Raw genomic sequence first — 110,521 nt, forward strand, 5'->3', positions numbered from 1 at the left:
AGATCGCCGCCAGCCAGGCCGTAAGCCAGGGAAGCCGGCAGGTTGCGATTGCAGCAAGTCAGCTCGATGCTCAGCGTATCGGTTTCTATGGTGGCCGGATCGAAGTCGATGTCGACGATCGAAATTTCGGTTTCGTAGCCGGGGCTGCGCGCCGCGACCATCTCGTCGCGCCGCATGGCCCAGTAATGGCCGGCCTTGTCCACGCTTTCGCCGTGGCGCAACGAATAGAAAGGCCGGAATTCGGTAATCGATTCGCCTTCCGGGGTCTGCCGCACCAGTTGCACCGAATCGATCGAATGCACTTCATAAGCGTAGGCGCGCCGCGAGTCGCCCACTACCGGATAGTAGGCGCTGGTGTGGGTCAGCCGGATCGGGTCGCCGCGCTGCTTGAACAGGTTGATGACCGGGGTGCAGCCTAGCAGCAGGTTGTTGGTCGACAGGGTGCCCAGCATGCGCGCGGTGTTGGAGTCGGCGCGCAGTCCGGACAGCACCAGGTGCAAGGTGAATTTCTTGCAGCCGGGCGGCAGCAGCTTTGTGATTTCGGCAACATCGACGTCAAAGAAATTGAATTTCTCGGGATAGGAAAAGTACTCGGTCAGCAGCCGGTAAGCAGGATGCGAGCGCGCCGGGAAGTCGATCAGCGATTCGTCTTCTTCAAAACCCACCGGCGTGACCGGGATCTTGTTCACGGCATGCCATTTGCCGCTCTTGCCGACTTCGACATAGGCGCGCACGGTGCGCATGAACAGGGTGTCGCGCAATGCAGCGCAGAACGATGGCTCGCCGTCGATGAATACGCGCAGGCTCTTGACGCCCAGTTCGGCAAAACCGGCTTGCTCCGCCGTGCTCTCGAAAGTAATGCCGATGCGTGAGCTGGCGGTCGGCGGCAGCAGCACTGCGTCCGGCGGTTCGATGATGGGATCGAATACCGCGCGCGACAGCAGCACCGGCGCCACTGTCACTTCATAGGTTGTCTTGAATTTGCAAGCCACGCCCTTGACCTGGCGCGTTGTCAGTTCGGTGCCGCGCGGCACCGGCATGGCGGTGGTCAGCTGTGCCGCGGCGACGCTGTAGTCCATGCGCGCGATCGAGCAGGACGGAAACGGCCGCAGGTAGTGCGGATACAACACTTCGAACAGGGCTTCGGTGAATTCCGGGTAATCGTCGTCCAGCCGCTTCGAGGTGCGGGCATTGATCAGCGCGAACGACTGGATCATGCGCTCGATGTGCGGATCTTCCGATACTTCGCCGGACATCAGCAGGCGGCTGGCAATCTTCGGATAGCGTTCGGAAAACTCGCGCGAATAGCGTCTCAGGAAACCGAGCTCGCGCTCGTAATAGGGAAGTAATTCGTCCACGTTAACCGTCCATCCGCATCGCGCGGCGTGCTCTGCTGATTGAATATTGCAAGGTTGACGGCTGCAGCACGGCGTCGAAGCTCACGGCTTCTTTGGCCGGCCCCACCACCAGCATGGCCGCAATCGCAAAATTCAAGCGGTTGATCGATCCTTCGCGCAGTTCGAGCGAGGCGCGCACGTTCCTCAGGCGCGGCTCGTGGCGCGCAATGCCCTGTTCCAGGCACTGGCAGATATGCGCCCGGTCGTCCAGGCTGGCCAGGCTCATGCCGGAAAAATCGTTCAAGCCGTAGGTCAGTATCGACTTGCTGCATTCGGGGAAATTCTTCAGCAACTCTTCGGGAATCACGGTACGCGTATTGAGCATGGCCTCAAGGTCGCGGGCGACCGTGTCTTTCAAGGCGTCCATCGACAATCGCACTACCAGATCGGATTGCGCAGGCGTGTTGTCGCCGCCCATCAACCGGTCAAACAATCCAGGAGTGAAACCTTTCATCGCTTACCATTCAGGAGAAAAAAAGAGCCGCAGCATGCGGCTCTTTGTTCAATGCAAGAAAATTACACGACCTTGTTGGTCGACAGATCCCAGCCGCCGGAAGTATTGCCGCCCGAACCGCCGCCGATTTTTTGCTGTGTGTACTTCCATTTGACCTGGGAGTACTTCAGGCTGATGCTTTCGCTCAGCACGTCGCCTTCCTGGACCGATGGGGTGACATCGGAAATCAGCAGGTTGACCAGTTCGATTTCGAAGTACTTGATGCGGTCGCCCTTGCCGTCGGCGCGCAGGAATTCGAACTTGGCCTTCGGAATGGTCTTGCCCGACGAGCAGTTCTGCAGCAGCAGCGGTGTGGCCAGATCGGCGATCTTGGTCACGACGATGTCCTTGTGCTCGCAGCGCTCGGCAGTGTGGCCGCCGCCGGTCGAAGCAGTTGCCGACTTCGGCTGCAGCACTTCCCACTGTACCGATTTGCACTCGATCCAATCCTTGTGCGCGCTGTCCGTGGATTCGCCCTTGATGCCGTCGATTTGCAGATAAACGTCAATTGCCATAGTGATACCCCTTGTGAATTAAGTTAAGACTTGGTTGACGCTGGTAATTCTGCAACCAAGCGCAGTGAAACTGAAAGTTCGTCAAGCTGGAAGTGCGGGCGCAGGAAGGACACTGCACGGTAGACGCCCGGACGTCCCGGTACTTCGGATACCTGCACCGAGGCTTCACGCAAGGGAAATTGCGCTTTGGCTTCTTGGCTGGCATTGTCATCAAGCAGCACATACTGGGTCAGCCAACGGTTAAGGAAATCCTCCACGTTGCCTGCCGAAGCAAAGCTGCCGATCTTGTCGCGCATCATCGATTTCATGTAATGCGCAATACGCGATACGGCAAAAATGTACTGCAGCTGGGCTGACAGCACAGAATTGGCGTTGGCCGAATCGGTATTGTATTTCTTGGCTTTTTGCGTCGACTGCGCGCCGAAGAAGGCGGCGTAATCGGTGTTCTTGCAATGCACCAGCGAGATGAAGCCGAGGTCGCTCAGTTCTTTTTCGCGACGGTCGGTAATCGCGATTTCGGTCGGGCACTTGAGCGCGACTTCGCCTTCGTCGGTCTTGAAGGTGTGGGTCGGCAGGTCTTCCACCAGGCCGCCGCCTTCGACGCCGCGGATCGCCGCGCACCAGCCGAAATCTTCAAACGCCTTGGTCAGCTTGGTGCCGAAGGCATACGCTGCATTACACCAGAGGTACTTGGAGTGATCGGTGCCGTCGACATCTTCGACAAAGTTGAAGCCTTCGACTGTCTGGCCATCCTTCGGATTGAACGGCAGGCGGCCCAGGAAGCGCGGCAGGGTCAGGCCGACATAACGGGAATCTTCGGATTCGCGGAAAGACTTCCATTTGGCGTATTCGACGGTCTCGAACACCTTGGCCAGGTCGCGCGGCTTGCCGAGTTCGCTGTAGGTTTCCAGGCCGAACAGCTCAGGCGAGGCCGAGCTGATGAACGGTGCATGGGCAGCCGCTGCGATATGCGACATCTGTTCGACGAAATACATGTCTTCCGGCTGCCGGGTGATTTCGAAATCGCCCAGCAGGGAGCCGAACGGCGCACCGCCGAAAGTGCCGAACTCTTCTTCGTAGACTTTCTTGAAGATCGCGCTCTGGTCGAACTCGAGGGCGCTCTGGAAGTCCTTGACCAATTCCCGCTTGGTGGCGTTCAAGACCTTGATCTTGAGGTTCTGGCTGGTGGTCGAGTTGAACACCAGGTAGTGCAGGCCGGTCCAGCTGCTTTCCAGTTTCTGGAATTCAGGCGCATGGATCACGGCGCTGACCTGGGCCGAAATCAGGCGGTCCAGCTCGGCCACGCGGGCGTCGATGGTGGCTGACAGGTTGGCCGACACCACCACGGTGCCCTGCATGACCTGGTTCACCAGTTCCGAAATGATGTCTTTGGCGCGGTCGTGCTCGGCGCCGGACTTGGCGACTTTGCTCTGTTCTACGATCTGGTCGAGCAAACCGGATTCTTCTGCGGCCGCCCCTGCGGCTGGCGCAGAATTATGCTGAAAGGACATCTCAGTCTCCTTGCTTCTTGGTTTGCTTGCTTAACGCCGCCAGCTTTTCGGTGCTGTTGAGCACATCGTTGAGGATATCTTCCAGCTTGTCGTTGCCGGCCAGCTTGTTGCGCAGGTCGGCCAGTTTGGTGCGGGCTTCGAGCAGCTGCTTGAGCGGCTCGATCTGCTGCACTACCGCTTCCGGACGGAAATCGTCGATCGACTTGAACTTCAGGTCGACCCCGAACTCGCCGCCGGCGTCGCTCAAGTGGTTCGGCACGCGGAAAGCGGCTCTCGGCTCGACGCCTTTCATCACTTCATCGAAGTTGTCGTTGTCGATGTTGACGAACTTGCGGTCCTTCAGCTTGGTCTGGGCCACTTCGGATTTACCGCTGAAATCGCCGATCACCCCCATCACGAACGGCAATTCCTTTTGCTCGATGGCGTCGCCGATTTCAACGTCGTAAGTCATTTGCACCCGTGGTGGACGGACTTTCTGCAAACGTTTTTGAGTACTCTCTTTTTTAGCCATAAAACCCCCGCTGATACCGAATAATCAAGCCCCGACCCCGCCTGGCGGAATCAGGAATCATATGAGTTACTGCAACGATCCGAATGGATTGGCGCCATCGCCGCTAGGTTCAGGCGTGCCCGGTTTGGCCGGGACGGCACCCTTTTTGGCGGCTGCTGCTGCGGCGGCTGCCGGCGCCGGACGTGCTACTGCCTTTGGACGGGGCGGCACCAACACCGTCTCGCCCAGGCTTTCACGCAGGATTTTGGCCAGTCCCTGTGCTTCGGTGCGGACATTGCCGTTCAAATCGTTTTGTGTGCGTAAATCGTTCAGCGCCTTGGTCGACAGCCGCAGGCCGCCTACCGCGACTATGCTGTTGGCGACCTTGTCTTTCGGATCGCGTTGCAAGCCTTCCAGCGCATAGGAAATGGCGTCGCCATAGTTTTCCGCATCGAAACGGATCTGCGCCAGGCGCACCCATGGTGTCTTGTCTGCAGGAAACGCGCTGGTCGCGTCTTTCAATAATTTGACTGCCTTGTCGGTCTGCCCGGCTTTTTGTGCGGCGTCGGCTTCAGCCACTATAGAATCCAGTTTGGCTGCGGGATCAACCGCAGGTGGGGTTGCGCAGGCGCTTACCAGGCACGCCAATGCCACGCCGTAGATAAATTTGCTTTTCCATTGACTCATCGTAAACTCGCTTTCTATGTGGCAACTTTTAAATACCCGAATCTTAACAAAACCCGGCAGATGCAGATATCATATTGCCAATCTACATCAAAATTTGTGAACTTTGGTTACACCATTGCAACAAGTTTAGTCCAGACCCATACTATGTGTCTAGGCGACAACTGAGAATGTTGTTGTTTTATACAATATTGGCAATAAAATATTATTCCAGACGTTATTATTTATCCGGTACTTTTGCAACCCAAATAAAGATTAACTTTAATGCGCCCCTTATCTCTCCTGGTTTCGTTGGCCGCAATACTGAGTTTGGCTGGATGCGCCGCAGGCGCCGTTTCCGCGATTGGCTCAGTCGCCAGTTCCGTATTGCAGATGTCGGGCATCACCAAACCAGAAGTTCCCGATGCGCAAAAACCGCCGCGCACCATAGCGATCAAATTGCATGCAGGCACCAATTTGAACGCCGACAGCTCCGGTACGCCGCTTGCCCTGGTCGCCAGAGTATATAAGTTACGACAAAATGGTGCTTTCCAACAGGCTACATACGATACATTTACCAATCCGCAGAAAGAAAAAGACGTATTGGGCGCCGATCTGATCGAAGTTAAGGAAATTACGTTGGTTCCTGGGCAACGTTATGAAGTCAGCGAAAAAGTCACCAGGGAAGCGGGTTTTGTCGGGGTTGTGGCCTTGTTTCGCAAGCCTGCGGCGCAACGCTGGAAGGTGACTTTCCCGGCCGAGGCTGCGGAAAAATCAGGCATTACCGTAGGCGCGAACGCCTGTGCGCTGACGGTCGGCACCGGCGTCACGGTTGCGGAAACCGGCGCCGCGACTAAACTTTTAACCCCGGCCCCATGCGGCTAGCGTGGTCAGCTAGCGCCACGCGGATTTTGCGTGATGGTTTGAATAAAATGACATGTGAGTAAATACGTGAATCGAACATCGAAAATTTTATGGGGCGAAGGCCTGTTTTTACGGCCTCAGCATTTCCAGCAGCAGGACCGGTATCACGAAAACCGCCTGCATGAGACCACCAACGCCTTGCATCCGTATGCCTGGGGCGTGATGACGGTGCAGCTGGACCGCGATGCGCTGGCCAACAACACGCTGCGTTTATCTGAACTGTCGGTGATTTTCCAGGACGGCGAGATTTATAACGCGCCGGGCGACGACGACCTGCCGGAAGTGGTGGACCTGAGCGATATCCCGCATGCGCAGCAAACCATTACTTACTACGCGGCGCTGCCATACATGAAAGGCTTCGGCGGCAATTTTTCGCCGCTGGGCCAGACCAGCAACTCGACCCGCTACGCCCAGAACAACTCGGCCACGCCCGACCTGTTCACGCAGGCGGCGGAAGCCGAGCTGACCTACCTGAAGAAATCGGTGCGCATGGTGTCGGAGCTCGATCCGCGTGATTCGCTGATCAGTTTTCCGCTGATCAAGCTGCGCCGCATTTCGACCGGCGGCTTCGAACCCGACCCGACCTTCGTCGCGCCGAGCCTGACGATCCGCAGCGCGCCGGCGCTGTATATCCAGCTGCGGCGCCTGATGGATGCGCTGCAGGCCAAGGTCAGCGCCTTGTATGGCCACCACCGCGAACCGAGCAAGAACGTGATCGAATTCCGTTCCGGCGATATTTCATCGTTCTGGCTGCTGCATACTGCAAGTTCGGCGTTTGCCGGGCTGACGCATTACTTCCACAATCCGGCGTTCCATCCGGAGCGTTTGTACGAGCAGCTGCTGAGCCTGGCCGGCGCGTTGATGACGTTTTCCAAGAGTTATGCGCTGTCGGACCTGCCGGTGTACCAGCACCAGGATCCGGGACCGTGTTTCGCCAAGCTCGACAGCATCATCCGCGAGCTGCTGGATACCGTGATTTCCTCGCGCTATTTCTCGATCGCGCTGTCGGAGAACAAGCCTTCGCATCACCACGGCATGCTCGATTCCGGCAAGATCGACGACAAGACCGCGTTCTACCTGGCGGTCAACGCCAGCATGCCGGCCATCGAGCTGGTCGATATCGTGCCGTTGCGCTTCAAGATCGGCGCGCCCGACGACGTCGACAAGTTCGTGCTGTCGGCGATGCCGGGCGTCAAGCTGTCGCATTCGCCGCAAGTGCCGGCGGCCTTGCCGGTACGGCCGGACACTTATTATTTTGCCTTGGAAAACAAGGGCGCCCTGTATGATCGTATGCTGCAGGCGCAGTCGATCTCGATTTATGTACCATCCGGCATCAACGACCTTAAACTTGAGCTCTTAGCGGTTACATCATGAACAGACCATCAGCCCCCTCCCTGCTCGGCGACAGCGCCGCCGGCCAATACGTAGCGGCGGACACCAGTTCCGCCAATTCATTGCTGGACCTGATGTACGACGGGTTCTACGCCTTGTTCCTGCTGAAGAGCCGTTGTGCGCCTACCGACGAAGCCGGTTTCACGTCGAAGATGCAGCGCTTCCTCAGCGATTTCGAACGCGGCGCAAAAAAGCTGGATGTGTCGGCGGAAGACGTCCACGCCGCGAAATACGCGTTTTGCGCGGCAGTTGACGAGAACATCCTGCATTCGCAATTCAATATCCGCGATACCTGGGCGCGCCGGCCGCTGCAACTGATCCTGTTCGGCGACCAGCTCGCCGGCGAACATTTCTTCACCCGCCTGGAAGACCTGCGCGCCAAGGGCGCCCAGCATCTGCAGGCGCTGGAAGTGTTCCACATGTGCCTGCTGCTGGGTTTCCAGGGCAAGTACATCATCGAAGGTCCGGAAAAGCTGAACTACCTGACCGCCCGCCTGGGCGACGAAATCGCGCGCATGAAAGGCAAGAGCGCCGGTTTTGCACCGCACTGGGAACGGCCGGACCAGATCAGCCACAAGCTGCGCAATGAGGTGCCGCTATGGGCGCTGTGTTCGGTATTCGCCCTGATCGGGCTGGGCGGTTATTTTGCCCTGAACACCATGCTGTCGCGGGCTACCGCATCGAGCATCAGCGGCTACAGCGACATCGTCAAACTGGCGCCGCGCGCGTCCTACCTGACCATCACCCTGCCTTGATCGGATTCGGCTGAGGCATTAACTATCTGATGCCCGGCATTCCGGGCACGTATGGGACACGGCATGAGCAACGTACTCCAGAGCCTGCAAAGCCTGATTGGCGGGCGCCAGACCAGCCGTATCCTGCGCCTCTCTTTTCCGCACGATGATGGTCCGTCTGCACAGCTGCTGGTCAACAAGCTCGATGCCGCCGAAAGCCTGTCGCGTGACTTTGCCTTCACCGTAGAGCTGTTGTCCGATGATGCCAGCCTGGCGCTCAAGGATTTGCAAGGCAAGCTGTTTAACGTCGAACTGGTGCGCGCCGACGGCAGCCTGCGCTACTTCAGCGGCTACTGCTTTGAATTCCGTTTGGTGAAGACCGACGGCAGCATCAGCTTCTATCAGGCCAAACTCGGCCCGTGGCTGCAATACCTGCGCCTGCGCAAGGATAACTACATCTTCCACGGCAAGACCCTGCGCGAGCAGACCGAAAGCATCTTCAGCGACTACGGTACCCATCCCGACTGGGATGTGCGGGTGCGTGGTGAAGATGTGGCGATGACCGACGCCTGCCAGTTCAACGAGAGCGATTTCAATTACCTGCACCGGCGCTGGGAAGCGGCCGGCTGGTCGTACTGGTATGAACATAGCGACAAGGGTCATAAACTGATCCTCACGGACGACACCACCCAGGCAGCAGCGGTCGACAACGGCCCCGAGATCCGTTTCCAGCGCCATGGCGGTGCGATAGAGGAAGACGGTATCGGCGACTGGTCGCCGGTACGCGATATCGTGCCCGGCAGCGTCAGCCTGGCAGGGTTCAATTTTAAAAGCCCGGTACCCGGCAATGTTGGTGTACCCACCCTGAACAAGCAGGGCGATGTGCTCAATATCGAATCCTACGAATACACGGGCGCTTATGGTTTCAAGGGCAATCAGGATGGCGACAAACAGGCGCAGCTGCGCATGGAAGAGATCGAGGCAGCGGGCAAGCACTTTGAAGCCAAAGGCAATAACCGCTCGGTACTGCCGGGACGGTATTTCCGTTTAACCAACCACTTTGCCTTCAATCCCTTCGGCAGCCATGAAGAAGCCGGTAAAAGCGAATTCCTGATCCTGACGGTCCACCACAAGGCGAGCAACAATTACCTGCAGCAGGTCAGCGAAAAGGCCGATTACAGCAACCAGTTAACCTGCATCCGTAAAACCATCCCCTGGCGTCCAGGCCGTGGTTTTAATAGCACTGCCACCAAGATCCAGGCGCCGCAGACCGCCACAGTAGTGGGGCCTTCCGGCCAGGACAGCATCTATACCGATGAATACGGCCGTATCCGCGTGCAGTTCCACTGGGACCGGATCGGCAACAATGATGAAAAGAGCTCGGCCTGGATCCGTGTCGCCAGCTCCTGGGCGGGCAGTGAACTGGGTGCGGCGGCGATTCCGCGGGTCGGCAGCGAAGTGATCGTGCAATGGCTCGATGGCAACCCGGACCGGCCCCTGGTTACCGGCAGCGTCTATAACCAGCGCAATATGCCGCCATGGAAGCTGGCGACCCAGCAATCGTTGATGGGCCTCAGAAGTCGTGAGTTGACCCCGAATGGCGGCAACCAGGCCGGCGGGCGCAGCAACCACCTGATCCTGGACGACACCAACGCCAAGATCCAGGCCCAACTCAAAAGCGATCACCAGCACAGCCAGCTCAGCCTGGGCAACATCACCCGCATTGAAGACAACGCCGGCCGCAAGGACGCACGCGGCGAGGGCTGGGAACTGCGCACTGACGGCCATGGCGTGGCCCGTTCGGCGAAAGGCATGCTGATCACCACTGAAGGGCGCAGCAATGCTGCTTCGCACATGAAGGACATGGGCGAGACGGTGCAGAGGCTCACCTCCGCACGAGACCAGCATGAGACGCTGGCGGAGATGGCGCAGCAGGCGGGGGCGCAGGAGAAACAGGGTCAGCAGGCCGATGTTGCGCAGATCCTCAAGACGCAGAACGAGGCGATCAAGGGTGGCACGGCGAAAGAAGGTAGCTTCCCGGAATTATCAGCACCACACCTGGTGCTGGCCAGTCCTGCGGGGATTGAAACCACAACGGCGCAATCGACGCACATTGCCAGCGATGAGCACACCGCCATCACCACCGGCAAGAGCTTGTCCATTGCCAGTGGCGACAGTCTGTTTGCCAGTATCACGAATACTTTCCGCTTGTATGTACAAAAAACGGGAATGAAAATGGTCGCAGCTGCCGGCGATGTGGATATGCAGGCTCTCTCAGACAGCATCAACCTGCTGGCCAAGTTGAACATCACGCAAACTGCAAACACTATTACCATTACCGCCAAAGAAGAGGTACTGATCAATGGCGGAGGCAGTTACGGGAAATTCAATGCCGGCGGCATCGAGCACGGTACTAACGGCAATTATGTCGCCCATGCAGCTACGCATAGCTTGCCAGGAGCGAAAAATCTGGCCATCAAAATGCCTGAGTTCCCTCACGTAGCTATACCTGGCGTGTTCAATGAATATTTTCATATCGCTGAAGAAAGCACGGGAAAAAAATTGGCCAACATACCGTACACTCTCGCACGTCATTCAACAGGTGAGACGATAGAAGGACTGACTGCCACAAATGGCAAGACACAATTAGCTGGCACTGAAAAAAAATCCGACGATCTGCATTTCTTCTATACAGGTGATAAAAAGGAAAATCATGGCTGGTGAAGAAACAAAGACCATTGGCAGACTGCTTAAAGTAGCCAAATCCACGCCATCTGAAAATCAGGAAGGTGTTGCCGCGCAAATTAAATTCGCGGCATTGGCGAAATACGAGGTCAATGTACGTTCGTTTCACCCTAACCGGCAATTTGAGCGCAAGGGCTTTAGATTCCATGGGGACAATCGAGGCTTTTCTTTGGGGGAGAGCTGGGTTGGCGGTGATGATTCAAAAGGTCGGCCCACATCGCGAATTTGGCAGCGGTATATTCTAGATACGAATTTAATGGTGACCGGAGCACTAACAAAATCCACCGATTCAAATTTGGAACAAGCGTCAAATCCTTCGGACTCCGGCCCTGGTCTATGGAGCATATTTGGAAGCCGAGAAGACTATAAGAAAAAGGAATTTCAACCGCACGGCACGCTTGTAGTTACGCAGGTCAACACTCCGCATGGCGGGCAAAAGGAACTTCGAACGAAAAGCTGGTACGGTGGTATAAATTTTGCGTTTTTGATGTCGAAGCCTATAGAAAAAGTAATTGGTACAACCCCCGTACCTTCATTGGACGTATTTAATGAAATATGGATCAAGGTAGAGAGGGTTAATCTCTATATGGACATCTTGTCTCTAACCTATGGAGATGGTTTTCCAAATTGCGAAAGCTTCGTAAAAGATCCCGCAGGCAATACGCTCTTCCTGGGAAGTCACGTACGCATCGGAGACCCGTCCACTCATTTGTGGAACGTGAATAAGCGTTTGATGTGGGCCAACACGATACGTATAGAAATAGACGAAAAGGGTAATTTCGGCCAAAAGCTTTGGGTATTCGGGCAGGTCTTGGGTGGGTCTCCTAGCTTACGCGAGCTATATCCGACCTCAGGAGAAGACGAGACATGCATGATCGCGTCCGGTGACATGAAGTCCGACGTATCAAAAAAAACATGGGGAAAATTTGAGTGGAATTGTGGTGATCCTACTCAAATTACTCAACCAGAAAAAGGGAGCACGCTGCCTCTGTATTTATCAGCCTATAAAACGCCCCTCGATGTGTTGTCCGGCCTATTAGATGCAACATGGAAAATCGGGCCACGGGATAAAACCACACGTGACGATTGGAACAACTATCATTTGCATCGCAATCCAAACGAAGGGCGGACAAAAGATGATTACGATCTGGCTGACGAAAAATGGAAGCTAAAAAAGCAATGAGAATATGGTTAACGCGAAAGCGAAATCTATGGCTGGCATTTTTTCTGCTTGCCGCATTGAGTTATGGAACAGTGAGATTTTATAAGGAAATAACGATGCCCGCCCCACTGGTATTTCTAATCCCCGATAGTTATATTGGGCCTGTGTTTTTTTTCTTTGGGCAAGCTGACGGTGTAGATGTGAAATCCGACCCCCTCGGCAAAGCCGTATGGGTTCCAGAAAATGGCGTAGTCAAATTGAAAGCTCCTGTAGATGAAGTGATGGGAGACTCTACCCCTGGTCACAGAGCAACCTATATGGTCTCCGTTTCGAAAACAGGCGAACGGAAAATTCTAAAAATGCATGGTGATGCAGCTCAAGATGACGACGACAAATGGTTTACCTTCTACTTTGACGAAAACACTCAAATTCATAAATTTCCGACTGCATCGGAAAGCGGAAAATCCAGATTTTATTATTTTACCGACGTCCAAAAAAACGAGCCTATGGTGTTTAACCATGGTAGCTGTTCCCATCAGGACTTCATTCCCGATAACGATGCAACTGCAGAAGCTCCGGCGTGCGGAAAATTTCTAGTTGTATCGCCAAATCAATATTTAACGTTACCCGACTGGATGTGGAAAAATCTTCAACACGCTTACAGTTCCATCCAGTCGTTCGAGACCGAAGCGAATCAGCGTGTACAACTAAAAAAGGAGTACTACACTCCAGAGCAACCGGCACTCAAACAACCTGACGCGCCGCTACGCGAAAAAGCCGGCCAACCGAGTCCAAAGACAGGAGTGTGGGAGTCTATGGACGCTGCCCCAGTCCAACGCATTTTCAAAGCAGGAGAGATTATGCCAAATCTGAAATCGGCGTATGGGCTAACCGTGTGGCAATGGCTAAGAGATTCTTAGGGTACTCAATCTGCTCAATGCTACCCGCTGTGCTGACAAAATTCTCGGCCACGCGTGCGCAAAAAGAAACTGAACTCAAGGCCAAAGGCATGGCAATTGACGAAACGTATCGAGACCTTCCGATTCCGAATTGAAGCGGGAAAACGCCCGGGAAGGCGTAATCATCCTTTGATGAACAGCCCTATCAATGACGTTTAGAAAATTTCTTTCTAAAAATTGGGTTCCTGGTGTGTCGGCGCTCTGGCTAATTGCCCTTTTGGCGACTGCATTCGGGCTTATGTTTGGCCACGATATCAAAGCTGCTCCGTTTAATCTCCTGGAGAAGAAAACCGTGGTTTCCAGCAGTGTCGTGGTTGAAATCGGCGAATCTGGTAAGCATTTTGCACAGCAATATAAAGAAATGGTCGTTATCAACGATCGTAATCCAGGATCGCATTTTTACAGAATTAACTGGCCTAACGATGCTTTAGGCGCCATTGTTGTAAAAAATGGCTCGAGCAGCCTCGTCCTGGATTCGGTTTTCTCGGTATTGGGAGATGCCGATGATACATATCCCGAGGAAGGAATAGCCAGCCTTTCTGTCAGTATGGGACTACCCCCAAGGAATAACGTACTTCACGACGACGCACGTCTCAAATTTTATGCCCTGCTTCAGCGCATTCAGGAAGCAGGCTGGAAGCGATGGATTGACCCTAGCATGCCGCGCCTGAATGGTGCCGATGCGCTGCGCTATCAGATGAGCGATATCGAGAATGGAGCTGGCTTGATGTCGTTGGATCCGAGTTATGTGCCCTCGTTGGATATCTGGATGAAGATCAAGGATATGACGGGATGGCAATTTTACCTAAATGGGGTGTATATGAACGTGCAGCTCATGCGGGATAAAACAAGGATGGATCCCAATCTGCCAGGAGCCTATTTCCTTACCCTCGGTCTCGAGAGCAAAGACAGTTTTGAACGCAGCGAACAAACCTATGAAGACCGGCCGCGATGGAAAGAACTGTATCCGGCCGCAAGGAAAAAACAAGCTGAGGAACGCGTTAAGTCAGAAGAAAAGCTCCATGCCTTGGGATTCAAGATTGATACCGAGTATCGTAATCCGGATGAATAAAATATGATTACTTGCTGAATCGTTTGGGTATAGAAACATTCATAGGTTCAGCGGTTCTTTTCTTTTTATATCGCCAGTGAATAGTGGCGCCAGGTGTTTGCTCCACTTTCATTCATACGGCGGTCCCTTGAGCTCAACCACATTCCCCTCAGGATCCGTGACATAAATCGACGGTCCTTCCCCTTCCGCTCCGTTTCTTGACTCAAGTTCGCCAGCCGCCACGCCATGCGCAACAAGATGCGCGCGAATCGCCGCTTCATCGAAGGGTTCAACCCGAAAGCAGAAATGGTCAAGGTTGCGCCCTTCCTTTCCGGGCGCCGCGCCGCCTGCGCTGCCGAGCTTGCCGTCGACCGGCACCAGGTCGAGCATGGCGCTGCCGGCGCGCAGCTGGACCAGGCCGATGCTGTCCAGGCGGCGGTCGACGGTGCAGCCGAGCGCATCGCAGTAAAAGCGCAGCATCTGTTCAAGGTCGCTCACGCGCAATACGAGGTGGTCGATTTCACGGATATGTATCATTTCGGTGCCCGTTCAAAGATTTTATTGTAGATCCGCAGGCCGTTTATTTCATCCAGCTGCCGGTTTGCGGAATACCACCAGCTTCGATACGAACAGCTGCAGCACTTCGCCGCGCTGGTTGCGGGTTTCGCTGCGCAGCTTGACCATGCCGCGATCCGGGCGTGAGCGCGATGGCGTGATTTCCATGATTTCGCTTTCCACGCGCAGGATGTCGCCGGCGCGGGTCGCTTGCGGCCAGCTGATTTCGCCGCCGGCGCCGATGATGCCGTCCTGCAGCGGCATGCCGCTGGTGACCAGCAGGCGCATGGTGATGGCTGCGGTATGCCAGCCGCTGGCTGCCAGGCCGCCGAACAGGGTGTCCTTGGCGGCGGCGTCGCTCAGGTGGAAAGGCTGGGGATCGAACTGGCGGGCGAACTCCAGGATCTGCTGTTCATCCAGCGTGTGTTCGGCGCTGCTGAAGCGGTCGCCGGTTTTCAGGTCGTCCAGGTAGAGCCCGGGCTGCGGCTTGGTGCTGTGTTGGTTCATTGCGGGTTCCTCGCTGTGGTCAACGTTGCCAGCCCTCGACAACGCAGGCAGGCAACAGCCGTTTGAATGTGTGCTACCGTACAGATGCAATCTTACATCCCGCCTAGAGTGAAACCATGATTGCGGATAATGATGCGCCGCAGCTTGGATGCCGCGATGTCGCCTTCGTTGCGGCCGATTCAACCAGGGATACCGTCAGGAGCTGGGAGGTCATGGAAGCTCAGTCAAAAATGTTGGTTTATACACGTCCTTTGCAATGCGATATATAATTTACAACGTTGTCTAATTGTTATTCTTATTTTTGATGGAGAAAAAAATGCAAAAAAAATTCTCATTCCCTTCCAAGGGCCTGGCAGCTGTCGCCGTCGCCATGGCCAGCCTGACGTTTGCCGGCTGCACCACCACCATGCCGGGCAAGGACGCCAGTTCTTCAACCAGCCGGACCGATGTCAATGCCGGAGTTGACGCCACTTTGTCCAAACTGTATCAGACCGCGCCTGCCTCGCGTGAGCTGGTAGCGCGCGCCAAGGGCGTGTTGGTGTTCCCGGAAGTGCTGCAGGCCAGCTTTGTGATCGGCGGCGAATACGGTAAGGGCGCATTGCGCGTCGGCGGCCGCACCGAGGGCTATTACAGCACCACGGCCGGTTCCATCGGCTTCCAGGCCGGTGCGCAATCGAAAGCCATCGTGCTGCTGTTCATGACGCAGGATGCTCTCGATAAATTCCGCAACAGCAACGGCTGGACTGTCGGCGCTGACGCTACCGTCGCGCTGGCCAACATCGGCGCCAACGGCAACATCGACACCAACACCGCGCAACAGCCGATCATCGGCTTCGTGACCACCAATGGCGGCCTGATCGCCGGCGTGTCGCTGCAAGGCGCCAAGATCGCCAAGATCTCGCTTTAATTCCCGCCTGTAATCTGGCTTGATGCGGCGTCCTCGGATGCCGTATTTTTTTTGCCTGCAGAAAAAAGGTCTAGTCGCCCAGCAGCTCGGCCACCGCGTGCATGCGGTCCACATGCTTGGCGATGACCTTGACGATGACGATGATCGGAATGCCCAGCAGCATTCCCCATACTCCCCACAGCCAGCCCCAGAACAGCAGGCCGATGAAGACTGCGGCCGCATTCATCTTGGCGATCCTGCCTATCATCCAGGTTGTCACGAATGTGCCGACCAGGGTCGCTATCACCAGCGTCGAAGCCGACACCAGCAGCATCATCGAGAACGATTCGAACTGCATGAATGCAGTCAGGCCGGTTGTGACGGCGATCAGCAGGGGTCCGAAGTACGGAATGATGTGCAGGAAGCCGCTGGCGACGGCCCAGGCGCCGGCATTTTCAAGTCCGATCAGGCGAAACACCACCCACATCAGGACCGCCAGCAAGGCGTTCGTCACCAGCAGCATGAACATGTAGCTCTGGATCGAGGTATTGATGTCGAACAGGATGTTGACGGCTATTTTCTTGTTGGCGAGCGACGGTCCGGTCAGTTTCACCAGCTTGCGTTTGAAGGTATCGCCCGACAGCAGCAGGAAAAATACCAGGAAGATCACCATCACCGCCTGGCCCAGGAACAGCATCGCGCCCATCGAACTAGTCCACAGCCATTCGCTCAGTTGAAACGAGGGCGGCGCCGGACTGGCTTGCCGTTTCGGATCCGGCCGCACGCCGGCAGCCTGCCCGGCGGCGGTCTGGATTTCGTTGGCCGCTGCCTGCATTTTCTGGATTGTGCTGGCCTGGCCTTGCGTCCTGGCTTGTATGCTGGCCATGGAGCGCGCCAGCTGGTGGGAAGCGGCCGGCAGGCGCTCGACGATGGACTGGAACTCGCCGCGCAAGGAGTAGGCAACCTGGCCCAGGCCAAGCAGCAAGGTCGCCATCACAATGCAGGTGCCGGCCAGGCGCGGGATGCGGATGCGCTCCAGCCACGCCACCAGGGGGTTCAGGGTGTAGGCGATGAAAATGCCGAACACCAGCGGGATCAGGAAACTCTGCGCCCACTGCAGGGCAAACACCAGGGCCAGGACGGTCAGTATCCGCAAGCACAGGTTGCGGACATTGGTGGAGCCGGCGGCGGCAAACGGCGCCAGCGGTCCGGTCATCGGCGCAGCGTCCGCCATACTTGTTTCTGGTGCCTCGCTTGAGCTTGCGTCTGCTGGCGCGGGTGGTGCGATTGGTGGTTCCATGGTCATTTGCTGGTGTAGCTCTTCAAGGCAAGCCGATGAATGCAGGTTACCTGCCCGGATTCATATTTTAAGTACGTCACCGTACAAAGCCGGCATTATTTTCTTGCGGGTTGATTGTGCGCCAAATCCTGCCCCATGAACACTTCCGCAGGCATTCGTTGCAGACCTGGTGGACAGAAAGACAAGCATGGTTTTGTGCTTTGATGGAGATTTCCCTGGTTGCAGGAAAAGAGGTATTCTTGTTTTTTGGCAAGGTAAGAATACAGGCAGAAATCCGTTCTGCCGTCCCTGCCACCTCCCTGGAGTTTCCCGCATGACCGAACCGTCCGCGCCGAGCATCACCGGCTACCATGCCCACATCTACTTCGATGCCAGCACTCTGGCGCAGGCGCAAGCCTTGTGCGAGGAAGCGGCGCGGCGGTTTGCACTGAGCATGGGCCGGGTCCACCAGCGCCCGGTCGGTCCGCATCCGGACTGGAGCTGCCAGCTGGCTTTCGACACGCCATTGTTTGGCGAAGTGATTCCATGGCTGGCCCTGCATCGCGCCGGCCTGGTGGTGTTCATCCATCCGCTGACCGGCGACGACCTGCGCGATCATCGCGACCATGCGATCTGGATGGGTGCGGTGCGCCCGTTGAAACTGTCGATATTTTCCGGGGAGCCGGAGGTGGCGGAGCAATGAAGCCGGTAATGGGAGCGGGTCTTGTCATGGCTAGTCTGCAGCAATGCACGGCGGCGGCGCTGCTTGCCGTGTTGCTGGTCCCAGGCATGAGCGCGGCCGCCGGCCGCGTCACCATGATCGCTGCCGATCGCGCCGACAAGCCGGGTTTCCTGGTCGTCATCGAGGAAGCCGGATATTACAAGCTGTCAGGCAACCTGAAAGTACCCGACGCCAACACCACGGCGATCGAGATCAATGCCGACAATGTCACGCTCGATCTCAACGGCCACGCCATCCAAGGGCCGGTGCGCTGCCAGCAACTGCCCGCGCCATGCTGGCCGGGCGGCAGCGGCAATGGCGTCCATGCGGTCAACCGTAGCGGCGTCGTGGTCAAGAACGGCATCATCCAGGGTATGGGAAACTACGGTGTTTACCTGGAAATCAATACGGCCAGCCTGGACCGCGTAGTGATGGCCAGGAACGGCCATGGCGGCGCGGTATTGTTTGGCGGCGCCATCAGCAACAGCGTGGCTGAAGCCAACGGCGGCGACGGCATCTTCGGCGTCGATCTCAAGGTGCGCAACAGCGTGATGCGCGGCAACCAGATGCTGGGACTGGCCGCGTATGGCCATTCCACTTTCAGCAACAACCAGTTCAAGAGCAATAACAACAACGCCGCACAAACCAACCTGAAGCCAGCCGCCGCCGATCGCAATGTCTGCAATGGCGCGCCCTGTCAGTAAGATTTATCGATCGACCCAGGCCATGCGTTCCTTGCTGTAGCGTTCCCCGGCCACCTGCTTCAGGGCGTTTTCCAGCAACGCGGTTTCGCTAGGACTGAGGGTGACCTCGGTCGCGTTGGCATTTTGCTCGAGGTAAGCGCGGCGCTTGGTGCCCGGAATCGGCACGATGTCCTCGCCTTGTTGCAGCACCCAGGCCAGTGCAACCTGGCTGCTGCTTACACCCTTCAACGCGGCAATTTCCCCAACTATTTTTGCGGCGCGCATGTTGGCGTCGAAGTTGTCGCCCTGCAGGCGCGGATCGCGATGGCGGAAATCGGAGTCGGGGTAGTTTTCCGCGCGCTGCGCCGTGCCGCTCAGGAAGCCGCGGCCGAGCGGGCTGAACGGCACCAGCCCGATCCCCAGTTCGCGCAGGACTGGCAGGATGTCGGCTTCCAGGTTGCGTTCCCACAGCGAATATTCGCTTTGCAGCGCGCTGATCGGATGCACCGCATGGGCTTTGCGGATATTGGCGACGCCGGCCTCGGACAGCCCCAGGTAGCGTACCTTGCCTTCACGCACCAGGTCCGCCATGACGCCGACCACCTCTTCAATCGGCACCGCGGGATCGACCCGGTGCTGGTACAGCAAGTCGATGTAATCGGTGCCGAGGCGGCGCAGCGAGCCTTCCACTGCGCGCCGTATGTGGCTGAGCTCGCTGGTGATGCCGGTGGTGACGCCATTCTCTATCTTGAAGCCGAATTTGGTGGCGAGCACTACGTCATGCCGGCGGCCTTTGAAGACGCGTCCCAGCAGCGCTTCGTTTTCGTAGGGGCCGTATTGTTCGGCGGTGTCGAAGAAATTGATGCCCAGGGCAAGCGCCCGTTCCAGGGTGGCGATGGATTCGGTTTCATCGGCCGCGCCGTATGCAGTGCTCATGCCCATGCAACCGAGGCCGATCGCCGATACCGTCAGCCCGCTTGAACCCAGTTTCCGCTGCTTCATCATGGTTTGCTCCGGATGGTGAAAATGGCGCTCCCGGTCCTGCAGTTTGAGCGGGAAAAGCGCTAGCTGCCAGTATAAGCGATGCGCGCTTTATCCATCGTCACCCGCTCGCCTGCCTGCGCACGCTGGCACCTCTTCAGGAAAATTTGTCGAGGATGCTGTAATAGGCGACGCCGGCGGCAATATAAAAGCGCTGCAGGCCATGCAAAGGAATCGGCTGGATGGTGCTGACCGGGAACGGGAACGGCGCTGCTTTTGCGCTCAGCAGGCGCCGCGCCAGGCAGCGGCCCATGGTCGACGCCATTCCGATGCCGCGGCCGTTGTAGCCCAGCGCTATCGTCAGTCCGGCGGCGGGTTCGTGCACATGCGGCAGGAAATCGCGGGTAATCGCTACCCTGCCGGCCCAGCGGAATTCGTAGTCGACCTGCGCCAGCTGCGGAAACAGCAGCGCCAGCGAACGTTCCAGATGGCTGAAATCCTGCGCGCCGGTCGGATCAGGGAAGGGGCCGCGGCCGCCCATCAGCAGGCGTCCGTATGCATCGCGCCGGTAATACAGCAGCAGCCGGCGCGAATCGGACACCACTTGCCCGCCGGCCAGGATGCTGTCCCCCAGTTCCGGCGGCAAGGGTCTGGTGGCGACGATGAAGCTGTTGGCGGCGATCACCGACTGTTTCAGGCGTGGCCACAGGTCGCCGGTGTAGCCGTTGGTAGCGATCACCACTTGGTCGGCTGTCACGCAAGCGCCGCCGGCCGTTCTGACTTGCCAGTGGCCGTCTTGGCGCTGCAGGCTGCTGACCAGGGTATTGCCATGGATGGCGGCGCCATGCGCCTTCGCTGCCCGCGCCAGGCCGCGGCAATAACTGAGCGGCTGGATGCTGCCGGCGCGGCGGTCGATCCAGCCGCCGACATAGGCCGGCGTGCCGATCCGTTGCGTCACCTGGCTGCGATCCAGCATCTCCACCGGCGCGCCGCGTTCGGCCCACTGCGCGGCGCGTTTCTCCAGCGCCCGCATCACCTGCGCCGAGTGCGCCGGCTGGATCCAGCCGTTGCGGACGGCGTCGCACTCGATGCCGTATTTTTCCACCAGGTCGAATACGGTGTCGGCAGCCTTGCCGATAGTATCGACCAGCAGCTCGCCCTTTTTACTGCCGAACATCACGTTGAGCCGGTCGGGATCGTATTTCAATCCCGGAATCACCTGGCCGCCGTTGCGCCCGGAGGCGCCCCAGCCCGGTTCCGAGGCTTCCAGCAGGCAGACCTCGGCGCCGGCTTCGGCCAGGTGCAAGGCGGTCGACAGCCCGGTATAACCGCCGCCGACGACGACCACGTCGGCCTTGCGCGATGCGTTCAACGGCGCCGTGGTCAACGGCGCGATCGCGGTTGCGGCCCACAGCGATGGCGGCAGTGCTTGTCCTGCAGAGAGGTTTTTCATACGGTGTATTGGAGTTATGCAGACTGCTCGGGTGCTTGCCGGCCCAGCACGCGCCGCAGGAAATCCTTGGTGCGCGCGTGTTGCGGCGCGCTCAGCACCTGCTGCGCCGGTCCTTCTTCGACGATGGTGCCGCTGTGCAAAAAGCAGACGCGGTCGGCGACATCGCGTGCAAATCCCATTTCATGCGTGACCACGATCATGGTCATGCCGTCGCCGGCCAGGGTGCGCATCACTGCCAGCACTTCGCCCACCAGTTCCGGATCGAGCGCCGAAGTCGGTTCGTCGAACAGGATCGCTTTCGGTTTCATGGCCAGCGCGCGCGCAATCGCCACCCGCTGCTGCTGGCCGCCCGAGAGCTGGCTGGGATAAGCGTCGGCGCGCTGCTCCAGGCCGACCTTGGCCAGCAAGGCCAGCGCTTCCTGCCTGGCCGTGGCCTTGTCGACCTTGTTGACGTAGACCGGCCCTTCCATGACGTTTTCCAGCACCGTGCGATGCGGGAACAGGTTGAAACGCTGGAATACCATGCCGACGTGGGTGCGCAGCTGGTGGATGGTGGCCGACTTGCTGTCGACCGGTTCGCCTTCGATCAGGATTTCGCCTGCTTCGTAAGTTTCCAGGCCGTTGATGCAGCGCAGGACGGTAGACTTGCCGGAACCGGACGGCCCGATCAGGCAAACCACTTCACCGGCGGCGACTTGCAGCGAAACGCCTTTCAGCACTTCCTGCTGACCGAAACGCTTGTGTATCTGTCTCACTTCTATCATTTCCGCTTCCCCTGGCCAAAGCGAGCTTCCAGCCGGCGCGTCAGCAGCACCAGCGGCAGGCTCAGCAGCAAATACATCAGCGCCACCATGGTGTACACCGTCATGTTCTGGAAGGTGGAGGAAGCAATCATCTGGCCGGCGCGCGTCATTTCCAGCACGGTGATGGTGGACACCAGCGACGAATCCTTGAGCATCATGACCAGCGTGTTGCCGTAAGGCGGCAGCGCGATGCGGAATGCCTGCGGCAATACCACGCGCCGCATGATCATCGGCATGCGCATGCCGATCGATTGCGCCGCCTCGATCTGGCCCGGGTCGACCGCTTCGATGCCGGCGCGGAAATTCTCGGCCTGGTACACCGAATAGGCGACGCCGAGGCCGATCACGCCAGCCTGGAACGCGGTCAGCTGTATGCCCAGTTCCGGCAGCACGAAGTAGATGTAGAACAGCTGGACGATGATAGGCAGGCCGCGGATGATGTTGATCACGCTGGCCGCGAACCACGACACCGGCCGCAGCTGCGACACTTTCATCAGCGCCAGGACCAGGCCGATGGCGGTGCTCAGGATCAGCGAATAAAAAGTGACTTCCACCGTGACTGCCGCGCCGCGTAGCAGGATAGGCAGGAAATCCATGACGTTCTGGATCAGCATAATGTGCTGCCTGCGCTCAGTTCAGGTTCCACTGCTGCACGATCTTGGCAAGCGTGCCGTCAGCCTTGGCGCCGGCGATCGCCTTGTTCAGGCGTTCCAGCAATTGATGGTCGCCCTTGCGCACCACCAGGCAAACATCGCCCACCAGCGTCGGCTGGTATTCCTTGACCAGCCGCACCTGCGGATTGGCGCCTTGCGCCAGCTGATAGGCAACGATCGGCCGGTCGCCGAAACCAGCCTTGATGCGGCCTAGGGCAACATCGCGCATCATGTCCGCAACCGCATCGTAGACGCGCACTTCCTTGAAGCCGCCTTTCTTGTTGAGGGCGTCGATGAAGATGGTGCCGACCTGGGCGCCGACGATTTCACCCTTCAGGTCGTCCAGCGATTTATACGTACGCTTGTCTTCGGCGTTGACGAACAGGCCTTCGCCATAGGAGTACACCGGATCGCTGAAATCGACGATCTGCGCGCGCGCCGAAGTCTTCAGCATGGCGGCGGCGATGATGTCGATCTTGCTGGAAGTCAGCGAGGGAATCAGGGCCGAGAACGGGGTTTGCTGGATGTTGACGCTGAAGCCGGCATTCTTGCCAATCGCGGTCACGGTATCGACCATCATGCCCTGCAGCTTGTTGGTCTTGATATCGAGGAAGGTAAACGGCACGCCGGTGGAAGTGGCGCCGACGGTAAATGCCGTTTGCGCCAGGCAAAACGAAGCGGCGCTTGCGGCCGCCAGAAAAACGCCTGCCTGGGCAAGACGTCGGATCAGCTGTTTCATGGTTTTCCCCTCTGTGTGGCAGCCGCTTGTCCGGTTGCTCTGCAGTTGATATCAAAAATCGCCGTTTATTTAAGTATATTCAATTTATTTATATCGTCAATAGATATTTGAGTATCGATATTCGATATTTAGGTATAATAGATCAACGTCCAGAATGAGAGAGAGCCATGAAAGATGACAATTCGCAGCAAGAAGTTGTCGACGCCTTGTTCAACCAGTCGCTGGAAAAAGGCCTGGCGGTATTGCGCGCCTTCGACGCCCGCCGCCGCACCATGACGTTGGCTGATGTGGCCGAGGCGACGGCTATCACCAAGAGTTCGGCGCAGCGCATGATCTACACGCTGGAGGCGCTGGGATATGTGAAGAAGCATCCGGCCACGCGCCGCTATCAGCTGACGCCGAAGGTGATGGAGATCGGCTATAACTACCTGGAGGCGGATACCCTGGTCGATGTCGCCAATCCTTTCCTGGCGGAGCTGGCCAACACCACCGGCGAGACTACCAACATGACCGAGCCGTACGAGAACCAGATGGTGTACGTGGCGCGTTTCGTCGGCCATCAGTTCATTCCGATCCACATGCCGATCGGCAGCCGCATCCCGATGTACTGCACCGGTTCCGGCCGGGCCTACTTGAGCACGCTGGCGGCGGCGGACGCGCGCGCGGTGCTGCAGTCGAGCCAGCTGACGGCGCGTACGCCGCATACCCGCACCGGCATCGACGACATCATGGCGCTGCTGGCGACGGCGCGCGAAAAAGGCTATGCCTGCAACAATGAAGAATTGTTCCTGGGCGACATGACGATTGCCGCGCCCATCATCAGCAACCAGGGTGCGGCGGTGGCGGCGCTCCATGTGGTGACGCCGAGCAGCCGCTGGACGCTGGCGGAAGCGGAAAAGAAGATAGGCCCGCTGGTGCTGGACTGCGCGCGTTCAATCAGCAACTCGATCCGCACCCTGACCTGAGATGTGTTGAGCCCGCCGCGTTCTGCAGCGGGCAAAGCCGGCTTACTTGGCGACCGGCATGGTGAACTCGGCGCCCTTGGCGATGCTGTCTGGCCAGCGCTGCATGATGCTCTTGTAGCGTGTATAGAAGCGGATGCCTTCCTCGCCGTAAGCGTGGTGGTCACCGAACAGCGAACGTTTCCAGCCGCCGAAGGAGTGCCAGGCCATGGGCACCGGGATCGGCACGTTGATGCCGACCATGCCGACCTGGATCTGCCGTGAAAATGCGCGCGCCACGCCGCCGTCGCTGGTAAACAGGGAAACGCCGTTGCCGAACTCGTGGGCGTTGACCAGTTCCACCGCGCCGGCCAGGTCCGGCACGCGCACCACCGCCAGCACCGGGCCGAAAATTTCTTCCTTGTAGATGGTCATTTCCGGGGTGACGTGATCGAACAAGGTGCCGCCGACAAAAAAACCGTTTTCATGGCCGGCAACGCTGATGCCGCGGCCATCGACCAACAGTTTTGCACCCTCTTCAACACCTTTGGCGATGTAAGCCTCGACCTTGGCCTTGTGCACGCCGGTGACCAGCGGCCCCATCTCGGAATCGGCCTGGTCGCCGTTGCCGATCTTCAGGGCGGCGGCGCGTTGCGCCAGCTGCTGCACCAGGCGGTCGGCGACATCGCCCACCGCGACCGCCACCGAAATCGCCATGCAGCGCTCGCCGGCCGAGCCGTAAGCAGCGCCGATCAGCGCATCGACCGCCTGCTCGAGATCGGCGTCCGGCATCACCACCAGATGGTTCTTGGCGCCGCCCAGCGCTTGCACGCGTTTGCCGCGGCGCGCGCCTTCGGTGTAGATGTATTCCGCAATCGGGGTGGAGCCGACGAACGACAGCGCCTGCACATCGGGATGGGCTAGCAAGGCGTCGACTGCCGTCTTGTCGCCTTGCACCACATTGAAAACGCCGTCCGGCAAGCCGGCTTGCTTGAGCAGGTCGGCGATCAGCAAGCTGGCCGAAGGATCGCGTTCGGAGGGTTTCAGGATGAAGCAGTTGCCGCAGGCGATCGCCACCGGAAACATCCACATCGGCACCATCACCGGGAAATTGAACGGCGTGATGCCGGCTACCACGCCCAGAGGCTGGCGCAGGTTCCAGTTGTCGATGCCGCCGCCGATATTGTCGGTATGGCTGGTCTTGAGCAGGTGCGGGATGCCGCAGGCGAACTCCACCACTTCGATGCCGCGCACCACTTCGCCCTTGGCGTCGGAAAACACCTTGCCGTGTTCGCGCGTGATCAGCGCCGCCAGCTGGTCATGGTGCTGCTCCAGCAGTTCCTTGAACTTGAACATGATGCGGGCGCGGCGCAGCGGCGAGGTTTCGGCCCAGGCCGGGAACGCCGCGCGGGCGCTGGCGACGGCTTTATCCACTTCCTGTGGCGAGGCCAGCGCTACCTGGGCGACGACGGCGCCGGTGGCAGGATTAAAAACGTCGGAATAGCGCTCGGAGCGGCCGGTCGCCACTGCGCCGGAAATGAAGTGATTGATTTGAGAAGTGCTGGAAGTAAGGTTCATGGCAGATCCTGGTTATTTGATTTCGTTGAGTACTTCGCGCACCGTGCCGAACATGCGCTCGATTTCTTCCGGCTGCACGATCAGCGGCGGCGAGAAAGCCAGGATGTCGCCGGTATAGCGCACCATCACGCCCTTCTCGTAACACTTGCGGAATACTTCATAAGCGCGTGCGCCCGGGGCTTGCGGCCGCGGTTCCAGCTCGATGCCGGCCACCAGGCCGAGGTTGCGGATATCCTTGACGTGCGGCGCGCCGGCCACGCTGTGGGCGGCTTTCTCGAACAGCGGCGACAATTCGCGCGCCCGCTCGAACAGCCCTTCGCTCTGGTACAGGTCGATGGCGGCGATGGCGGCGGCGGCGGCCACCGGATGGGCGGAATAGGTATAACCGTGCATCAGCTCGATGGCGCCGGCAGCGGCAGATTGCAGCACCGTATCGTGGATCTCGCGCTTGGCGGCTACCGCGCCCATTGGAATCGCGGCGTTGTTGATGCCTTTGGCGAGCGTGATCAAATCCGGCGTGACGCCAAAATAGGCGCTGGCGGTAGGCGCTCCGAGGCGGCCGAAGCCGGTGATCACTTCATCGAAAATCAGCAGGATGCCATGCTTGCTGCACAGTTCACGCAAGCGTTCCAGGTAACCCGCCGGCGGGATCAGCACCCCGGTCGACCCGGCCAGCGGCTCGACGATGACGGCGGCGATGGTGGATGCGTCGTGCAGCGTCACCAGCCGTTCCAGTTCGTCCGCCAGGTGTGCGCCCCAGGCCGGCTGGCCGCGGCTGAAGCCGGCCTCGGCGATATTCAGGGTGTGCTGCAGGTGATCGACGCCGGGCATCAGGTTGCCCGAGAAAGCCTTGCGGTTGTTGAGGATGCCGCCGACCGAGATGCCGCCGAAACCGACGCCGTGATAACCGCGTTCGCGGCCGATGAAGCGTGTACGCTGGCCTTCGCCGCGCGCGCGGTGGTAAGCCAGGGCAATCTTGAGTGCGCTGTCGACTGCTTCCGAACCGGAATTGGTGAAGAAAATCCGGTCCAGCCCGGCCGGCATCAGCCCTGCCACCTTGCGCGCGGCTTCAAACGCCAGCGGATGGCCCATCTGGAACGACGGCGCGTAATCCATGCTGCCGATCTGCCGCGTCACGGCCGCGGTGATCTCTTCGCGGCAATGGCCGGCGTTGACGCACCACAGGCCGGCGGTGGCGTCCAGCACCTGGCGGCCGTCGTCGGTCTGGTAATACATGCCTTTGGCCGAGACGAACAAACGCGGCGCTTCCTTGAACTGGCGGTTGGCGGTGAATGGCATCCAGAATGCCGACAGGTCCTGATCCGATTGTGGTGTGTTCATGGTGGGTTTGATTGGATTAATTGGATTGGTTGACGAGGATTGGCGAAGTTTGGCCATGGCGTCGATTATTGCAGTTACAATCCAGATTGTTAGATACACTTTATACAAATCGTGGAAAGTGTACTGTTGCTAACGGCAATCTGTACTGAATACACTTGAAGATGCCATGACTGATGCCCAGGTTTCGCGCTTTCCCCAGCTATTGCAGCCGCAATCGGCGCTGAGCCTGGTCGAACAGGTTGTGGCCGGGCTCGGCCGCATGATCGACAACGGCAAGCTGCGGCCGGGCGAACGGCTGCCGTCGATCCGCCAGTTCGCGCTGCAGCAGGGAGTCAGCAATTCGACCATCGTCGAAGCTTATGAACGCCTGGTGGCCAACGGCCTGCTGATTGTCCGGCGCGGTTCGGGGTTTTTCATCGCCAAGCGCGAGCAGGCGGAGAGCAGCGGCATGCCTTCAATCTTGCCGAATCCGGTGATCGACTCGGCCTGGCTGTTTTCCGAAGTGTTTGCCGACGAACGGGTGCCGATCAAGGCCGGCTGCGGCTGGCTGCCATCCAGCATGCTGGACGGCGAGGGGCTGCATGCAGCGGAGCGGCGCATTATCCGCTCGCCCGGCGCCCAGCAGGTGGGCTACGGCCATCCCTTCGGTTACGGTCCGCTGCGGCAAACCATCGCCAAATCGTTCGCCAACTGGTCGCTCGACATCGGCCCCGACCAGGTAGTCACCACCCACGGCGTCACCCAGGCGCTGGACCTGATCATGCGCACCCTGGTGAAACCGGGCGATACCGTGTTCATCGAAGAACCCGGTTATTGCAACCTGATCGCCATGCTGCGGCTCGCCAATATCCATGTGGTCGGCGTGCCGCGCACTGTAAGCGGGGTCGACCTGGAGCGTTTGGAGGAACTGGCGCAGATCCACCGGCCGAAGATTTTTTTCACCAACCCGGTGCTGCAGAATCCGACCGGCACCACCTACACTCCGGCCTGCGCGATGCGGGTGCTGCAGGCGGCCGAACGGCATGGCTTCTGGGTGGTGGAAGACGATCTGTACCGTGAACTGGCGCAAGCCACCGATCCGATGCTGGCGGCGCTGGACGGTTTGCGGCGCGTGATTTATGTCAGCGGTTTTTCCAAGACCATCGCACCCTCGCTGCGGCTTGGTTTCATCGCCTGCCAGGCCGATCTTGCCAAGGAATTCGCGCGCACCAAGATGGTCTTGACCCTGACCAATTCGGAAATCACCGAAAGGCTGGTATACAACGCCCTGACTGAGGGCCACCACCGGCGCCATGTCGAGCGCCTGGCCAGCACCTTGCTCACCGCGCAGGCGCAGGTCAGCGCCAGGCTGGAGGACGTCGGTTTGCTGCCGTTCGGAGCGCCGCGCGGCGGCATGTTTTATTGGGCCAGGATGCCGCAGGCGGCGCTGAGCGCCAAGGAAATCGGCGACCGCGCCTTGCAACAGGGGATCTGGCTGGCGCCGGGAGAATTTTTTTATGTATCGCAGCCGGAACACGCCTGGTTCCGCTTCAATGTGGCTTTTTCGGACCTCCCCAAGTTGTCCGATTTCTTCCGTAACCTGGTGGCCGGCAGTTAGCCGGCCTTCTTCTCCGGCAGTTGAAGCTTAGCCTGCCGCCGCTTCGCGTTTGCGGATGACGGTGACGCTTTCGCCGCCTGCGCCCCAGTTGTCGGTATCGACTTCATCGATGACGACAAAAGTGGTGGCGGGTTTTTTGTTGAGCACGCGGCTTAGCAGATCGGTGACGCCGGCAATCAGCTGCTGTTTCTGTTCCGCGCTGACTCCTTCGCGGGTGACGCGGATATTAACGTATGGCATGCTGGAACTCCTGAAGTAAATGGTTAGGAGCGGGCCGAGGCCCGCTTTTTTGCGCCCGGGATTACCAGGTGCCGGCGGTGGCGCCGCCGTCCACCGGCAATGCTACGCCGGAAATGAAGCTGGCATCGGTCAGGTACAGCACGGCGTCGACAATGTCCTTGGTGTTGCCGGTGCGGCCCGACGGCGACAGCGTGTTGAAAAAGGCCCGCGAATTTTCATAGTCGCCGTGCAGCGGGGTCTGGATGATGCCGGGCGCTACCGTGTTGACCTGTACGTTGGATGCCGCCAGTTCGATTGCCAGCGCGCGCGTGGCGTTGATCAGGCCGCCCTTGATCAGCACCGGCAACAATGCCGGCACTTTCACCGTCGGCTGGATCGCGATGTTGGCGCTGATGGTGACAATGTGACCGCTTTTGTTGGCGGCCATGTGCGCGGCGGCTTGCTGCGACGGGTAGAAAAATCCCTTCAGGTTGGTGCTGACCAGGGCGTCGAGATCCTCCTCGGTGTAGTCGCCGACCGGCTTGGCGATGAACACGCCGGCATTATTGATCAGGATGTCGACCTTGCCGAACGCCGCAACGGCGCGCGCAAACAGCGCTTTCGCCGTAGCCGGCAGGGCGATGTCGCCGGCCACCGCCTGGAAGTTGGCGGGGTTGCCGAGTTTTTCGGCGGCCGCCAGCAGGCGCTCGGTGGTGCGGGCGTTGCCGACCACGTTATAGCCGCGCTGCAGGTAGGCTTCGGCCAGGGCGAAGCCGATGCCGCTTGAGGCGCCGGTGATGATGACGGTTTTCTGGTTGCTGTTCATGGTGGTACTCCTTGTGGTTGGGCGGGCTCTCTGGTCCCGATCTGCACTATACTTATGCGGTATTCATAGATAAATACAGATTTTTACAATTAACTTGATACACCATGTAATGAATAAGACGCTTTCATGAAACGCAACTTCGACGACATCCTGCTGGGCAGCATCGAACTGTTTTGCCTGGCCGCCGAACTGGGGAGTTTCACGGCGGCGGCGATGTCGGCCAGCGTCACGCCTGCGGCGGTGAGCCGTTCAGTGTCGCGGCTGGAGGAGAGATTGGGCGTGCGCCTGTTCGTGCGCACCACGCGCCAGATCCGCTTGACCGACAGCGGCCGCGTGTATTTCGAACAGTGCCGCCAGGCCTTGTCGCAGCTGGTGGATGCGGAGCGCGAGGTGACCGGCGAGCAGGCGGCGCCGGCCGGGCTGCTGCGCATCAGCATGCCGACGCCGTTCGGCCACTACCGCCTGCTGCCGTTGCTGCCGCAGTTTCGTGCGTTATATCCGCAAGTGCGGATCGATGTCCACCTGAGCAACAGCAACATCGATTTTGCCGACCAAGGCTACGACCTGGCGATCCGCGGCCGCGCGCCCGAGGATTCCAACCTGATCGCACGCAAGCTGGAAGACGCCGAACTGGTGCTGGTGGCGGCGCCGTCTTACTTGCAGCGGGCGCCTGCGCTGCAGACGCTGGCCGACCTGGAACGGCACGATTGCATCCAGTTCGAAAGGCCCAGCACCGGCCGCCGCATTCCGTGGACTTTCATGGCCGACGGCAAGGAGGTCGATATCGTGACTGATGGCGGCTATTGCTGTTCCGAAGACGTGCTCGCCGTCGCCACCCTGGCGCGCGGCGGCGCGGGACTGGTGCAAACCTACCGGTTCGTGGTCGAGCAGGCGCTGCAGCAGGGCGAACTGGTGGAACTGCTGCCGCAGTTCGGCGGCAGTACGCGGCCCTTCATCCTGCTGTATCCTCACGCTCGCCACCTGTCGCTGCGGGTGCGCACTTTTGTCGATTTCATGGTCAAGCACCTGAGCCGAATTTGATCTGAGTTTGAGATCCCGGCGCAAAAGCCGGAGGCAATAAAAAACCCGCGCACTCCTCATGAGGCGCGGGTTTTGTCATTTACAGCGCTTCCCGCATGCTGCCGGGAATAAGCTAGAAGCGGGTCACAGACGATCAGTTGCCTGTGTTTGTTTCCAGCGGATAGTTGGCGAAATTGATCTGGCCGGAGTTGCGTGCATCAGCCAGTTCTGCGCGTACTTCGGCACGGCTCTTGCCGGGAGCGTTGGAGACGGTGAACACCGGATATTGCGAACCGGCGAAATCGAGTTCCCCATTAGCACGGGCTTTTGCCAGTTCTGCCTGCACTTCAGCGCGGGTCTTGCCTGGGACCGAGCTTTGGGCGTTGGATGGCAGGAACACCGGATATTGCGAACCGGCGAAATCGAGTTGGCCGGCAGCACGTGCCTGGGCCAGCTCGGCCTGGACTTGAGCGCGGGTAAGCGGAGTGACGTTGTCGGAAGCGAATGAAGGAGCTGAAACAATTGCAGCCAGTGCCAATGCGGCGATCAGTTGGGTTTTCATGATGGTTCTTTCTTTTTAAGTTAATGACAAAGTGCCAAATGCAGCGGTCACACAAGCGCATGAACTGACGGATAGGCATTGCTGCTGCACCGTCCTGGCTGCCGGCGAGGATCTGATTTGGATCTATCACTAGATAGATAATCCGGTAAAATAAAAAGCGTCTTTCTTGTTTGACGCTTTCCAGTCCACTAATCCACTGCTGGCAGTCCGGGCACGTTGTGCGATCCAGTTGTTGCCAAATAAAAACTGAACCTGGATCGCTTGCCACCTGAAACAACGTGTCTGCAACTACTGTGACTCAACTATAGTTATCTACTGCTAGGTAGTCAAATAGAATTTTCTTATAACGCTCATAGGGTAATAAAAACTGACACAGGCCATAAACGGCTTGATTATCTACCTTTCAGTAGATAATATGTAGGCGTAGCGTCTTTTTGATTTTACATTCCACGCCCGTACCGTCAGAATATTGCCGGCCGGGGCATAAAAGACGTAGCATGGCAGCAGAAAGCGTGGCTGCCCGAAATTCGGTCACCAATGCGGGTGTCCTGCATCGCTATCTCTTTATAGGTAAAAAAATCATGAAAGCCGTTTCCCCCGTACGCGAACAATTACTGGAGCACACGCTGGTCCTGCTGGGCACGCGCGGCTACAACGGCTTCAGTTACCGCGACCTGGCCGAGCTGGTCGGCGTCAAGACTTCCAGCATCCATTACTATTTTCCGACCAAGGAAGACCTGGCGCTGGCAGCGGTGCAAGCATACGCGGCAAATATCGGCGAGATCATGCGCGACATGGATGTGAACGGGCCTCTCAAGGAGCAGGTCGAGAAATACCTGGCGCTGTGGCGCAAGAATCTCGGCACCGGCCGCGTTTGCCTGTGCGGCATGCTGGCCGCCGAAGCCACCAGCCTGCCGCAAAACGTGCTGGCTGCCTTGCAAGCCTTCTATAGCATGCATGAAGCCTGGATTACGCAGCGGCTGGAACGCGCGGTGGCCGACAAGGGCGTGCAATTGCCTGCTGCGCCGCCGGTGTATGCCATGACCATCCTCGGCGCCTTGCAAAGCGGGCTGATTTCCGCGCGCTTGTTCGGCAAGCCTTGCCGGCTCGATGCGGCGTCGGCCATGCTGCGCTCCGCGGTGACGCCGGAAGGCAGCAAACAACAGGCGGCGCCCGCCGACGCTGTCTTATCCTGATTCCAGGACGCCGCTCATGCAGATAGCCATGAGCGGCGGCAAGTCTTCAGTTTTCCCTTCGGATTTGCAATTTGGTGTGTCTGCGGTTTGGCGCTGGCACAGGAATGTGCTTGTCGCAAATCCTTCGGCGCCTGGATGGTTATATTCAATAAAAACAAGCAAATGATTCAATATCGCGCCTAATTATCAAAATCCTCGCTAGAACGGACAATGCCTCCATTGGTACACCGTTCAATCAACAGCGAGGATTTTTTCATGGCATCCGCACTTCTTCCCAGCCGTCGCCTGCTGTCGGCCGCGATCGCAGCACCGTTGTTCAGCCTGGCGGTTTGCAGCATGGCCGCCCAGGCCGACGACCGCAACCTGCCTGAACCGCATCATCTTGCCATTGCCGGCAACTCGGCCGACGCGGCGCCGCTGATCCTGGCGGCACGCCGCTACGCCGCTTTCTGGAACACCGGCGACGAGCAATACGCGCGGCAGGCGCTTGCTCCCGATTTCATCGACCGCACTTTGCCCGCCGGACGCCCGCAAGGCGTGGCCGGCCCGCTGCAAGCATCGCAAGGTTTCCGTAGCGCGGTGCCGGACCTGTCCATGGAGATCGACGAAATGGTGGTCGCCGGCGATCGCGTCTCGCTCCATCTCCGCTTCCGCGGCCATTTCAGCGGCCAGTTCGGCAAGCTCAAGGGCAAGGGCCAGGTAATCGATTTCCGGGCCTTCGACTTGTACCGGATAGCCGATGGCCGCATTGCTGACAACTGGCATCTGGAAGACAACCTGAGCCTGATGCAGCAATTCGGCGCAATCCAGCCTTGATCGCGGCATTGATCTTCACTTCTTATAGGAAATTTAATCATGTCTTTAGCAAACACACTGTTCGACCCGGTGCAACTGGGCAGCCTGCAACTGGCCAACTGCATCGTGATGGCGCCCATGACGCGCGCCCGCAGTTCGCAGCCGGGCGATATCCCGAATGCCATGATGGCCTAATATTATGCGCAGCGCGCCAGCGCCGGCCTGATCGTCAGCGACGCGACCCAGACCGCGCAGATCCTGGAGCAAGGTTTGGCGGACCTGGTGCCGTTCGGCCGGTCATTTGTCGGCAATCCTGACCTGCTGCGGCGGCTGGCAGAGAAGCTGCCGCTGGCCGGCCACGATGGCGCCGCCCTGTTCGGCGGCGAGCGTGCCGGATATACCGACTATCCGCCGGCTTCCGCCTGACCAGAGCCAACGGCGAAGCGCTCCTGCAAAAACTCGATCAGCAGCTTGATCCGCGGCGGCTGGAAACTGCTGCGGTGATACAGCACGTTGAGCGGCGCGCTTTCGGTGAAAAATTCATCCAGCACCGTGATCAGCCGGCCAGCCCGCAAATCGGCGCTGATATCGAGCAGTGATTTGTAGGCGTAACCGTGGCCGAGCAAAGCCCATTTGCGGATGATTTCACCATCGTTGCTCTGCTGGTAGTGGCTGACCCGCACCGCTTTCAGCTTGCCGCCGGCACGGTAGCGCCATTCGTTCATCGGCCCTGCGGCGTTGAGCAGCACCAGCGCCGGCAGGCTGGCCAGCTGCTCCGGCGTCTGCGGCAGGCCGACGCGCGCCGCGCATTCCGGCGCTACGCACACCACGCGCCGGTTGGGCAGCAGCGGCCGCGCCACCATGGCGCTGTCGGGCGGCATGCCGTAGCGGATCGCCAGGTCGATATCGTCCTGCACCAGGTTGGCGGTGGAGTCGGTCAGCGACAAGGCGAACTGCACTTGCGGATACTGGCGCTGGAATTCGTCGAGATAGGTGAGCAGGAGATTGCGCCCCAGGTCCGACGGCGCTGAAATCCTGACTGTGCCCTGCACCAGGCTCTTGCCCGCCTGCAGCATCTGCTCGGCCTGGTCCATCAGCTCGAGCGCCTGCTGGCTGTATTCCTTGTAGAGCTGGCCTTCCTCGGTCAGCCGCAGGCGGCGCGTGGTGCGCTCGAACAGCTTGACCCGCAGCGTCGTTTCCAGGCGCTGGATGGCGGCGCTGGAGGCGGCCGGCGACAAGCCGTGCTTGCGCCCTGCGGCGGAAAAACTGCCCAGTGTCGAAGCATCGATAAACAATCGCATCACGCTTAATCGGTCCATGGCGCAGTCCTGGCTGGCTGGTCGTTGTCGGTTATGTAGCGGGAAACGCCGCCGGCCAGGGCATCGAAGGTTATCCGGCAGCGCTCGCTGGAACGCAGGTCTTCATGCATCACAATCCAGGTTTCCAGTTCGTCTTTGAGCGCCGCCGGCAGCACCGGCGACAAATCGGGATTGTGTTTTACCAGCCCCGCCTGACACATGCCGATGCCGTAGCCGGCGCGGATCGCCGCCAGCTGCACCAGCTGGTTGTCGGCACTCAGCGAAAACATGTCGCGCGACAGCGGCAGGCCGCGCTTTTGCATGGCGCGGATGTAATTGGTTTCCTGGTCGAAGCCGATCAGCGTGTGCTGCCTCAGTTCGGCGATGCTGGCCGGCATGCCGTGCAAATCCAGGTAACGGCGATGCGCAAACAGGCCAAGCGGAATGGCGCCGATGCGGCGCGCGATCAGGGCCGCCTGGCTGGGCTGCACCATCCGCACGGCGATATCGGCATCGCGTTGCAGCAGGTCCTGGGTGCGGTTCGAGGCCACCAGTTCAATCTTGATGGCCGGATGCGTTTCGCGCAGCGCGGTCAGGATCGGCGGCAAGACCTCGACGCAAACCACTTCCGACGCCGTGATGCGCACCGTGCCGCCGCTGTTGGCGCTGGCGTCGGTCGAGGCGCGGCGCAGGGCATTGGCTGTGGCGCGCAGGCTTTCGGCGAACGGCCGCAAGGTGAGCGCAGTGTCGGTCGCGGCCAGCCCGGTTTGCGAGCGGGTGAACAGCTTTACCCCCAGCGCCAGCTCCAGCGCTTCGATCTGGCGGCCCATGGTGGGCTGGGTCAGCCCCAGGCTGCGGGCGCCGCCGGATAGCGAACCTTCTTCCAGCACAGCCAGGAACGCGCGGTACAGGTCCCATCCGGGTTCTTGTATGGTCATACAAATATGTATAGTGACTATGTTGAGATAGCCAATTTTAAACCAATAGCTACACTGTTACGCTGGACTCCTACAACATTTTTCAAGGAGTGCACATCATGAAACAGCAGATCGCATTGGTGCTCGGCGCCACCGGCGGCATCGGCAACGCCATGGCAAAAAAATTGATGCAGCGCGGCTGGCAGGTGCGGGCGCTGCATCGGCGCGCAGACCAGATGGCCGCCAGCGAATGCGGCGGCATTGTCTGGCGCCAAGGCGACGCCATGCAGGAGCAGGACGTGATCGCCGCCGCCGAGGGTGCGTCGATCATCGTCCATGCGGTCAATCCGCCGGGTTACCGCAACTGGGCGCAGCTGGTCGTGCCGATGATAGACAACAGCATCGCCGCGGCGCGTGCATCCGGCGCCCGCATCATCCTGCCCGGCACCGTCTACAACTACGGCGCCGACGCTTTTCCAGACTTGCGTGAAAGTTCACCGCAAAACCCGAGCACCCGCAAGGGGGCGATCCGGGTGCAACTGGAGCGCCGGCTGCGCCAGGCCGCACAGGACGGAGTGCGGTCGCTGGTAGTGCGCGCTGGTGATTTTTTCGGGCCGCACATGGCCAATTCCTGGTTTTCGCAAGGCCTGGTCAAGCCGGGACAGCCGGTGGCCGCAGTCAGTTATCCGGGCCAGCGCGGCATCGGCCACCAGTGGGCTTACCTGCCGGATGTGGCCGAGACCATGATGCAATTGATCGAGCACGAACCGGCGCTGGCTGCTTTCGACACCTTCCACATGAACGGCCACTGGGACGCCGACGGCACCGAAATGGTGGCCGCCATCGGGCGCGTCACGGGCCAGCCGGGCCTGAAGGCAAAAAGCTTTCCCTGGTGGCTGTTGCCGCTGGCGGCGCCGTTCGTTCCGGTTTTCCGCGAGCTGCGCGAGATGAGCTACCTGTGGCGCCAGCCTTTGCGCCTGGACAACCGGCGCCTGCTGCAACTGCTCGGCAGCGAGCCGCACACCCGGCTGGACGAGGCGCTGAAGGCGACGCTGGGAGGCATGGGCTGCCTGAAACAGTGATCTGCGGGCAACAATATATTTTGCTGTGATCCATTCCCAGCAAATCGTGTCGGGGGATAATGCGTACTGCAATCGATTCATAAACGGCTGCTATTGCAATATGCAGCCACCATTATTGGAAGTAACGCATTTTGAACACGACAAGAACCAAACGCTGGACCGGCAAGATGGACTCCCTGACAACGGCATACCTGAAAGATGTCATGGGCAAGATGGAGGTATACGGCGACCGCGTGCAATTCGGACTGGCCAGCCCGGGGCCGCGCCCGTATTACCAGCTCACCAACAGCGCCGAAAAGAAAATGGCCTTCGACAGCAACAATCACTTGCTGCACCCGAAGGAAGATGAATTCACCGGCGCCAACGCCACGCCGGTATTCACGCTGGAACAAATCAAGGCTGCCATCGCCGCCGGCGGTTTCCGCTCAAGCAGCAGCACCCGTACCGCCAGCAGTTCCGCTGGCGGCCGCGTCGTCAGCCGCAGCGGCAGCCCGCGCGGCGGCGCCGTCGCGATGAAAGCCAAGGACCTGATCGATGCTGCCCGCTACGAGTATTTCCGCAGCAACCGTCAGGCACTGCCGGACGGAATCGGCGAACATACCGCTGAAATCACCGAGTTGATGCTTAAAGGCAGTTCCGCCGAAGATGCATTCGGCGAGATAGTCAAACGGCATTTCTGATTGCCGTGCTGCGGCCGGGCTACCTCGCTACCGGACCGCAGCATTCATCGGATCGAGATATTGGAGGAATGCAGGCATGATTCGTGTAGCCGCTTTTGCTATTGCCGCCATCGCGGCCTTGCCTGCCTGGGCTAATTGCGCTGTCGCCGACGCCCTGATCGACCGCTACGGCATTTCCTTCTCGGGTTTCACCCAAGCGCTGCCGCGTGTGTCTGCGCCGGCCGAAGCACAGGACACATCCCTGCTCGCCATCGTGCTGCCAAACCAGAACGGCCGCGTCGCCGATGGTTATAACCACGAGGCCTGGATCAACAAGGAGCAGAAGCGCGCCTGGATCTTGCGCACCGGCGGGTTTGCCGGCGTCTATGAATGGTATGGCCCGGCTGTCTTGCCGAACGCGGATTTTTCAGGCTGCGTTACCGAGCCGCGCCGCCTGCCGCCGCCAGCCAGCACAGGCCGGCAAGGGTGACGCAGAACCTGCTGCCTTAGCGGCTTGCGCCGGCTACTTCATAATTGGCCAGGAACATATCTACCGCCGAATCCACCACCTGCTGTTGCAGCGCCGCCGCCAGCGGCGGCTGGCCCAGCGTGACCTGCGGCCAGAATGCGAAAGTTTTCAGCAAACCTTGCAGCTGGTGCGCCGCAAACGCCGGATCGCCCGGCTTCAGCCTGCCGTCGGCCTGCGCCGCGCCGATCCAGGTGTTGACGCCTTCCTCGCGCTCGCCCAGCCGGGCGACCATGTCCTGGGTCCGCTCCGGCGAATGGATGGTGGCGGCAATCGCCACCCGCGCCAGGTCGAGGAAATTGCTGTCGCTGAGCATGCGCATCTTCGACTGCATCAGCTCGAGCAGCTGCGGGCGCAGCGGCTTATCATGGCGATAGCTGAGGGCATGCTGTTCGGCGCTGCTTTCCCACAACTGCATCAGGATTTCGGCGAACAGCTCCTCTTTACCCGGAAAATGGTTGTACACCGTGCGCTTGGATACCTGCGCCCGCGCGGCGATCTTGTCCATGCTGGTGGTTTCAAAGCCGTTGGCGCGGAATTCGGCAATCGCTGCTTCGAGGATGGCCCCGCGCTTGCGGTCTGTGAGACGTTGGACTGTGGTCATGGTCTGCTTCTGAATGACGGATGGCTGAATTTTACACCAGGTAGTTTACTTTTCTTGAATAAGAAACTACACTGTGCAGTGTACTAAATATACGATAACAATGCAATGCCATCAACTCGCCGGATTGCGGCGGCAGCATAACAAGATCGGAACCTGCAATGAAAGTAATCTTATTTGGCGCCAGCGGCATGGTTGGGCAAGGCGTACTGCGCGAGTGCCTGCTCGATGACGGCATCGAATCCGTGCTGGCCGTCGGCCGTAGCGCCGGCGCCGGTCCATCCGGCAAATTGCAGGAGCTGGTCATCCCCGACCTGGCCCATATCGCCGACCATGCGGCGGCATTGCAAGGTTACGATGCCTGCTTCTTCTGCCTCGGCGTATCGTCGGCCGGCATGTCCGAAGCGCGCTACACCGAACTGACTTACGACCTGACGCTGGCCATCGCAAAGACGCTGGCGGCGCGCAATCCAGGCATGACCCTGACTTACGTCTCCGGCGCCGGCACCGATTCCAGCGAGCACGGCAGCAGCATGTGGGCAAGGGTCAAGGGCCGCACCGAAAACGCCCTGCTGCGTTTGCCACTCAAAGCCGCATTCATGTTCCGCCCCGGCGTGATCCAGCCGCTGCATGGCGTGCGCTCCAAAACCAGGTCCTACCAGCTGTTCTATACGCTGGCGGCGCCGCTGCTGCCGCTGGCCAGGCCGCTGTTCCCGAAGCACATCACCACCACCGAACAGATGGGGCGGGCGATGATCAAACTGGCGCGGCAAGGCGGTCCTAAGCAAGTGCTCGAGGCCGCGGACATCAACGCCATGTAGGTTGGGCACTTGTGCCCACGCGTGACCGCGATAAGCGGAGTACGGGCCGTGCACCCACCTGCTTTTCCGCATCAAAGTCCGCTTTTTTTATCGCAAAAGCGGATTTTTGTGCTACAGATACAACTGCCTGCAAACGAAATTTTAAAAGCAATTTGTCTCAATCCCGCGTTTGCGGTAGTCTACATCGCCGATTCCAAGCAAATACGGTGCTAGAATTTGCAACTCACCACTTTTTTTGAGGATTTAACGAAATGAACAAAACCGAATTGATCGACGCCATTGCCACCGATTGCGAAATCTCGAAGGCCGCTGCACAGCGCGCTTTGGAATCCGTAGTAGACAACGTGATCAAGGCCGTGACTAAAGGTAGTACAGTTCAGTTGATTGGATTTGGTTCGTTCTCTTCCGGCAAACGCGCTGCACGCACCGGTCGTAACCCACGCACCGGCGAAGCAATCAAGATTGCCGCAGCCAAGACCGTCAAGTTCACAGCTGGTAAAGCATTCAAAGATGCAGTGAACAAGAAGAAGAAATGATGTAATAAAAAAGCCCTTGGAGAAATTCAGGGGCTTTTTTTTCGCCTGCCCGCTTTTTTACGGCGATCGCTTCACATGATTCAAGAAACGCATTCCTTCCATGCGATCAAAGCGAACCGCTAGCGCGCCACAAAGCCGCGGTCGCTTCATCACCTTCGTCAATCATATTGGCGGCCTCCCGCAGCAGAAATTTCATTGACACCATTCCGTCACTCGCGATATGGTCGGCAACGCATAAATTCTTTTCTCCCAGCAATAAAAGGATTCCATGAACGACACCCCGCCTACTTTTTCTCGCCGTGAACTGCTGCTGAGCGCACTGTCCGCCGCCGCCGTTGCTGCACTCCCTCTCCCTCGTATTGCCGGCGCACAGGCCAAGGAAGCACTGCCGGCCGATGCACAATTTTCTACCCTGCTAGCTGATTTTGCGGAAGAAATCCTGCGCCTGTCGCCAACTTCGGCGACTGCGCTGGGACTCGATTCCGGCTCTCGCTCCGGACTCAAATCGCGTCTGCAGGATGCTTCTCCCGCCGGTGACGCCGCCTGGGCCAGCCAGGTGAAATCGATGCTGGCGCGCCTGGCTCCGCTGGAACGAAACAAGCTCAGCCCGGATGCGCAAGTCCGCTACGACAGCGTGCAATATGCGGCAAGCTCAGGAGTGGACGGCCTGCGCTTTTCCTACGGCGGCGCGGCCAGCGGTTTTTATGGCGGCACGTCACCGTTCCCGGTTACCCAGCAGGACGGGGCGCTGACCGCAGTGCCCGAATTTCTCGATTCGCAGCACAAGATCGCCAACGCAGCCGACGCCGAAGCCTATCTGGAGCGCGTGACAGCAATGGCGCGCCTGCTCGACCAGGAAACTGCGCGCATCGCCGAACAGGCGGCCAAGGGCATCATGCCGCCCGATTTCATCGCGCATACCGCGCTGGGCCAGCTGCGCAACTATCGCAAGACGCCGGCGGCGGCGCAGAAGCTGGTAACCTCGATCACTGGACGCACCAGGAAACTCGGCATCGAGGGCGACTGGGAAGCGCGCGCGACCAAGCTGGTGAATACGCTGGTGTATCCGGCCCTGGAACGGCAGATCGACACTTTCGCCAAAACCACTGCCAAGGCGACTGATGTCGCTGGCGTGCAGCGCCTGCCCGATGGTGCGGCGTATTACGAATGGGCGCTCAAGCTGGGCACCACCACTACCCATGGCGCCAGCGAAATCCATACGATCGGGCTGGAGCAGAACAAGATGCTGCAGGCACGCATCGACGCCATTCTCAAGGTGCAGGGAATCACGCAAGGCACGGTCGGCGAACGCATATTGGCGCTGTCGAAAGACCCTTCGCGTTTCTACGCCGACGATGACCAGGGACGCGCTCAGCTGATCGCCTATTGCAACGAGCGCGTGGCTGCGATACGGACGCTGATGCCTAAAATTTCCCACCTGGGTTTGCAGGCGCCGCTGGTGATCAAGCGCGTGCCGCCTGATATCGAAGCCGGCGCGGCGCTGGGCTATATGAACTTCGCGGCGCTGGATGGATCGCGGCCGGCGATCTATTACATCAATCTGAAATCGACCAAGCTCTGGCCGAAATCCGAGATTGCCACGCTGACCGCGCACGAGGGCATCCCCGGCCACACCTGGCAGGGCGCCTACCTGGCCGAGCACCATGCGCAGATCCCGCTGATTACTTCACTGATGGGCTTCAATGCCTTTGTCGAAGGCTGGGCGCTGTATGCCGAGCAGCTGGTCGACGAATTCGGCCTGTACGCAACAGATCCGTTCAGTCAGGTCGGCTACCTGCAGGCGCAGCAGTTCCGCGCCTGCCGACTGGTGGTTGATACCGGCCTGCATTCGATGCAATGGACGCGGCAGCAGGCGATCCAGTTCCTGGTTGAAAACACCGGGCGCGGCCAGGCCGCCATGACCAGCGAGATCGACCGCTATTGCGTAATGCCGGGGCAAGCTTGCGGCTACAAGATGGGACACAACGAAATCCTGCGCCAGCGCGAACGCGCAAAAACCGCGCTGGGCGGCAAGTTCGACCTGGCCGCTTTCAATGACGCGCTGGTGAAATGCGGCGGCGTGCCGCTGACGGTGCTGCCGACCGTGATTGACCGCTACATCGCCGCTACACGCACGGCATAAAGGACGTTCAGCCGGGATAAACGGCTTCAACGTTGTTGCCGTCCGGGTCGATCAGGAATGCGCCGTAGTAAGTCGGGCTGTATTCGGTGCGCAGCCCCGGTTTGCCGTTGTTCCGGCCGCCAGCCGCCAGGCCGGCCGCATGAAAGCCTTTGACCTGCTTGTGATCGGCCGCGCGGAAAGCGACATGGGTGGTCCCGGCCGGCGCATCGGTGGCGGCATATAACCAGAGCGCCGGCTGCTCCGGCGGGCCGAAACCGGCATAACCGTCGCCCTGCGCTGCCAGGACATATCCCAGGTGTTCCAGCGCTGCCTGGTAAAACCGCACGCTGGCGTCCAGGTTCTTCACTTTCAATCCGATATGGTCGAACATGATGGTCTCCTTGTCATCGCATCCACATGGATGGATCAGGTAGTCATCATTTCAGATCGAATCCAGTTTTTCTTGGAAAATCTTGCGCTCGCCGCGAGCCACGCGCTGGAAATGCTTGGGCGAGACGCCGGCGGCACGGTGGAAGGTGCGTACGAAATTGGATAAATCGTTGAAACCGACATCGTAGGCGGTATCCGTGACCGAGCGGCCGTCAGCCAGCAGGCTTGCCGCATGGCGCAACCTCGAGCGCAGCAGGTACTGGTGCGGCGTGACGCCGAGCGTGCGGCTGAACAGCCGCAGGAAATGAAAAGGACTCATGCCTGCCTCGCCGGCGGTCCGTTCGAGGTCGATCTCTTCATGCGCATGCGCGGTAATCCACATCGCGGCGTTGACCGCACGGCGCCGGTCTTGGGCCGTCGCCGCCAGCGGCGCGGATTGTTTGCCGGAGCTGAGCGCGACGAAGCGCGCGGCAAGCAGCAGCCCGATTTCCTCCAGGCCGACGTCGCTGCGCCCCTCGGCGGCGGCCTGTCCCAGTTCGCCCAGCATGATGATGCCGTTCAGCGGCGGCAAGGCGCCGCTGCGCCAAAGCGATTCTTTAGCGCCTATCGATTCGATGCATTCTTCGGAAAACTGGAAAGACAGGCATTCGTCGCCGCACACATGGTGGTCATGGGTGCAGCAGTATTCATCGCCGGGATGGCCGATCATCACCGAACCCGGCACCAGTTCGTGCTGTACGCCGCGGTAGCGCAAGCCGAAGCTGCCGCGCCGCACGTAGGATACCGAATGCCTGTGATGCAATTCGGTAACCGACAAGTCGCCCGGGCTGGCGCTGCAACGGTAATCAATCACCGTCGCCGACGCGCTTTGCGAAAGAATCAGGGTATTCATTCGGTTAAGTCTACGCCAAATCAAAAAAGCGCGAATGGCTTGCCCCGACATCGCACAACACCATCGTCAGGCAGCAAATCCGCCGTCGATAGACAGGCTGGCGCCGGTAATATAGGCCGCTTCCGGGCCTGCCAGGTAAGCGACAAAGCTGGCGATTTCCTCATCCTTGCCATAACGGCCGACCGGTATCATCGCTTTCAGGGTGGAGGCGAATTCGCTGCCGGCCGGATTCATCTCTGTGTCGACCGGGCCCGGCTGCACATTGTTGATGGTGATGCCGCGCGGACCGAGGTCGCGCGCCAGGCCGCGGGTCAGGCCAACCAGCGCCGATTTGCTCATCGCATAGGGGCCGCCGCCGGCAAACGGCATGCGGTCGGCGTTGGTGCTGCCGATGTTGATGATCCTGCCGCCTTCGCTCATATGCCGTGCCGCTTCCTGCGTCGCCACGAACACGCTGCGCACGTTGATCGCCAGCGTGCGATCGAAATCTTCCAGGCTGAATTCAGCCAGCGGCGCAATCGCCAGCACGCCTGCATTGTTAACCAGGATATCGAGTCGTCCGAATGCGGTGACGGCTTGTCCGATTGCCGCTTTGATGGCGTCTGCATCGGCGCTGTCGGCCCGGATCGCCAGCGCGCGTCCGCCGGCTGCTTCGATGTCCTTGACGACTTGCGCGGCGCGGTCGGCCGAGCTGATATAGGTCAGGGCGACGGCGGCGCCGTTGCGGGCCAGCCGCTTGGCGATGGCGGCGCCGATGCCGCGCGAACCGCCTTGGATGAAGGCGACTTTGTTGGCAAGCACTGCTGTTTCTTGGTTGATGGTCATGATATTTCTCCTTGTTGGTTGGGGCGCCTGCCACAGTGGCAGTGGCGAGCGCCGGGTTGACAAGTGAAGTATCTGCCTATCATTATGTCGTTACTAGTCACTAATTATCATATTCACTTGATACCAAAGGTTTAAAGTAGAGCGATGGAAACCATGATTGGCATGCAATGTTTCGTCCGCAGCGCCGAGGCCGGCAGCTTTTCAGAGGCGGCGCGGCGGCTTGGCATGACCTCGGCGGCGGTCGGCAAGAACGTGGCGCGGCTCGAGACCGGATTAGGTGTGCGCCTGTTCCATCGCAGCACACGCAGCCTGACCCTGACCGAGGCCGGCGAAAGTTTTTTGCATGAGATCAGGGATGGACTGACATCGATCCAGTCAGCTGTCGACAACCTGGCCAGCGCCGGCGGCCAGCCGGCGGGCGTGCTCAAGGTCAGCATGGGCACAGGTTTCGGCCGCGCCTACATGGTGCCGCTGCTGGCGCCGTTCCTGGCGAAATATCCGGCGATCTCGCCCGACTGGCATTTCGATAATCGCCAGGTCGACCTGATCGCGCAAGGTTTCGATGCCGCCATCGGTGGCGGTTTCGAACTGCCGCCCGGCGTCGTGGCGCGCGAACTCGGGCCGGCGCACCGGGTGCTGGTAGCCGCGCCAGCTTATTTCAATGAACGGCCGGCGCCGGTCTCGCCGGCAGACCTGCACGCATTCGACGGCATTTTCATCCGTTCGCCGCAGACCGGGCGAGTGCGGCCTTGGCCCCTGCGCAACGGCAGCAACCAGCAGGCGCCGGTGACTCTGCGCATGCGCATGACCATGAGCGATCCCGAAGCCGCTTGCGAAAGCGCCCAAATGGGCCTCGGCATTGCCCTGGTCAGCATGCCGAACGCCTTGCCATTCCTGCTGAGCGGAGATCTGATGCGCGTGCTGCCAGACTGGTACGTCGATGGCGGCACCTTGTCACTCTACTTTGCCGCCCAAAAACTGCTGCCGGCCAAGACCCGGGTGTTTGTCGATTATGTGGTGGAGCATTTCCGGACGCAGGAACTGGCCAGGCATTTTTCGGCGTTTTGAAAACGATTGGTTTGACGAAGGAAAAAGAAAGATGAATAAACTGATATTGCTTGCATCAGCAATGGTTTTTCATACATTCAACGCTTATGCCGCAGGTGATGCAGTGGCCGGCAAGTCGGCATTTGCGCGGTGCGCGAGCTGCCATCAGGTCGGAACTTCCGCCCGCGGCGGGTTCGGACCGCAACTGAATGGCATTTTCGGCAGAACGGCTGGGACAAGCAAGGACTATAAATATTCGGCAGCGATGAAAAGTTCAGGGATCGTATGGTCGGAGCAAACATTGCGGGCATTTCTGAAGGCTCCCGACGATGTCATCCCGGGAAATAAAATGCGTTTCTTTGGCATCGGAAGCGACAAGCAAATCGATAACCTGCTGGCGTATCTGCATGCGTTCGAATGAGACGGCGGAGTTCCGCCGGAGTCTTAGCGATCAGGATTGTCCGACAGCTCTTTCAATACATTCTCCGCATTTGCAATGCGCGCTCCACGCGCCGCCATATCCGTAATGAATTCCCGATACTGTTCCTCGAACCCACTCACCGGACTCATGCAGTCGGTAACCAGCACCAGTTTTCCGATATGCCGTGGGCCGAAATAATCGGCGATATGTTCTGTAGTCGCTTTCACGCAATGGCTGCCTGCTTCGCCTGTGATGTAGATGCAATCGGCCTCGGCCAGGCTGTCCAGGAAAGCCTGGTTCGATTGCGTCAGCACGTCGTCCGGGTCGGGCACTTCGGCCTGCACCGCGGAATAGTGTTCGGTCCACGGATTGCTGCCCTTGCTGATCTTGCCGACGCTGCGCAGGGTGTGTTCTTCCCAGCGGTTATAGGCGGAGCGCACATCGGCGTGGACGTTATGTCCCCAGGAACCGATCTCGCAATGGACCGGCCACACCATCAGCTGGTAACGCCCGGCTGCTTCCAGCTGGTCCAGGTAATGCAGTACCCGCGGCAGCGCAGCCGGCAGGCGCGGCAGGTAGCTGCCGGCGCGCACCTCGTCTGCCGAGATCTGGGTAAACGGCGCGACTTCGCCGCCGCCGGCGCTGGTCCAGAATCCGGGATGGGCAATATCGAGCCGGTGATGCGAGTCGAGCGTGATGCTGATGGCGCTGATGCCGGCGCCGCCGCGGTTGATCAGGTCCGCCACGCGCAGCATGTCGGCGTGGGCCCCAGGCACCGGCAGCGCTGGCCCCATTCTGCCGCCGCCGGCCGGATTATCGGGAAGATAGCCGGCAGGCAGGTCGCAAAAATCGTTCTGTGGATCGATGATCAATAGGTGCAGGTTGCGGCGCATCTGTTTCTCCGGTGCCGTCTGTACGGCCTATCTGTTTGCTTACAGCGCTGCCAGCATGGTTTTCAGCGCATCTTGCGCCGCCGGATCGCTCAGGCCCAGGCTGCCCTTGGTTTCCAGCAGGCGGTCGCGGCAGGCGGCCGGCCAGCCGAAGGCGTCGTCGTCCAGCGCCAGCCAGCTGGTCGGTTTGCGGCGTTCAACGTCGCGCCAGACCTGCATGCCGCGCGGCATGGTGTCGAATTCCGCCGGCGTCAGCTTGGGATGGTGGAAGGTGGAGCCGATCACGCGCTCGCGCAGGCTCTCCGAGAGTTCCTGCCTGGTGGCGTCGAAGCCGAGTGCCCTGACCCAGCTGGTGGAGAGCACGATCTTGACGTCAGGATAAGGCGCCAGCAATTCTTCCAGGATCGGCATCCATTCGAAGAATGAACGGTCCGGGGTGGCGATGTAGAGGCCGCGCTGGCGGTTGCGGATTACCTTGGCGTCATGCAGGACGCCGTTGTAGTCCAGGTAGAGAATTTTCATAAAACGTCAGTCATCAAAGTAGATCGGATTGGCGGCAGGCCGGTCATTGCCGAATCACGCCAAGCATGGGAATGGCGCTATTAGACCATCAAGTTTACTCCAAGGGAATCGCGGCGGCGTCCGGATCACGCTGCGGACGGCAAAACGGCGCTCCGCCAGCAGGCTTAAAGCGCTGCGGATATACTCGAAAACCGCAAGCTGAACAAGGAAGCCGCTGTGATCCCAATTTCAATTCTGGACCTGGTCCGTATCCGCCAAGGCAGCGATGCGCGCAACGCGCTCGACCATGCGCGCGATCTGGCGTTGCACGCCGAGGGCTGGAACTATCGCCGTTTCTGGATGGCGGAACACCATAATATGCGCGGCATCGCCAGCGCCGCTACGTCGGTGGCGATCGCCCATGTGGCGGCCGGCACCAGCACCATCCGGGTAGGCGCCGGCGGCGTCATGCTGCCGAACCATGCGCCGCTGGTGATCGCCGAGCAGTTCGGCACGCTCGCCGCACTATTCCCGGGTCGCATCGACCTCGGCCTGGGGCGTGCGCCCGGCACCGACCAGATCACTACCCGTGCGCTGCGGCGCGATCCGGCCAGCGCCGAATCGTTTCCGCAAGACGTGCTGGAACTGCAGGCTTTCCTGGCGCCGGCCGAGCCGGACCAGCGCATCGTCGCCGTGCCCGGCCACGGCAGCGAGGTACCGTTGTGGATACTTGGGTCGAGCACCTTCGGTTCCCGGCTGGCGGCCGAATTCGGACTGCCCTATGCCTTTGCTTCGCATTTCGCGCCCGATTCGCTGGAAATGGCGCTGCAGCTGTACCGCGCCCAGTTCAAGCCGTCCGCACAGCAGGCCAAGCCGCATGCGATGGTGGGTATCAACATCATCGCCGCCGATACCGACGCCGAAGCGCGCCGCCTGGCGACTACCCAGCAGATGTCCTTCACCGACATGCACCGCGGCGTGCGCGGCCTGAGCAAGCCGCCTATCGACGATATCGAAACCTACTGGTCGCCGCTGGAAAAGGCGCAGGCTTCGCACATGCTGGCGTGTTCCATCATCGGCTCGCCGGAAACCGTGCGCGAGGGGCTGGAAAGATTCCTGCTGCGCACCGGCGCCGACGAATTGATGATTGTCTCGGATGTATTCGAGCACAAGGCGCGGTTGCATTCCTACGAGATCATCGCCGACGTTGCGCGCAGCGTAGAACCTATTCCGCTGTCTATCTGATGTTTATCTGATTTTGCCCTGACGTGCAGTTTCCCAGCCAGCCATCTCCCTGCCAGCTCCTGGAAAGCACCGCTTTCCTCGGGCGCGAGGTCTGGGTAAAACGCGACGACCTGCTGCACCCGGAGGTCTCCGGCAACAAATTCCGCAAGCTCAAATACCAGCTATCGGCATTGCAGGGGAAACAAGCGACGCTGGTAACCATGGGCGGCCCCTGGTCCAATCATTTGCATGCGCTGGCCCACGCCGCAGCCTTGGGCGGCTGGCCGACGATCGGCCTGGTGCGCAGTGCGGCGGGACTGGACAGCGCCACGCTGGACGATTGCCGGCGCCTTGGCATGCGTATCCAGTTTGTATCGCGCGATGACTACCGACAGTTGCGCGAGGATCCGCAAGCCTGGCGCCGGCACATCGCCGCTGTCGACGATAGCTTCCTCTGGCTGCCGGAAGGCGGCAGCGCGCCGGCAGCCTTGCGCGGCGTCGCCGAACTGGTGGACGAGTTGACCACTGAGTTGCTGCCGGATGTGATCATGGTCGCCTGCGGCAGCGGCGCCACGCTGGCCGGCGTCCTGGCCGGTTTGCAGGGCCGGGGCCGGGCGATCGGCATCGCGGTCCTCAAGAATGGCGCTTATCTGCACCAGGAGATCGCCCGTCTGCTGCAGGAGGCGGGTTATCCCGCCTACCGGAATTATGAATTGATCACGGATGCCCATCATGGCGGTTATGGCAAGGCGCCGCCTGAGTTGCGCCAGTTCTGCCGCGAGTTTTCACAGGAATTCGACCTGCCGATAGAGCCGGTTTATACGGGCAAGCTGTTCCATGCCCTCAGGCGCTTGCAGCAGGCCCGGGTTTTCCGCCCCGATGAGCGAGTGCTCGCTGTGCATACCGGCGGCATGCAAGGAGCGCGCGGGTTTGTCGACGGGCTTGAGCTTGCCGGCCTCAATAAATAGTATCCCTGCGCACCTGCTCGCGCGGCTGCACGGAGTCGATGTAACCGATATCGCGTAAAAGGTGGTCGCTCAAGTCGCGCACATTCAACACATATTTTTGCGGCGTCTCTGCCGGCGACGCTTTTGCCGGCTGTGGCGGGATCAGGCGCTGCTGCCACCAGCCGCCAGCACTCTTGACGACCTGGAACAGGTTACCCAGCAAACCATGTGGGCGTGGCAATATTGTAGCGATTTGGTCCGGTGTCGATACACAGTTCATGGCAAACTCACAAGTTGGTTGTAGGGAATATTCGCAGCGCTTTCAATACTGGTCAGAATATCCAACCACAACCACTTAGGGAAACGACTTGTTCTAACCATCTTGGTCAGCTATGCTTACCATCATGAGCCGACTCCCTTTACATACCCTCCCGGTCTTCCGCACTGCCGCGCGCTTGCAGAATCTGCGTGCTACCGCAGCCGAAATGCACCTGACCCACAGCGCCGTCAGCCAGCAGATCGGCGTGCTTGAGCAGCAGCTTGGTTTCGCCCTGTTCGAGCGGCGCGGCCGTCGCATCGTGCTGAATCCGGCGGGCCAGGCGCTGCTGTGCAGCGTCGAATCGGCGCTGGCCCAGCTCGACGTCGGCGTCCTGGCCGCGGCCGCCACGGCCACCGGCGTCGCGCAGCGGCTGCGGCTGACGGTGATGCCGTCTTTCCTGCAGCGCTGGCTGCTGCCGCGCATGCAGAGCTGGCGCCAGCGTCATCCCGATATCGCACTGGAGCTGCACTCCTCGCAACAGGTGATGGATCTGCAGCGCGACGGTTTCCACGCGGCGCTGCGCCAGGGGCGCGGCGGCTGGCCGGGATTGAGCGATGAACGCCTGTTCGACAGTCCGCTGGTGGTGGTGGCCTCGCCGGCAACCGCGCGCCGGCTGCAGGGAGGCGGCGCTGCCGCCCTGGTGCATGAGCCCTTGCTGGGCGACGCCGACTGGTGGGATATCTGGTTCAGCGAAGCCGGACTCACGGTGAGGACCAATCCGGTCGCCAGTTTCAACGACGCCGGCCTGATGCTGCAGGCCGCCGAACAAGGCCTGGGGATTGCGCTGGGGCGCGAATTCATGGTGGCCGACGCCTTGCGCGCCGGCCTGCTGGTGCAGCTGTCGGAACAAAGGCTGGCGCCGGACCCCGACTACGCTTCTTATTTCCTGGTCTACCCACCGGCGTTATGCGACTGGGCGCCGCTGCAGGCTTTGCGCAGCTGGCTGCACGATGAGGTAAGCGCTTTGCAGGCGCCGGCCGCGGCGGTGGCGGAAGAATCGGCGGCGCGCAAGCCACGCCGCAAGAAAGCGCCGTAGCAGCAATAGCGCCGGATTCCTCCACCCATCCATCCTATGAAACAGCCCGACCATAAGCAACGCCTCGCCTGTCCCAGATGCCTGCGCCCGCAGAGCGCTTGCATCTGCAGCTGGATCAGGCCGACGGAGCCGGCGGTCGACGTGCTGATCTTGCAGCATCCACTGGAAGTCCGCCAGGCTAAAGGCAGCGCCCGGCTTTTGCAGCTGAGCCTGGCGCGCAGCGAGCTGGTTGTCGGTGAAACCTTTGATGAGCAATATTTAAAAGCGCTGCTCCATGCGCCGGCCAGGCATGCCGTCCTGCTGTATCCCGACAGCCCGGAAGATAAAAGCCTGGAGCTGGCCGCGCCGCCGTCGCTGGAGCAGGCGCTGTTGCTAGACCCTGCACAGTTGCGGCTGGTGGTGCTGGATGGAACCTGGCGCAAGAGCCGCAAGATGCTTTACCTGAATCCCTTGCTGCAGCAGCTGCCGCGGCTGTCGCTGCACAATCCGCCGGCATCGCGCTACCTGATCCGCAAGGCCCATGGCCCGGGGCAGCTCTCCACGCTGGAGGCGACTTGCCATGCCTTGATGCAGTTGGAGCATAATGAGGGCGGATACCTGCCGTTGCTGACGGCGTTCGACGGCTTCGTGGCGCAGCAGCTGGCCTATGGGCGAGGTTAGGAAACGTGGTTTTCCGGCCACGCGCAGCATCGACTTCCTGCGCTCGCTCGTGTATCCTCCGCAGACTCTTCCAAAGTGTTTGTGTCTTTTCAGCAACAAACACTTGCCCCGCAAGTATTCCATCAGCAACAAGACGACGGTCGCCAGCGGCCGGCTACGCCAACGTGTGAGGACGCATGAAGGATTATTACGCCGTTCTCGGCATAGACAGCGATGCAACGGCCGGCGCCCTGAAAAACGCCTATCGCAAGAAAGCCTCGGAATTTCATCCCGACCGCAATAGCGCGCCCGACGCGCCCGCGCGGTTCCGGGATATCCAGGAGGCCTACGACTTGTTGGCGGATGCGGTGAAACGCCAGGAGTACGACGAAAACCGGCGCCGCAGCCTGCTGGAAAACCCGCTTGAGACCGCCCAGCAAATCTGGACTACCTATATGAACAAGGTTCTGCAATGATGCTTTCTGCTTTTTTCGAAGATTTGACCAAGGCTTACCAGGCTGAGCTGGAGGATTTGCAAAGCGATTCCGAAGGCAACGATATCCTGGCCTCGCGCCTGAAAAGCAAGCGCGCACAGTTTGCCTTGATGATGCCGATGATAGAAACCGATCCGGAAATGGTGGCGGTGGCTTTTCACGGCGGCGTCGACTTTACCAATCCGCAGGCGCTGACCATGCTGCTGGGCGAAGAACCGGACGACTTTCCGGCTTGGGCCGATGTCGCCGACACCGTGCAATTCGAATCGTGGGCGCAAAAGCTGGCCGAGATTGCCTTGCAAGAGCCGGGCGGCGAGCGTTTCCTGATCACCACGGTTTGCCTCGAGTACCTGCACGAGAAAAGCAACGGCAGCTACCAGGGCACATATAGCCAGGCCGATTCGGACGATGCAGTCGATGGGGTCGAGAGCGACGACGAAGAAGACGGCCGCGACCTCGAAATCGAAGGCGCCGACTGGCTGGAGCAGCAGGGCTTCGAACGGTTGGGCTAAACAGTTTTAGATATTTTTGACATAGTGACATCATGACAAACGCGCTAGTAGTAAAAGCAGCAAACCTGATCCGCAGCGGCGATATCGCCGGCGCCGAATTCGCCCTGGTCAGCCTGGCTGAGACCGAGGGCGATTATGCGCTGGTGGCGGCGCTCGATACGCTGCCGCCGAAGGACCTGCTGGCGGTCATCCGCGAATACGACACGTCGAAAGAATCGGTGGTCAACCTGCTGGTGACGCCGGAACAGTTTGCACGCGCAGTGGTCATGGAACGGCTGTATGGCGACCATAGCCATGTACGCCTGCGCGGCATGGTGAATGCGGTGCTGTTCCGCGACGACAGCCAGGCCGGTGAATTCCTCGAAGCGATCGGCGATGTCGACGGCGGCTGCGAAGCGCTGATCGATTACCTGTCGGACCGCGATGAAGAGGTAGTGCATTTCGTCACCTATGACACGTTCAACGTCAACCGCACCGAAGAGGGCGACGAAGTCGACAAGTCGGAAGTCAGCGACCGCGACTGGAAAGAGCTGACCTGGCTGCTCAAGCACGAGCATCCCGATATGTTCGAGCAGATCTGGCCGGTCCTGAAAAAACGCATGAAAGAACGCCTGCGGCGCGAAGCGGAACTGGAATTGCAGGAGCAGGAAAAACTCGAATCGCAGGAGCGCCCGGCGGCGGCGCAGCCCGCCGCTGTTGTCGATCCAGGCGAAGAGTCCGCGCTCTAAGCTTTCGCTGTTTTACCGTTGCAGAAACCCACGTATCCCATGTCCGACAAACACCGGAATATCGACCTCGTCGACAAGCGTCCTTTCTTTGAAAAGGCGCTTGCTTTCGGCCTCAAGAGCCGCATCCTGGACCAGGAAAAATGCCGCGCGATGATCGCCGACGCCGCCAAGGGCACGGTGCAGGTCGCCGCCTTCTTCGGCACCAGCCACCTGCACACCGATCTTGAGAATGCGCGCCAGCGCATCGTCAACCTGATCAGTCTCTACCTGGAACATACTTTCAGCGGCGACCTGCAAAAAGCGGCGGAATCCCTGCGCGACAATACTTTCCTGTCGCATTCGCGCGGCGGCAACGAGATGCTCAAGGCCTTGCATGGCTTGCCTGACTCTACCGTGTTCGGTGATACCAAGGGCCAGGGACTCAAGGAATTCCAGGACGAGCGCACGCTGGCCAAGCCGTTTTCGCTCAACGCCTATCGTAAAGAACGCAAGGCGCGCGAAGAATGCGCGGCAGTGATTGCCGCGGCGCTGTGGTTTGCCGAGGACCTGAGCCTGGAGCGTTCAGAGCTTGAATTTGCCGGCGCCGAAACGGTGATTCGCACGGCGTTGCTGGTGCGTCTTGGCGGCGGCGAGGAATTCCCCGACCGGCTGGGTTTTGCCAGGCTGATCGCCGCGGTGCGCAGCAGCGGCGGGAAATTGAAGATTTCAAAAAAGCTGCTGGACGAGGTGCCGCTGGAACATCGCGATGTTGCGGACAAGGTCCGGCGCGATATCGAGAAGCAGGATGCGCTGGCTGATGCCGGCGTGGCGCTCGATTCCCTGCTCAATCTTGTCGAGTTGCGTTATTTCGTGCGCGAGGGCGGGCTGGAGGATGTGGACGGGTTTGATGCCCTGGTGTCGAAAGAGTGGCACAAGGTGACCAAGGGCAAGGAAGATCCGTATTCGCGGCTGACCATCTTCATGTGTATCGCTTCGGGTGTGAAACCGAAGACGACGGTATCGGAGACTGAAGCGCGCGCCATGATCCGTCGGGTGCGCGAGCATGGCTTCGACAGCGAGGCGGTCTCGGCGTTTATCCGTAGTTCGGCGCCGTTTGAGATCAAGGACAACCTGTTGTCTTTGTGGGAGGATGAATTCCTGCCGGATGCGGAAGAATACCTGGTCGACGATGACGATCTCAAATACGCGCGCGCCATGAAGTTCCTGAGAGAGAACTGCAACATCAAAGTCAAAAGCAGTTAAACGGGGTCAGAGTTTTTTCGCCTCCTTTGCGAAAGTTACTCTGCCCCGTTTAACGGACTACGGAGTAAGCGTGGCCGCATTCGACGACCTTCGTTTGTTGCTGCCTCAAACCTTCGCTGCTCACCTTCCCGTGGCCGGACACATTTTCTTCATTGCGCAATCGCCGGATGTTCAATAGAATCGTCGCTGGAACATTCCATCCAGATGGAATGTTCCAACGTCGCTCGGACGGTTCCGGGCGCTAACGTGAAAGAAAACATGTCTGAATCCCCAACTCCGCGCAGGTTTTCGCGCATCGATCGCCTTCCTCCCTATGTTTTCAACATCACCGCCGAGCTGAAAATGGCGGCGCGCCGGCGCGGCGAAGATATTGTCGACATGTCGATGGGCAATCCTGACGGCGCCACGCCGCAGCACATCGTCGACAAGCTGGTTGAAGTATCGCAGCGGCCCGACACCCATGGCTATTCCGCGTCCAAGGGCATCCCTCGGCTGCGGCGGGCGATCAGCCATTGGTACAAGAAGCGCTACGACGTCGAATTCGATCCCGATAGCGAAGCGATCGTCACCATCGGTTCCAAGGAAGGACTGGCGCACCTGATGCTGGCGACGCTGGATCGCGGCGATACGGTGCTGGTGCCGAATCCGAGTTATCCGATCCACATCTACGGCGCAGTGATTGCCGGCGCCGACATCCGTTCGGTGCGCATGAGCCCGGGCGTGGATTTTTTCGCCGAGCTGGAGCGGGCGATACGGGAAAGCTATCCCAAGCCGAAAATGATGGTGCTCGGGTTTCCGTCGAATCCGACCGCGCAATGCGTCGAGCTGGAATTCTTCGAGCGTGTGGTCAAGCTGGCCAAGGAACACAACATCCTGGTGGTGCACGACCTGGCGTATGCCGACATCGTGTTCGACGGCTGGCAGGCGCCGTCCATCATGCAGGTGCCGGGTGCGCGCGATGTCGCGGTGGAGTTTTTCACGCTGTCGAAAAGCTACAACATGGCCGGCTGGCGCATCGGCTTCATGGTCGGCAACAAGGAACTGGTGGCGGCGCTGGCGCGCATCAAGAGTTACCACGACTATGGCAGTTTCACGCCAGTGCAGGTAGCGGCGATCGCGGCGCTGGAAGGCGACCAGCAATGCGTCAAGGATATCTGCGCCAAGTACCAGAGCCGGCGCGACGTGCTGGCCAAAGGCCTGCATGAAGCCGGCTGGATGGTGGATGTGCCGAAAGCGTCAATGTACATCTGGGCGCACATTCCGGAAGCCTACCGCCATCTCGGATCGCTGGAATTTTCCAAGCAGCTGCTGGAAAAAGCCAAGGTATGCGTCTCGCCCGGCATCGGTTTCGGCGAATACGGCGATGAATATGTGCGCTTTGCGCTGATCGAAAACGAAGCCCGGATCCGTCAGGCGGTCCGCGGCATCAAGGCCATGTTGCGCGATCCCAAGTCGTAACGTAGCTGTGCCGTCCGCATATGCTAAGTGTGTGCGGGCGGCGCGACTACGGCTTGCACGGCAAGGCGCAGTCCCATCGCCTTCAGGATGGCCGCAAGGCTGCTCAATGCGGGATTTCCGGCCGGCGACAGGATACGGTACAGCTGGGTCGGATTCAGCTGCGCCGTTTCCGCCACGGTTTGCATGCCGCCAAAAGCCTTGGTCATTTGCCGCAGCGCGATCAGCAGGTCGCTCTGGTCGCCGTCGGCAAGGATGCCGTTGAGCATCTGGATGGCGTAAGCGGGGTCGTCGCGGTACACCTCGGCCATGGCGTCGTCATGCATTCTATCTTTCACAGCTGGTCCTCCTTTGCCAGTCTCGCCAGTACCTGCAGGCTTGACCGATATCTGCTTCCTGGGTTTGCTTGGCGCCGCCGCATGGCAGCAACACGATTTCCCTACCCGCCATGGCGTAATAAACGCGATATCCGGCACCGACGTCGACACGCAATTCCCACACCCCGTCACGGCAAAATTTGTGGTCGCCGAAATTGCCCAGTTCAATGCGGTTGATGCGCCGATCGATCGCAATGCGAGCCTTGATATCCGGCAGCCTGCTTAGCCAGCTCACATAAATGTCCTTGTTGTCAGGATCAAGGTAGTGGCGGATTCTATACGTCATATTTTCACTTATAAACGAATTTCTGTCAATTTCTCCAGCTGACAGAAAGTGTCACCAAGGTTGACAAGAGAGGGCAGGTTTTCCTGTGAAAAGCCACATAAAAGCTGGGTTTTCACATCTTTTTTGCAAATTCGAGGCGGCATTTCTTGGGCATGAAACTTGCGATCAGGCAAGTAACGATGGGCCGGTCGATTTGCGCAAACGCTGCGCATGTTTGTACTGTGTCCGCAAAGCTCGGCATGGAACGAATCAATGATTAAAATTAGTGTCATTTCTTACAACAATGTGGCGCCTGAATCGCCCCTGTCGGCCGTGTTTGGCCGCGAGCCTAAAACCCTGGGTCGCAGCGAAGAGAATTATTTCGTGCTGGCCGACCCCAGGAATTTCGTCTCGCGTATCCAGGCCGAGATCAAAAGCGACGGCATCCGCCAATCCATCACCAATCTCAGCCGCGCCAATCCGATACTGTTGAACGGACACGAGATCGATGCCGAGCAAGAATACGATTTACAGATAGGCGATGAAATCCAGATCGGACTGTACTTATTGCGCGCGGAGGCGCAGCTCAACTTGATGAAAGATAACCCTGACATGACCAACCAGTCCGGCCAGCCATCGGCCAATCCGGTGAAACGGGTAAGCGGCGGCAAGCCTTTGCTGAGCGTATCCGAGACCCGCCTGGCGGCGCTCGCGCAATTGAACCTGGAGCTGGCGGCAACTGCCAATGCGGCCTTGCCGACCTCGCCGGTGCGTCCGCTGAACACGATACCGCGCGCGGCTGCGAATCCGGCGCCGGCCGACCCCGGCGAAGACAGCCCGGCTGAACTATCTGCATCCCTGTCCGCATCCGGCGAAGCGCTGGTGCAGGCGTTCATGAAAGGCGCCGGTCTGCCGCCCGGCACCCTGGCGCCGGAACTGACGCCGGAAATGATGGAAATCGTCGGCAAGTTGCTGGCGACGGCGGTGCAGGGCACGATAGACCTGAACGCCTCGCGCGCACTGGTAAAACGCGAAGCGCATGCGGACGTGACCAAGGTGGTGGTCAGGAATAATAATCCGCTGAAATTCTTTTCCGACAGCCAGACTGTGCTGATCCAGATGCTGCGCAAGAAAATGCCAGGGTTCATGGGCGCCACCGAAGCCATGCAAGACGCTTACCAGGATTTGCAGGCGCACCAGGTGGGCGTGGTTTCCGGCATGCGCGCCACCATGAACGAGATGCTGCAGCGTTTCAATCCTGAAGTCATGGAGCGGCGCTCGAAAAAAGGCGGCGTGCTCGATGCGCTGATGCCGGCGAAGCGCAAGGCAAAGTTATGGGATGCCTATGCCGAGCGTTACCAGCGGATTATCGCGGAATCCTCGCAGGACGATTTCCAGACCTTGTTCGGCAAGGCGTTTTTACAGGCTTACGAAAGAAAAGTGGAAAAACAGAGAAGAGAGACGCAGCATGCCTGAGCAATCGCTGCTGGCCGAGATGGCGGTGCCGGTTGCCCTGAGCCTGGCGCAGCTGAGCCACGCCGGCGGCCGCCAGGTCAACCAGGATTCCTGGGGCAGCGTGCTGCAGGAAGACCTGGCTTGCGTGATTGTGGCTGACGGCGTCGGCGGCCAGTACGGCGGCGAGATCGCCTCGAATATCGTGGTCCATTCGATCATGGAAATGTTTGTCGAAGAAGCTTCTTTCGGCCCGCGCGCGCTGCAGTCCTATATCGAACACGCGGTGGCGCAGCTGAACCGGCGCCAGGCGCAGATCCCGCGCCTGAAAGACATGAGTTCGACGGTGGCGGTGCTGCTGGTCGATCAAGCCAACCGCTGCGCGCTGTGGGGCCACATGGGCGATACTCGCGTCTATCTGTTCCGCCGCAACAAGCTGCTGAGCGCTACCAAGGATCACAGCCTGATCCAGCAATTCGTCGATGCCGGCCATTGTTCGCCCGAGCAGTTGCGCCGGCATCCGCGCCGCAGCATCCTGAGCGCCGCTGTCGGCGTCGAGGGCAGCGCGCCTGCCGAAGTGATCCAGAACGCGGTCAGGATACAAGATGGCGACGCCTTCCTGATCTGCTCCGACGGTTTCTGGGAATGGATCAGCGAGGCGGAGATGGAGCAGGCCGCGAGTTTGGCCGCGGATCAGGCCAGTTCTGCCCAGGAGTGGCTGGACCTGATGCACGCTGTCGTGAAAAAGAACGGCAGCGCTTCCAATATTCCACTGGATAACTGTACTGCGTTTACAATTCGTGTTGCTGAGCCTCGATCTTCAGCGAGCCGTTAGTGCTGATAGCCGTCCAGAATAATATTAAAACGCCGAATCCAGAGAATATGCAAAACGCCAAGCCGCTTGATCCGCAAGAAACGACGGCTGTCGAAAACTGCCTGCCCAAAGGCACCCGGCTGGCCGATTTCGAAATCATCGGCGTGATCGGCGAAGGCGGCTTTGGCATAGTCTACTTTGCCTTCGACCGCTCGCTGCGGCGCATGGTGGCGATCAAGGAATACATGCCGGGCGCGTTTGCCGGGCGCGGGCCGGATAAAAAAGTAGTGGTGCGGTCGCAGCGCCACCGCGAAACCTTCACCATCGGCCTCAAGAGTTTCATCAAGGAAGCGCGCCTGCTGGCGCAGTTCGACCATCCGGCGCTGATCAAGGTCTACCGCTTCTGGGAGCAGAACAATACCGCCTACATGGCGATGCGCTACTACGAAGGCCGCACCCTCAAAAGCGTGGTGCAGAATTCGCCGGCGCAGGTGACCGAAGCCTGGCTGAAAAGCATGCTCAAGCCGATGCTGGAAGCGCTCGACGCCATGTACCGGGTGCAGATACTGCATCGCGATATCTCGCCCGACAATATCATGATCCAGAAAAGCGGCGAAGCCGTGCTGCTGGATTTCGGCGCGGCGCGCCAGATCATCGGCGACATGACCCATTCGCTGACGGTGATCCTGAAGCCGGGATATGCGCCGGTCGAGCAGTACGCCGACGACGCCATGATGAAGCAGGGGCCATGGACCGATATCTATTCGCTGTCGGCAGTGATCTATTTCGCCATCGTCAAGAGCGCGCCGCCGACCTCCGTGGCGCGCATGATCAAGGACCCGATCCTGTCCTTGCAGGACGGCGAGTACAGCGGCTTCAGCAAGGAGTTCCTGGCTGCCATCGACAAGGGCCTGGCAGTCAAGCCGGACGACCGGCCGCAATCGATAGAAGAATTCCGCAAGTTGCTGGACCTGGAGCTGTCGGTGCCGATGCCGATGCCGGACAATGAAGCTTCCGCCCCGATCGCATTTCGCCTGCCGAGCCGGAAGAAACCCGGCGACGAACCAACCATAGCCGACGATAGACATGCGCGCAAGCGGCCAGTTACACCGCCAAGCGTGCTGGACAAAACGCTGAGGGCTCCTGCCTGGTGGATTGGTGCTGCCGTCGCCGTGCTGGCGCTGGGAGCCTATCTGTGGCTCAAGCCGGCCCGCTTGCCTAAGACGCCGGTGGCCGCGGCGCGGGTGGTCGCACCCGCCTCTGTTCCCGCGCCCGCTCCCGCTGCATCGCCGACGGCGTCCAAGCAGGCTGCCGCGCCGGCTGAACAGGTCCTTGACGAAGAAACCATCGCCTGGGAGACATTGAAACAGCAGAATGGCGCGCCGCCGCAGCAAATCGAGGCTTTCCTGGAGAAGTATCCGAACGGTCAGCATGCGGGAACGGCGCGGTCCGGGCTGGCGCAGCGGCAAGACAAAGGCGCGGAGAACGTTGCGGCAGCCAAGCCGGCCGGGCTTAAGGAGGCCGAGGTAAAAGCGGTCGATGCAAAAGTGGTCAATGCTACCGGCGTAATTTCGCTGACCATCAAGCCGTGGGGCAACGTGCTGGTCGACGGCAGCATGAAGGGCGTCAGCCCGCCATTGAAAAAGCTGATTCTGCCGGAAGGCAAACATCAGATCAAGCTGCTCAATCCGAGTTTTCCTGACCGGGTTTTTGAAATTGACGTCAGTCCGAAAAAATCGCGTAATATCGACTACGATTTTTCATCCCACTAATTGCATTTCAGCCCAGAACGCTTCATGACCCCCTCTTTTACCCGTATCAGCAGCTTTGCGATGCTGGCTGCAGCCGTCATGCTTGGCGCTTGCGACACTCTCGACACCATCACCAAACCGGCAACGGCAGCGTCGACGCCAGGCGGATCGACGGTAACGGCGACTGCCGCCGCCGTCCCGGAACCGCCGGCGCCGCCAGCCGCCTTGACCGACGGCATCGCCCTTTACAACAGGGGCAGTTACAGCGCCGCCATCAAGCGCTTTACCAATACCCCCGAGATCTGGTCGGCGGATATCGCGACCCAGACCGAAGCCCTGAAATACATGGCTTTCAGCTATTGCGTGACTTCCCGGAAGAAGCTGTGCCGGCAGCAATTCGACAAGGCATTGAAGCTCGATCCCGGCTTCGACCTGACTGCCGGCGAAAAGGGCCATCCGCTATGGGGCCCGGTATTCAACCAGGCCAAGAAGGCGGCCGCAACCACCGCAAAAAAATGAGATCGCGCTAGGGCCGGACCGGGCGCCCGAAGTCTGGCGCGGCGAACCCCGGCAACTGCGGGATCCGTTCGGTCATGAAGTTCATGAAAATCGTGGTGCGCAATGACTGGTAGCGGCGCGACGGATACAGCAGCGAGGCTTCCTGTCCCGCTGCGCTCCACGCCGGCAGGATGCGTTGCAGCTGGCCCGATTCGAGCAAGTCGTGCACCAGCCATGACGGACAGATGCCAAGCCCGGCGCCCATCAGGAAACTCTCACGTATCGCCAGCGAACTGTTGACCAGGTAGCCGCTGCGGGTAGCAATCTGTACCGTGCCGCCAGGGCCGCTGAGCTGCGTCACTTCGCCGTTGGCCGGCCGCGCAAAGCCGATATAACGATGGCTGGCCAGGTCTTCGGGCCGCCGGATTTCCGGGTGGCGCGCGAGGTAGGCCGGCGCCGCCACCAGGTAACGCTGGGCACTGGCGATCTTGCGCGCAATCATGTTCGGCGGCAGCGAGCCGGCCAGCCGCAGCGCCACGTCGACGCCGTCTTCCACCAGGTCGACGAAGCGGTCGTTCAGGATCAGCTCGACCTCGATCTCCGGATACAACTCCAGGAACTCCAGCACCAGCGCGTTCAGCCGCAACTGACCCAAGCCGAGCGGCGCATTGACGCGCAACAAGCCGGTCGGCTTCTCGGTCAGGCCGCGGGCGTCGCTGACCGCCTCGCTGAATTCTTCCAGCACGCGTTTAGCGCGCTCGTAAAAACGCTTGCCTTGTTCAGTGGTGGTCAGGCTGGTGGTGCTGCGTTCCAGCAGACGCACCCCGAGTTGCTTTTCCAGCGCGGCGATGGTCTTGCTGATGGTCGGTTGCGTACTGTGCTGCTCGCGCGCCACCGCCGACAGGCTGCCGAGCTCGACGGCCCGCACGAAGCTGCGGCATGCCTTGATTTGGTCCATGTCATTCTGATCTGGAATGGTGATACCGGATTATCGGCCCTCTTCCGTTATATCGGGAAGAGCTTGCGCATTTATTAATTTCCATATGGAAATATTTAATATAAAGTCATCGTTGGCGGTTTGCCATGCATTTTAAGAAAAGACCATAGCTTGAGCGCAAGGCAGGCATGCCAGATTTCCAACTTCCTTGTCGATATACCAATCCAGGAGATTGCGATGAATATTTGCAGGTTTTTATTACGTTCCGCCATGCCGGCGGCTCTGGCGACGGTTTTCAGCGGCGCCGCCATCGGCCTGACGCTGGAGGATTACAGGACCCCCAGCCCAGCCTGTTTCAACCGCGCTACCCAGCCGCACCTGACTGTGGCCGATACGCATATCCACTTCCGTCCGTTCGGCGGCGAGTCGGTTTCTTACCAGGACATGCTGCAGCTCATGGCTGACAACGGCGTGGTGTTTGGCGGCGTGATGGGCATAGGCCAGCGCTTGCCGTGGGATGCGCGTCCCGGCTGCGACTCCTACCAGGATTGCCGGGACTTGCCGGCCAATCCCACCATCAAGAACGATTTCGTCAATGCCGCCAATTTTGCCGAGTTCAAGTCGCCCGGCCGCCAGCTGGTGTTTTCCATGACCTTTCCGGACCTCGCCAAGCCGGCCGAGATTCCCGCCCTGATTGCGCTGTACGACAAGGAATATCCGGGGCTGTTCAAGCTGATGGGCGAAGCCAACGTAGTCAAGCAAGCCCTGTTCCCCAATGGCCATGTGCCGGTCACCACGGCGCAGATCGACCAGTGGGCGGATTTCATGACAATCCTGCGTGAACGCAATATGCCGCTGGCCTTGCATTCCGACCTGGGCAACGACACTGGAGAGCCAACCAAGTATCTGCCATTGATGGAACATGTGCTGACAAAATATCCGGACAACAAGATCATCTGGCTGCACCTTGGCATGTCGAGCCAGCAGGTGGCGATGGATCACCTGAACCACATTATTCTGCTGCAGAGAATGCTGGATGATTTTCCTAACCTGTATCTTGATATTTCCTGGGGCGTGCTGGAAGACAATTACTTCAGCAAGCATCGACAGGCTTATGTCAATTTCATCAACCGCAACTCCAGCCGCATCATTACCGGAAGCGATTATGTGGCTTACAAGAACAAGCAGCCAGGTTATAACTACACCGATGAGCTCAAGAACTCGAGTGCGATGAATGAATTTCTGAACGACAAAGCCTTCCGCGACATCGCCCTGGGCCAGACCTACCTGACCCTGCTTGGCATGAACAAGATGTATAGCGCACCGCAAATCTGTTCCAAGCGTTAGGCTGGCGATGCTCATTCCTGATTGGAATGAGCATCATGCGATTCGAACATCTACCATGTGCAATATGAAGAGCCTATCTTAGCGCTATCGCATTTCCGATAAAACCAAGGAGCTCTTCATGCACTATCCGAAAATCATTGCTGCGCTCGCCCTGCTGTCGATCCTGGCCTTGCCGGCCAGCGGCAATTCCGCAACGTCCGGCTGGAGCGCCAGCTGGAGCGCAAGTCCGCAGCCGACCTGGGAGGCCGGGTTCGCCTTGCCGACCAATATCCCGGCCAGCCTGTCGAACCAGACGGTACGGCAGATCGCCAGAATCAGCGTGGGCGGCAAGCGCGCCAGGGTCGTGCTGTCCAACGAATACGGCACGACACCGCTGACGGTGGGCGCGGCGCATATCGCTTTGACTGCGCTGGCCGGCAGCGGTTCGGACATCGTGGCCGGCAGCGACCGCGCCCTCACCTTCGGCGGTCGCGATACGGTGACGATCGCGCCGGGCGCGCCGGCGGTCAGCGATCCTGTCGATCTCGAACTGGCGCCGCTGGCCCAGGTCGCAGTCAGCATCTTCCTGCCGCAAAAAACGCCGCTTGCCACCTTCCACTGGGAAGGCAAGCAGACCGCCTACATCGTGCCAGGCAACCTCGCGGCGGCTCCTGTAATCAAGGCCGGCCAGACCCTGGGGGCGCGCTTGTTCCTCAGCACGATCCTGGTGGAAGCCGTGCCTGCGGCACGCGTAGTGGCGGCTTTCGGCGATTCGATCACCGACGGCGCCGGCTCCACTCCGGACCGCAACCAGCGCTGGCCCGACCAGCTGGCGCAGCGCCTGGCGGGGCAAAACGTTGCGGTGATCAACGCCGGCATTTCGGGCGCCAGGGTGCTGAGCGACAAGATGGGCGTCAACGCCCTCGCCCGCTTCGAGCGCGATGTGCTGAGCCAACCCGGCCTCGATAGCGTGATCCTGCTGATGGGCATCAACGACATCGGCTGGCCCGGCAGCAGCTTCACGCCGCAGGACCCTGCCTTGGCGGCGGAGCGCCTGATCGACGGCTACCGCCAGCTGATAGCGCGGGCGCGCTTGCACCATGTACGCATCGTCGGCGCTACCCTGACGCCGTTCGAAGGTGCATTGCAGGATACGGAGCTGAAAGGCTATTATTCCGCGAGCAAGGAGCAGACCCGCCAGGCGGTGAACCAATGGATACGCAGCAGCGGCGAATTCGACGCGGTCATCGATTTCGATGCGGTGGTGAGGGATCCGAAGCATCCGCGGCGCTTCCTGCCAGCCTTCGATTCCGGCGACCACTTGCATCCTGGCGACCGCGGTTACCGCGCCATGGCGGATGCAATTGATCTGGCAACATTATTGGGTCCGCATTGACTGGCCGGGATGCCTCGGAATAGGTTAGTGGCTCTAATCGCCGCCGAAACAGGGCAGTTTCAGCGATATGCCGGCGCTTTTCAGGTAGATTCCGGCCTGTCACCGACTTTTGCAGCGCCACCGCCTCATGGAAAAATCTATGTCCCATCCTGTCTACCCGCACCTGCTCGCCCCGCTCGATCTCGGTTTCACCACCTTGAAGAACCGGGTGGTGATGGGTTCCATGCACACCGGCCTGGAAGACCGCTTTTTCCACTATGGGAAGCTGGCGGAATATTTCCGGGCGCGCGCCAAGGGCGGCGTCGGCCTGATCGTGACCGGCGGCATTTCCCCCAGCCGGCAGGGCTGGCTGTTGCCGTTCGGCGGCACCATGAACAGCATGGGCGACATCCACAACCACAAGCGCCTGACCAGCGCCGTGCACGAAGAAGACGGCAAGATCGTGATGCAGATCCTGCATGCCGGACGCTACGGCTACCAGCCGCTTGTGGTGTCGGCTTCGGCCATCAAGTCGCCGATTTCGCCGTTCAAGCCGCGTGCGCTGAGCGAAAGCGGCATCCAGTCCACCATCGCGGCATACGTGCGCTGCGCCGAGCTGGCCCAGCGCGCCGACTACGACGGCGTGGAAATCATGGGCAGCGAGGGTTACCTGCTCAACCAGTTCCTGTCGCCGCGTACCAACCGGCGCCAGGACCAGTGGGGCGGCAGCATTGAAAACCGCATGCGGCTGGCGCTGGAAATCGTGCGGCGCATGCGCGCGGCGGTCGGCGAGCGCTTCATCATCATGTACCGCCTGTCCTTGCTGGATCTGGTGGAAGGCGGCAATACCGGCGCCGAAGTAGTGGCGGTAGCGCAGGCGCTGGAACAGGCCGGCGTGACATTGATCAATACCGGCGTCGGCTGGCATGAAGCGCGCATTCCCACCATCGTCACCTCGGTGCCGCGCGGCGCGTTCCGCGAAGCGACGGCGCGCCTCAAGCGCGCGGTCAAGATCCCGGTGATCGCTTCCAACCGCATCAATACGCCGGAAGTGGCGGAGCAGATCCTGGCCGAAGGCGACGCCGACATGGTGTCGATGGCGCGGCCGTTCCTGGCCGATCCCGAATTTGTACTGAAGGCGCAGCAGAACCGCGCCGATGAAATCAATACCTGCATCGGCTGCAACCAGGCTTGCCTCGATCACACTTTCAAGCGCCAGCGCGCAACCTGCCTGGTTAATCCGCAAGCTTGCCATGAAACCGAACTGGTGTACCGGCGCAGCGTGAAAGCGCGACGGGTGGCGGTGATCGGCGCCGGCCCGGCCGGTTTGTCTGCGGCTACCGTGGCAGCCGAACGCGGCCACCAGGTGACGCTGTTCGAGGCCGCGGCCCAGATCGGCGGTCAGTTCAATATCGCCATGCAGATTCCGGGCAAGGAAGAATTCAGCGAAACCATCCGCTATTTCCATCACCGCCTCAAACGCACCGGCGTCGCGCTGCAGCTGAACCGGCGCGTCAGCCGCGAGCAGCTGGAGGCGCTTGGTTTCGACGATATCATCGTGGCGACCGGCGTGACGCCGCGCAATTTGCGCATCCCGGGGATCGACCATCCCATGGTGCTGTCCTATCTCGACGTATTGCAGCGCAAGGCGCCGGTCGGCAAGCGGGTGGCGGTGATCGGCGCCGGCGGCATCGGTTTCGATTTGTGCGAATTCCTGCTGCACGATGCGCATGTACCTTTGCCGGTGCCGATTGCGGAATGGATGGATGAATGGGGCGTCGATCCCCTGGCGGCGGAATCGGGTGGATTGCGGCCGCCGGCGGCGGTTGTGCCGGTGCGGGAAATTCATCTGCTGCAACGTAAACTGAGCAAGGTGGGTGCCGGCTTGGGCAAGACCTCGGGCTGGGTGCATCGCAGCGTGATGCAGCGCAATGGCGTGCAGATGCTGGCGGGGGTCGATTACCGGCGGATTGACGATCAGGGTTTGCATGTCAGCGTGGGCGGCGTGGATCGCTTGCTGGCGGTGGATAACGTGGTGATCTGCGCCGGCCAGGAGTCCTTGCACGATTTGATTCCGGCTGAGGCCATTGCGGCCGGCAAGCCGGGCGAGGCGGTCAAAACCAGAACCCGGCAGGCGGGCTTGCGTTACCACGTGATTGGCGGAGCGTCGTTTGCCAGCGAGCTGGATGCGAAACGTGCGATACGCGAAGGCGCGGAGCTCGCCGCGGCACTGTAGCGCACTGTAGTTAATCGGGACCACCCTCGCTGGACGCCATCGCCATACTTGCTTATGATCGTATCCTCCGACTCCCACAAGGAAACGATCTCATGACAACCAGCCAACCCGCTGTGCAGCAAACCGCCACTCCGCAATTACGAGGCTTGTATCCGCCGCTGGAACCGTTTAAATCCGGCTTGCTGGATGTGGGTGACGGCCATCAGGTGTATTGGGAGTTATGCGGCAATCCTGATGGCAAGCCTGCGGTATTCCTGCATGGCGGTCCTGGCGGGGGATGCAATGCCGATCACCGGCGCCTGTTCGATCCGGAAAAATATTGCGTCATGCTGTTCGACCAGCGCGGTTGCGGGCGGTCGACGCCGCACGCTAACCTGGAAGCCAATACGACCTGGCATCTGGTGGCCGATATCGAACGGCTGCGCGAGATGGCGGGCGCTGAAAAATGGCTGGTGTTCGGCGGTTCCTGGGGCAGCACCCTGGCCCTGGCGTATGCCGAAAAACATCCGCAGCATGTCAGCGAGCTGGTGCTGCGCGGCATATTCACCGGCACGCATGAAGAGGTGCAATGGTATTACCAGGACGGCGCGTCGCGCCAGTTCCCGGACAAGTGGGAAGATTTCCTGGCGCCGATTCCCGAGGCCGAGCGGCACGACATGGTGGCAGCTTACAGCCGTCGCCTGACGGGCGCCGACGAAACCGCCAAGCTGGCGGCGGCGAAAGCATGGAGCGTGTGGGAAGGCAGCACGGTCAAGCTGATCCCCGATCCTGCGCTGGCCGAAGCGCACGACGAACCGGAATTTGCGATCGCTTTCGCCCGCATCGAAAATCATTATTTCACCCACGGCTGCTTTTTTGAAGATGGCCAGCTGCTGCGCGATGTTGCCCAGTTGCGCAACATTCCCGGCGTTATCGTGCAAGGCCGCTACGACGTCTGCTGCACGCCGAAAACCGCATGGGCCTTGCACAAGGCCTGGCCTGAAGCGGAACTGCACATCGTCGCCGATGCCGGACACGCGTATAGCGAGCCGGGCATCTTGCATCAGCTGATCCTGGCGACCGACAAGTTTGCTGCTTGAATAGGGAACCGAGCAGGAACTGAGCCTGACGACGATGCAAGCGGAGGGCCCTTGCCCTCCGAAGAATGCCGCAATGGCTGATCATTCAGGAGATCCGGTATGCCACGACCGCTTCGCTTGCGATATCTGTTGCCAGTCTTGCTGGCGGCAGCCGGAATGGTTTCGCCGGCCTGCGGTGAAACCCTGAAAAACTGGTTCAACGATCCATTCATCCAGGTGCGCAGCGCCGTCGCCGATTGTCCGCAGCCGCTGGGGCCGCTGGCGAGCGAAGAAGAGATGCGCAAGGAAACGCACTGGCGCAGCGAACGCGGCACCAGCTGCTGGCTGGCCGGAAAATGCGACAAGCCGAATTCCTACCTGTACGACGCGCCGATCGCGCGCTCGGTGCAAGCGCATTTTGCAGCCGAACCGGGATTCGCCCGCAACAGCAGCCTGTGGCTGACATTTCAACGTCGCTTCGTCTGGATCGAGGGCTGCAGCGCCGATCCTGCCATCGATGCGGCCGCGCTGGAAATTTTTGTCCGCACTGAACCGGATATCGAACGAGTGATTGTTAACCTGCGCACGACGGGCGACAGCAAGCCGCCCTATCCGCTGGAGCCGAACGCCATGCCGCTGCCGCCACTCAAATAAATTGACACCAAGTGTCCGCTTGGCCTTCGATTGTTAAGTTGAAACGTAACAATCGACGCCAGGAATTTTCGGTTTGCGAAAAACGGCAAACCGTTTAGAGTGGCCGTGCGGCGCGCGGGATGAGCCAGCGCGCTGTGTCTGGAAAACAAAAGGTAAGTTATGAAATTGTCCCTGATCCCCTTGCTGTTTAGCGCTCTGTTGGTGTCCGATATGGTGATGGCGGATGATCTGTCGATGTCCATCGGCGACATGCTGACAGACAAGGATGTGATGCAGGCCGCCAATGCCTGCCTGCTGAAGCATCCGAAAGGCGCCAATGTGTTTGTCGAAAACGTTTATCCGATGAATCACGGCATGGTGGGCGTCGTCACGGCAGATGCTTCCGGGCGCCGCTACGATTGCAATGCCGAACTGGGCAGCGGGAAAGTACGCGGCAGCGAACCGATTGTCGAACCGAAGGGGCCGCTGTTCGTGTCGGTCAGGCAGATGCCGGCGCCGCCGCAGGGCGAGTGTTTCAGCAGCAGCCCGCTGGTGATCGGCAGGCAGCTGCAAGGCTGGCTGTTGAGCCAGACTGGCAAATGCGGTGGTGTATCATGGAACGGCATCGCTGCTGGCGCGAAAAGCCAATAATTCTCTGACAAGGCCTTTGACGCCAACATGACTAGTTTCAACAACAATCTGGCTGCCGCTTACGTCGCTTACCAGGCCGAGGAAAATTTCGACTCCGCGCTGCAGCTTGTGCGGCGGTTGCGTGGCGCCTGCAGGGTTGACGACGCGATTGCCCTCGTCAGCCAGTGGCCGGCAAGGACTGAAACGCCGATGCAGCGCGCCCAGCTCGGCATCGACATGAGTTATCTCGGCATGTTCGAGCATGCCGAACCCCTGCTGGAAGAGACGCTGCCGCAGCTGGCGGCCAATGCCGAGGCCTTTTACCAGCTGCAACTGGAACTGGCAATAGTCAAATATTGCCTTGGGAAATATCACCAGGCTCATCCGCTGCTGAAGGCGCTGCACGAGCCGGAGTGGTGCGAGGTATGGACCCGGCTGGCCTCGCCCGGCCGCGACAACAACTGGTTTTTGCCGTTCAAGGACAAGGTGCTCCATAAGCAGCCGGTGGCCGGCAAGAGCATCTTGGTATCGGGTGAAGGCGGCGCCGGCGACCTGCTGCAGCTATGCCGTTACATGGAGAAGCTGCGGCAAGAAGGCGCTACGGTTGTGTATTGCCAGGTGCCGCAATCGCTCCAGGGCTTGATGAAAAACAGCGGTCTCGACATTGTGGTGGTCGGGGATACCGCGGACCTGATGCGCGACTGTGATTTCATCACCTGGCCGTTCGCCCTGTTTACTCGTTACCAGCACAGCCCCTATTTTCCTTGCACGGCAGGCGCCTACCTGGCGCTGGCCGCGGGTTACGCGCTGCCGGACCTGGTTGAAGAAAAACTTCCGCTGCAAACAAGCGGCAGGCAAAGGATAGGGCTAGCCTGGCGCAGCGATAGCGGCGTGCGCCACGAACCGTTCCGCTCCATCGAATTGAATGCCTTGCTGCCGCTGCTGGAAAATACTTCCGCGGAATTTTTCTCGCTGCAGGTGGGCGACCTGAGCGAGTCGGAAAAAGTCATGATGGAACGTCATCGGATAGCCGATCTGGGCGCACACTTGCGTTCGTTCGAAGATACCGCGCATGTGATGGAGCGCCTGGACCTTGTGATCTCCATCGATTCGGCGCCGGCGCACCTGGCCGGTGCGCGCAACCGGCCGGTGTGGCTCATGCTGCCGCAAGCGAGCGACTACCGCTGGTACGACTGCCAGCGTCATACCCCTTGGTATTCTTCCATGCGCCTGTATCGCCAGGCCCGGCTGGGCGACTGGCAGCCGGTGATTGCGGAAATGGCGGCGGCTCTGTCTGCCGGCAAGCCGCCGGCCTAAGATCGCCCGGCGGGCGTGATCAGCGGCTGCAGCCAGCCGGCCGCAGTGGGCCGGTACAACGCATGCAAGCCGTCGGTGAAACTGTGCAGCCGCAGATCGAAAGGCGCTGCCAGGGCAGTCAGCGCCTCCGCGGTATAAAACGAAATGTGGCCGTTGCGCGGCGCGCAATACCACCAGTTGTGCAATCCCTCGTCGACGGCCTGCTGCGGACAGAACAAGGTGCTGAACAGCAAGGCGCCGTCGGCGCTGAGGAAGCTGCTGATGTCTTTGACCAGCGCCACCGGATCGTTCACATGTTCGAACACTTCGAAACAGGTCACCATATTGAACTGGCGGTCCGGCCGCTGCGCCGAGGAAAATGGGTCGAAGCTGGCCACCGACGCAAAGCCGTTGCGTCCCAGGATATCGGCCATCATGCCTAGTCCTGAACCATAATCGAGCAAGCTGATCTGGTCCTTCATGCCGCCCAGGCTCTTGAGGATCATGTCGGCATTCGATTGCGGCCTGGCTCCCAGGTAATCCGGATCGTGGCGGGCATAGTCGTCGTTATAGATATAAGTGGCGAAATCCTGGTTTTGCCAATGATCGAGCGCCCGGGTAAACGTGAAACCGCAACTGCCGCAGCGGTAAAAATATACCGGCCAGCCGGCATAAGGATCGACCTTCTTGCCGGCGTGGACGTCAGCGCCGCATCTGGAAAAATCGACCAGCCCGGCCAGCGTCGAGTTCTGGCCGCAGCATTTGCAGCGGGTGGTTTCCGGGACCTTGTTGCACTCGTATGGATTATGGTTCATGACGGTGGCGGCGGATAAAGGGTGGCAGCAGAAAATAGCGGGCTGAGGATCATTATAGCCACAAGCATGGCGTGTAGAATAAACGCCGCTGGAACAGTTGCCAGGAGGCTGGGATAATCGCAGCACTTCAACAAAATTCAAACCCCGGGGAGAAAACATGCAAAATCATGCCAAAACAACCTTGCTGGCCGCCGCCGTTGCCTTGAGCTTCAGCGCCGCCGTGCAGGCCCAGGAGCAAGTCGTGAAGATTGCGCACGTCGGCCCGATTACCGGTCCGGTGGCGCATGTCGGCAAGGACAATGAAAACGGCGCGCGCATGGCGATCGACGATTTGAACGCCAGGCACCTGGTCATCGGCGGCAAGAAGATCCAGTTCGTATTGCAGGCTGAAGACGACGCCAGCGATCCGAAACAGGCCACCAGCGTCGCCCAGAAACTGGTCGACGCCAAAGTGGCGGGAGTAGTCGGGCATTTGCAGTCGGGCACTTCGATCCCTGCATCGAAGATTTATTTCGACGCCGGTATCCCGCAAATTTCGCCTTCTGCGACCAGCGCCAAATATACCGAACAAGGATTCAACACCACTTTCCGCGTAGTGGCCAACGATTCCCAGCTTGGCGCCGCGATGGGCCGGTATGCGGCAAAAACCCTGCACGCAAAAAAGATCGCGGTGATTGACGATCGCACTGCCTATGGTCAAGGACTGGCTACGGAATTTCTCAAAGATGCCAAGGCCAATGGTGTCAAGGTAGTGTCGACGCAATACACGAACGACAGAGCCACCGATTTCAGCGCCATCCTGACCGCGGTCAAGGCCAAGCAGCCGGACCTGATTTTCTTCGGCGGCATCGACGCCAGCGCCGGCACCATGCTGCGCCAGATGCGGCAACTCGGCATTACCGCCAATTTCATGGGTGGCGATGCCATCTGCACCGGCGCCCTGCCGCGCCTGGCCGGTGAAGGTTTGATCGACGACAAGGTGTATTGCGCGATCGCGGGCGGGGTCGAAAACCCTGCGCCGCTGGATGCTTTCAAGGCCGCTTACAAGAAAAAATACAATGCCGACATCGTCCAGTACGCGCCATATACCTACGACGCCGTGATGATCATCGCCAAAGCCATGCAGCAGGCCGATTCGGTCGATCCCAAGAAATATCTGGCGACGCTGGGCAAGATCCAGTACACCGGCGTCACCGGCAAGATCGCCTTTGACGGCAAAGGCGATATCAAGAACGGCACACTGTCGATCTACACCTTCAGGAACGGCCAGCAAACCTTGCTGACATTGAGCAAGTAGATGAGCAAGTAGACAAGCAGAGGGAGGCGCATTGGCACAGGCAGCAAGCCGTACCGGACGATTGTTCATGCTGATGGATGCCTTGCGCAGCCACCGGCGGCCGGTTACCGCTGCCTGCCTGGCGGAGCAGATGTCGGTCTCGGTGCGCACCATCTACCGCGACATGCAGACCCTGATCGAACTGGGCGCGCCGGTCGAGGGCGAAGCCGGCCTCGGCTACGTCTTGCGCGCCGGCTTCTTCCTGCCGCCGCTGATGTTCAGCGAGGACGAACTGGAAGCGCTGGTGCTGGGGGCGAGCTGGGTCAAGCAGCAAGGCGACGACGGCCTGGCGCAGGCCGCCAAGAGCGCACTCAGCAAGATCGCCGCCGCTTCGCCGCTGGACCTGCGCGACAGCATGGCGAACACGGGTTTGCTGGCTGCCAGCTTCCTCGAAGAAGCGCCCGGCAACAATACGCTGGGGCCGATCCGTGAAGCGATCCGGCGCCAGCACAAGATCAATATCAGCTATCGCGACGAGAACGGCAGCGCTACCGAAAGACTGGTCTGGCCGATTGCACTGGCGTTCTTCGAGGGCAAGCGGCTGGTCATCGCCTGGTGCGAGCTGCGCAACGGCTTCCGCCACTTCCGCAACGACAGGATCAGTGTCCTGACGCTGACCAAGGTGCGTTATCCGCAGCAGCGCAGCATGCTGCTGCAAGCCTGGCGCCGTGAAAATCCTTTTGGTGAAGGCGAGTAGCGCTTGCTTGTCGGAACGCTACTGACATAGCCTGTCAGCACCCCGGGACTAAGATGCAGATATCGCATCAACAATTCCGGGAGATCGTCGTCATGCGCCTCTATCATCACCCCCTTTCGTCCAATGCGCAGCGTGTCGTCATGACCGCGCACCATCTTGGCCTGCCGCTCGAGCTGGTGCTGCTTGACCTGTTCAGCACCGAGCAGCGCAAGCATCTGCTGGCGATCAATCCCAATGAAAAGGTCCCGGTGCTGGTGGACGGCGATTTCATCCTGTGGGAATCCTGCGCGATCATGCAATACCTGGCCGACCAGACGCCAGGGCAGACGGTATACCCGACCGAACTGCGAGCCAGGGCCGACGTCAACCGCTGGATGTTCTGGTCGGCCCAGCATTTTGCGCCGGCGATAGGGATTTTTCATTGGGAAAATTTCATCAAGGGATTGGTTGGCGCCGGCCGGCCTGATCCGCTCGAACTGCAGCGAGGACTGACCGACCTGGAGACCTATGCCGGCGTGCTGGACCGCCACCTGGCTCGGCGGCAATGGGTATCGGGACCGGACCTGACCCTGGCCGACCTGGCGATCGCGGCGCCGCTGATGGTGGCCGCGGCGGGGCGTGTGCCGCTGCAGCCATACACCAACCTGCAAGCCTGGTTCTGCCGCGTGCAAGAGCTCGACGCCTGGCGCCAGACCACGCTTGAGGAAGCGCCGCTGATGGCCTGAGCGCGGCCTCCAGGCAACTGCAGCGGATCTCCCGTCATACCGCTGCTTCAAGCCAGCCTTTCTTCGGCGGCATATGCCGCCCGCCTGCATCATCTCCCTCTTTTTGCCCGGTAAACCGATCGCTATTTCTTTTGGGAAATATCGATTCTGCTATTATTGGGATGCTTTTATGCAACTTCTCAAGGCTTCTTCTGCACTGACCATTCAGGACGCGGCACCGGCTTATTGAACAAACTGCATTTCTCAAAAGGAAAGGACGTCCCTTATGGAGTGGCTGCATGAGTTATTCAAGAAATCCCCGGAGATAGCGCTGTTCTTATCGCTGGCGGTCGGTTATGCCGTCGGCAAGATCAAATTCGGCAAGTTCCAGCTCGGCGGCGTTGCTGGCTCGCTGCTGGTGGCGGTGCTGGTCAGCCAGGCCGGGGTGCAGGTCGATCCGGGCGTCAAGGCGGTGCTGTTCGCCCTTTTCATTTATGCGGTCGGCTACGAGAGCGGCCCGCAATTCTTCAACTCGCTGGGCAAACAGTCGATCCGGGAAATCATCCTGGCAGCGATCCTGGCGCTGACCGGCCTGGCGACAGTAGTCGTGATGGCCAAGCTGTTCGGCCTCGACAAGGGACTGGCTGCGGGCGTCGCCGCCGGCGGCCTGACGCAGTCGGCGATCATCGGTACCGCCGGCGACGCCATCACCAAGCTGGGACTCGACGCCGCCGAGGTGGCGCGCCTGCAGGGCAATGTCGCGGTGGGTTACGCGGTGACTTACGTGTTCGGCTCTTTCGGCGCCATCATCGTCTGCGTGAATATCTTGCCGAAACTGATGGGGCGCAGCATCCGCGAAGATGCGATCAAGGCCGAGACGGCGATGCAGGCCGGGGTCAAGGTACTGGGGCCGGAGCAGCATGCGGCGCTGCCGGAACTGGTGGGCCGCCTGTATGAAATCACCCAGGGCAAGATCTCGGTCGAGGAAGTGGAAAATCTCGATCCTGCCACCGCCATCACGATTGAAAGAGTCAAGCGCGCCGGCCAGGTGATCGAGGTCAGTCCGCAGCTGCTGCTGCAGCCGCACGACATCGTGCTGGTGGTCGGCCGCCGTGAAGCGGTGGTCAGCACTTCCGGTTTCCTCGGCAAGGAAGTATATGCGGTGGAAGGCATGGAGCTGACCATGCAGCACCGGGAAGTGGTCCTGACCAACAAGGAGTTCCACAATAAAAGCGTGGCGGAAATCCGCACCCAGACCGCCGGCGATGTACGTCACGGCATTTACGTGGTGCAGATCAGCCGCATGGGACAGGTGCTGCCTATCCTGCCTGAAACCATCGTCCAGGTGGGCGACGTGGTGTCGATCTATGGCGCCGAACAAGACGTCAAGCGCGTTGCCGATATTGTCGGTTATGTAATCGTGCCGAGCGCCAAGACCGATTTTGTCTATCTCGGCGCCGGCCTGGTGGTGGGTTTGCTGGTGGGCCTGCTGGTGGCCAAGGTCGGCTCGATTCCGTTGACGCTGGGCAGCGGCGGCGGCGCCCTGCTTTCGGGCCTGCTGTTCGGCTGGTTCCGCTCCCGCCACCAGTCGTTCGGCGCCATGCCGGCCGGTGCCGTGCAGATACTGAAAGACCTCGGCCTGGCCGGTTTCGTGGTGGTGGTCGGCCTGTCGTCCGGGCTGCAGGCAGTGCAGACCGTGCGGCAGCAGGGTTTCACCATCTTCGGCGTCGGCGTGGTGGTGACCATCCTGCCGATGATCCTGACCATGCTGATCGGGCGCTACATCCTGCGCTATGACAATACCGCTGTATTCGCCGGCGCCCTGAGTGGCTCGCGCAGCGCCAATCCGGCGTTCGGCGAGGTGCTCGACAAAGCGGAAAATGCGATTCCCACCGTGCCTTTCGCCATTACCTACGCCTTGGCCAATGTGTTCCTGACGTTATTGGGACCGCTGATCGTGGCGCTGGTCTGAGCTTGTTTGCGCCTCTCGGTCCGCTGCGGCGGATTCAATCTATCGAATAAGGAGTGTCAGAATGGATTTCAGCAACCCGGATAAACTCGCCCTGCTCAGCCCCTTTGAATTGAAAGATGCATTGATCCAGGTGGCCTCGGGCACCGACCGCGCCATGCTCAACGCCGGCCGCGGCAACCCGAATTTCCTGGCGACCACGCCGCGCCACGGGTTTTTCCAGTTCGGCCTGTTCGCCATGAGCGAAGCCGAGCGCTCCTATGTCTACATGGACGGCGTCGGCGGATTCCCGCAGCGCGACGGCATCGAGGCGCGTTTCGAGATTTTCACCAAGGCCCACGCCGGCGTCGACGGCGTGCGTTTCATCGAAGCCGCCGTGTCTTATGTGCGCGACCAGCTGGGCCTGTCGGCCGGCGCTTTCCTCTACGAGATGTGCGTCGCCATCCTTGGCTGCAACTATCCGGTGCCGGACCGCATGCTGAGCCTGAGCGAGAAGATCGTCGGCCAGTACATCCGCCAGGAGATGATCGGCGAGCAGCCGTTCATCGGCAATTTCGACATGTACGCGGTGGAAGGCGGCACTGCCGCCATGACCTACATTTTCAACAGCCTGCGCGAAAACCATATCCTCAAGGCCGGCGACACCATCGCCTTGGGCATGCCGATCTTTACGCCGTATATCGAAATCCCTCACCTCAACGACTACCAGCTGGTCGAGCTGCTGATCGATGCGCCGCCTGAGAACAACTGGCAGTTCACCAAGAAGGAACTCGACAAGCTGCTCGATCCCAAGGTCAAGGCGTTCTTCCTGGTCAATCCCAGCAACCCGCCTTCGGTCAGGATCAACGATGAGACGCTGGCGTATATCGGCGAGATCGTCAGGCAGCGTCCCGACCTGATCATCCTTACCGACGATGTGTACGGTACTTTCGCCGACGATTTCATATCGCTGTTTGCGATCTGTCCCTACAACACCATCCTGGTGTACTCGTTCTCCAAGTATTTCGGCGCCACCGGCTGGCGCATGGGAGTGGTGGCCACCCACGAAAACAATATCCTGGACGACAAGATCGCGGCGTTGCCCGAAGCACGGCGCAAGGAACTGGACCTGCGCTACAACTCGATCACCACCGAACCGCGCGCGCTGAAATTCATCGACCGGCTGGTGGCTGACAGCCGCACCGTGGCGCTCAACCACACCGCCGGCCTGTCGACTCCGGTGCAGGCGCAGATGACCTTGTTTTCCTTGTATTCGCTGCTGGATGAACCGCAGAATTACAAGAAATCGATGAAACGCATCGTCTTGCGGCGCAAGGAAGCGCTGTACCGGGCGCTGGCCTTGCCGCTGCCGGTCGACGCCGATTCGGTGCACTACTACCATCTGCTCGACCTGGAAACGCTGGCCACGGAAATGTACGGCGCCGATTTTGCCAAGTGGATGGTGAAACGCCTGAAGCCGAACGAGGCGCTGTTCCGGCTGGCGGAAGAGACCGGCGTGATACTGCTGCCTGGGCGCGGTTTTGGTACGGCGCATGCGTCGGCGCGGGTGTCGCTGGCCAATCTTAACGAATACGACTACACCAACATCGGCACGGCGATCCGCAAGCTGGCGCTGGAGTTCCATGTGCAGTTCGAAAAAGGTGCGGGCGGAAAATCGAAAGTGGCGAAGGCCGGAAAGAAAGCCAAAAAATAACGCCGCAGGGTGGGCACTTGTGCCCACCCTGCAAAGCTGGGATTTAAGGATGGAATCCGTCGTTCAGGGTTTTCAGGAAGGCGATGACGTCCTTGATTTCGCCATCCGTCAATGCCGGCCGGTCGCCGGGCTTGCGGTCGAACGGCGCTTCGACATTGACGTTGCCATGGTAGGCCTCAGGCAGGTCGTCGAATTTGCGTACCTTGCCTTCCTTGTCGCGCGGATACCATTTCTGCGGCTGGGTGTCGCGCTGCACGTAGAATTTCATCACCTGCTCCAGGCTGGTGAAAGCGCCGTTGTGGAAAAACACCTGGCGCGTGGCGACGTTGCGCAAGGACGGCGTCTTGAACAGGCCGCAATATTCGGTCTTGTCCTTGAGGTCGGTACGGTCCGGGCCGCACAAGCCCATGTCGAAATATTTTGGATCGGCGTTGGCCGGGATGTTCTTGTTGCGCGGCACGCCGATGGCGATCAGGCCGTAGTCGGTAAATTGCGGAAACGCGCCGCTGGCGGTGATTTCGCTGATATGGCATGAGGCGCAGTTGCCTTTGGACGCATCGTTGAACAGCCGCAAGCCATTCAATTCCTGTTTGCTGAGCTGGGTTTGCTGGCGCAGGAAGGCGTCGTACTTGCTGTTGTACGGATAAAACTCGGTCGGGCTTTCCTGGAATACTTCCAGCGCCATCAGCGCCCACTTGAAAGCCTGTTCCCGGCTGTCGAAAATATCTTCGCCGAAGGTGGCGCGGAATTGCGCTACGTAGCTTGCCTTCTTCAGTTTCTCCACCACTTCGGCTGCGTTCGCATTGCCCATTTCGTGCGCCGACAACAGCGGAATCCGCGCCTGGTCGTGGGTGGATGGCGCGCGGCCGTCCCAGTTGTGGCCGCCGGTGGGGCCGGCGTCGATGCTGTCATCGCCGTCGTCGTCGAAGAAGTGTTCGGTGAAAGCCGGCACATTCTGTATATAACGCAGCGAAGGCACGGCGCGCGTGCCCAGCGTTTTCATTTCCTTGCCGCCCAGCTGCACCGCCAGGTTGTTGGGCGGGCCGAATGCATGGTCGGGGCTGTGGCAAGTAGCGCAAGACATCTTGCCCGAGGCCGACAGGGAAGGATCGGAGAACATGGTGCGGCCGAGCGCGGTCATGTCGGCTACCGAAGGCTGTTTTTTCAGCGTCGGCGCATAGGTGGCGCCCACGTAGGCTGGCGTAGCAGGCTTGGCGGCTTCGGCGTCAGCATGCTGCTGGCCGCAGGCGTTCAGGAGAAACGCGGCGACGCCGCTCAGGATTGCAATGACCGCTGGTTTCATAGAAATGTTTGGCAAGCCTTGGGGGACGAGCGGAGCGCCGCATCGAATGGGAGGCAAGCCTAGCAGCGTTGTGTGACAGAACGATGACACATCCACACCCTAAAAATAAATGGCGGCCGGCACGGCATTTCACACAGCTGACATATTCGGGGCATAGGATTGCGCTTTTTATCACCCCGGGGAGGGTTTATGAAGCGGACCAAACAATGGCTGCCAGAGACGGTGGCAGCGGTGGCAACGGTGACACTAGCGGCGGGCTTGAGCGCATGCGGCGGTGGCGGCGGCGGCTCGATCGGCGATTCCGGCGGCGCTGTGACCAGCGGCCAGGTAACCGGCAGCTATTATGAAAAAGCCAAAGTCTGCTTCGAAGACAAGGTAAAGAAAGCAACCTGCGACGCCGCCTCGCCGGTAACTACTACGGCCGCTGACGGTTCCTATTCCCTCAAAGGCCAGGGCGCGGTGGTGGCCACTGTCGATACTGGCGCCATCCGCCATGAAGCGCTGGGCGACAAAGGCAGCGCCGTCACGCAGAAGCTGGTGTTTCGCGCACCAACCGGCCACAGCGCTTTCGTCAGCGCCATCTCGACCGAACTGGCCGCGGCCATGGATGCCAACGGCGGCGATTTCGCCGACGCCAGCAAGAAGCTGGCCGCCAAGATCGGCACTGCCGAAGCCAACCTGCTGGCCGACATCAACAAGCTGGGCGGCAATGACCTGGCCAAGCTGAAAGCCGAAGCAGCAGCCGTCAACGCCGCCATCGCAGCGGCTATCGCGCAAGGCGGCAATGTCGACCTGGGCCAGGCACTGGGCAGCGCGCTGGCCATGAACAATATCCAGAACGTGGTGGTGATCTTTGCCGAAAACCGCGGCTTCGATAACCTGTACGGCCTGTTCCCGGGCGCCAACGGTATTCCCGGCGTCAATCCGACCTCGGCTTCCAGCTACGTGCCGCAAAAGGATTTCGACGGCAGCACCCTGCCGGTCCTGCCGCCTACCTGGGGCGGCATGACCCTGGCCGGCCAGAGCACCGTCATCACGCAAGCGCAGTCGGCCAACCTGCCGAACAAGCCGTTCCAGATCGACGATGTCAACAGCCCGATCGCCATGTCGTCGAGCGTGATTACGCGCGACCTGGTGCATCGCTTCTTCAATAACCAGATGCAGATCAACGGCGGCAAGAACGACAAATTCGCCGCTTACTCGGATGCCGGCGGCCTCAGCATGGGTTATTACGACGGCAGCAAGATGAAGCTGTGGAATATCGCCAAGCAGTACACGCTGGCCGACAATTTCTTCATGGGCGCCTTCGGCGGCTCCTTCCTGACCCATCAGTACCTGATCTGCGCCTGCGCGCCGACTTACCCGAATGCCGACGCCGCCACTTCGCCTGCCAAGGGCAGCATCTCGGCGGTCACGCTCGACGCCAGCGGCAACCTGGTCGGCCTGACCCCAGGCACCGGCAATCCGACTTCGGTATTGAACGGCGCACCGGTCTACCAGAAGGACAGCACCATCACGCCGAAAGATGCCGCCGGCATGTTCTATGCGGTCAACACCATGCAGCCGCCATACCAGCCTAGCGGCAACAACGCCGCCGCGGTCGCTGCCTACGCCGATCCGAGCAAGGCCACTACCCTGCCGGTCCAGACCCAGACCAATATCGGCGACGAGCTGACGACCAAGGGCATCGACTGGGCCTGGTATGCCGGCGCCTGGAATGCCGCCTTGGCCGATGCGCCGAACGCCACCCGCAGCGTGATCTACGGCGGCAAGGTCCAGTTCCAGCCGCATCACCAGCCGTTCAACTACTACAGCCGCTTCGATCCGGCCACCGCCACCGGCGCTGCCGAGCGGGCCAGCCACCTGAAGGATTTCGATGCTTCCTTCCTGCAGGATGCAGCCGCCGGCAAACTGCCTGCGGTGGCGTTCTACAAACCGCAAGGGAACTTGAACCAGCATGCCGGTTATGCCAACGTGGCTGACGGCGACGCCCATATCGCCGACGTCATCGCCAAGCTGCAAGCCAGCCCGCAATGGAAGAACATGCTGATCGTGGTGACCTACGATGAAAACGGCGGTTTCTGGGATCACGTGGCGCCGCCCAAGGGCGACCGCTGGGGTCCGGGCACGCGCTTGCCGACTCTGCTGGTGTCGCCGTATGCGAAGAAGGGTTTCGTCGACCACACCCAGTACGACACCGCTTCCATCCTGCGTTTCATCACCAACCGCTATGCGCTGCCGGTACTGCCTGGTATCACCGCCCGCGACAAGGCGCTGGTGGCGAATGGCGCCAAGCCGATGGGCGACCTGAGCGCTGCATTGACACCGGTCCCGCAAGAGTAATCTGGCCGAAACCCGGTTAGCAAAACCATAAAGCCGGCTGCCTTGAAAAAGGCAGCCGGCTTTTTTATTGCCAGGATCCCATGGGCGCCAGCGCCGGCGACAGTTCAGCTTCACCCCAACGCAGCGGCAACGAGGCCTCGACCCGTATCGCCTGCTCCAGATGGAAACGCAGCAAGCGCTCGGCGCCTGTGAATGCCGCGACTTCGGGACCGTCCCAGATCAGCTCGGCGCTGACTGCCAGGTACAGCAAATCGCCGCTGGCGAAATCGATGAACAGCAAGCCGGCGCGGGGATGTTCAACCAGGTTGCCGATAGTGTTGAAGTAAAAATTGCCGACAAAATCAGGCACTGTCAGTGTCTTTGCATCGTCGATGCGGACGAAGCCGGGCTTGCCGCCGCGGTGTGAAACGTCAACTCCGTGCTGGCGATCGTCGGCTGCTGCGGGTTTACCCATGAAAGCAGAGGCAATGAAGAAAGTGTCGGCGCCGGCGATCAGGTTTTGCATCGCGGCGTCGAGCTGTTCCGTCCGGTGGACCACAGGCGCCGCTGCGCCGTCGTCCTCAATCAGGGTGGGACGGCGCGCCTGTATGTATTTGGGGCAGTTGCCGAAGCTCTGGTCCACCTTCAGCGTCCACCCCGCGGCGCTGATGTCCTCGACCTTGCCGTTCATGCGGTTGCGGCGGCGGGTATGCGGTTCTATGCCGAGGATGCCGATCGCGGCGTTATGGACCAGGTTTTGCCGCAGCGGGTCGGCTGCCAGCATGTGCGGATGCAACTCCAGGTGTTCAGCGTCGGGCGAGGTCACGAAACCGGGTGCGCCAGTCACTATCGAGGCCCACGGCTGCTGTTCGCGGTCGATGCTGCCGACGATCATGAACGGCAGCTGCTGGAAGAACTCGCGATGCTGGTCCGGCATGAAGCTGCGCAGCAGATGGCCGCGGCTCGCCATCTTTTCCAGCACGCCGACACGCTGCTGCACTGCCTGTTCGCCGCTATGGAAAGGCGTATTTTCTGGAATGGTTGCTACTGTTTCAGGATGGGACATGTCTTGCCTCCTTGGTGGAGCGCCTCGATCGCTTGCGACCGGGGCGCGCAGTCTCAAGCTGCCAACGCCGGCGGAGTGGCTTGCATGGCGACAAAACCGGGCAAGGCTTCAACCCGGCCCAGCCATGCGCGGATATGCGGATAGTCGTCCAGCGCCACGCCGCCCTCAGGCGCATGCGCTATATAGCTGTAAGCCGCTACATCGGCGATCGTCACTTGGGCGCCGGCCAGGAACACGCGATCGGCCAGATGCGGTTCCAGCAGCGTGAACAGTCGCTTGGCGGTGGCGCAGGCCGCGCCGTGGTCGAGCGGCATGCCGAACAAGGTGGCCAGGCGGGCGCTAGCCGGGCCGCGGAAAATCTCGCCCGCCGCCAGCGACAGGAAGCGCTGCACGGTGGCCGCCCCCAAAGGGTCGCGCGGCAGCCAGCTGGCATCGCCGTATTTGCTTGCCAGATAGACCAGGATCGCATTCGAATCGGCTAGCGTAACCTCACCGTCTTCAATCACGGGCACTTGGCCGAACGGATTTTTCGCCAGGAACTCAGGCTTTTTCTGTTCGCCGGCGCCGAGGTTGACGTCGATCATTTCAAACGGCAGATCCAGCAGGGACAGAAATAGCTGGACGCGGTGGGCGTGGCCGGACAAGGGTGCGCGATAAAGGCGGATCGGTTGGGCTGGGCGGGCGGCTGGCATGGAGGATCTCCTGGATGGCTGGGATAAAAGCTCAGTGAAGCATCGTGAGCGATGCGTGGCAAAAACTGCATGGTCTGTACCGAACAATCGGTACAATACAAAAGCAAAACCAGACTGTCAAGTAAAAACAGAAAGTCAAAAATGCCTTACCTGGCTGGCTGAGGGCCAAGCAGGATGGCGGGAAAATTTTCTATCATGCGCAAAAAGGGGCCGTTGCTGTCCAAAGCGCGAGACACGATCAGCGATCCCTGGATCGCCACCACGGCATTTTCCGCGCGGACGGCGGCCTCCACCTTATCCACGCCAGCCTCCTCGGCTACCCCGGCCAGCAAGGCCATCAGGGCCCGCATGCGCCCGCCCAGGTGCTGCTGGAACAGCGAACCGGCTTCGCCGATGGTGAATACATCCATCAGGCAGGGCGCCATGCCATTGGAGTAGTACTCGGTCAGCTTGCCGGCGAAGCGCTGCAGGCGGATGGCGGATGCCTCGCGGCTATCCAGGGTGGACAGCACGTGCTGGGTGAACCAGGTGCCGACCGCGGCCATGGCTGCGCTCGCCATGTCTTCCTTGCCGTTTGGAAAATAATGGTAAAGACTTGACCGCCCGAGGCCGGTAGCGTCAGACAGGCGCGACAGGCTGCTGCCTTCATAACCGTAGCGGCGAAAGGCGGCCAGGATGCGATCGATGACCTGGTCGCGGGAGAGGGTAGCTGTTGGCATGGTATTGGGCCTGGTGAGTGTACCGAATGTTCGTTGTTATCAATGTAGAGGTGAAATACCAAAACAGCAAGGACATCCCTGCAAAATCAGCGTTGGTTCTGGCAGCTGCAGAATAATAGTTGCATAGCTAACTATATCGATCTAGAATAAAGCCATGTTTGATCACTGCCTTTATTTCAACACCACGGCCTTGGCGCGCATCGTCGAGCGCGAGTGGAATGCTGCCTACCAGCCGTTCGATCTGACTGCGCCGCAGGGTTTCGTGCTGCGCGCAGTGCTGAGGCAGCCCGGGCTGCTCAATAGCGAACTGGCCGGCATCTTCGGCATTGCCAGGCCGACGGCGACTCGTTTGCTGGACGCGCTGCTGGCCAAGAACCTTATCGAACGTCGTCCTTCTGCCGCCGACGGCCGCGAATGGAATATCTTTCCGACAGCGGCGGCGCTGGCGCTGGACGGACCGATCAATGCCGTCAGCGCGGAATTGGACCAGCGTTTGCGCGGGCAGATGGGCGGCGAGCGTTTTGACGATTCGATCAGCGCCCTGCGCGGGGTCAGGGAAAAAATCGGCTAAATGCTGGCGTGACCATGCAAGGCAGGCAAGCCTGCCTAAATTTTCATTCAATTAGTTGTTTAGCTAACTTATTTTGCGAAGGAATCGCCATGCCAGCAATCTCAAGCAATATGCGGAAAACCGCAGGACTCCGCGCCATTCTGGCGGCGCTTGCAGTTGCCGCCGCAGCCACTGGAATCATCTTGTATCTGTTGTTTGCCGAGCCAGGCCTGCTGGATAACCAGGGCGCTTGCCTGGCGGCGCATGCGGCCGACTATGGCCTCACCACGCAGCAACTGAGCAGCGACGTCAGCCGCCAGTCAGAGTTGGTGGCGGCGCTGTCCTCCTGTTCCGGCATGGCGCCCTGAGTTGCGGCAGACCTGCTTATTCCGCCAGTTGCGACGTGGCGCCGGGCGCCGCCGCGCGGGAAAGCGGGACATGGCCACGGCTCAGATGCAGTGAAAAACAGGCGCATGACAAGGCCGCAGCTGACAAGGCGGCGCCGAACCAGGGCGTGGCCGCCAGCGACTGCCAGGCAATCACGACGCCGCCGCAGGCCGCTCCCAGCGCCACGCCAAGATGCATGGCTGAGGTGTTGAGGCCGATATTGACTTCGCTGTCAGCCGGCGCCGAACCGATCAGGTAGCTCTGCACGGTTGGCGAGATGCTCCAGCTCAGGCTGCTCCATATCATCATCGCCGGCAGGAACAGCCAGAGGGATCCGGCAAACAGCGGCAGGCTGGCCAGCACCACAGTGAACATGGCAGGCACCAGCCACAGTGTGCGGCGTGCGCCCAGCCGGTCCGACAGCCAGCCGCCGAGATAACCGCCGCTGACTGCCGATGCGCCGAACAGCGCATACATCAGGCTCAGGCTGTTGCCATGCAAACCGAGCGTGGCGCCGAGGTAGGGCGCCAGGTAGGCAAACAGGGTGAAATGGCCGGCGATCATCAGGATCGACACCAGCTGGGCGCAACTCAGGCTCGGGATCGCCAGCTGTTGCCAGTAGCGCTGCAAAGGGAAGGGCACGGGCAAGGGCTGCTGCGCGGTCATGCGCGGCAGGCTGGCTTGCAGCCAGAAGATCAGCGCGGTGGCAAGCAAGGCCATCGCGGCAAACGGCAGGCGCCAGCCGAAATGGCCGCTGAGGACGATGCCGAACGGTATGCCCAGCACCAGCGAGCCGCTGATGCCCATGAAGATGACGCCGATGGCCCGGCCCCGGTGGCTGGGCGCCACCAGCGCCGAGGCGAAAGTGGTGCTCAGCACCACGATCAGCGAACAGCTCGCGGCGGAAACGATCCGGAGCACAAACAGCGCCGCATAGTTCGGCGCCAGCGCGGCTGCCAGGTTGCTGAGGGCGAATACGGCCAGCGCCGCCTGCAGCAGGGCGCGCCGCTCAAAGCGTGCAGTCAGCGACAGCAGCAGCGCTGCGCAAACTGCAAACGACAGGGAAAACACGCTGGTCAGTTGGCCGGCGACGCTGACCGACACCGACAGGTCGCGGGCGATCGGCAGCAGGATGCCGCCGACAATGTTTTCGTCGAGGCCGGCGATGAAAGCCACCAGCGCGAGCAGATAGATACGACGATCCATGGACGGTTTTTGTTGAGTGGGAGAACGCAATGCGCGGCAATCAGCCGCACAGCCAGCATAGCCGACGCCTTGCCGTTCAGGTATTGGGTTTGATGATACCCTTCATGACCGCTCTGCTAATTGCATGGCGGGTGCTGTAGACGCCCAGCTTCATCGCCACATTCTTCATGTGGAAATACACGGTGCGCTGCGATATGCCCAGGATCAGGCCGATTTCGCTGCTGGTCTTGCCGTCGGCGCTCCAGCGCAGGCATTCGAGTTCGCGCGCCGACAAGATCGGTTCCTGGTTCGGCGCGACTTTGCGCCACAAGCGTTCAGCGGCTTCCTGCAGATAGACGCCGAGCAGCAGGGCGTCGGCCTGGACGCCGGTAGACAGCGCCTGACCTGCCGCATTGCTATAGAAATCGAGGCGGCTCACCGTATGCTTGCTGTGCAGCGCCAGGCTAATGCCTTGCGTGACGCCTTTGGTCTTCAACAAGGGATAGATCTGTCCGCCATGCAGCAGACACAATTGGTCGACCTGCCAGTTCAGCGGCAGGCAGGAACGCGCGAGATGCTGGCGGACCGGATCGGTCTTGTCGTCCGCCGGCTGGCTGAACTGCTGCAGCATGGCGTTTGGCAGGCTGCCGAACAATTGCACTTGCGAAGCGCCGTTGACGCTGGCGATCTCCATCCGCAGCATGAAATCGCAAATGCCAAGCTGCGCCAGCAGACGTTGCATGCACGCACGCAGCTGCTCCCAGTCAGGGGCCTGCACGACCTGCAGCAGGTCGGGAGCGGATAATCGGGCAGCAGTTTCGCTTCGCAGCATGGGGTTTTTATGACTCTATGATTTTATATCGGCAGACTGGTCACGCAAGAAATCCGCCAAGGAATAAAAGGGTTCGCGTAAAAAGTGGGTCGGGAAATCAAACAGCGCCCAGTAGTAGTCCTGAGCGCCGAAACAAATCTGCGCCGGCAGGCAGTATGATAGCCAATCGTGGCGCAACGCGTCGGTATACATGCCGCCGCTGTCGGAAAAGAACGGCACCAGCCGCATTTCGCGCAAGCCGGTCAGCAGTTCCAGCGGCGCGCCGTAGTCCTGCGCTACCTCCAGCTGCGACATCAGGCTGGCTTCGGTTTCCACCACCATCAGCGTCGCCTTGCCCTGCATGTCGAAGAACAGGATGCCGGTCGGGTTGGGGAACAGGTAATACTCGACAAAACCGTGCCGCTTGCACAGCTGTTCGACCAGCGTTTCCAGCGCCGGGTCCGACAGGAAGGTATAGGAATGGCGCGACAACAGGTCTTTCAGCGTCAGCGACTGGGCGTGGAAGAATTCCTTTTGCAGGCTGCGGATTTCCAGTTCCAGGTGGTCGAGCGCATCGTGGTCGCTTTTCTTGATGAAGCGGTCGATCAGGCCGCGGTTGAAGGCATCGATTGCAATCTTTTCATCGGCCTGGCCGGTGAACAGGATTTTTTTGCAAGGCAGGTCTTGCACCGCCTGGCAAAACGCCAGGCCGTTCATTTGCGGCATGGCGTAGTCGATCACTAGCACCGACGGCAACAGGAAACGGCGGCGGTTCATCGATTGCCGGTAAATCTGCTCGATGTCGACCGCCACCGTGCGCCGCTCGAACGAGAACGCCTGTTCGTCATAATTGACCCGGATCGACTGGCTCTTGCTGGGTGAATGGCGATAAGCGTCGCGCAGCCACTCGAGGGCGGCCTGGGTATCGTGGAAAACCTTGCGCGCCATGTGCGGCGGCAGCTGGAAAGCCAGGCTGTCGAGGAAGCTCTGGCTATCGTCGATGAGGATAGTCAGGGTCGGATGTTGATAAACAGGTAATGAAATGTTCATATCAGGGGCATTGCCGGCGCAAGGATGGCGTTTGCGCTTGGTCTGGAAAGACAGTTAATTTAACAGAGAGCGCATGTCTGCTGCTTTTTGTTGCACTATAGGCGGAAAATCCAGCACAAAAATGGTGTAGCGAAGCGGACGTGAAACCACGCGTATGCGCGCGCCCCAGGCTTCCAGCACATCCTTGCAAAAAGCCAGTCCGATGCCGGTGCCGCTGGATTCGGGATAGGCGTAAAAGCGTTCGAAAATCTGCGACGTGCGGCCGGCCTCGATGCCGCAGCCGGTATCGATGAACAGCAGCCTCGGCCTCGGCCGGGCGCCGTCCAGCACGATTCGGATCCGGCCCTTGCCGACGCGCTGGACCGAAGTCAACGCATTGCGCAGCAAATTGATCAGGACCATAGAACACAGCTCGACCTGTCCCAGCAGGCGAAAATCGGAGCGGATCGTGATGGCCACCAGTTCGCGCTGTTCCTGGTTGACGAACGGATAGCGCTGCATCATCAGGTCGACTACCGCCGCCATCGACACGATGTCCTTCGGCACCAGGTTTTCCCTGCCGGTCGAGGCGCTCAGCAGGAACAGGTCGATTACGTTGTTCATGTGGCGGACTTCGAGTTCGATCCGGGCCAGCGCCTTTTCCATCGGCACCTGGCTTGGCGTCGCCTGCGGCGCGTTCTCCTGAAGCAGCCGGCTCAAGCCGCGCGCATTGGCGTTGATGCTGCGCAAAGGCGTGCGCAATTCGTGCGATACAGTCGCCAGCGCGGTCGCCATGCCGGCCAGCTTTTCCCGCGCCAGGACCTTTCTGCCGACCTTGGCGAGCGACACCGTGAACACGGCGAACAGCTGGATCGGCACTTGTTCCAGCATCTCAGGACTGAGCGGCATGAGGCTGCCATGGACTATTGAATAAACAACGTAAGCCAGCAGGGTTCCTATGACATATGACAGGAAGGCCAGGGTGGTGTCGAAGTGGAACAGCAGGATCAGGCCGATCAGCAGCGACTGGCCCCATACCGCTGAACCGTCATTCATGAGGAACATGAACGTGAAAAAAAACGGCAGGCCGAAGGTCAGGCAAACGAAAAAATAAGCTGCCAGCCATTTTTTCTGGCGCAGGTGGCGAATCAATATGATCGGCCCGCAGAGCGCGACGCAAAACAGGCGCAAGCTGAGGTTTTCGTATGGCTGCGGAAACCAGTATGCCCAGACCACGTAATACAGCGGCATGCCGATCACGGCGACCCACGCCAGGATCGCTACTCGGTTGGCCATGTCATTGAATTGAGTGTTGATGCTCAGCCACCAGCGGCTTGCCGCGCGCTCCCAGGCCCGCCAGCGCTTGCTTTTCCAGCTGCTAATGTTTTCAATCATGATGTATCAGATATTAGGCCTATTGGATTTGATGCGGGGTCGTTGCGAGGCGACGCTAAGTTAGCGATGTGCTAAGTCCAATTGCATAACCTGATTCCACGTTCCAGACAGGGACATGGCGGCTCTGTTTGGTTTTTCATCTGAAAGTATAGGGGAGAAAATCATGCCATTAACAGAAAGCTACCACGAACCTTTGATTTTGGCAGCAGAGCAGCGCCTGCCAGCCTTCGTATCCACCCGTCTGGACGAGTATTACACGGATCGCATGGAAAAATTGTGGGGTGGCGAACACTTGCTGCACTGGAGTTCGCCTGGACCGAACGCCATTTATTTATCTAGCAACGATTATCTGTGCATTGCCGCGGAACCGCGGCTGATCGAGGCGCAGGCGGCGTGCCTGTTACGCGGCGAAGCCGGCCTGCTGATGTCGACGGTGTTCGTGCGGGAAGGCAGCGCCCAGCCGTGCCTGGAAAAAAAAATGGCAAATTTCATGGGGGCGGAAGACGGCTTGATCACACAGTCCGGCTGGAGCGCCAATGTCGGCCTGCTGCAAACCATAGCCGGTCCCGGCGTGCCGGTCTACCTGGACATGCAGGCGCATGCTTCCTTGTGGGAGGGCGTGCATGCGGCCCAGGCGCGGCCGGTGCCGTTCTTGCACAATGAGGTTGAACATCTGCGGCGCCAGGTGCTCAAGCACGGCGCCGGCGTGATCGTGATCGATTCGGTCTACAGCGTCAGCGGCAGCGTGGCTCCGCTGCGTGAAGTGCTGGCGGTCGCCGAAGAAAGCGGCAGCATCCTGGTGGTGGACGAATCGCATTCGCTCGGCACGCACGGTCCTGCGGGGGCCGGCCTGGTGGTGCAGATGGGCTTGTCCGATCGTGTCCATTTTCGTACTGCGTCGCTGGCCAAGGCTTTCGGCGGAAGGGCTGGATTCATCACCTGTTCCAGTAAATTCAAAGGCTACTTCCTGTCCACCTCGCGTCCCGCCATTTTCAGTTCCTGCATGCTGCGGCATGAGCTTGCCTGGTTCGACGCTGCGCTGGATTTCATCCGCAACGCGGATGAGCGGCGCCTTGCCTTGCATCGCAATGCACGCCGCATACGCGACGGCTTGACCAAGTTGGGCTACAACGTCAGCGACGGCACGGAGCAGATCATTGCGCTGGAAGCCGGAACCGAGCCGAAGACGCAGGTGCTGCGCAAGGCGCTGGAAGCGGAGGGCATTTTCGGCGCGGTTTTTTGCGCCCCGGCGACACCCAAGAACCGCTCGCTGGTCCGGCTGACGCTCAACTCCGGCCTGACCGAAGTGGAAATCCGCCAGATTTTGCAAGCCTGTGCGGCGATTCGCGACAAAGTGCAGCTGGCCGACTGGTCATCCAGCAAGCGCATGGCTGCCGCCGCTCTCAGCTAACCTCGCCGGCTGGCTTCCCGGGGCCTGCGGTCTTCGGGAAGACCTCAGCCATGTTTCAGGACCAGGCGCCGCACTGTGTTCCAGCTCCTGGTGGTGGCCGGCAAGCCGAGCAGTTTTTCCAGGAAAGCGTTGGGGCTGCCCGGACTGTTGCCGATTTTCCTGCTGACGCTCAGCGCTTCCGAACCGGTGCAATGGAATATTTCAAGGTCGCGCCGCTTCGACTCCAGCGGCAGCGCGGCCGGCATGACGCTGTCCGCGTGCAGGAAAGAGACGCAGCATTCGTAGACATTGTCGCGCTCGATAGCGGCGAACGGATCCAGCGCCACCAGCTCGGCCAGATAGTCGATGCGGCGGATGTATGCCGGCTCCTGGAGTCCGCATTCTGCCTGCAGGATCTGACGCGCCTGCGCCAAAACCTTGAGCGCCCTGGCGTCGCTCTTGGTGGTGAAGACCACGGTGCCATTGGTCAGGAATGAAGCTGCGGCATCGGCGCCGGCGCTGATGAAAGCCGCTTCCAGCTGTGCCTTGTCGGGACAGTTGGGCCGCCCCAGGTTGAGGTTGCGGAAAAAGGCAGCGTATTTCACGCCACCGGGTTTGCCGGCCGCCGTCATTTTTGCGCCCGCACCAGCAAATTGATCTTTGCCGCGGCAGCCAGCAGCATGGGCAGGCAATGTTCAAGCAGGTGCGCCGGGGTCGGATTATTCACCTGGCCGCTGAGGTTGATGGCGGCGACCACCCGGCCATTGCGGTCGAATACCGGCGCGGCCAGCGAGACCAGGCCCGGCTCCAGTTCTTCATTGACCATGCACCAGCCCTGGATCCGCACCTGGCGGATGATTTCCAGCAGGCGCTGCGGATCGACCACCGTGTGTGCTGTATGCGCCGGCAACGAGGCGGCGGCCAGGCGCTGCGCGAGGGTTTCGTCCGGCAAACCGGCCAGCAGCACACGGCCCAGCGAAGTGGCATAGGCCGGCAAGCGGCTGCCGACGCCGAGGTTGATCGACATGATCTTGTGCGCGGGCACCCGCAGCACATACACGATGTCGTCGCCGTCCAGCACGGCGGCGGAACAGGACTGGCGCAGGCTTTGCACCAGGTCTTCCATTACCGGCTGGGCCTGGGTCCAGACCGGTAGCGACGACAGGTAGGCAAAACCCAGTTCCAGCACTTTCGGCGTCAGGCGGAACAGGCGGCCATCCATCTCGACATATCCCAGGTGCAGCAAGGTCAGCAGGATGCGGCGCGCTCCGGCGCGGGTCAGCCCGGCGCCGGCCGCGACTTCGGTCAGCGTCTGCGCCGGCGCCCGGGCGCCGAAGCTGCGCAGCACCGCCAGTCCGCGGGCAAAGGACTGGACGTAGCTGTCGCCAGGTTTGGGATCGCTGGCATCGGACGGATTTGGCATGGTCAGGTTTTCATTAATCAGAATGTAATGCGCAGAATGTAATGCGCGGGATGTAATACGCAAGAGTAAAACGGCCCAGGCGCGAGGATGCGTAAATATGCAGCAGTTGACATTCGCCAGCTGGGTGACTATTCTTTTGAAATAAGTTCTTTATATGAATATTTGTTCATTATAAGAACTTTATTATATTTTTCAACTGAAAAGTTCGTAAAAGCCATGATTAATAAAATTATCCCTTCGGTCGAACAAGCGCTTGCCAATATTCATGACGGCGCCACGGTCATGATCGGCGGTTTCGGCGGCGCCGGACAGCCGGCAGAACTGATAGACGCCCTGATCGCGCAGGGCGCACGCGACCTGGTGATCGTCAACAACAACGCCGGCAACGGCGAAACCGGTTTGGCGGCGCTGCTGAAGGCGAGGCGGGTACGCAAGATCATCTGCTCCTTTCCGCGCCAGGCCGATTCGCAAGTCTTCGACGGCCTGTACCGCGCCGGCGAACTGGAACTGGAGCTGGTCCCGCAAGGCAACCTGGCGGAACGGATCCGCGCCGCCGGCGCCGGCATCGGCGCATTCTTCACGCCCACCGGGTACGGCACGGAGCTGGCCAAGGGCAAGGAGACCCGCGAAATCAACGGCAAGATGCATGTGCTGGAACATCCGATTCACGCCGATTTCGCCCTGATCAAGGCTGAGTGCGGCGACCGTTGGGGCAACCTGACCTACCGCAAGACCGCGCGCAATTTCGGCCCTGTCATGGCCAGCGCCGCCAAGGTCACGATCGCCTCGGTGCACGAGATCGTCGAGCTCGGCAGCCTCGATCCCGAAAGCGTGATTACGCCCGGCCTGTACGTCCAGCGGGTGGTGCAGGTGCCGCGCAGCGCAACCGGTCCGGCCGGTTTCAAGGCCGCATGAAAAAGACGAGAACAAAGAGAAGAGGACAAGATGAATAAGTGGAGCAGAGAACAAATGGCGGCGCGCGTGGCGCAGGACATACCTGACGGCGCCGTGGTCAACCTGGGAATCGGCTTGCCGACGCTGGTGGCGAACCAGCTGCCGAGCGACCGCGAAGTGATCCTGCACAGCGAGAACGGCGTGATCGGCATGGGCCCGGCGCCGGCCGCCGGCGAGGAAGACTACGACCTGATCAACGCCGGCAAGCAGGCGGTGACGCTGCTGCCGGGCGGCTGTTATTTCCACCATGCCGACAGCTTCGCCATGATGCGTGGCGGCCACCTGGATGTCTGCGTGCTTGGCGCGTTCCAGGTGTCAGCCAGCGGCGACCTGGCCAACTGGCACACCGGCGCCGCGGATGCGATCCCGGCCGTCGGCGGCGCCATGGACCTGGCCATAGGCGCCAAAAAAACCTATGTGATGATGGAGCATCTCACCAAGGCGGGCGAAAGCAAGCTGGTCGCAACCTGCACTTATCCGCTCACCGGGATCGCTTGCGTGAGCCGGGTTTATACCGACCTGGCGGTGATCGACCTTGCCGCCGACGGCGCCAGGGTAATCGCCATCGTCGACGGCTTGTCGTTCGAGGAGCTGCAGAAGCTGACCTCGGTGCCGCTCGTCATGGCTTACTGATTAACTGATTCAGGAGAAACCCATGTCCCACGCTTTCATCTGCGATGCCCAGCGCACGCCCTTCGGCCGATATGGCGGCGCGCTGGCCAGCGTGCGCGCCGACGATCTCGGCGCGATTCCCATCCGTGCCCTGATGGCGCGCAATCCCCAGGTCGACTGGCAAGCAGTGGCCGACGTCATCTACGGTTGCGCCAACCAGGCCGGCGAAGACAACCGCAACGTGGCGCGCATGTCGGCGCTGCTGGCCGGCCTGCCGCTGGAAGTGCCCGGGGCGACGCTGAACCGCCTGTGCGGATCCGGCCTTGACGCGCTGGGCACGGCGGCGCGCGCCATCAAGAGCGGCGAGGCCGGCCTGATGATCGCCGGCGGCGTCGAAAGCATGAGCCGGGCGCCGTTCGTGATGGCCAAGGCCGAGAGCGCGTTTTCGCGCAGCGCCAGGATCGAAGACAGCACCATCGGCTGGCGCTTCGTCAACGCCCTGATGAAGCAGCAGTATGGCGTCGATTCCATGCCCGAGACCGCGGAAAACGTCGCGGCGGAATACGGCATCAGCCGCGCCGACCAGGACAAGATGGCGCTGGCCAGCCAGATGAAAACGGTGGCGGCGCAACACGCCGGCTACTTCGACAGCGAAATCACGCCGGTTGCAGTCCCGCAAAAAAAAGGCGAAACCATCGTCGTCGATAAAGATGAACATCCGCGCGCCACCAGCCTGGAAGCGCTGGCCAAGCTGAAACCTGTAGTCAGGCCGGACGGCAGTGTCACGGCAGGTAATGCCTCTGGCGTCAACGATGGTGCTTGCGCATTGCTGCTGGCCGACGAAGCCAACGCCGCGAAACACGGCCTGGTGCCGAGGGCCAGGATCGTCGCCATGGCCACCGCCGGCGTTGCGCCACGCGTCATGGGCATGGGTCCGGCGCCGGCGACGCTGAAAGTGCTGGCGATGACAGGTTTGACCCTGGACCAGTTCGACGTGATCGAGCTGAATGAGGCGTTTGCCGCCCAGGGACTGGCGGTATTGCGTCAGCTCGGTTTGCAGGACGACGACCCGCGCGTCAATCCGAACGGTGGCGCCATCGCGCTGGGCCATCCGCTGGGCGCATCCGGAGCGCGCCTGGCTGCCACCGCGGTCAACCAGCTGCAGCGCATCCAGGGCCGCTATGCACTGTGCACGATGTGCATCGGCGTCGGCCAGGGGATTGCGGTGGTGCTGGAACGGGTCTGATTGCGAACGGCCGGGAAAACGAGTGCGGCGCGTGGTATAAATAGGACATATAAGCAGGATATGTCCTAAATATCTTACCCGCCCATGAGCTATCTCTGCGACGCCTCGCGCGCAACCCTGATCATTGTCGACTTGCAGGAAAAACTGATGCCGGTGATCGATCAGGGTGCGCTAGTCCTGCAGCGCGCGGTGCTGCTGGCCCAGGCCGCCGGATTACTGGGCATTCCCGTAATCGGCACCGCGCAGCAGCCGTTGCGGCTGGGCGGACCGTCGCGCCCATCCATGCGCTGCTGGGCCGGACCATAGAAAAAACCAGCTTCGATGCCTGCGCCCAGCCCGCATTCATGGCGGCGCTGAGCAATGGCCGCGAAGAGCTGGTGGTGCTGGGCTGCGAGGCCCATGTCTGTGTGCTGCAAACGGTACTGGGTTTGCTGCACCGGCAGCGCCGGGTAAAGCTGGTCAGCGATGCGATCGGCTCGCGCCGCAGCAGCGACAAACAAGCTGCCATCGAGCGCGCCCGTGCCGCCGGCGCTGAAATCGTCAGTAGCGAAATGCTGATGTTCGAATGGATGGGCAATAGCGACCATCCGGAATTCCGCAAAATACTCAAGCTGATCAAGTAGCCCGGCAAGCGGTCGTCGTGCACGATGTCCGGTGCGGGAAAAACACAGGCATTTCCTGCCTCTGGATTCAGCCATCCCTTATGTATTTTTCAAGCAAAATGATCAAAAATATATCGAACGGTTTGATAACCACCATCAAAACATGGGATGGACGATATGGATCTTCGAGAAGAGCATTGGCAAAAACTGAAACCGCTGCTGCTGGGGGGAGACGCTGATCCCGGCGCCACCGGCCGCGACAACCGCTTGTTCCTGCAAGCCATCCTGTGGGTTGTGGCGAGCCGCGCCAAATGGTCGGCGCTGCCGCCGGAATTCGGCCGCTGGCAGACCGCCTATGTGCGTTTCATGCGCTGGAACCAGGCTGATATCTGGCGCCAGCTGGCGAACTGCCTGAGCGACGACAGCGAACTGCAAAGGATGCTGGAAGCGATTGTCGCGTTTGGCGACGAATACACGCGGCGCGCAAGCCAAAGGCTGACGAACAAGAGCAACAGGGATGCCTACAGTTCGATGCTGGGAAAAGCGGCCCGGCAAAAATCCTGTGCTTCAATCGAAGAAAATACGATAGCCGGCGCCGGTTCCAACTGGGTATGGCTGCTGAACCGCAGATGAGCCGGCCGCGCAGTTGGTCACGTAGCTAGTTAATTTCTCAGCCGCGGTTGCGCGAGAATTTTGCGGTCAGCTGGTTCAGCTTTTCCGCATGCTGGCGCGCTGCTTTTTCGGCGGCTTCCTGGGCCGCTTCGGCGGCGCGCTGGGCTTTGCGCTGTTCGGCGTTTTTCTTGAAACGTTCACGCAGCGTCTCCGTGGCGTGGGTGCGATGGACTTCCGTCACTTCATCCGTGCTGTTGCCTTCGAGGTCGAACCGGTGCGTCGCTTTTTCCATGCCCTTGAGATAGCGCAGCGAGTTGGTGTGCATGCCGAGCGCGATGCGCAAAGTCTTGCGGTTGAGTTCCGGCGACAGGGCGATGAGCTGCTTGTCGATGCCGATCGCGAGCGGCTGGTAATCGCGGAATACCGCGAATTTTTCCTGGAGTTCCTTGAGCAGAACGCGGGCGGTTTGAACAGGGTTGGGAGTGGATGCGACAGCAGGTGTATTCATTGACAACAAAAGCAGTATGTTTTAGAACGCTCAGGATATCACGGAGATGCCCTGAAACTCTTGCCGGGGCCGTGTTTTCCGGGCTCAAGCGCTGTTTTTCTGCCGCTTGTTGTTCTGCGGAGAAGCGCGCAGCCGCGAATTTACATCACAACCAGTCTATCGTGCATTGTTTCATCGACATACTGTCAATAGTGCGAGGCAATACTCTAAAGGCGCTAATTCCCTGCCAACGCCAATAACCTTTGCGCGCAAATCCTGACGGCATCGCGCAATTGCGGCGGATGGCGGATCTCGAATGCGAACGGCAGCTGCGCCAGCTGCCTGGCGAACCAGTCAAGATCGTCCGACTGGTTATGGACCAGTACGCCATCGGCGGTCTGCTCGAAGATGCCTATGGCGTCGGACAGGTGCTCGCGAGCCGACTTGAGATCGGTCTTGAGCAATACCTCTATCGCAAACGCGCGCGGCATGGTGGCGACCGAAAACGCCAGGTGGGCCAGGGCGTCGAAACCCGCCGGGCGGATAAAATTTTGTTCCAGCAACTGCACCTGGCCGATCCGGTCCAGCCGGAATGAGCGCAAGTCCTTGCGCAGGTGGCACATGCCAGCCGCGTACCAGCGGCCGTCGCGATACACCAGGCCATAGGCGTCGAAATCGCGCTCGCTGTCGTCGCCGCCGGCGCTGCGGTAATGCAGATGCACGCGCTGCCTGTTTTGCGCCGCCGCGCTTAGCGCAACCAGGGCGGCATTGTCGGCCGGCGAAACAGCTTGCGACAGGTCGAGCTTGACCGTTTCGTCGACAGCGCTGACACGGCGCTTCAGGTTGGCCGGCATGATCCGTTCCAGCTTGGCCTGGGCGCTCGCCACCGCCGGCGCCGCTTCGGCCAGGCCCAGGCCGCGCGCCGCCAGCAAGCCGATCGACAGGGCCAGCGCCTCGTCTTCGGTAAACATCATCGGCGGCAGCTTGAAGCCGGCGATCAGCGCATAACCGCCGTGGCGTCCGCGGTCGGTGGTGATCGGGATTCCCATTTCTTCCAGGGTCACGATGTAGCGGCGCAGCGTGCGGCCGTCGACCCCCAGGCGCGAGGCCATCTCGGCTCCGCTCATCCGGCCATGGGTTTGCAGCAGTTCCAGCACTGCCAGCACGCGTGTGGTTGGGTGGTACATGCTTTGCAGGATATTTTATATATAGGACGGATTATGTCCTATATAGACTTTATCTTCGATTCCAGCAACAAAAAATCCAAGCCAACCAATGCTGGAGGACCGCCATGTATCGATTCATCGCCGGAGTTTTTCTGCTGTCGGCAATGCTCGGCGCGCCGCCTGCCCTAGGTTGCCCGGCTCCTTCAACCAACCAGCGGCCAGCCATGCAAAACATCAGCCATCCCGGCGATTTCCAGGTGATCGAATTTCGCCGCTACCAGATCAAGAGCGGCGGCCGGTCCCGCTTCGTCGCCTATTTCGAAAGTTTTTTCCCGGAAGCCTTCCAGCAACTCGGCGCGCTGGCTCTCGGCCAGTTTTCCGAACGCGGGAACCAGGACGGCTTTACCTGGCTGCGCGGGTTCATGAGCATGGACGAGCGCGCCATCGTCAACAGCGCGTTCTACTACGGACCGGTGTGGAAAGAGCATCGGACCAGGCTCAACGACCTGATCGTCGACAGCGACAACGTGCTGCTGCTGCGGCCGCTGCGCCGGGATAGCGGCGTCAGCGTGCTGCCGGCGGTTGACCCGGTGTGCGAAACAGGCGGCGCACAGGGCGTGGTGGTAGCGCAAATCTTCGCGCTCAAGGCGGGCGATGTCGAACTGTTTGCGCGCCAGGCGGCGTCGGCCTTCGATGCTTACCAGGCGGCCGGCATGCGCCAGGCCGGGTTGCTGGTAACGCTCGACGCGAAAAACAATTTCCCGCAGCTGCCGGTCAGGACCGACGGCCTCTACCTGGTATGGCTGGGGATCGCCAGGGACGACCGGCAGCTGGAAACCGATTTTTATCCGCTGGCCGACCGTGCTGCCAGGCAGCTGGCGGGGGACGGCCTGCTCAGGTCGGCGCCGGAGCTGGTGATCCTCGATCCGGCCAGGCGCTCGCGTCTGCGCTGGCTGGCGGAATAACCGCGTCGCCGCGGATCCTTCGTGCAAATTTTTTACTTTCAGGAGACCTCAACATGAACCAATCCGTCAACCTCTGGCTGTACTTCATGATCGTATTCGGCGTCATCATCCTGCCCGGGCTGGACATGGCTTTCGTGCTGGCAAGCTCGCTGGTCGGCGGCCGGCGCTCCGGCCTGGCGGCGGTGGCCGGGATTGTCGCCGGCGGCGTCTGCCACATGACCATGGGCGCGCTGGGCCTGGCGGTGGTGCTCAAGCTGTGGCCGAGTCTGTTCAACCTGGTGCTGCTGGCCGGCGCTGCTTATATCGCCTGGATCGGCTGGTCGCTGCTGCGCAGCGAGAGCGGCTTCCGTTTTGCATCGGCGTCGCCTGAGTCGGCCTCGGCCAAAGCGCCTGCAACCACCTTTTACCAAGGCATGCTGACCAGCTTGCTCAATCCGAAAGCCTACGTCTTCATGCTGGCGATATTCCCGCAGTTCCTGAAAATCGATGCCGGCCCGATCTGGAGCCAGGCGCTGGTGCTGTGGATCATCACGGCGCTTACCCAGGCTGGCGTGTACGGCTTCATTGCAATCCTGTCCAGCCGCACCCGCAGCTGGTTCGACGCCAATCCGCGCGGCAGCCTGGTTACGGCGCGGGTAGTCGGTGCATTGCTGATAGCGGCCGGAATCTTTACCGGGATCGAAGGCTGGCAGGCGATGTAGCCGCCGCCCCGGCTACCGCACCGAAATAGCGTGCGGTGCACCATCTTCAGGCAAAAACCCTGCGCTACGCGCCGCAACGGCGCGGCAGGCAGCTTGTCTCCTCGGTTTAAATATAAAGAAACTGTTTTTAATCAATAACTTAGCTTGATGGCACGGCGTTTGCTCTGAATCAGGTCACAGGATCAACGACGATCCGACCTCTTCTGATGCAGGTCCAACGATGGATCTGTTGGACAACGGCGTCCTCTTGGCTCAACCACTCCTTGGTTGGGTCGAGAGGACGCCTTTTTGTTTTTAAAGACAAAAAATGGCAAACAAGGCAACCAGCATCGAACTCTTCAGCCTGCGCACGCCGCAGATGCGCGCTTTCCACCTGACCTGGATGGCGTTCTTCGTCTGTTTCTTCGCCTGGTTCGCCTGTGCGCCGCTGATGCCGCTGATCAAGGGCCAGCTCGGGCTGAGCATGGCGCAGATAGCCAACATCAATATCGCCGCTGTCGCCGTGACGATACTGGTGCGGCTGCTGGTCGGGCCGCTGTGCGACCGCTACGGTCCGCGCAAGACCTATACCGGGCTGCTGCTGGTCGGCGCGCTGCCGGTATTCGGCGTGGCGCTGGTGCAGAGTTACGAGAGTTTCCTGTTCTTCCGCCTGTGCATCGGTGCGGTCGGCGCCAGTTTTGTCATCACCCAGTACCATACCTCGGTCATGTTTGCGCCCAATGTGGTCGGCACCGCCAATGCCGCTTCGGCCGGCTGGGGAAATACCGGCGGCGGCGCGGCGCAGGCCTTGATGCCGTTGCTGGTGGCTGCCTTGCTGATGCTGGGCGTCAGCGAAACCATGGGCTGGCGCCTGGCGCTGCTGGTGCCCGGCGTGTTCATGCTGCTCATGGCGATGCTGTACTGGCGCTATACGCAGGACTGCCCGCAGGGCAACTATGCCGAGCTGCGCGCGCGCGGCGTGACGATCGACGGCGGAAAGAAGGGTGGCTGGGCCAGCTTCCGCGCCGCCAGCGGCAACTACCGGGTGTGGCTGCTGTTCGTTACCTACGGCGCCTGTTTCGGCGTCGAGATATTCATCCACAACATTGCCGCCATCTATTACGTCGATCATTTCGGCCTGTCGCTGAAGGGCGCCGGCATGGCGGCCGCCAGTTTCGGTTTGCTGGCCTTGTTTGCGCGCGCGCTGGGCGGCTGGCTGTCCGACAAGGCGGCGTTGCGCGGCAACCTGGACAGCCGAGCGGTCCTGCTGTTCGTGCTGATGCTGGGCGAAGGCCTGGGCTTGCTGTGGTTCGCCCATGCCGGCAGCGTTGTGCTGGCGGTGGCAGCGATGCTGACCTTCGGTTTGTTCACCCACATGGCTTGCGGCGCTACCTATGCGCTGGTGCCGTTCATCGACCGCAAGGCGCTCGGCGGCGTGGCCGGCATCATCGGCGCCGGCGGCAATGTCGGTGCGGTGGCTGCCGGTTTCCTGATGAAAGGCCTGGGCGACACCCAGCAGACGCTGACCATGCTCGGCGCGCTGGTGACGATTTCGGCCCTGTGCGCCATCGCCGTGCGCTTCAGCCCGGAGCACAAGGCGCAGGAACAAGAGTTGTACGACTTAGCCGCTAGAAGCGCATAAAGGACAGCACCATGAAAATCATCGTCATCGGCCACGGCATGGTCGGCCACAAGTTCCTGGAATGCCTGGCTGACGCTGGCACGCCAGAGATGGCAGTCACCGTGCTGTGCGAAGAACCGCGCCCGGCTTACGACCGCGTCCACCTTTCGGAATTTTTTTCGGGAAAATCGGCGCAAGACCTGTCGCTGGTGGCGCCCGGCTTTTTCGAAAGCAACAGCCATATCGAACTGAAGCTGAACGCCAAGGCGCAACTGATCGACAGCATCGCCAAGACCGTCACGGTGAATGTCGGCGGCGCCATCGAAATCCTGCCGTACGACAAGCTGGTGATCGCTACCGGCTCCTATCCTTTTGTGCCGACCCTGGCCGGCAACCAGCGCAAGGATTGTTTCGTCTACCGCACCATCGAGGACCTGGAAGCGATGCTGGAATGCGGCAAACGGTCGCGCAGCGGCGTCGTGATCGGCGGCGGCCTGCTCGGGCTGGAATGCGCCAAGGCTTTGCGCGACATGCAGCTGGAAACCCATGTGGTCGAGTTCGCGCCGCGCCTGATGGCGGTGCAGGTGGATGAAAGCGGCGGCCGCATCCTGCGCCAGAAAATCGAAGAACTGGGCGTCACCGCGCATACGCAAAAGAACACCTTGGAAATCGTCGACGGCAAAAGCGGCACGCATCGCATGAATTTCGACGACGGCACCCATCTCGATGCCGACATGATCGTATTCTCCGCCGGCATCCGCCCGCGCGACGAGCTGGCGCGCGACAGCGGCCTCAAGGTCGGCGAACGCGGCGGCATCGTGATCGACAACGGCTGCCGCAGCTCCGATCCGGACATCTATGCGATTGGTGAATGCGCCCTGTGGAATGGCCGCATATTCGGCCTGGTGGCGCCCGGATACGATATGGCGCGCATCGCTGCCAAGCATATGCTCACGATTGACAGCAGCACGGCAGCGCCTGAATTCACCGGCGCCGACATGAGCACCAAGCTCAAGCTGATGGGCGTCGATGTCGCCAGCATCGGCGATCCGCACGGCAAGGAAGCCGGCAGCCGTTCCTACCAGTTCACCGACGAGCGCAAGCAGATCTACAAGAAGATCGTGGTGTCGGAATGCGGAAAATATTTGCTGGGCGGCGTGATGGTGGGCGACGCCAGCGAATACGGCACGCTGCTGCAGATGATGCTCAACCGAATCGAGCTGCCGGCCGCGCCGGAATTCCTGATCCTGCCGCAGGCAGACGGCCAGGCCAGGGTGGGTCTTGGCGTCGATGCCTTGCCGGAGACGGCGCAGATCTGTTCTTGCAATAATGTGTCGAAAGGCGATCTGTGCGCAGCCGTGAGCGGCGGCGCCACCAGCATAGGCGCCCTGAAAAGCTGCACCAAGGCCGGCACTTCCTGCGGCGGCTGCGTGGCGCTGGTGACGCAGATCATGAAGTCTGAGATGAAGAAACAGGGCATGGCTGTCAACAACCATGTCTGCGAGCATTTTCCGTATTCGCGCCAGGAGCTGTTCCATCTGGTGAAGGTGGGCCAGATCAAGACTTTCGGTACCCTGCTGGAACAGCATGGCAAGGGCCTTGGCTGCGATATCTGCAAACCGGTCGCGGCCAGTATCCTGGCTTCCTGCTGGAACGATTTTGTGCTGAAAAAGGAACACGCCAGCCTGCAGGATTCCAACGATTATTTCCTCGGCAATATCCAGAAAGACGGCACGTATTCGGTGGTGCCGCGCATGGCCGGCGGCGAAGTCACGCCGGACGGCTTGATCGCGGTCGGCCAGGTCGCCAAGAAATACGGCTTGTATACCAAGATCACCGGCGGCCAGCGGGTCGACCTGTTCGGCGCCCGCGTCGAGCAGCTGCCTCTTATATGGGAAGAGCTGATCGCCGCCGGTTTCGAATCCGGCCACGCCTATGGCAAGTCGCTGCGCACCGTCAAATCCTGCGTCGGCTCGACCTGGTGCCGCTACGGCGTTGACGACAGTGTCGGCCTGGCGATAGCGCTGGAAAACCGCTACAAGGGTTTGCGCGCGCCGCACAAGATCAAGTTCGGCGTCTCCGGCTGCACCCGCGAATGCGCCGAGGCGCAGGGCAAGGACGTCGGCATCATCGCTACTGAAAAAGGCTGGAACCTGTACGTGTGCGGCAACGGCGGCATGAAACCGCGCCATGCGGAACTGCTGGCGTCGGACCTGGACAAGGCGACCTTGATCCAGACCATAGACCGTTTCCTGATGTTCTACATCCGCACCGCCGACCGCCTGCAGCGCACCAGCGTCTGGCGCGACAACCTGGAAGGCGGGCTCGATTACCTGAAACAGGTGGTGGTGGACGACAAGCTGCACATCGCAGCCGAACTGGAAGCCGACATGCAGCACGTGGTCGACACTTACGAGTGCGAATGGAAGCATGCAGTGACCGATGCCGAAACGCGCAAGCGCTTCCAGCATTTCGTCAACAGCGACCGGGTCGACAATAACGTGGTGTTCATGGAAGAGCGCGGCCAGATCCGTCCGGCCACCGTGGAAGAACGCAAACGCATCAACATCCCGATTGTCGTGGAAACCGTTTAAAGGAACACCATGCACAACGACTATCAAAGCAGCAACTGGATCGCCGTTTGTCAGCTGGACGATATCTTGCCGGATACCGGCGTCTGCGCGCTGGTCAACGGCGAACAGGTTGCGGTGTTCCATGTGATCGACGGCGAACATCGCGTCTTCGCCATCGGCAACTACGATCCGAACGCGGAGGCGGCGGTATTGTCGCGCGGCCTGGTCGGCAGCCTGGGCGAGCGCATCGTAGTCGCTTCGCCCATCTATAAACATCACTTCGATTTGCAGACCGGCGAATGCCTGGAGGCGCCGGAACATTCCGTGAACGCCTATCCGGCCCGCATCAGCGAGGGCAAGGTCTGGGTCGCCGCATGCACATGAAAGTCGCAACCGACACACCATCAACAGTCAGGAAGCCGGCGCTGGCAGTGATCGGCAACGGCATGGCCGGCATGCGCACGGTCGAAGAACTGCTCAAGCTGGCGCCGGACCTGTATGACATCACCGTGTTCGGCGCCGAGCCGCATGGCAACTACAACCGCATCCTGCTGTCGCCGCTGCTGGCGGGCGACAAGAGCATGGACGACATCATGCTCAATACGCCAGAGTGGTACAAGCAGCACGGGATCACGCTGCATGCCGGCGATCCGGTGATGGCCATAGACCGCCAGCGCCGCATTGTCCGCTCGCGCGCCGGCATCGAGCTGCACTATGACCGCCTGTTGCTGGCGACCGGCTCCAAGCCTTTCATCATCCCGGTGCCCGGCCATCAGCTGCCGGGCGTGATCGCTTTCCGCGATATCCAGGATGTGGAAACCATGCTGGCGGCGGCGCGCAGCCACCGCCATGCGGTGGTCATCGGCGGTGGCCTGCTCGGGCTGGAAGCCGCCAACGGCCTGCTGCGGCAAGGCATGGATGTGACGGTGGTGCATGTCATGGACAGCCTGATGGAAAGGCAGTTGGACAAGTCGGCGGCGATCCTGCTGAAGAAGGCGCTGGAACAGAAAGGCCTGCGATTTTTACTGAACGCTCAGACAGCTGAAATTATCGGCGCCGGACAAGTTGCCGCAGTGCGCTTCAAGGATGGCACGGAAATTCCTGCCGACCTGGTGGTCATGACCGCCGGCGTCCGTCCCAATATCGAACTGGCGCAGCAGGCCGGCCTGCATTGCGAACGTGCAATCGTGGTCGACGATACCTTGCAGACCTACGATCCGCGCATTTATGCGGTAGGCGAATGCGTGCAGCATCGCATGGCGACCTTCGGGCTGGTGGCGCCGATCTGGGACCAGGCGCGTGTATGCGGCGCGCACCTGGCCGGCGCCGGCCATCGGCGTTATGTGCAGCAAGCCACCGCCACCAAGCTCAAGGTCACCGGCGTCGACCTGTATTCCGCCGGCGATTTCATCGGCGGCGAAGGCAGCGAAGACCTGGTGCTGCGCGATCCGCGCCGCGGCATCTACAAGCGGCTGGTGATCAAAGGCCCGCATATCGTCGGCGCGGTATTGTATGGCGACGTCAAGGACGGCCCCTGGTATTTCGAGATGATCCAGGGCCGCACCGATATTTCGGCGTTGCGCAGCCAGTTGCTGTTCGGCCAGGCGCTGTGCGCCCAGGCCGCCTGAACCGGAGCGCGCATGAATCCGGTGCCGACATTTCCCTTGCTTGCGGCCAGCCAGCTGGCCGGCACGCTGACCACTTGTCCCTATTGCGGCGTCGGCTGCGGCGTGCGCGCTACCGTGCGCGGCGACGGCCAGGTCGACATCGCCGGCGATGAAACACATGCCTCGAATGCGGGCCGCCTGTGCGTCAAGGGTTCGGCGCTGGGCGAAACCGTCGACCTGGACGGCCGCCTGCTGCATCCGCAGATGCGGGTGCAGCACGGTGATTCATTGCAGCGCGTGTCCTGGGATGCCGCACTGGAAAAGGTCGCGCTTGGTTTTCGTTCGGTCATCGAGCAACACGGCCCGGACGCTGTTGCGCTGTATGTTTCCGGCCAGCTGCTGACCGAGGACTATTACATCGCCAACAAACTGATGAAGGGCTACATCGGCAGCGCCAACATCGACACCAATTCACGCTTGTGCATGTCGTCCGCCGTCGCTGGCCACAAACGCGCTTTCGGCGCCGACCTGGTGCCGGTCTGTTATGAAGACCTGGAGCTGGCCGACCTGGTGGTGCTGGTCGGCTCCAACACCGCGTGGTGCCACCCGATCCTGTTCCAGCGCATCGCCAGGATCAGGGAAACGCGGCCGCAGATGAAACTGGTGGTGATCGATCCGCGCCGCACCGCGACTTGCGAACTGGCTGACTTGCACTTGCCGCTGAAGGCAGGCAGCGATGTCTGGCTGTTCAACGGCCTGCTCAGTTTCCTGGCGCGCCACGATGCCGCCGATGCCAGTTTCATTGAGGCGCATACCAACGGCCTGGACGCGGCGCTGGAAACCGCCGAAGTCGAATGCGCAGACCTGGCCGCGGTAGCAAAAACCTGCAAGCTCGATCCGCAAGATCTGCTGACTTTCTACGAATGGTTTGCGGCGAATCAGAAAGTGGTGACCGCTTTTTCGCAAGGCGTCAATCAATCGTCGTCCGGCACCGACAAGGTTAACAGCATCATCAATTGCCACTTGCTGACCGGGCGCATCGGAAAAGAAGGCATGGGGCCATTCTCGATCACCGGCCAGCCGAACGCCATGGGCGGCCGCGAGGTGGGCGGCATGGCGAACATGCTGGCCGCCCACATGGACCTGGACAATCCGCACCACCGGCAGACGGTGCAGGATTTCTGGCAGGCGCCGCGCATGGCGCAGCGGCCCGGGCTGAAGGCGGTGGACCTGTTCCAGGCAATCGAAGCCGGCCGCGTCAAGGCGGTATGGATCATCGCCACCAACCCGGTAGTCAGCCTGCCGGATGCGGACCAGGTGCAGCGCGCGCTGGCCAAGTGCGAGCTGGTGGTGATGTCCGATATCGTCGAAAAAACCGACACCAGCGCTTTTGCCCACGTCGTGCTGCCGGCCCTGGGCTGGGGCGAGAAGGATGGCACGGTCACCAGTTCGGAGCGCCGCATCTCGCGCCAGCGTGCTTTCCTGCCGGCGCCGGGCGAAGCGCGCGCCGACTGGCAGATCCTGTGCCAGGTGGCGCAGCGCATGGGTTATGCCGGTTTCGATTTCAGCGCGGCGCACCAGGTGTTCGACGAACACGCGCGACTCAGCTCCTTCCGCAACGGCGACGCCTTCGGCCAGCGCCGGGTATTCAACCTGGCCGGCCTGAGCGGCCTGGACCAAGCCGCCTTCGATGCCTTGCAGCCGGTGCAATGGCCTATCGTCGCCACATCTTCCGGTGAAAAACAGGGCACGGCGCGGCTGTTCGCCGATGGCCGTTTTGCTCATGCCGACGGCAAGGCGCGATTTATCGCCACCGCGCCAAGGGCGCCGCAGCACGCAACCGACAGCGAATATCCATTGAGCCTGAATACCGGCCGCGTGCGCGACCAGTGGCACACCATGACGCGCACCGGCAAGTCGCCCAAGCTCGCTGACCATGTGCCGGAATCTTTCGTCGACATGCATCCGCAGGACGCTTTGCTGTATGGCGTGCGCGAAGGCATGCTGGCGCGCGTGTCCAGTCGCTGGGGCGCGATGGTGGCGCGGGTGCACCATGGCGGCGGCATCGCGCGCGGCAGTATTTTTGTGCCTATCCATTGGAACGGCCAGTCGGCGTCGGATGCGCGGGTGGGGGCACTGGTCAATCCGGTGGTCGATCCAGTTTCCGGCGAGCCGGAATTCAAGCATACGCCGGTGCTGGTCGAAGAATTCCGCGTGGCCTGGTACGGGTTTTTGCTGAGCCGCGGCCGGCCGGTGCTCGACGACGTCACTCACTGGACCCGGATCCAGGGACGGCGTTTCAACCGCTACGAACTGGCCGGCCGCAGTCCGATCGCCGACCATGGCGCCTGGGCCGCCGGCTTGCTGGGTGTCGACATTGCCGACGCCGACTGGCTGGAGTACCAGGATGCCAGCGCCGGCATCTATCGCGCCGTGCATGTGGTGGATGACCGTATCGATGCTTGTCTGTTCCTGTCGCCGCGGCCGGACCTGCCGTCGCGTGCCTGGCTGGCCAGCCTGTTCGTCAAGGAACAGCTGGAAGATGTCGACCGCATCGGCCTGCTGCTGGGCCAGCCGATAGCCAAGGGCGCCGATACCGGACCCACGGTATGCTCGTGCTTTTCAGTCGGCCGCAACACCATTTGCGACGCGGTGCGCGAGCAGGGCATGACCACCGTGGCGCAGGTCACTGCCTGCCTGAAGGCCGGAGGCAACTGCGGTTCTTGCGTGCCGGAGATTAAAAAGCTGTTGACGGAAATTTCAATTGTAGAAGTGGTATAGGCCGGGAAATCTGATTAACTAAGTTACCATTATTTTTACTTGAAACGAAAATGATGGAGACGAACATGGTTTTCTTCTTTGCGCCATCGCGCCGGCATTATTCCCGCCTGGCCGCGCTGATCCTCGCGGCCGGCCTTGCCGCCGCCGCACCGGCGTACGCCGATACCTCTGCTGTCCTTGATACCGCTGCCTATCCGGCGCCGCCGTCCGAGCTGTATCCGCAGCTGTTCCCGGCAGTGCAGATGGGCCAGGTTTTCGAGGACGGCAAGACCTTTGTCGACGCCTTGCCGAAAGGCCGGCCTGCCGCCATCGAAGCCGAGTACCTGCGGACCAGGGAGCGGCCCGGTTTCGCGCTGGCGGATTTTGTCCGGCAGCATTTCGAACTGCCGCAAGACAATCCGGACGCTTACGTCAGCGACCGCTCGCAATCGCTGCAGCAGCACATAGCCGGCTTGTGGCCGCACCTGACCCAGCAGCCGGCGAAGGCCGGCGCCGCCTCGTCGCTGCTGCCTTTGCCGCAACCTTATGTGGTGCCGGGCGGGCGCTTCCGCGAAGTGTATTACTGGGATTCCTACTTCACCATGCTGGGCCTGCTGCAAAACGGCAAGCCGCAGCTGATCCGTGCCATGGTGGATAATTTCGCCAGCCTGATCGACCGTTACGGCCATATCCCGAACGGCAACCGCAGCTATTACCTGAGCCGTTCGCAGCCGCCCTTCTATTTCAAGATGGTTGGCCTGCTGTCGACCCAGGACGAAGCCGCCGCCTATGCACGCTACCTGCCGCAGCTGCGGCGCGAATACGGCTTCTGGATGGATGGGGAGCACGCGCTTAAACCCGGCAGCGCGCACAGACGGGTAGTGGCGCTGGCCGACGGCAGCGTACTGAACCGCTATTACGACGACCGCGCCGTGCCGCGCGACGAATCGTATGCGGAGGATGTCAAAGTGGCCCGGCAGAGCGGGCGCAACGCTGCCGAGGTTTACCGCGACAAGCGCGCCGGCGCTGAAAGCGGCTGGGATTTCAGCAGCCGTTGGTTCGCCGACGGCAAGACGCTTGCCACCATCGAAACCACAGCCATCTTACCGGTTGACCTGAACAGCCTGCTGTACGGGCTGGAAAATGCGATCCGCCTGGGTTGCGAGCGCGTGCGCGATCTGGCCTGCAGCAGCGAATTCAGGCAGCGTGCCGACCGCCGCAGTATCGCCGTACAAAAATACCTGTGGGATGAGAGCGCGGGCCATTACGTCGACTACCAATGGGTCAAGCGGCAGCCGACCGCGCGCCCCAGCGCCGCCACGCTATATCCGTTGTTCGTCGGCTTGGCCGAACCGGCGCAAGCCGCGCGCGTGGCGCAATGGACCGGTAAGGTATTGCTGAAACCTTACGGCATTGTCACCACGCCGGTCAGCAGCGGCCAGCAATGGGATATGCCCAACGGCTGGGCGCCGCTGCAATGGATTGCCGTCGACGGCCTGAACCGTTACGGCCTGCATGCCCAGGCGCGCGATATCGCCACGCGCTGGATGGGCAAGGTGCAGCAGGTCTACGCCGGCAGCGGCAAGCTGGTGGAAAAATACGATGTCATCGGCAGCGGGGCCGAAGCCGGCGGCGGCGAATATGCCTTGCAAGACGGCTTCGGCTGGACCAACGGTGTGGCGATGCAATTTATGACGCTGTATCCCGAGCTGAAGCGGCCTTAATGCACCGCGGCCGGCCTGGCCTTGCGCTCGGCCAGCAGCCAGATGGCCAGGCCGGCGGCGCTCAATCCGGCGCCGGTCATCGACACGCCGAACCAGCCGGCATAGCCGTACATCGAGGTCGACAGCACCGAGCCGCAGGCGCCACCGATGAAGTAGCAGGTCATGTAGCCGGCGGTCAGGCGATTCCTGGAATCCGGATGCAGGTGATTGATCACGCTCAGGTTGGTGACGTGGATCGCTTGCACCATCAGGTCCAGCAGCAGGATGCCGATGATCAGGCCCAGCAGCGAACTTTTGGCAAACAGCAGCGGCAGCCACGACAGCAACAGCAGCGCCAGGCCGATGGAGGTCGAACGGCCGGCATGGCCACGGTCGGCCAGCCGCCCGGCATGCGAGGCCGCCATGGCGCCGGCGGCGCCGACCAGGCCGAACAGGCCGATGGTGCCGTCGGAATAATGGAAAGGCTCAGCCGCCAGCAAAAAGGAAATCGAAGTCCACAGCACGCTGAACACGGCAAAGATGATCCCGCCCAGCAGGGCGCGGATGCGCAGCACCGGCTCCGCCACGAACAAGGTGAGGATGGACGCCAGCAAACGCGGATAACTCAGGCTTTGCGACTGGTGGTGGCGCGGCAGGGCGCGTCCCAGCAGGATTGCCGTCACGATCATCAGCGCCGCGCCGAACCAGTACACAGTCTGCCAGCCGCCCAGCGCCGACAGGTAGCCGGCCACGGTGCGCGCCAGCAGGATGCCTAGCAGCAGTCCGGTCATCACGTGGCCGACCACCTTGCCGCGCTCCTGCGGCGCCGCCAGGGTCGCGGCAAACGGCACCAGCACTTGCGACACCACGGAAAACAGCCCGGTCAGCGCGGTCCCGAGCAGGACGAACGCCATGCTCTGCGCAGTGGCAGTGATCAGCAGTCCGCAGGCGGACAGCAGGGTCATGATGACGATCAGTTTCTTCCGTTCCAGGATGTCGGCCAGCGGCACCAGCAGCATCAGTCCCAGCGCATAACCGAGCTGGGCCACGGTGACGATCAGGCCGGCGCTGCCGTTGGAAATGCCGAAGCGCGCGGCAATGGTATGCAGCAGCGGCTGCGCGTAGTAGTTGCTGGCCACCGCGACGCCGGTAGCGATCGACATCATGATCACCAGGCCGGGACTGAGTTTTCCGGGTTGTGCTTGTTCCATCTTGAAATGCCTTTGAAAATACAAGGCGACACTTTATCCCTTATCTCGACGCGGCGCTTTGCCGCTCCGTAAACCGGCTGCCAGCAGGCTGGC

112 protein-coding genes and 1 pseudogene (1 of these 113 running past the window's edge) are annotated in these 110,521 nt (G+C 60.5%); 68 read left to right on the top strand and 45 right to left on the bottom strand.

What is annotated here, in order from left to right; genetic code table 11:
* The 6 genes from tssF to CFter6_RS00465 all read right to left on the bottom strand — a co-directional run.
* Positions 1 to 1,358, bottom strand: partial view of a type VI secretion system baseplate subunit TssF gene (gene tssF / locus CFter6_RS00440; protein WP_061538267.1) — the 5' portion only. It extends 487 nt beyond the left edge of the window; only the first 1,358 of its 1,845 coding nucleotides appear in the window; it begins with the start codon at positions 1,356 to 1,358; its stop codon lies beyond the left edge, outside the window.
* Between the two features lies 1 nt (position 1,359).
* A complete protein-coding gene (gene tssE, locus CFter6_RS00445) occupies positions 1,360 to 1,851 on the bottom strand; it encodes a type VI secretion system baseplate subunit TssE (protein ID WP_014004065.1) in 492 nt (163 codons plus the stop codon).
* A gap of 62 nt (positions 1,852 to 1,913) precedes the next feature.
* Complete coding sequence (locus CFter6_RS00450) at positions 1,914 to 2,405, bottom strand: Hcp family type VI secretion system effector (protein ID WP_014004066.1); 492 nt, start codon at positions 2,403 to 2,405, stop codon at positions 1,914 to 1,916.
* Positions 2,406 to 2,428: 23 nt separating this feature from the next.
* Positions 2,429 to 3,916, bottom strand: coding sequence for a type VI secretion system contractile sheath large subunit (gene tssC, locus CFter6_RS00455; RefSeq protein WP_014004067.1), 1,488 nt, complete (start codon positions 3,914 to 3,916; stop codon positions 2,429 to 2,431).
* A gap of 1 nt (position 3,917) precedes the next feature.
* The gene (tssB, locus tag CFter6_RS00460) at positions 3,918 to 4,427 is read right to left on the bottom strand and encodes a type VI secretion system contractile sheath small subunit (RefSeq protein ID WP_014004068.1); all 510 of its coding nucleotides are present in this window, start codon (positions 4,425 to 4,427) and stop codon (positions 3,918 to 3,920) included.
* A 66-nt stretch (positions 4,428 to 4,493) separates the two neighbouring features.
* Positions 4,494 to 5,093 (bottom strand): tetratricopeptide repeat protein, encoded by a 600-nt coding sequence (locus CFter6_RS00465; protein ID WP_061538268.1) that lies wholly within the window; start codon positions 5,091 to 5,093, stop codon positions 4,494 to 4,496.
* A 261-nt stretch (positions 5,094 to 5,354) separates the two neighbouring features.
* Here CFter6_RS00465 and tssJ point away from each other — a divergent pair, with 261 nt between their 5' ends.
* From tssJ to CFter6_RS00500, 7 genes are all read left to right on the top strand, one after another.
* Complete coding sequence (gene tssJ, locus CFter6_RS00470) at positions 5,355 to 5,954, top strand: type VI secretion system lipoprotein TssJ (protein ID WP_061538269.1); 600 nt, start codon at positions 5,355 to 5,357, stop codon at positions 5,952 to 5,954.
* 66 nt (positions 5,955 to 6,020) lie between these two features.
* Positions 6,021 to 7,367, top strand: coding sequence for a type VI secretion system baseplate subunit TssK (tssK, locus tag CFter6_RS00475; RefSeq protein ID WP_061538270.1), 1,347 nt, complete (start codon positions 6,021 to 6,023; stop codon positions 7,365 to 7,367).
* Complete coding sequence (icmH, locus tag CFter6_RS00480) at positions 7,364 to 8,140, top strand: type IVB secretion system protein IcmH/DotU (RefSeq protein ID WP_061538271.1); 777 nt, start codon at positions 7,364 to 7,366, stop codon at positions 8,138 to 8,140. The genes tssK and icmH overlap by 4 nt, the downstream gene beginning before the upstream one ends.
* A 63-nt stretch (positions 8,141 to 8,203) precedes the next feature.
* Complete coding sequence (locus CFter6_RS00485) at positions 8,204 to 10,843, top strand: type VI secretion system Vgr family protein (RefSeq protein WP_061542136.1); 2,640 nt, start codon at positions 8,204 to 8,206, stop codon at positions 10,841 to 10,843.
* Positions 10,833 to 12,047 carry a hypothetical protein gene (locus CFter6_RS00490; protein WP_061538272.1) on the top strand — a complete coding sequence of 405 codons (1,215 nt, stop codon included), beginning with the start codon at positions 10,833 to 10,835 and terminating at the stop codon, positions 12,045 to 12,047. The genes CFter6_RS00485 and CFter6_RS00490 overlap by 11 nt, the downstream gene beginning before the upstream one ends.
* The gene (locus CFter6_RS00495; RefSeq protein WP_150118564.1) at positions 12,026 to 12,946 is read left to right on the top strand and encodes a hypothetical protein; all 921 of its coding nucleotides are present in this window, start codon (positions 12,026 to 12,028) and stop codon (positions 12,944 to 12,946) included. Before CFter6_RS00490 ends, CFter6_RS00495 begins: the two co-directional genes overlap by 22 nt.
* Positions 12,947 to 13,133: 187 nt before the next feature.
* A complete protein-coding gene (locus tag CFter6_RS00500; protein ID WP_061538274.1) occupies positions 13,134 to 14,057 on the top strand; it encodes a hypothetical protein in 924 nt (307 codons plus the stop codon).
* A 108-nt stretch (positions 14,058 to 14,165) separates the two neighbouring features.
* Here CFter6_RS00500 and CFter6_RS24685 read toward each other — a convergent pair whose 3' ends face one another.
* Complete coding sequence (locus CFter6_RS24685; RefSeq protein WP_082814494.1) at positions 14,166 to 14,573, bottom strand: VOC family protein; 408 nt, start codon at positions 14,571 to 14,573, stop codon at positions 14,166 to 14,168.
* Positions 14,574 to 14,621: 48 nt separating this feature from the next.
* Positions 14,622 to 15,098, bottom strand: a complete 477-nt coding sequence (locus CFter6_RS00510) for a MaoC family dehydratase (protein ID WP_061538276.1) — start codon at positions 15,096 to 15,098, stop codon at positions 14,622 to 14,624.
* A gap of 316 nt (positions 15,099 to 15,414) precedes the next feature.
* Between CFter6_RS00510 and CFter6_RS00515 the strand changes: the two genes are divergently transcribed.
* Positions 15,415 to 16,005 carry a BPSL1445 family SYLF domain-containing lipoprotein gene (locus CFter6_RS00515; protein WP_061538277.1) on the top strand — a complete coding sequence of 197 codons (591 nt, stop codon included), beginning with the start codon at positions 15,415 to 15,417 and terminating at the stop codon, positions 16,003 to 16,005.
* 70 nt (positions 16,006 to 16,075) lie between these two features.
* Here CFter6_RS00515 and CFter6_RS00520 read toward each other — a convergent pair whose 3' ends face one another.
* A complete protein-coding gene (locus CFter6_RS00520) occupies positions 16,076 to 17,218 on the bottom strand; it encodes an AI-2E family transporter (RefSeq protein ID WP_236904473.1) in 1,143 nt (380 codons plus the stop codon).
* A gap of 379 nt (positions 17,219 to 17,597) precedes the next feature.
* Here CFter6_RS00520 and CFter6_RS00525 point away from each other — a divergent pair, with 379 nt between their 5' ends.
* Entirely contained in the window at positions 17,598 to 17,966 is a 369-nt protein-coding gene (locus CFter6_RS00525) for a DOPA 4,5-dioxygenase family protein (protein ID WP_061538278.1), read from the top strand.
* Between the two features lie 26 nt (positions 17,967 to 17,992).
* Entirely contained in the window at positions 17,993 to 18,688 is a 696-nt protein-coding gene (locus CFter6_RS00530; RefSeq protein ID WP_061538279.1) for a right-handed parallel beta-helix repeat-containing protein, read from the top strand.
* A gap of 3 nt (positions 18,689 to 18,691) precedes the next feature.
* Here CFter6_RS00530 and CFter6_RS00535 read toward each other — a convergent pair whose 3' ends face one another.
* From CFter6_RS00535 to CFter6_RS00555, 5 genes are all read right to left on the bottom strand, one after another.
* On the bottom strand, positions 18,692 to 19,672 hold the full coding sequence (locus CFter6_RS00535; protein WP_082814496.1) for an aldo/keto reductase: 981 nt from the start codon (positions 19,670 to 19,672) through the stop codon (positions 18,692 to 18,694).
* Positions 19,673 to 19,805: 133 nt separating this feature from the next.
* Positions 19,806 to 21,101 (bottom strand): NAD(P)/FAD-dependent oxidoreductase, encoded by a 1,296-nt coding sequence (locus CFter6_RS00540; protein ID WP_061538280.1) that lies wholly within the window; start codon positions 21,099 to 21,101, stop codon positions 19,806 to 19,808.
* A 14-nt stretch (positions 21,102 to 21,115) separates the two neighbouring features.
* The gene (locus tag CFter6_RS00545) at positions 21,116 to 21,865 is read right to left on the bottom strand and encodes an amino acid ABC transporter ATP-binding protein (RefSeq protein ID WP_061538281.1); all 750 of its coding nucleotides are present in this window, start codon (positions 21,863 to 21,865) and stop codon (positions 21,116 to 21,118) included.
* Entirely contained in the window at positions 21,862 to 22,518 is a 657-nt protein-coding gene (locus CFter6_RS00550; RefSeq protein WP_061538282.1) for an amino acid ABC transporter permease, read from the bottom strand. The genes CFter6_RS00545 and CFter6_RS00550 overlap by 4 nt, the downstream gene beginning before the upstream one ends.
* Before the next feature lie 16 nt (positions 22,519 to 22,534).
* The gene (locus CFter6_RS00555) at positions 22,535 to 23,296 is read right to left on the bottom strand and encodes an ABC transporter substrate-binding protein (RefSeq protein ID WP_061538283.1); all 762 of its coding nucleotides are present in this window, start codon (positions 23,294 to 23,296) and stop codon (positions 22,535 to 22,537) included.
* 167 nt (positions 23,297 to 23,463) lie between these two features.
* Here CFter6_RS00555 and CFter6_RS00560 point away from each other — a divergent pair, with 167 nt between their 5' ends.
* Positions 23,464 to 24,261, top strand: a complete 798-nt coding sequence (locus tag CFter6_RS00560; RefSeq protein WP_061538284.1) for an IclR family transcriptional regulator — start codon at positions 23,464 to 23,466, stop codon at positions 24,259 to 24,261.
* Between the two features lie 42 nt (positions 24,262 to 24,303).
* Here CFter6_RS00560 and CFter6_RS00565 read toward each other — a convergent pair whose 3' ends face one another.
* Both CFter6_RS00565 and aptA read right to left on the bottom strand, forming a co-directional pair.
* A complete protein-coding gene (locus CFter6_RS00565; RefSeq protein WP_061538285.1) occupies positions 24,304 to 25,815 on the bottom strand; it encodes a CoA-acylating methylmalonate-semialdehyde dehydrogenase in 1,512 nt (503 codons plus the stop codon).
* Between the two features lie 12 nt (positions 25,816 to 25,827).
* Positions 25,828 to 27,156 (bottom strand): omega-aminotransferase AptA, encoded by a 1,329-nt coding sequence (gene aptA / locus CFter6_RS00570; protein ID WP_061538286.1) that lies wholly within the window; start codon positions 27,154 to 27,156, stop codon positions 25,828 to 25,830.
* Positions 27,157 to 27,322: 166 nt separating this feature from the next.
* Between aptA and CFter6_RS00575 the strand changes: the two genes are divergently transcribed.
* On the top strand, positions 27,323 to 28,753 hold the full coding sequence (locus CFter6_RS00575) for an aminotransferase-like domain-containing protein (protein ID WP_061538287.1): 1,431 nt from the start codon (positions 27,323 to 27,325) through the stop codon (positions 28,751 to 28,753).
* 27 nt (positions 28,754 to 28,780) lie between these two features.
* Here the strand turns inward: CFter6_RS00575 and CFter6_RS00580 are convergent, their stop codons facing one another.
* Together CFter6_RS00580 and CFter6_RS00585 are read right to left on the bottom strand one after the other, a co-directional pair.
* The gene (locus CFter6_RS00580) at positions 28,781 to 28,993 is read right to left on the bottom strand and encodes a tautomerase family protein (RefSeq protein WP_061538288.1); all 213 of its coding nucleotides are present in this window, start codon (positions 28,991 to 28,993) and stop codon (positions 28,781 to 28,783) included.
* 61 nt (positions 28,994 to 29,054) lie between these two features.
* Positions 29,055 to 29,798, bottom strand: a complete 744-nt coding sequence (locus CFter6_RS00585) for an SDR family NAD(P)-dependent oxidoreductase (protein ID WP_061538289.1) — start codon at positions 29,796 to 29,798, stop codon at positions 29,055 to 29,057.
* Between the two features lie 126 nt (positions 29,799 to 29,924).
* On the opposite strand from CFter6_RS00585, the gene CFter6_RS00590 reads away from it, so the two are divergent.
* Positions 29,925 to 30,839 carry a LysR family transcriptional regulator gene (locus CFter6_RS00590; protein WP_061538290.1) on the top strand — a complete coding sequence of 305 codons (915 nt, stop codon included), beginning with the start codon at positions 29,925 to 29,927 and terminating at the stop codon, positions 30,837 to 30,839.
* A 133-nt stretch (positions 30,840 to 30,972) separates the two neighbouring features.
* Here the strand turns inward: CFter6_RS00590 and CFter6_RS00595 are convergent, their stop codons facing one another.
* The gene (locus CFter6_RS00595; protein WP_061538291.1) at positions 30,973 to 31,380 is read right to left on the bottom strand and encodes a DUF4148 domain-containing protein; all 408 of its coding nucleotides are present in this window, start codon (positions 31,378 to 31,380) and stop codon (positions 30,973 to 30,975) included.
* A 581-nt stretch (positions 31,381 to 31,961) separates the two neighbouring features.
* Here CFter6_RS00595 and CFter6_RS00600 point away from each other — a divergent pair.
* The 4 genes and pseudogenes from CFter6_RS00600 to CFter6_RS26730 all read left to right on the top strand — a co-directional run bounded on the left by CFter6_RS00600 (position 31,962) and on the right by CFter6_RS26730 (position 33,797).
* Complete coding sequence (locus tag CFter6_RS00600) at positions 31,962 to 32,576, top strand: TetR/AcrR family transcriptional regulator (protein WP_061542139.1); 615 nt, start codon at positions 31,962 to 31,964, stop codon at positions 32,574 to 32,576.
* A 255-nt stretch (positions 32,577 to 32,831) separates the two neighbouring features.
* On the top strand, positions 32,832 to 33,392 hold the full coding sequence (locus CFter6_RS00605) for an ester cyclase (RefSeq protein WP_061542140.1): 561 nt from the start codon (positions 32,832 to 32,834) through the stop codon (positions 33,390 to 33,392).
* 39 nt (positions 33,393 to 33,431) lie between these two features.
* Positions 33,432 to 33,626 (top strand): annotated as a pseudogene (locus CFter6_RS26725) (oxidoreductase); the annotation flags it as partial.
* 15 nt (positions 33,627 to 33,641) lie between these two features.
* Complete coding sequence (locus tag CFter6_RS26730) at positions 33,642 to 33,797, top strand: hypothetical protein (RefSeq protein ID WP_236904474.1); 156 nt, start codon at positions 33,642 to 33,644, stop codon at positions 33,795 to 33,797.
* Here the strand turns inward: CFter6_RS26730 and CFter6_RS00610 are convergent.
* Together CFter6_RS00610 and CFter6_RS00615 are read right to left on the bottom strand one after the other, a co-directional pair.
* A complete protein-coding gene (locus tag CFter6_RS00610) occupies positions 33,776 to 34,690 on the bottom strand; it encodes a LysR family transcriptional regulator (RefSeq protein WP_061538292.1) in 915 nt (304 codons plus the stop codon). The two genes, CFter6_RS26730 and CFter6_RS00610, sit on opposite strands and share 22 nt — an antisense overlap.
* The gene (locus tag CFter6_RS00615) at positions 34,678 to 35,607 is read right to left on the bottom strand and encodes a LysR family transcriptional regulator (RefSeq protein ID WP_061538293.1); all 930 of its coding nucleotides are present in this window, start codon (positions 35,605 to 35,607) and stop codon (positions 34,678 to 34,680) included. The genes CFter6_RS00610 and CFter6_RS00615 overlap by 13 nt, the downstream gene beginning before the upstream one ends.
* Before the next feature lie 98 nt (positions 35,608 to 35,705).
* Between CFter6_RS00615 and CFter6_RS00620 the strand changes: the two genes are divergently transcribed.
* From CFter6_RS00620 to CFter6_RS00630, 3 genes are all read left to right on the top strand, one after another.
* The gene (locus CFter6_RS00620; RefSeq protein WP_061538294.1) at positions 35,706 to 36,668 is read left to right on the top strand and encodes an SDR family NAD(P)-dependent oxidoreductase; all 963 of its coding nucleotides are present in this window, start codon (positions 35,706 to 35,708) and stop codon (positions 36,666 to 36,668) included.
* Between the two features lie 167 nt (positions 36,669 to 36,835).
* Entirely contained in the window at positions 36,836 to 37,348 is a 513-nt protein-coding gene (locus CFter6_RS00625; RefSeq protein ID WP_236904475.1) for a hypothetical protein, read from the top strand.
* Between the two features lie 76 nt (positions 37,349 to 37,424).
* Positions 37,425 to 37,817 (top strand): hypothetical protein, encoded by a 393-nt coding sequence (locus CFter6_RS00630; protein ID WP_061538296.1) that lies wholly within the window; start codon positions 37,425 to 37,427, stop codon positions 37,815 to 37,817.
* Positions 37,818 to 37,833: 16 nt separating this feature from the next.
* On the opposite strand, the gene CFter6_RS00635 is transcribed toward CFter6_RS00630, so the two are convergent.
* Positions 37,834 to 38,457, bottom strand: coding sequence for a TetR/AcrR family transcriptional regulator (locus CFter6_RS00635; protein WP_061538297.1), 624 nt, complete (start codon positions 38,455 to 38,457; stop codon positions 37,834 to 37,836).
* Positions 38,458 to 38,615: 158 nt separating this feature from the next.
* On the opposite strand from CFter6_RS00635, the gene CFter6_RS00640 reads away from it, so the two are divergent.
* The 3 genes from CFter6_RS00640 to CFter6_RS00650 all read left to right on the top strand — a co-directional run bounded on the left by CFter6_RS00640 (position 38,616) and on the right by CFter6_RS00650 (position 41,954).
* The gene (locus CFter6_RS00640) at positions 38,616 to 39,275 is read left to right on the top strand and encodes a Rossmann-fold NAD(P)-binding domain-containing protein (RefSeq protein ID WP_061538298.1); all 660 of its coding nucleotides are present in this window, start codon (positions 38,616 to 38,618) and stop codon (positions 39,273 to 39,275) included.
* A gap of 251 nt (positions 39,276 to 39,526) precedes the next feature.
* Positions 39,527 to 39,811 carry an HU family DNA-binding protein gene (locus tag CFter6_RS00645; protein WP_014004094.1) on the top strand — a complete coding sequence of 95 codons (285 nt, stop codon included), beginning with the start codon at positions 39,527 to 39,529 and terminating at the stop codon, positions 39,809 to 39,811.
* Positions 39,812 to 40,079: 268 nt separating this feature from the next.
* A complete protein-coding gene (locus tag CFter6_RS00650; protein WP_061538299.1) occupies positions 40,080 to 41,954 on the top strand; it encodes a DUF885 domain-containing protein in 1,875 nt (624 codons plus the stop codon).
* Positions 41,955 to 41,961: 7 nt separating this feature from the next.
* Here CFter6_RS00650 and CFter6_RS00655 read toward each other — a convergent pair whose 3' ends face one another.
* The 3 genes from CFter6_RS00655 to CFter6_RS00665 all read right to left on the bottom strand — a co-directional run bounded on the left by CFter6_RS00655 (position 41,962) and on the right by CFter6_RS00665 (position 44,040).
* Positions 41,962 to 42,324 carry a VOC family protein gene (locus CFter6_RS00655; RefSeq protein ID WP_061538300.1) on the bottom strand — a complete coding sequence of 121 codons (363 nt, stop codon included), beginning with the start codon at positions 42,322 to 42,324 and terminating at the stop codon, positions 41,962 to 41,964.
* Positions 42,325 to 42,375: 51 nt separating this feature from the next.
* Positions 42,376 to 43,215, bottom strand: a complete 840-nt coding sequence (locus CFter6_RS00660; protein WP_061538301.1) for a helix-turn-helix transcriptional regulator — start codon at positions 43,213 to 43,215, stop codon at positions 42,376 to 42,378.
* A 66-nt stretch (positions 43,216 to 43,281) separates the two neighbouring features.
* Positions 43,282 to 44,040 carry a 3-oxoacyl-ACP reductase family protein gene (locus CFter6_RS00665; RefSeq protein ID WP_061538302.1) on the bottom strand — a complete coding sequence of 253 codons (759 nt, stop codon included), beginning with the start codon at positions 44,038 to 44,040 and terminating at the stop codon, positions 43,282 to 43,284.
* A 144-nt stretch (positions 44,041 to 44,184) separates the two neighbouring features.
* Between CFter6_RS00665 and CFter6_RS00670 the strand changes: the two genes are divergently transcribed.
* Together CFter6_RS00670 and CFter6_RS00675 are read left to right on the top strand one after the other, a co-directional pair.
* Positions 44,185 to 45,108: a LysR family transcriptional regulator gene (locus CFter6_RS00670; RefSeq protein WP_061538303.1), complete on the top strand. Its 924-nt coding sequence runs from the start codon at positions 44,185 to 44,187 to the stop codon at positions 45,106 to 45,108.
* Between the two features lie 31 nt (positions 45,109 to 45,139).
* Positions 45,140 to 45,508 (top strand): c-type cytochrome, encoded by a 369-nt coding sequence (locus CFter6_RS00675; protein ID WP_061538304.1) that lies wholly within the window; start codon positions 45,140 to 45,142, stop codon positions 45,506 to 45,508.
* Between the two features lie 23 nt (positions 45,509 to 45,531).
* On the opposite strand, the gene CFter6_RS00680 is transcribed toward CFter6_RS00675, so the two are convergent.
* Together CFter6_RS00680 and CFter6_RS00685 are read right to left on the bottom strand one after the other, a co-directional pair.
* Positions 45,532 to 46,401, bottom strand: coding sequence for a cysteine hydrolase family protein (locus CFter6_RS00680; RefSeq protein WP_061538305.1), 870 nt, complete (start codon positions 46,399 to 46,401; stop codon positions 45,532 to 45,534).
* 39 nt (positions 46,402 to 46,440) lie between these two features.
* A complete protein-coding gene (locus CFter6_RS00685; RefSeq protein WP_061538306.1) occupies positions 46,441 to 46,920 on the bottom strand; it encodes an HAD domain-containing protein in 480 nt (159 codons plus the stop codon).
* Between the two features lie 216 nt (positions 46,921 to 47,136).
* Between CFter6_RS00685 and CFter6_RS00690 the strand changes: the two genes are divergently transcribed.
* Together CFter6_RS00690 and CFter6_RS00695 are read left to right on the top strand one after the other, a co-directional pair.
* Complete coding sequence (locus tag CFter6_RS00690) at positions 47,137 to 48,144, top strand: LLM class flavin-dependent oxidoreductase (RefSeq protein ID WP_061538307.1); 1,008 nt, start codon at positions 47,137 to 47,139, stop codon at positions 48,142 to 48,144.
* Between the two features lie 23 nt (positions 48,145 to 48,167).
* Positions 48,168 to 49,091, top strand: a complete 924-nt coding sequence (locus CFter6_RS00695; RefSeq protein WP_061538308.1) for a 1-aminocyclopropane-1-carboxylate deaminase/D-cysteine desulfhydrase — start codon at positions 48,168 to 48,170, stop codon at positions 49,089 to 49,091.
* On the opposite strand, the gene CFter6_RS00700 is transcribed toward CFter6_RS00695, so the two are convergent.
* On the bottom strand, positions 49,081 to 49,311 hold the full coding sequence (locus CFter6_RS00700) for a hypothetical protein (RefSeq protein WP_150118566.1): 231 nt from the start codon (positions 49,309 to 49,311) through the stop codon (positions 49,081 to 49,083). The genes CFter6_RS00695 and CFter6_RS00700 overlap by 11 nt on opposite strands.
* 151 nt (positions 49,312 to 49,462) lie before the next feature.
* Between CFter6_RS00700 and CFter6_RS00705 the strand changes: the two genes are divergently transcribed.
* The 7 genes from CFter6_RS00705 to alaC all read left to right on the top strand — a co-directional run bounded on the left by CFter6_RS00705 (position 49,463) and on the right by alaC (position 55,498).
* On the top strand, positions 49,463 to 50,425 hold the full coding sequence (locus tag CFter6_RS00705; protein WP_061538310.1) for a LysR substrate-binding domain-containing protein: 963 nt from the start codon (positions 49,463 to 49,465) through the stop codon (positions 50,423 to 50,425).
* A 36-nt stretch (positions 50,426 to 50,461) separates the two neighbouring features.
* Positions 50,462 to 51,085 (top strand): tRNA-uridine aminocarboxypropyltransferase, encoded by a 624-nt coding sequence (locus CFter6_RS00710; RefSeq protein ID WP_061538311.1) that lies wholly within the window; start codon positions 50,462 to 50,464, stop codon positions 51,083 to 51,085.
* 176 nt (positions 51,086 to 51,261) lie between these two features.
* Positions 51,262 to 51,540, top strand: a complete 279-nt coding sequence (locus CFter6_RS00715; RefSeq protein WP_061538312.1) for a DnaJ domain-containing protein — start codon at positions 51,262 to 51,264, stop codon at positions 51,538 to 51,540.
* Complete coding sequence (locus CFter6_RS00720; RefSeq protein WP_061538313.1) at positions 51,537 to 52,070, top strand: hypothetical protein; 534 nt, start codon at positions 51,537 to 51,539, stop codon at positions 52,068 to 52,070. The genes CFter6_RS00715 and CFter6_RS00720 overlap by 4 nt, the downstream gene beginning before the upstream one ends.
* 32 nt (positions 52,071 to 52,102) lie before the next feature.
* On the top strand, positions 52,103 to 52,798 hold the full coding sequence (locus CFter6_RS00725) for a hypothetical protein (protein ID WP_061538314.1): 696 nt from the start codon (positions 52,103 to 52,105) through the stop codon (positions 52,796 to 52,798).
* Between the two features lie 39 nt (positions 52,799 to 52,837).
* Complete coding sequence (locus CFter6_RS00730) at positions 52,838 to 54,040, top strand: hypothetical protein (protein ID WP_061538315.1); 1,203 nt, start codon at positions 52,838 to 52,840, stop codon at positions 54,038 to 54,040.
* Positions 54,041 to 54,298: 258 nt separating this feature from the next.
* On the top strand, positions 54,299 to 55,498 hold the full coding sequence (gene alaC / locus CFter6_RS00735) for an alanine transaminase (RefSeq protein WP_061542141.1): 1,200 nt from the start codon (positions 54,299 to 54,301) through the stop codon (positions 55,496 to 55,498).
* Positions 55,499 to 55,521: 23 nt separating this feature from the next.
* Here the strand turns inward: alaC and CFter6_RS00740 are convergent, their stop codons facing one another.
* Entirely contained in the window at positions 55,522 to 55,833 is a 312-nt protein-coding gene (locus CFter6_RS00740; RefSeq protein ID WP_061538316.1) for a helix-turn-helix domain-containing transcriptional regulator, read from the bottom strand.
* A complete protein-coding gene (locus tag CFter6_RS00745) occupies positions 55,823 to 56,158 on the bottom strand; it encodes a type II toxin-antitoxin system RelE/ParE family toxin (RefSeq protein WP_061538317.1) in 336 nt (111 codons plus the stop codon). Before CFter6_RS00745 ends, CFter6_RS00740 begins: the two co-directional genes overlap by 11 nt.
* Positions 56,159 to 56,410: 252 nt before the next feature.
* On the opposite strand from CFter6_RS00745, the gene tagH reads away from it, so the two are divergent.
* From tagH to CFter6_RS25365, 4 genes are read left to right on the top strand one after another with little or no spacing between them, the layout of a single operon-like run.
* A complete protein-coding gene (gene tagH, locus CFter6_RS24690) occupies positions 56,411 to 57,613 on the top strand; it encodes a type VI secretion system-associated FHA domain protein TagH (RefSeq protein WP_167351329.1) in 1,203 nt (400 codons plus the stop codon).
* Positions 57,606 to 58,424 (top strand): PP2C family protein-serine/threonine phosphatase, encoded by an 819-nt coding sequence (locus CFter6_RS00755; protein WP_061538318.1) that lies wholly within the window; start codon positions 57,606 to 57,608, stop codon positions 58,422 to 58,424. Before tagH ends, CFter6_RS00755 begins: the two co-directional genes overlap by 8 nt.
* A gap of 47 nt (positions 58,425 to 58,471) precedes the next feature.
* Positions 58,472 to 60,175 carry a serine/threonine protein kinase gene (locus tag CFter6_RS00760; RefSeq protein WP_236904476.1) on the top strand — a complete coding sequence of 568 codons (1,704 nt, stop codon included), beginning with the start codon at positions 58,472 to 58,474 and terminating at the stop codon, positions 60,173 to 60,175.
* A gap of 24 nt (positions 60,176 to 60,199) precedes the next feature.
* Positions 60,200 to 60,673, top strand: coding sequence for a TssQ family T6SS-associated lipoprotein (locus CFter6_RS25365; protein ID WP_150118567.1), 474 nt, complete (start codon positions 60,200 to 60,202; stop codon positions 60,671 to 60,673).
* A gap of 7 nt (positions 60,674 to 60,680) precedes the next feature.
* Here the strand turns inward: CFter6_RS25365 and CFter6_RS00775 are convergent, their stop codons facing one another.
* Complete coding sequence (locus tag CFter6_RS00775) at positions 60,681 to 61,610, bottom strand: LysR family transcriptional regulator (protein WP_061538322.1); 930 nt, start codon at positions 61,608 to 61,610, stop codon at positions 60,681 to 60,683.
* A 216-nt stretch (positions 61,611 to 61,826) separates the two neighbouring features.
* Here CFter6_RS00775 and CFter6_RS00780 point away from each other — a divergent pair, with 216 nt between their 5' ends.
* The 7 genes from CFter6_RS00780 to CFter6_RS00810 all read left to right on the top strand — a co-directional run bounded on the left by CFter6_RS00780 (position 61,827) and on the right by CFter6_RS00810 (position 70,164).
* A complete protein-coding gene (locus CFter6_RS00780) occupies positions 61,827 to 62,936 on the top strand; it encodes an amidohydrolase family protein (RefSeq protein WP_082814499.1) in 1,110 nt (369 codons plus the stop codon).
* A 118-nt stretch (positions 62,937 to 63,054) separates the two neighbouring features.
* Positions 63,055 to 64,311, top strand: coding sequence for an SGNH/GDSL hydrolase family protein (locus CFter6_RS00785; RefSeq protein ID WP_061538324.1), 1,257 nt, complete (start codon positions 63,055 to 63,057; stop codon positions 64,309 to 64,311).
* Positions 64,312 to 64,450: 139 nt separating this feature from the next.
* The gene (locus tag CFter6_RS00790; protein ID WP_061538325.1) at positions 64,451 to 66,526 is read left to right on the top strand and encodes an NADPH-dependent 2,4-dienoyl-CoA reductase; all 2,076 of its coding nucleotides are present in this window, start codon (positions 64,451 to 64,453) and stop codon (positions 66,524 to 66,526) included.
* 92 nt (positions 66,527 to 66,618) lie between these two features.
* Positions 66,619 to 67,605: a prolyl aminopeptidase gene (gene pip / locus CFter6_RS00795; protein WP_061538326.1), complete on the top strand. Its 987-nt coding sequence runs from the start codon at positions 66,619 to 66,621 to the stop codon at positions 67,603 to 67,605.
* A gap of 99 nt (positions 67,606 to 67,704) precedes the next feature.
* On the top strand, positions 67,705 to 68,238 hold the full coding sequence (locus CFter6_RS00800) for a hypothetical protein (protein WP_061538327.1): 534 nt from the start codon (positions 67,705 to 67,707) through the stop codon (positions 68,236 to 68,238).
* A 159-nt stretch (positions 68,239 to 68,397) separates the two neighbouring features.
* A complete protein-coding gene (locus CFter6_RS00805; RefSeq protein ID WP_061538328.1) occupies positions 68,398 to 68,868 on the top strand; it encodes a hypothetical protein in 471 nt (156 codons plus the stop codon).
* A gap of 27 nt (positions 68,869 to 68,895) precedes the next feature.
* Positions 68,896 to 70,164 carry a glycosyltransferase family 9 protein gene (locus tag CFter6_RS00810; protein ID WP_061538329.1) on the top strand — a complete coding sequence of 423 codons (1,269 nt, stop codon included), beginning with the start codon at positions 68,896 to 68,898 and terminating at the stop codon, positions 70,162 to 70,164.
* Here the strand turns inward: CFter6_RS00810 and CFter6_RS00815 are convergent.
* Complete coding sequence (locus tag CFter6_RS00815) at positions 70,161 to 70,958, bottom strand: class I SAM-dependent methyltransferase (RefSeq protein ID WP_061538330.1); 798 nt, start codon at positions 70,956 to 70,958, stop codon at positions 70,161 to 70,163. The two genes, CFter6_RS00810 and CFter6_RS00815, sit on opposite strands and share 4 nt — an antisense overlap.
* 157 nt (positions 70,959 to 71,115) lie before the next feature.
* Here CFter6_RS00815 and CFter6_RS00820 point away from each other — a divergent pair, with 157 nt between their 5' ends.
* From CFter6_RS00820 to CFter6_RS00840, 5 genes are all read left to right on the top strand, one after another.
* Complete coding sequence (locus CFter6_RS00820) at positions 71,116 to 72,255, top strand: branched-chain amino acid ABC transporter substrate-binding protein (RefSeq protein ID WP_061538331.1); 1,140 nt, start codon at positions 71,116 to 71,118, stop codon at positions 72,253 to 72,255.
* Between the two features lie 31 nt (positions 72,256 to 72,286).
* Positions 72,287 to 72,991, top strand: a complete 705-nt coding sequence (locus CFter6_RS00825) for a helix-turn-helix transcriptional regulator (protein ID WP_082814500.1) — start codon at positions 72,287 to 72,289, stop codon at positions 72,989 to 72,991.
* Positions 72,992 to 73,083: 92 nt separating this feature from the next.
* Complete coding sequence (locus CFter6_RS00830) at positions 73,084 to 73,716, top strand: glutathione S-transferase family protein (protein ID WP_061538332.1); 633 nt, start codon at positions 73,084 to 73,086, stop codon at positions 73,714 to 73,716.
* A gap of 265 nt (positions 73,717 to 73,981) precedes the next feature.
* Positions 73,982 to 75,667, top strand: coding sequence for an aspartate-alanine antiporter (aspT, locus tag CFter6_RS00835; RefSeq protein ID WP_061538333.1), 1,686 nt, complete (start codon positions 73,982 to 73,984; stop codon positions 75,665 to 75,667).
* A 61-nt stretch (positions 75,668 to 75,728) separates the two neighbouring features.
* On the top strand, positions 75,729 to 77,357 hold the full coding sequence (locus CFter6_RS00840; protein ID WP_061538334.1) for a bifunctional aspartate transaminase/aspartate 4-decarboxylase: 1,629 nt from the start codon (positions 75,729 to 75,731) through the stop codon (positions 77,355 to 77,357).
* A gap of 43 nt (positions 77,358 to 77,400) precedes the next feature.
* Here the strand turns inward: CFter6_RS00840 and CFter6_RS00845 are convergent, their stop codons facing one another.
* Complete coding sequence (locus tag CFter6_RS00845) at positions 77,401 to 78,660, bottom strand: cytochrome-c peroxidase (protein WP_061538335.1); 1,260 nt, start codon at positions 78,658 to 78,660, stop codon at positions 77,401 to 77,403.
* Positions 78,661 to 78,849: 189 nt separating this feature from the next.
* Between CFter6_RS00845 and acpA the strand changes: the two genes are divergently transcribed.
* Positions 78,850 to 81,003 (top strand): acid phosphatase, encoded by a 2,154-nt coding sequence (acpA, locus tag CFter6_RS00850; protein ID WP_061538336.1) that lies wholly within the window; start codon positions 78,850 to 78,852, stop codon positions 81,001 to 81,003.
* Positions 81,004 to 81,067: 64 nt separating this feature from the next.
* Here acpA and CFter6_RS00855 read toward each other — a convergent pair whose 3' ends face one another.
* From CFter6_RS00855 to CFter6_RS00865, 3 genes are all read right to left on the bottom strand, one after another.
* Positions 81,068 to 82,048, bottom strand: coding sequence for a pyridoxamine 5'-phosphate oxidase family protein (locus CFter6_RS00855; protein WP_061538337.1), 981 nt, complete (start codon positions 82,046 to 82,048; stop codon positions 81,068 to 81,070).
* 53 nt (positions 82,049 to 82,101) lie between these two features.
* Positions 82,102 to 82,740, bottom strand: coding sequence for a glutathione S-transferase family protein (locus tag CFter6_RS00860; RefSeq protein ID WP_061538338.1), 639 nt, complete (start codon positions 82,738 to 82,740; stop codon positions 82,102 to 82,104).
* A gap of 146 nt (positions 82,741 to 82,886) precedes the next feature.
* Positions 82,887 to 83,459 (bottom strand): TetR/AcrR family transcriptional regulator, encoded by a 573-nt coding sequence (locus CFter6_RS00865; RefSeq protein ID WP_061538339.1) that lies wholly within the window; start codon positions 83,457 to 83,459, stop codon positions 82,887 to 82,889.
* Positions 83,460 to 83,613: 154 nt separating this feature from the next.
* Between CFter6_RS00865 and CFter6_RS00870 the strand changes: the two genes are divergently transcribed.
* On the top strand, positions 83,614 to 84,030 hold the full coding sequence (locus CFter6_RS00870; RefSeq protein ID WP_061538340.1) for a MarR family winged helix-turn-helix transcriptional regulator: 417 nt from the start codon (positions 83,614 to 83,616) through the stop codon (positions 84,028 to 84,030).
* A gap of 89 nt (positions 84,031 to 84,119) precedes the next feature.
* Positions 84,120 to 84,377, top strand: a complete 258-nt coding sequence (locus CFter6_RS00875; protein ID WP_150118568.1) for a hypothetical protein — start codon at positions 84,120 to 84,122, stop codon at positions 84,375 to 84,377.
* A gap of 16 nt (positions 84,378 to 84,393) precedes the next feature.
* Here CFter6_RS00875 and CFter6_RS00880 read toward each other — a convergent pair whose 3' ends face one another.
* From CFter6_RS00880 to CFter6_RS00895, 4 genes are all read right to left on the bottom strand, one after another.
* Positions 84,394 to 85,602, bottom strand: a complete 1,209-nt coding sequence (locus CFter6_RS00880) for an MFS transporter (RefSeq protein WP_061538342.1) — start codon at positions 85,600 to 85,602, stop codon at positions 84,394 to 84,396.
* Between the two features lie 76 nt (positions 85,603 to 85,678).
* Positions 85,679 to 86,413 carry a helix-turn-helix transcriptional regulator gene (locus CFter6_RS00885; protein ID WP_061538343.1) on the bottom strand — a complete coding sequence of 245 codons (735 nt, stop codon included), beginning with the start codon at positions 86,411 to 86,413 and terminating at the stop codon, positions 85,679 to 85,681.
* A 15-nt stretch (positions 86,414 to 86,428) separates the two neighbouring features.
* Entirely contained in the window at positions 86,429 to 87,442 is a 1,014-nt protein-coding gene (locus tag CFter6_RS00890; RefSeq protein ID WP_061538344.1) for a response regulator, read from the bottom strand.
* Positions 87,443 to 87,496: 54 nt separating this feature from the next.
* A complete protein-coding gene (locus CFter6_RS00895) occupies positions 87,497 to 88,816 on the bottom strand; it encodes a sensor histidine kinase (protein ID WP_061538345.1) in 1,320 nt (439 codons plus the stop codon).
* Positions 88,817 to 88,979: 163 nt separating this feature from the next.
* Here CFter6_RS00895 and cqsA point away from each other — a divergent pair, with 163 nt between their 5' ends.
* Positions 88,980 to 90,227, top strand: coding sequence for an alpha-hydroxyketone-type quorum-sensing autoinducer synthase (gene cqsA, locus CFter6_RS00900; RefSeq protein WP_061538346.1), 1,248 nt, complete (start codon positions 88,980 to 88,982; stop codon positions 90,225 to 90,227).
* A 44-nt stretch (positions 90,228 to 90,271) separates the two neighbouring features.
* Here cqsA and CFter6_RS00905 read toward each other — a convergent pair whose 3' ends face one another.
* A complete protein-coding gene (locus CFter6_RS00905) occupies positions 90,272 to 90,838 on the bottom strand; it encodes a DUF1697 domain-containing protein (protein ID WP_236904477.1) in 567 nt (188 codons plus the stop codon).
* Entirely contained in the window at positions 90,835 to 91,629 is a 795-nt protein-coding gene (locus CFter6_RS00910; protein ID WP_061538348.1) for an IclR family transcriptional regulator domain-containing protein, read from the bottom strand. Before CFter6_RS00910 ends, CFter6_RS00905 begins: the two co-directional genes overlap by 4 nt.
* 216 nt (positions 91,630 to 91,845) lie before the next feature.
* On the opposite strand from CFter6_RS00910, the gene CFter6_RS00915 reads away from it, so the two are divergent.
* From CFter6_RS00915 to CFter6_RS00935, 6 genes are all read left to right on the top strand, one after another.
* Positions 91,846 to 92,544 carry a 3-oxoacid CoA-transferase subunit A gene (locus tag CFter6_RS00915; RefSeq protein WP_061538349.1) on the top strand — a complete coding sequence of 233 codons (699 nt, stop codon included), beginning with the start codon at positions 91,846 to 91,848 and terminating at the stop codon, positions 92,542 to 92,544.
* A gap of 30 nt (positions 92,545 to 92,574) precedes the next feature.
* Positions 92,575 to 93,216, top strand: coding sequence for a 3-oxoacid CoA-transferase subunit B (locus CFter6_RS00920; protein WP_061538350.1), 642 nt, complete (start codon positions 92,575 to 92,577; stop codon positions 93,214 to 93,216).
* Between the two features lie 22 nt (positions 93,217 to 93,238).
* The gene (pcaF, locus tag CFter6_RS00925) at positions 93,239 to 94,441 is read left to right on the top strand and encodes a 3-oxoadipyl-CoA thiolase (protein WP_061538351.1); all 1,203 of its coding nucleotides are present in this window, start codon (positions 93,239 to 93,241) and stop codon (positions 94,439 to 94,441) included.
* Between the two features lie 84 nt (positions 94,442 to 94,525).
* Positions 94,526 to 94,747: a cysteine hydrolase family protein gene (locus CFter6_RS26215; protein WP_236904478.1), complete on the top strand. Its 222-nt coding sequence runs from the start codon at positions 94,526 to 94,528 to the stop codon at positions 94,745 to 94,747.
* Entirely contained in the window at positions 94,744 to 95,064 is a 321-nt protein-coding gene (locus CFter6_RS26220) for an isochorismatase family protein (RefSeq protein WP_470294996.1), read from the top strand. The genes CFter6_RS26215 and CFter6_RS26220 overlap by 4 nt, the downstream gene beginning before the upstream one ends.
* A gap of 156 nt (positions 95,065 to 95,220) precedes the next feature.
* Positions 95,221 to 95,676 carry a transposase gene (locus tag CFter6_RS00935; RefSeq protein WP_167351330.1) on the top strand — a complete coding sequence of 152 codons (456 nt, stop codon included), beginning with the start codon at positions 95,221 to 95,223 and terminating at the stop codon, positions 95,674 to 95,676.
* Between the two features lie 37 nt (positions 95,677 to 95,713).
* Here CFter6_RS00935 and CFter6_RS00940 read toward each other — a convergent pair whose 3' ends face one another.
* Complete coding sequence (locus CFter6_RS00940) at positions 95,714 to 96,163, bottom strand: ProQ/FINO family protein (RefSeq protein ID WP_061538353.1); 450 nt, start codon at positions 96,161 to 96,163, stop codon at positions 95,714 to 95,716.
* 215 nt (positions 96,164 to 96,378) lie between these two features.
* Positions 96,379 to 97,329 carry a helix-turn-helix transcriptional regulator gene (locus CFter6_RS00945; RefSeq protein ID WP_061538354.1) on the bottom strand — a complete coding sequence of 317 codons (951 nt, stop codon included), beginning with the start codon at positions 97,327 to 97,329 and terminating at the stop codon, positions 96,379 to 96,381.
* A gap of 104 nt (positions 97,330 to 97,433) precedes the next feature.
* On the opposite strand from CFter6_RS00945, the gene CFter6_RS00950 reads away from it, so the two are divergent.
* The 8 genes from CFter6_RS00950 (at position 97,434) to treF (ending at position 109,238) form a co-directional block, all read left to right on the top strand.
* Positions 97,434 to 98,273 (top strand): NIPSNAP family protein, encoded by an 840-nt coding sequence (locus tag CFter6_RS00950; RefSeq protein WP_061538355.1) that lies wholly within the window; start codon positions 97,434 to 97,436, stop codon positions 98,271 to 98,273.
* A gap of 53 nt (positions 98,274 to 98,326) precedes the next feature.
* The gene (locus tag CFter6_RS00955) at positions 98,327 to 98,974 is read left to right on the top strand and encodes a LysE family translocator (protein WP_061538356.1); all 648 of its coding nucleotides are present in this window, start codon (positions 98,327 to 98,329) and stop codon (positions 98,972 to 98,974) included.
* Positions 98,975 to 99,281: 307 nt separating this feature from the next.
* Positions 99,282 to 100,595, top strand: a complete 1,314-nt coding sequence (locus CFter6_RS00960; RefSeq protein WP_061538357.1) for an MFS transporter — start codon at positions 99,282 to 99,284, stop codon at positions 100,593 to 100,595.
* 11 nt (positions 100,596 to 100,606) lie between these two features.
* Positions 100,607 to 103,168 (top strand): nitrite reductase large subunit NirB, encoded by a 2,562-nt coding sequence (gene nirB, locus CFter6_RS00965; RefSeq protein ID WP_061538358.1) that lies wholly within the window; start codon positions 100,607 to 100,609, stop codon positions 103,166 to 103,168.
* A 9-nt stretch (positions 103,169 to 103,177) separates the two neighbouring features.
* Positions 103,178 to 103,531, top strand: a complete 354-nt coding sequence (gene nirD, locus CFter6_RS00970) for a nitrite reductase small subunit NirD (RefSeq protein ID WP_061538359.1) — start codon at positions 103,178 to 103,180, stop codon at positions 103,529 to 103,531.
* A complete protein-coding gene (locus CFter6_RS00975) occupies positions 103,528 to 104,775 on the top strand; it encodes an NAD(P)/FAD-dependent oxidoreductase (RefSeq protein WP_061538360.1) in 1,248 nt (415 codons plus the stop codon). The genes nirD and CFter6_RS00975 overlap by 4 nt, the downstream gene beginning before the upstream one ends.
* Positions 104,776 to 104,787: 12 nt before the next feature.
* The gene (locus CFter6_RS00980; protein ID WP_061538361.1) at positions 104,788 to 107,535 is read left to right on the top strand and encodes a nitrate reductase; all 2,748 of its coding nucleotides are present in this window, start codon (positions 104,788 to 104,790) and stop codon (positions 107,533 to 107,535) included.
* A 65-nt stretch (positions 107,536 to 107,600) separates the two neighbouring features.
* Positions 107,601 to 109,238 (top strand): alpha,alpha-trehalase TreF, encoded by a 1,638-nt coding sequence (gene treF / locus CFter6_RS00985; RefSeq protein WP_236904480.1) that lies wholly within the window; start codon positions 107,601 to 107,603, stop codon positions 109,236 to 109,238.
* Here treF and CFter6_RS00990 read toward each other — a convergent pair.
* On the bottom strand, positions 109,235 to 110,428 hold the full coding sequence (locus CFter6_RS00990; RefSeq protein WP_061538363.1) for an MFS transporter: 1,194 nt from the start codon (positions 110,426 to 110,428) through the stop codon (positions 109,235 to 109,237). The two genes, treF and CFter6_RS00990, sit on opposite strands and share 4 nt — an antisense overlap.
* Positions 110,429 to 110,521: the final 93 nt, after the last annotated feature.

The sequence above is a fragment of the Collimonas fungivorans genome, from assembly GCF_001584145.1.
Taxonomy (GTDB): domain Bacteria; phylum Pseudomonadota; class Gammaproteobacteria; order Burkholderiales; family Burkholderiaceae_D; genus Collimonas; species Collimonas fungivorans.

What these genes read in the sequence shown, in the direction of transcription:
- tssE (WP_014004065.1), bottom strand. Translation starts at nt 1,851, where the DNA reads ATGAAAGGTTTCACTCCTGGATTGTTTGACCGGTTGATGGGCGGCGAC.
- CFter6_RS00450 (WP_014004066.1), bottom strand. Translation starts at nt 2,405, where the DNA reads ATGGCAATTGACGTTTATCTGCAAATCGACGGCATCAAGGGCGAATCC.
- tssC (WP_014004067.1), bottom strand. Translation starts at nt 3,916, where the DNA reads ATGTCCTTTCAGCATAATTCTGCGCCAGCCGCAGGGGCGGCCGCAGAA.
- tssB (WP_014004068.1), bottom strand. Translation starts at nt 4,427, where the DNA reads ATGGCTAAAAAAGAGAGTACTCAAAAACGTTTGCAGAAAGTCCGTCCA.
- CFter6_RS00465 (WP_061538268.1), bottom strand. Translation starts at nt 5,093, where the DNA reads ATGAGTCAATGGAAAAGCAAATTTATCTACGGCGTGGCATTGGCGTGC.
- tssJ (WP_061538269.1), top strand. Translation starts at nt 5,355, where the DNA reads ATGCGCCCCTTATCTCTCCTGGTTTCGTTGGCCGCAATACTGAGTTTG.
- icmH (WP_061538271.1), top strand. Translation starts at nt 7,364, where the DNA reads ATGAACAGACCATCAGCCCCCTCCCTGCTCGGCGACAGCGCCGCCGGC.
- CFter6_RS00485 (WP_061542136.1), top strand. Translation starts at nt 8,204, where the DNA reads ATGAGCAACGTACTCCAGAGCCTGCAAAGCCTGATTGGCGGGCGCCAG.
- CFter6_RS00490 (WP_061538272.1), top strand. Translation starts at nt 10,833, where the DNA reads ATGGCTGGTGAAGAAACAAAGACCATTGGCAGACTGCTTAAAGTAGCC.
- CFter6_RS00495 (WP_150118564.1), top strand. Translation starts at nt 12,026, where the DNA reads ATGGAAGCTAAAAAAGCAATGAGAATATGGTTAACGCGAAAGCGAAAT.
- CFter6_RS00500 (WP_061538274.1), top strand. Translation starts at nt 13,134, where the DNA reads ATGACGTTTAGAAAATTTCTTTCTAAAAATTGGGTTCCTGGTGTGTCG.
- CFter6_RS24685 (WP_082814494.1), bottom strand. Translation starts at nt 14,573, where the DNA reads ATGATACATATCCGTGAAATCGACCACCTCGTATTGCGCGTGAGCGAC.
- CFter6_RS00510 (WP_061538276.1), bottom strand. Translation starts at nt 15,098, where the DNA reads ATGAACCAACACAGCACCAAGCCGCAGCCCGGGCTCTACCTGGACGAC.
- CFter6_RS00515 (WP_061538277.1), top strand. Translation starts at nt 15,415, where the DNA reads ATGCAAAAAAAATTCTCATTCCCTTCCAAGGGCCTGGCAGCTGTCGCC.
- CFter6_RS00520 (WP_236904473.1), bottom strand. Translation starts at nt 17,218, where the DNA reads ATGGCGGACGCTGCGCCGATGACCGGACCGCTGGCGCCGTTTGCCGCC.
- CFter6_RS00525 (WP_061538278.1), top strand. Translation starts at nt 17,598, where the DNA reads ATGACCGAACCGTCCGCGCCGAGCATCACCGGCTACCATGCCCACATC.
- CFter6_RS00530 (WP_061538279.1), top strand. Translation starts at nt 17,993, where the DNA reads ATGGCTAGTCTGCAGCAATGCACGGCGGCGGCGCTGCTTGCCGTGTTG.
- CFter6_RS00535 (WP_082814496.1), bottom strand. Translation starts at nt 19,672, where the DNA reads ATGATGAAGCAGCGGAAACTGGGTTCAAGCGGGCTGACGGTATCGGCG.
- CFter6_RS00540 (WP_061538280.1), bottom strand. Translation starts at nt 21,101, where the DNA reads ATGAAAAACCTCTCTGCAGGACAAGCACTGCCGCCATCGCTGTGGGCC.
- CFter6_RS00545 (WP_061538281.1), bottom strand. Translation starts at nt 21,865, where the DNA reads ATGATAGAAGTGAGACAGATACACAAGCGTTTCGGTCAGCAGGAAGTG.
- CFter6_RS00550 (WP_061538282.1), bottom strand. Translation starts at nt 22,518, where the DNA reads ATGCTGATCCAGAACGTCATGGATTTCCTGCCTATCCTGCTACGCGGC.
- CFter6_RS00555 (WP_061538283.1), bottom strand. Translation starts at nt 23,296, where the DNA reads ATGAAACAGCTGATCCGACGTCTTGCCCAGGCAGGCGTTTTTCTGGCG.
- CFter6_RS00560 (WP_061538284.1), top strand. Translation starts at nt 23,464, where the DNA reads ATGAAAGATGACAATTCGCAGCAAGAAGTTGTCGACGCCTTGTTCAAC.
- CFter6_RS00565 (WP_061538285.1), bottom strand. Translation starts at nt 25,815, where the DNA reads ATGAACCTTACTTCCAGCACTTCTCAAATCAATCACTTCATTTCCGGC.
- aptA (WP_061538286.1), bottom strand. Translation starts at nt 27,156, where the DNA reads ATGAACACACCACAATCGGATCAGGACCTGTCGGCATTCTGGATGCCA.
- CFter6_RS00575 (WP_061538287.1), top strand. Translation starts at nt 27,323, where the DNA reads ATGACTGATGCCCAGGTTTCGCGCTTTCCCCAGCTATTGCAGCCGCAA.
- CFter6_RS00580 (WP_061538288.1), bottom strand. Translation starts at nt 28,993, where the DNA reads ATGCCATACGTTAATATCCGCGTCACCCGCGAAGGAGTCAGCGCGGAA.
- CFter6_RS00585 (WP_061538289.1), bottom strand. Translation starts at nt 29,798, where the DNA reads ATGAACAGCAACCAGAAAACCGTCATCATCACCGGCGCCTCAAGCGGC.
- CFter6_RS00590 (WP_061538290.1), top strand. Translation starts at nt 29,925, where the DNA reads ATGAAACGCAACTTCGACGACATCCTGCTGGGCAGCATCGAACTGTTT.
- CFter6_RS00595 (WP_061538291.1), bottom strand. Translation starts at nt 31,380, where the DNA reads ATGAAAACCCAACTGATCGCCGCATTGGCACTGGCTGCAATTGTTTCA.
- CFter6_RS00600 (WP_061542139.1), top strand. Translation starts at nt 31,962, where the DNA reads ATGAAAGCCGTTTCCCCCGTACGCGAACAATTACTGGAGCACACGCTG.
- CFter6_RS00605 (WP_061542140.1), top strand. Translation starts at nt 32,832, where the DNA reads ATGGCATCCGCACTTCTTCCCAGCCGTCGCCTGCTGTCGGCCGCGATC.
- CFter6_RS00610 (WP_061538292.1), bottom strand. Translation starts at nt 34,690, where the DNA reads ATGGACCGATTAAGCGTGATGCGATTGTTTATCGATGCTTCGACACTG.
- CFter6_RS00615 (WP_061538293.1), bottom strand. Translation starts at nt 35,607, where the DNA reads ATGACCATACAAGAACCCGGATGGGACCTGTACCGCGCGTTCCTGGCT.
- CFter6_RS00620 (WP_061538294.1), top strand. Translation starts at nt 35,706, where the DNA reads ATGAAACAGCAGATCGCATTGGTGCTCGGCGCCACCGGCGGCATCGGC.
- CFter6_RS00625 (WP_236904475.1), top strand. Translation starts at nt 36,836, where the DNA reads ATGGACTCCCTGACAACGGCATACCTGAAAGATGTCATGGGCAAGATG.
- CFter6_RS00630 (WP_061538296.1), top strand. Translation starts at nt 37,425, where the DNA reads ATGATTCGTGTAGCCGCTTTTGCTATTGCCGCCATCGCGGCCTTGCCT.
- CFter6_RS00635 (WP_061538297.1), bottom strand. Translation starts at nt 38,457, where the DNA reads ATGACCACAGTCCAACGTCTCACAGACCGCAAGCGCGGGGCCATCCTC.
- CFter6_RS00640 (WP_061538298.1), top strand. Translation starts at nt 38,616, where the DNA reads ATGAAAGTAATCTTATTTGGCGCCAGCGGCATGGTTGGGCAAGGCGTA.
- CFter6_RS00645 (WP_014004094.1), top strand. Translation starts at nt 39,527, where the DNA reads ATGAACAAAACCGAATTGATCGACGCCATTGCCACCGATTGCGAAATC.
- CFter6_RS00650 (WP_061538299.1), top strand. Translation starts at nt 40,080, where the DNA reads ATGAACGACACCCCGCCTACTTTTTCTCGCCGTGAACTGCTGCTGAGC.
- CFter6_RS00655 (WP_061538300.1), bottom strand. Translation starts at nt 42,324, where the DNA reads ATGTTCGACCATATCGGATTGAAAGTGAAGAACCTGGACGCCAGCGTG.
- CFter6_RS00660 (WP_061538301.1), bottom strand. Translation starts at nt 43,215, where the DNA reads ATGAATACCCTGATTCTTTCGCAAAGCGCGTCGGCGACGGTGATTGAT.
- CFter6_RS00665 (WP_061538302.1), bottom strand. Translation starts at nt 44,040, where the DNA reads ATGACCATCAACCAAGAAACAGCAGTGCTTGCCAACAAAGTCGCCTTC.
- CFter6_RS00670 (WP_061538303.1), top strand. Translation starts at nt 44,185, where the DNA reads ATGGAAACCATGATTGGCATGCAATGTTTCGTCCGCAGCGCCGAGGCC.
- CFter6_RS00675 (WP_061538304.1), top strand. Translation starts at nt 45,140, where the DNA reads ATGAATAAACTGATATTGCTTGCATCAGCAATGGTTTTTCATACATTC.
- CFter6_RS00680 (WP_061538305.1), bottom strand. Translation starts at nt 46,401, where the DNA reads ATGCGCCGCAACCTGCACCTATTGATCATCGATCCACAGAACGATTTT.
- CFter6_RS00685 (WP_061538306.1), bottom strand. Translation starts at nt 46,920, where the DNA reads ATGAAAATTCTCTACCTGGACTACAACGGCGTCCTGCATGACGCCAAG.
- CFter6_RS00705 (WP_061538310.1), top strand. Translation starts at nt 49,463, where the DNA reads ATGCTTACCATCATGAGCCGACTCCCTTTACATACCCTCCCGGTCTTC.
- CFter6_RS00710 (WP_061538311.1), top strand. Translation starts at nt 50,462, where the DNA reads ATGAAACAGCCCGACCATAAGCAACGCCTCGCCTGTCCCAGATGCCTG.
- CFter6_RS00715 (WP_061538312.1), top strand. Translation starts at nt 51,262, where the DNA reads ATGAAGGATTATTACGCCGTTCTCGGCATAGACAGCGATGCAACGGCC.
- CFter6_RS00720 (WP_061538313.1), top strand. Translation starts at nt 51,537, where the DNA reads ATGATGCTTTCTGCTTTTTTCGAAGATTTGACCAAGGCTTACCAGGCT.
- CFter6_RS00725 (WP_061538314.1), top strand. Translation starts at nt 52,103, where the DNA reads ATGACAAACGCGCTAGTAGTAAAAGCAGCAAACCTGATCCGCAGCGGC.
- CFter6_RS00730 (WP_061538315.1), top strand. Translation starts at nt 52,838, where the DNA reads ATGTCCGACAAACACCGGAATATCGACCTCGTCGACAAGCGTCCTTTC.
- alaC (WP_061542141.1), top strand. Translation starts at nt 54,299, where the DNA reads ATGTCTGAATCCCCAACTCCGCGCAGGTTTTCGCGCATCGATCGCCTT.
- CFter6_RS00745 (WP_061538317.1), bottom strand. Translation starts at nt 56,158, where the DNA reads ATGACGTATAGAATCCGCCACTACCTTGATCCTGACAACAAGGACATT.
- tagH (WP_167351329.1), top strand. Translation starts at nt 56,411, where the DNA reads ATGATTAAAATTAGTGTCATTTCTTACAACAATGTGGCGCCTGAATCG.
- CFter6_RS00755 (WP_061538318.1), top strand. Translation starts at nt 57,606, where the DNA reads ATGCCTGAGCAATCGCTGCTGGCCGAGATGGCGGTGCCGGTTGCCCTG.
- CFter6_RS00760 (WP_236904476.1), top strand. Translation starts at nt 58,472, where the DNA reads ATGCAAAACGCCAAGCCGCTTGATCCGCAAGAAACGACGGCTGTCGAA.
- CFter6_RS25365 (WP_150118567.1), top strand. Translation starts at nt 60,200, where the DNA reads ATGACCCCCTCTTTTACCCGTATCAGCAGCTTTGCGATGCTGGCTGCA.
- CFter6_RS00775 (WP_061538322.1), bottom strand. Translation starts at nt 61,610, where the DNA reads ATGGACCAAATCAAGGCATGCCGCAGCTTCGTGCGGGCCGTCGAGCTC.
- CFter6_RS00780 (WP_082814499.1), top strand. Translation starts at nt 61,827, where the DNA reads ATGAATATTTGCAGGTTTTTATTACGTTCCGCCATGCCGGCGGCTCTG.
- CFter6_RS00785 (WP_061538324.1), top strand. Translation starts at nt 63,055, where the DNA reads ATGCACTATCCGAAAATCATTGCTGCGCTCGCCCTGCTGTCGATCCTG.
- CFter6_RS00790 (WP_061538325.1), top strand. Translation starts at nt 64,451, where the DNA reads ATGTCCCATCCTGTCTACCCGCACCTGCTCGCCCCGCTCGATCTCGGT.
- pip (WP_061538326.1), top strand. Translation starts at nt 66,619, where the DNA reads ATGACAACCAGCCAACCCGCTGTGCAGCAAACCGCCACTCCGCAATTA.
- CFter6_RS00800 (WP_061538327.1), top strand. Translation starts at nt 67,705, where the DNA reads ATGCCACGACCGCTTCGCTTGCGATATCTGTTGCCAGTCTTGCTGGCG.
- CFter6_RS00805 (WP_061538328.1), top strand. Translation starts at nt 68,398, where the DNA reads ATGAAATTGTCCCTGATCCCCTTGCTGTTTAGCGCTCTGTTGGTGTCC.
- CFter6_RS00810 (WP_061538329.1), top strand. Translation starts at nt 68,896, where the DNA reads ATGACTAGTTTCAACAACAATCTGGCTGCCGCTTACGTCGCTTACCAG.
- CFter6_RS00815 (WP_061538330.1), bottom strand. Translation starts at nt 70,958, where the DNA reads ATGAACCATAATCCATACGAGTGCAACAAGGTCCCGGAAACCACCCGC.
- CFter6_RS00820 (WP_061538331.1), top strand. Translation starts at nt 71,116, where the DNA reads ATGCAAAATCATGCCAAAACAACCTTGCTGGCCGCCGCCGTTGCCTTG.
- CFter6_RS00830 (WP_061538332.1), top strand. Translation starts at nt 73,084, where the DNA reads ATGCGCCTCTATCATCACCCCCTTTCGTCCAATGCGCAGCGTGTCGTC.
- aspT (WP_061538333.1), top strand. Translation starts at nt 73,982, where the DNA reads ATGGAGTGGCTGCATGAGTTATTCAAGAAATCCCCGGAGATAGCGCTG.
- CFter6_RS00840 (WP_061538334.1), top strand. Translation starts at nt 75,729, where the DNA reads ATGGATTTCAGCAACCCGGATAAACTCGCCCTGCTCAGCCCCTTTGAA.
- CFter6_RS00845 (WP_061538335.1), bottom strand. Translation starts at nt 78,660, where the DNA reads ATGAAACCAGCGGTCATTGCAATCCTGAGCGGCGTCGCCGCGTTTCTC.
- acpA (WP_061538336.1), top strand. Translation starts at nt 78,850, where the DNA reads ATGAAGCGGACCAAACAATGGCTGCCAGAGACGGTGGCAGCGGTGGCA.
- CFter6_RS00855 (WP_061538337.1), bottom strand. Translation starts at nt 82,048, where the DNA reads ATGTCCCATCCTGAAACAGTAGCAACCATTCCAGAAAATACGCCTTTC.
- CFter6_RS00860 (WP_061538338.1), bottom strand. Translation starts at nt 82,740, where the DNA reads ATGCCAGCCGCCCGCCCAGCCCAACCGATCCGCCTTTATCGCGCACCC.
- CFter6_RS00865 (WP_061538339.1), bottom strand. Translation starts at nt 83,459, where the DNA reads ATGCCAACAGCTACCCTCTCCCGCGACCAGGTCATCGATCGCATCCTG.
- CFter6_RS00870 (WP_061538340.1), top strand. Translation starts at nt 83,614, where the DNA reads ATGTTTGATCACTGCCTTTATTTCAACACCACGGCCTTGGCGCGCATC.
- CFter6_RS00875 (WP_150118568.1), top strand. Translation starts at nt 84,120, where the DNA reads ATGCCAGCAATCTCAAGCAATATGCGGAAAACCGCAGGACTCCGCGCC.
- CFter6_RS00880 (WP_061538342.1), bottom strand. Translation starts at nt 85,602, where the DNA reads ATGGATCGTCGTATCTATCTGCTCGCGCTGGTGGCTTTCATCGCCGGC.
- CFter6_RS00885 (WP_061538343.1), bottom strand. Translation starts at nt 86,413, where the DNA reads ATGCTGCGAAGCGAAACTGCTGCCCGATTATCCGCTCCCGACCTGCTG.
- CFter6_RS00890 (WP_061538344.1), bottom strand. Translation starts at nt 87,442, where the DNA reads ATGAACATTTCATTACCTGTTTATCAACATCCGACCCTGACTATCCTC.
- CFter6_RS00895 (WP_061538345.1), bottom strand. Translation starts at nt 88,816, where the DNA reads ATGATTGAAAACATTAGCAGCTGGAAAAGCAAGCGCTGGCGGGCCTGG.
- cqsA (WP_061538346.1), top strand. Translation starts at nt 88,980, where the DNA reads ATGCCATTAACAGAAAGCTACCACGAACCTTTGATTTTGGCAGCAGAG.
- CFter6_RS00905 (WP_236904477.1), bottom strand. Translation starts at nt 90,838, where the DNA reads ATGACGGCGGCCGGCAAACCCGGTGGCGTGAAATACGCTGCCTTTTTC.
- CFter6_RS00910 (WP_061538348.1), bottom strand. Translation starts at nt 91,629, where the DNA reads ATGCCAAATCCGTCCGATGCCAGCGATCCCAAACCTGGCGACAGCTAC.
- CFter6_RS00915 (WP_061538349.1), top strand. Translation starts at nt 91,846, where the DNA reads ATGATTAATAAAATTATCCCTTCGGTCGAACAAGCGCTTGCCAATATT.
- CFter6_RS00920 (WP_061538350.1), top strand. Translation starts at nt 92,575, where the DNA reads ATGAATAAGTGGAGCAGAGAACAAATGGCGGCGCGCGTGGCGCAGGAC.
- pcaF (WP_061538351.1), top strand. Translation starts at nt 93,239, where the DNA reads ATGTCCCACGCTTTCATCTGCGATGCCCAGCGCACGCCCTTCGGCCGA.
- CFter6_RS26215 (WP_236904478.1), top strand. Translation starts at nt 94,526, where the DNA reads ATGAGCTATCTCTGCGACGCCTCGCGCGCAACCCTGATCATTGTCGAC.
- CFter6_RS00935 (WP_167351330.1), top strand. Translation starts at nt 95,221, where the DNA reads ATGGATCTTCGAGAAGAGCATTGGCAAAAACTGAAACCGCTGCTGCTG.
- CFter6_RS00940 (WP_061538353.1), bottom strand. Translation starts at nt 96,163, where the DNA reads ATGAATACACCTGCTGTCGCATCCACTCCCAACCCTGTTCAAACCGCC.
- CFter6_RS00945 (WP_061538354.1), bottom strand. Translation starts at nt 97,329, where the DNA reads ATGTACCACCCAACCACACGCGTGCTGGCAGTGCTGGAACTGCTGCAA.
- CFter6_RS00950 (WP_061538355.1), top strand. Translation starts at nt 97,434, where the DNA reads ATGTATCGATTCATCGCCGGAGTTTTTCTGCTGTCGGCAATGCTCGGC.
- CFter6_RS00955 (WP_061538356.1), top strand. Translation starts at nt 98,327, where the DNA reads ATGAACCAATCCGTCAACCTCTGGCTGTACTTCATGATCGTATTCGGC.
- CFter6_RS00960 (WP_061538357.1), top strand. Translation starts at nt 99,282, where the DNA reads ATGGCAAACAAGGCAACCAGCATCGAACTCTTCAGCCTGCGCACGCCG.
- nirB (WP_061538358.1), top strand. Translation starts at nt 100,607, where the DNA reads ATGAAAATCATCGTCATCGGCCACGGCATGGTCGGCCACAAGTTCCTG.
- nirD (WP_061538359.1), top strand. Translation starts at nt 103,178, where the DNA reads ATGCACAACGACTATCAAAGCAGCAACTGGATCGCCGTTTGTCAGCTG.
- CFter6_RS00975 (WP_061538360.1), top strand. Translation starts at nt 103,528, where the DNA reads ATGAAAGTCGCAACCGACACACCATCAACAGTCAGGAAGCCGGCGCTG.
- CFter6_RS00980 (WP_061538361.1), top strand. Translation starts at nt 104,788, where the DNA reads ATGAATCCGGTGCCGACATTTCCCTTGCTTGCGGCCAGCCAGCTGGCC.
- treF (WP_236904480.1), top strand. Translation starts at nt 107,601, where the DNA reads ATGGTTTTCTTCTTTGCGCCATCGCGCCGGCATTATTCCCGCCTGGCC.
- CFter6_RS00990 (WP_061538363.1), bottom strand. Translation starts at nt 110,428, where the DNA reads ATGGAACAAGCACAACCCGGAAAACTCAGTCCCGGCCTGGTGATCATG.